The 115,343-nt window shown below is 35.0% G+C and carries 103 protein-coding genes, 17 tRNA genes and 1 pseudogene (1 of these 121 only partly in view); 64 read left to right on the forward strand and 57 right to left on the reverse strand.

The genetic code is table 11. From position 1 onward, the window contains the following. Positions 1–2,184: the 5' portion of a metallophosphoesterase gene (locus P0Y62_16575; protein WEK69437.1), read on the reverse strand. Its footprint begins 1,530 nt before the window's first position; only the first 2,184 of its 3,714 coding nucleotides appear in the window; its start codon is at positions 2,182–2,184; its stop codon lies beyond the left edge, outside the window. 26 nt (positions 2,185–2,210) lie between these two features. Between P0Y62_16575 and P0Y62_16580 the strand changes: the two genes are divergently transcribed. After that, positions 2,211–3,386 (forward strand): DUF5706 domain-containing protein, encoded by a 1,176-nt coding sequence (locus P0Y62_16580; GenBank protein WEK69438.1) that lies wholly within the window; start codon positions 2,211–2,213, stop codon positions 3,384–3,386. A 49-nt stretch (positions 3,387–3,435) separates the two neighbouring features. On the opposite strand, the gene P0Y62_16585 is transcribed toward P0Y62_16580, so the two are convergent. The 21 genes from P0Y62_16585 to P0Y62_16685 form a co-directional block, all read right to left on the reverse strand. Beyond that, positions 3,436–5,748, reverse strand: coding sequence for a GAF domain-containing protein (locus P0Y62_16585; GenBank protein WEK69439.1), 2,313 nt, complete (start codon positions 5,746–5,748; stop codon positions 3,436–3,438). A gap of 213 nt (positions 5,749–5,961) precedes the next feature. After that, the gene (locus P0Y62_16590) at positions 5,962–6,897 is read right to left on the reverse strand and encodes an SH3 domain-containing protein (GenBank protein WEK69440.1); all 936 of its coding nucleotides are present in this window, start codon (positions 6,895–6,897) and stop codon (positions 5,962–5,964) included. Positions 6,898–7,006: 109 nt separating this feature from the next. Continuing rightward, positions 7,007–9,232, reverse strand: coding sequence for a L,D-transpeptidase (locus P0Y62_16595; protein ID WEK69441.1), 2,226 nt, complete (start codon positions 9,230–9,232; stop codon positions 7,007–7,009). A gap of 17 nt (positions 9,233–9,249) precedes the next feature. After that, positions 9,250–9,750, reverse strand: coding sequence for a DUF4280 domain-containing protein (locus P0Y62_16600; GenBank protein ID WEK69442.1), 501 nt, complete (start codon positions 9,748–9,750; stop codon positions 9,250–9,252). A gap of 127 nt (positions 9,751–9,877) precedes the next feature. Further along, complete coding sequence (locus tag P0Y62_16605) at positions 9,878–10,942, reverse strand: hypothetical protein (GenBank protein ID WEK69443.1); 1,065 nt, start codon at positions 10,940–10,942, stop codon at positions 9,878–9,880. Between the two features lie 159 nt (positions 10,943–11,101). Continuing rightward, complete coding sequence (locus P0Y62_16610; protein WEK69444.1) at positions 11,102–12,487, reverse strand: NADH-quinone oxidoreductase subunit N; 1,386 nt, start codon at positions 12,485–12,487, stop codon at positions 11,102–11,104. Between the two features lie 16 nt (positions 12,488–12,503). After that, on the reverse strand, positions 12,504–13,997 hold the full coding sequence (locus P0Y62_16615) for an NADH-quinone oxidoreductase subunit M (GenBank protein WEK69445.1): 1,494 nt from the start codon (positions 13,995–13,997) through the stop codon (positions 12,504–12,506). Next, positions 13,997–15,910, reverse strand: a complete 1,914-nt coding sequence (nuoL, locus tag P0Y62_16620) for an NADH-quinone oxidoreductase subunit L (protein ID WEK69446.1) — start codon at positions 15,908–15,910, stop codon at positions 13,997–13,999. Before nuoL ends, P0Y62_16615 begins: the two co-directional genes overlap by 1 nt. 2 nt (positions 15,911–15,912) lie before the next feature. Continuing rightward, positions 15,913–16,242, reverse strand: coding sequence for an NADH-quinone oxidoreductase subunit NuoK (nuoK, locus tag P0Y62_16625; GenBank protein ID WEK69447.1), 330 nt, complete (start codon positions 16,240–16,242; stop codon positions 15,913–15,915). A 4-nt stretch (positions 16,243–16,246) separates the two neighbouring features. Further along, positions 16,247–16,744 (reverse strand): NADH-quinone oxidoreductase subunit J, encoded by a 498-nt coding sequence (locus P0Y62_16630; GenBank protein WEK69448.1) that lies wholly within the window; start codon positions 16,742–16,744, stop codon positions 16,247–16,249. After that, the gene (locus P0Y62_16635) at positions 16,744–17,301 is read right to left on the reverse strand and encodes an NADH-quinone oxidoreductase subunit I (protein ID WEK69449.1); all 558 of its coding nucleotides are present in this window, start codon (positions 17,299–17,301) and stop codon (positions 16,744–16,746) included. The genes P0Y62_16630 and P0Y62_16635 overlap by 1 nt, the downstream gene beginning before the upstream one ends. A 58-nt stretch (positions 17,302–17,359) precedes the next feature. Then, complete coding sequence (gene nuoH, locus P0Y62_16640; GenBank protein WEK69450.1) at positions 17,360–18,424, reverse strand: NADH-quinone oxidoreductase subunit NuoH; 1,065 nt, start codon at positions 18,422–18,424, stop codon at positions 17,360–17,362. 88 nt (positions 18,425–18,512) lie between these two features. After that, positions 18,513–19,511, reverse strand: a complete 999-nt coding sequence (locus P0Y62_16645; protein WEK69451.1) for a 2Fe-2S iron-sulfur cluster-binding protein — start codon at positions 19,509–19,511, stop codon at positions 18,513–18,515. Positions 19,512–19,556: 45 nt separating this feature from the next. After that, positions 19,557–20,438, reverse strand: coding sequence for a hypothetical protein (locus P0Y62_16650; GenBank protein WEK69452.1), 882 nt, complete (start codon positions 20,436–20,438; stop codon positions 19,557–19,559). A gap of 1 nt (position 20,439) precedes the next feature. Next, on the reverse strand, positions 20,440–21,798 hold the full coding sequence (gene nuoF, locus P0Y62_16655; GenBank protein ID WEK69453.1) for an NADH-quinone oxidoreductase subunit NuoF: 1,359 nt from the start codon (positions 21,796–21,798) through the stop codon (positions 20,440–20,442). 89 nt (positions 21,799–21,887) lie between these two features. Continuing rightward, positions 21,888–22,397 carry an NAD(P)H-dependent oxidoreductase subunit E gene (locus tag P0Y62_16660; protein ID WEK69454.1) on the reverse strand — a complete coding sequence of 170 codons (510 nt, stop codon included), beginning with the start codon at positions 22,395–22,397 and terminating at the stop codon, positions 21,888–21,890. A gap of 84 nt (positions 22,398–22,481) precedes the next feature. Beyond that, entirely contained in the window at positions 22,482–23,705 is a 1,224-nt protein-coding gene (gene nuoD / locus P0Y62_16665) for an NADH dehydrogenase (quinone) subunit D (protein ID WEK69455.1), read from the reverse strand. 46 nt (positions 23,706–23,751) lie between these two features. Next, a complete protein-coding gene (locus tag P0Y62_16670) occupies positions 23,752–24,246 on the reverse strand; it encodes an NADH-quinone oxidoreductase subunit C (protein WEK69456.1) in 495 nt (164 codons plus the stop codon). A 5-nt stretch (positions 24,247–24,251) separates the two neighbouring features. Further along, positions 24,252–24,812 carry an NADH-quinone oxidoreductase subunit B gene (locus P0Y62_16675; protein ID WEK69457.1) on the reverse strand — a complete coding sequence of 187 codons (561 nt, stop codon included), beginning with the start codon at positions 24,810–24,812 and terminating at the stop codon, positions 24,252–24,254. A gap of 104 nt (positions 24,813–24,916) precedes the next feature. Continuing rightward, the gene (locus P0Y62_16680) at positions 24,917–25,288 is read right to left on the reverse strand and encodes an NADH-quinone oxidoreductase subunit A (protein ID WEK69458.1); all 372 of its coding nucleotides are present in this window, start codon (positions 25,286–25,288) and stop codon (positions 24,917–24,919) included. Positions 25,289–25,624: 336 nt separating this feature from the next. Then, positions 25,625–26,758 (reverse strand): GNAT family N-acetyltransferase, encoded by a 1,134-nt coding sequence (locus P0Y62_16685; protein WEK69459.1) that lies wholly within the window; start codon positions 26,756–26,758, stop codon positions 25,625–25,627. 106 nt (positions 26,759–26,864) lie between these two features. On the opposite strand from P0Y62_16685, the gene P0Y62_16690 reads away from it, so the two are divergent. Then, the gene (locus tag P0Y62_16690; GenBank protein ID WEK69460.1) at positions 26,865–27,575 is read left to right on the forward strand and encodes a zinc metallopeptidase; all 711 of its coding nucleotides are present in this window, start codon (positions 26,865–26,867) and stop codon (positions 27,573–27,575) included. Here the strand turns inward: P0Y62_16690 and P0Y62_16695 are convergent. The 8 genes from P0Y62_16695 to rbfA form a co-directional block, all read right to left on the reverse strand. Beyond that, a complete protein-coding gene (locus P0Y62_16695; GenBank protein ID WEK69461.1) occupies positions 27,572–28,174 on the reverse strand; it encodes a YigZ family protein in 603 nt (200 codons plus the stop codon). The two genes, P0Y62_16690 and P0Y62_16695, sit on opposite strands and share 4 nt — an antisense overlap. Before the next feature lie 124 nt (positions 28,175–28,298). Beyond that, a complete protein-coding gene (locus P0Y62_16700; protein WEK69462.1) occupies positions 28,299–28,457 on the reverse strand; it encodes a bacteriocin in 159 nt (52 codons plus the stop codon). Between the two features lie 102 nt (positions 28,458–28,559). After that, positions 28,560–29,588 (reverse strand): bifunctional diaminohydroxyphosphoribosylaminopyrimidine deaminase/5-amino-6-(5-phosphoribosylamino)uracil reductase RibD, encoded by a 1,029-nt coding sequence (gene ribD, locus P0Y62_16705; protein ID WEK69463.1) that lies wholly within the window; start codon positions 29,586–29,588, stop codon positions 28,560–28,562. 60 nt (positions 29,589–29,648) lie between these two features. After that, positions 29,649–31,457 (reverse strand): DUF349 domain-containing protein, encoded by a 1,809-nt coding sequence (locus tag P0Y62_16710; protein WEK69464.1) that lies wholly within the window; start codon positions 31,455–31,457, stop codon positions 29,649–29,651. Positions 31,458–31,530: 73 nt separating this feature from the next. Next, positions 31,531–32,268, reverse strand: a complete 738-nt coding sequence (locus tag P0Y62_16715; GenBank protein ID WEK69465.1) for a shikimate dehydrogenase — start codon at positions 32,266–32,268, stop codon at positions 31,531–31,533. A gap of 57 nt (positions 32,269–32,325) precedes the next feature. After that, positions 32,326–34,104 (reverse strand): endonuclease, encoded by a 1,779-nt coding sequence (locus P0Y62_16720; GenBank protein ID WEK69466.1) that lies wholly within the window; start codon positions 34,102–34,104, stop codon positions 32,326–32,328. 48 nt (positions 34,105–34,152) lie between these two features. Further along, a complete protein-coding gene (locus P0Y62_16725; GenBank protein ID WEK69467.1) occupies positions 34,153–35,358 on the reverse strand; it encodes an ABC transporter permease in 1,206 nt (401 codons plus the stop codon). A 6-nt stretch (positions 35,359–35,364) separates the two neighbouring features. Next, positions 35,365–35,724: a 30S ribosome-binding factor RbfA gene (gene rbfA / locus P0Y62_16730; protein WEK69468.1), complete on the reverse strand. Its 360-nt coding sequence runs from the start codon at positions 35,722–35,724 to the stop codon at positions 35,365–35,367. Between the two features lie 92 nt (positions 35,725–35,816). On the opposite strand from rbfA, the gene mce reads away from it, so the two are divergent. From mce to P0Y62_16760, 6 genes are all read left to right on the forward strand, one after another. After that, positions 35,817–36,215 carry a methylmalonyl-CoA epimerase gene (mce, locus tag P0Y62_16735; protein WEK69469.1) on the forward strand — a complete coding sequence of 133 codons (399 nt, stop codon included), beginning with the start codon at positions 35,817–35,819 and terminating at the stop codon, positions 36,213–36,215. A gap of 62 nt (positions 36,216–36,277) precedes the next feature. Continuing rightward, positions 36,278–36,351, forward strand: a tRNA-Ile gene (locus P0Y62_16740). A 199-nt stretch (positions 36,352–36,550) separates the two neighbouring features. Beyond that, complete coding sequence (locus P0Y62_16745; protein ID WEK69470.1) at positions 36,551–37,759, forward strand: site-specific integrase; 1,209 nt, start codon at positions 36,551–36,553, stop codon at positions 37,757–37,759. Positions 37,760–37,808: 49 nt separating this feature from the next. After that, a complete protein-coding gene (locus tag P0Y62_16750; GenBank protein WEK69471.1) occupies positions 37,809–40,238 on the forward strand; it encodes a DEAD/DEAH box helicase family protein in 2,430 nt (809 codons plus the stop codon). 216 nt (positions 40,239–40,454) lie between these two features. Continuing rightward, entirely contained in the window at positions 40,455–41,372 is a 918-nt protein-coding gene (locus P0Y62_16755) for an AAA family ATPase (protein ID WEK69472.1), read from the forward strand. Beyond that, positions 41,356–42,483, forward strand: a complete 1,128-nt coding sequence (locus P0Y62_16760) for a DUF3871 family protein (GenBank protein WEK69473.1) — start codon at positions 41,356–41,358, stop codon at positions 42,481–42,483. Before P0Y62_16755 ends, P0Y62_16760 begins: the two co-directional genes overlap by 17 nt. A gap of 26 nt (positions 42,484–42,509) precedes the next feature. On the opposite strand, the gene P0Y62_16765 is transcribed toward P0Y62_16760, so the two are convergent. The 4 genes from P0Y62_16765 to P0Y62_16780 are packed head-to-tail and all read right to left on the reverse strand — an operon-like array spanning position 42,510 to position 47,679. After that, positions 42,510–43,484 carry a hypothetical protein gene (locus P0Y62_16765; GenBank protein WEK69474.1) on the reverse strand — a complete coding sequence of 325 codons (975 nt, stop codon included), beginning with the start codon at positions 43,482–43,484 and terminating at the stop codon, positions 42,510–42,512. Between the two features lie 5 nt (positions 43,485–43,489). After that, positions 43,490–45,415, reverse strand: coding sequence for a hypothetical protein (locus P0Y62_16770; GenBank protein WEK69475.1), 1,926 nt, complete (start codon positions 45,413–45,415; stop codon positions 43,490–43,492). 1 nt (position 45,416) lies between these two features. Continuing rightward, on the reverse strand, positions 45,417–46,361 hold the full coding sequence (locus P0Y62_16775; protein WEK69476.1) for a hypothetical protein: 945 nt from the start codon (positions 46,359–46,361) through the stop codon (positions 45,417–45,419). Further along, the gene (locus P0Y62_16780) at positions 46,354–47,679 is read right to left on the reverse strand and encodes a hypothetical protein (protein ID WEK69477.1); all 1,326 of its coding nucleotides are present in this window, start codon (positions 47,677–47,679) and stop codon (positions 46,354–46,356) included. The genes P0Y62_16775 and P0Y62_16780 overlap by 8 nt, the downstream gene beginning before the upstream one ends. Before the next feature lie 476 nt (positions 47,680–48,155). On the opposite strand from P0Y62_16780, the gene P0Y62_16785 reads away from it, so the two are divergent. Continuing rightward, positions 48,156–48,527: a hypothetical protein gene (locus tag P0Y62_16785; GenBank protein WEK69478.1), complete on the forward strand. Its 372-nt coding sequence runs from the start codon at positions 48,156–48,158 to the stop codon at positions 48,525–48,527. Between the two features lie 354 nt (positions 48,528–48,881). Here P0Y62_16785 and P0Y62_16790 read toward each other — a convergent pair whose 3' ends face one another. Next, positions 48,882–49,103: a helix-turn-helix transcriptional regulator gene (locus tag P0Y62_16790; protein WEK69479.1), complete on the reverse strand. Its 222-nt coding sequence runs from the start codon at positions 49,101–49,103 to the stop codon at positions 48,882–48,884. Positions 49,104–49,207: 104 nt separating this feature from the next. Between P0Y62_16790 and P0Y62_16795 the strand changes: the two genes are divergently transcribed. The 7 genes from P0Y62_16795 to pelA all read left to right on the forward strand — a co-directional run bounded on the left by P0Y62_16795 (position 49,208) and on the right by pelA (position 54,267). Further along, positions 49,208–49,810: a hypothetical protein gene (locus tag P0Y62_16795; protein WEK69480.1), complete on the forward strand. Its 603-nt coding sequence runs from the start codon at positions 49,208–49,210 to the stop codon at positions 49,808–49,810. Between the two features lie 11 nt (positions 49,811–49,821). After that, positions 49,822–50,106 (forward strand): hypothetical protein, encoded by a 285-nt coding sequence (locus P0Y62_16800; GenBank protein WEK69481.1) that lies wholly within the window; start codon positions 49,822–49,824, stop codon positions 50,104–50,106. A gap of 442 nt (positions 50,107–50,548) precedes the next feature. Then, positions 50,549–50,908 carry a hypothetical protein gene (locus P0Y62_16805; protein ID WEK69482.1) on the forward strand — a complete coding sequence of 120 codons (360 nt, stop codon included), beginning with the start codon at positions 50,549–50,551 and terminating at the stop codon, positions 50,906–50,908. A gap of 6 nt (positions 50,909–50,914) precedes the next feature. Next, entirely contained in the window at positions 50,915–51,316 is a 402-nt protein-coding gene (locus P0Y62_16810) for a hypothetical protein (GenBank protein ID WEK69483.1), read from the forward strand. Between the two features lie 25 nt (positions 51,317–51,341). Continuing rightward, complete coding sequence (locus tag P0Y62_16815; protein WEK69484.1) at positions 51,342–51,788, forward strand: JAB domain-containing protein; 447 nt, start codon at positions 51,342–51,344, stop codon at positions 51,786–51,788. A gap of 267 nt (positions 51,789–52,055) precedes the next feature. Then, the gene (locus tag P0Y62_16820) at positions 52,056–53,234 is read left to right on the forward strand and encodes a DUF4861 family protein (protein ID WEK69485.1); all 1,179 of its coding nucleotides are present in this window, start codon (positions 52,056–52,058) and stop codon (positions 53,232–53,234) included. A 10-nt stretch (positions 53,235–53,244) separates the two neighbouring features. Continuing rightward, on the forward strand, positions 53,245–54,267 hold the full coding sequence (gene pelA / locus P0Y62_16825; protein WEK69486.1) for a pectate lyase: 1,023 nt from the start codon (positions 53,245–53,247) through the stop codon (positions 54,265–54,267). 82 nt (positions 54,268–54,349) lie between these two features. On the opposite strand, the gene P0Y62_16830 is transcribed toward pelA, so the two are convergent. From P0Y62_16830 to P0Y62_16895, 14 genes are all read right to left on the reverse strand, one after another. Then, a complete protein-coding gene (locus tag P0Y62_16830) occupies positions 54,350–55,468 on the reverse strand; it encodes a pectate lyase (protein WEK69487.1) in 1,119 nt (372 codons plus the stop codon). A 562-nt stretch (positions 55,469–56,030) separates the two neighbouring features. Beyond that, positions 56,031–58,505: a glycoside hydrolase family 95 protein gene (locus P0Y62_16835; GenBank protein ID WEK69488.1), complete on the reverse strand. Its 2,475-nt coding sequence runs from the start codon at positions 58,503–58,505 to the stop codon at positions 56,031–56,033. A 215-nt stretch (positions 58,506–58,720) separates the two neighbouring features. After that, a complete protein-coding gene (locus P0Y62_16840; protein WEK69489.1) occupies positions 58,721–59,623 on the reverse strand; it encodes an alpha/beta hydrolase in 903 nt (300 codons plus the stop codon). 45 nt (positions 59,624–59,668) lie between these two features. Beyond that, a complete protein-coding gene (locus P0Y62_16845; protein ID WEK69490.1) occupies positions 59,669–60,010 on the reverse strand; it encodes a cupin domain-containing protein in 342 nt (113 codons plus the stop codon). A 260-nt stretch (positions 60,011–60,270) separates the two neighbouring features. Beyond that, positions 60,271–61,008 carry a rhamnogalacturonan acetylesterase gene (locus P0Y62_16850; GenBank protein WEK69491.1) on the reverse strand — a complete coding sequence of 246 codons (738 nt, stop codon included), beginning with the start codon at positions 61,006–61,008 and terminating at the stop codon, positions 60,271–60,273. A gap of 142 nt (positions 61,009–61,150) precedes the next feature. Then, positions 61,151–62,119, reverse strand: coding sequence for a pectinesterase family protein (locus P0Y62_16855; GenBank protein ID WEK69492.1), 969 nt, complete (start codon positions 62,117–62,119; stop codon positions 61,151–61,153). Between the two features lie 195 nt (positions 62,120–62,314). After that, positions 62,315–63,223 carry an alpha/beta hydrolase gene (locus P0Y62_16860; GenBank protein WEK69493.1) on the reverse strand — a complete coding sequence of 303 codons (909 nt, stop codon included), beginning with the start codon at positions 63,221–63,223 and terminating at the stop codon, positions 62,315–62,317. 214 nt (positions 63,224–63,437) lie between these two features. Then, the gene (locus tag P0Y62_16865; GenBank protein WEK69494.1) at positions 63,438–65,105 is read right to left on the reverse strand and encodes a glycoside hydrolase family 28 protein; all 1,668 of its coding nucleotides are present in this window, start codon (positions 65,103–65,105) and stop codon (positions 63,438–63,440) included. A 206-nt stretch (positions 65,106–65,311) separates the two neighbouring features. Then, a complete protein-coding gene (locus P0Y62_16870) occupies positions 65,312–66,955 on the reverse strand; it encodes a glycoside hydrolase 43 family protein (protein WEK69495.1) in 1,644 nt (547 codons plus the stop codon). Between the two features lie 212 nt (positions 66,956–67,167). Further along, positions 67,168–68,421: a glycoside hydrolase family 88 protein gene (locus P0Y62_16875; protein ID WEK69496.1), complete on the reverse strand. Its 1,254-nt coding sequence runs from the start codon at positions 68,419–68,421 to the stop codon at positions 67,168–67,170. A 49-nt stretch (positions 68,422–68,470) separates the two neighbouring features. Next, on the reverse strand, positions 68,471–69,883 hold the full coding sequence (locus P0Y62_16880) for a pectate lyase (GenBank protein ID WEK69497.1): 1,413 nt from the start codon (positions 69,881–69,883) through the stop codon (positions 68,471–68,473). Between the two features lie 32 nt (positions 69,884–69,915). Next, on the reverse strand, positions 69,916–70,938 hold the full coding sequence (locus P0Y62_16885; protein ID WEK69498.1) for a pectinesterase family protein: 1,023 nt from the start codon (positions 70,936–70,938) through the stop codon (positions 69,916–69,918). An 81-nt stretch (positions 70,939–71,019) separates the two neighbouring features. Next, positions 71,020–72,843, reverse strand: coding sequence for a RagB/SusD family nutrient uptake outer membrane protein (locus P0Y62_16890; GenBank protein ID WEK69499.1), 1,824 nt, complete (start codon positions 72,841–72,843; stop codon positions 71,020–71,022). An 11-nt stretch (positions 72,844–72,854) separates the two neighbouring features. Next, complete coding sequence (locus P0Y62_16895) at positions 72,855–75,869, reverse strand: TonB-dependent receptor (protein WEK69500.1); 3,015 nt, start codon at positions 75,867–75,869, stop codon at positions 72,855–72,857. An 879-nt stretch (positions 75,870–76,748) separates the two neighbouring features. Between P0Y62_16895 and kduI the strand changes: the two genes are divergently transcribed. From kduI to P0Y62_16935, 8 genes are all read left to right on the forward strand, one after another. After that, positions 76,749–77,585, forward strand: a complete 837-nt coding sequence (gene kduI / locus P0Y62_16900) for a 5-dehydro-4-deoxy-D-glucuronate isomerase (protein WEK69501.1) — start codon at positions 76,749–76,751, stop codon at positions 77,583–77,585. Between the two features lie 8 nt (positions 77,586–77,593). Further along, a complete protein-coding gene (locus tag P0Y62_16905; protein ID WEK69502.1) occupies positions 77,594–78,376 on the forward strand; it encodes a gluconate 5-dehydrogenase in 783 nt (260 codons plus the stop codon). Positions 78,377–78,394: 18 nt separating this feature from the next. Further along, positions 78,395–79,792, forward strand: a complete 1,398-nt coding sequence (gene uxaC, locus P0Y62_16910) for a glucuronate isomerase (protein ID WEK69503.1) — start codon at positions 78,395–78,397, stop codon at positions 79,790–79,792. Positions 79,793–80,153: 361 nt separating this feature from the next. After that, a complete protein-coding gene (locus tag P0Y62_16915) occupies positions 80,154–81,161 on the forward strand; it encodes a sugar kinase (GenBank protein ID WEK69504.1) in 1,008 nt (335 codons plus the stop codon). Between the two features lie 49 nt (positions 81,162–81,210). Further along, on the forward strand, positions 81,211–81,870 hold the full coding sequence (locus P0Y62_16920; protein WEK69505.1) for a bifunctional 4-hydroxy-2-oxoglutarate aldolase/2-dehydro-3-deoxy-phosphogluconate aldolase: 660 nt from the start codon (positions 81,211–81,213) through the stop codon (positions 81,868–81,870). A 22-nt stretch (positions 81,871–81,892) separates the two neighbouring features. After that, the gene (locus P0Y62_16925; protein ID WEK69506.1) at positions 81,893–83,425 is read left to right on the forward strand and encodes an MFS transporter; all 1,533 of its coding nucleotides are present in this window, start codon (positions 81,893–81,895) and stop codon (positions 83,423–83,425) included. A gap of 299 nt (positions 83,426–83,724) precedes the next feature. Further along, the gene (locus P0Y62_16930; GenBank protein WEK69507.1) at positions 83,725–85,188 is read left to right on the forward strand and encodes a tagaturonate reductase; all 1,464 of its coding nucleotides are present in this window, start codon (positions 83,725–83,727) and stop codon (positions 85,186–85,188) included. Positions 85,189–85,194: 6 nt separating this feature from the next. Next, positions 85,195–86,811 carry an altronate dehydratase family protein gene (locus P0Y62_16935; GenBank protein WEK69508.1) on the forward strand — a complete coding sequence of 539 codons (1,617 nt, stop codon included), beginning with the start codon at positions 85,195–85,197 and terminating at the stop codon, positions 86,809–86,811. Between the two features lie 166 nt (positions 86,812–86,977). Here P0Y62_16935 and P0Y62_16940 read toward each other — a convergent pair whose 3' ends face one another. The 4 genes from P0Y62_16940 to P0Y62_16955 all read right to left on the reverse strand — a co-directional run bounded on the left by P0Y62_16940 (position 86,978) and on the right by P0Y62_16955 (position 90,201). Beyond that, positions 86,978–87,400, reverse strand: a complete 423-nt coding sequence (locus P0Y62_16940) for a hypothetical protein (protein ID WEK69509.1) — start codon at positions 87,398–87,400, stop codon at positions 86,978–86,980. Between the two features lie 268 nt (positions 87,401–87,668). Further along, a complete protein-coding gene (locus tag P0Y62_16945; protein WEK69510.1) occupies positions 87,669–88,553 on the reverse strand; it encodes a T9SS type A sorting domain-containing protein in 885 nt (294 codons plus the stop codon). A gap of 72 nt (positions 88,554–88,625) precedes the next feature. After that, a complete protein-coding gene (locus tag P0Y62_16950) occupies positions 88,626–89,654 on the reverse strand; it encodes a LacI family DNA-binding transcriptional regulator (GenBank protein ID WEK69511.1) in 1,029 nt (342 codons plus the stop codon). 199 nt (positions 89,655–89,853) lie between these two features. Beyond that, complete coding sequence (locus P0Y62_16955) at positions 89,854–90,201, reverse strand: hypothetical protein (protein ID WEK69512.1); 348 nt, start codon at positions 90,199–90,201, stop codon at positions 89,854–89,856. A 190-nt stretch (positions 90,202–90,391) separates the two neighbouring features. On the opposite strand from P0Y62_16955, the gene P0Y62_16960 reads away from it, so the two are divergent. The 5 genes from P0Y62_16960 (at position 90,392) to P0Y62_16980 (ending at position 94,011) form a co-directional block, all read left to right on the forward strand. After that, positions 90,392–91,390, forward strand: coding sequence for a hypothetical protein (locus tag P0Y62_16960; GenBank protein ID WEK69513.1), 999 nt, complete (start codon positions 90,392–90,394; stop codon positions 91,388–91,390). A gap of 13 nt (positions 91,391–91,403) precedes the next feature. Then, positions 91,404–92,117 (forward strand): DUF434 domain-containing protein, encoded by a 714-nt coding sequence (locus tag P0Y62_16965; GenBank protein WEK69514.1) that lies wholly within the window; start codon positions 91,404–91,406, stop codon positions 92,115–92,117. Position 92,118: 1 nt separating this feature from the next. Beyond that, the gene (locus P0Y62_16970) at positions 92,119–92,769 is read left to right on the forward strand and encodes a hypothetical protein (GenBank protein WEK69515.1); all 651 of its coding nucleotides are present in this window, start codon (positions 92,119–92,121) and stop codon (positions 92,767–92,769) included. A gap of 139 nt (positions 92,770–92,908) precedes the next feature. Next, the gene (locus P0Y62_16975; protein ID WEK69516.1) at positions 92,909–93,229 is read left to right on the forward strand and encodes a hypothetical protein; all 321 of its coding nucleotides are present in this window, start codon (positions 92,909–92,911) and stop codon (positions 93,227–93,229) included. Beyond that, positions 93,226–94,011 (forward strand): TatD family hydrolase, encoded by a 786-nt coding sequence (locus P0Y62_16980; protein WEK69517.1) that lies wholly within the window; start codon positions 93,226–93,228, stop codon positions 94,009–94,011. The genes P0Y62_16975 and P0Y62_16980 overlap by 4 nt, the downstream gene beginning before the upstream one ends. A 71-nt stretch (positions 94,012–94,082) precedes the next feature. Here P0Y62_16980 and deoD read toward each other — a convergent pair whose 3' ends face one another. Beyond that, a complete protein-coding gene (gene deoD, locus P0Y62_16985; GenBank protein WEK69518.1) occupies positions 94,083–94,793 on the reverse strand; it encodes a purine-nucleoside phosphorylase in 711 nt (236 codons plus the stop codon). 237 nt (positions 94,794–95,030) lie between these two features. Between deoD and P0Y62_16990 the strand changes: the two genes are divergently transcribed. The 32 genes from P0Y62_16990 to P0Y62_17145 all read left to right on the forward strand — a co-directional run bounded on the left by P0Y62_16990 (position 95,031) and on the right by P0Y62_17145 (position 111,990). Then, the gene (locus P0Y62_16990) at positions 95,031–95,420 is read left to right on the forward strand and encodes a VOC family protein (protein ID WEK69519.1); all 390 of its coding nucleotides are present in this window, start codon (positions 95,031–95,033) and stop codon (positions 95,418–95,420) included. Positions 95,421–95,606: 186 nt separating this feature from the next. Then, on the forward strand, positions 95,607–96,266 hold the full coding sequence (locus P0Y62_16995; protein WEK69520.1) for a hypothetical protein: 660 nt from the start codon (positions 95,607–95,609) through the stop codon (positions 96,264–96,266). Continuing rightward, entirely contained in the window at positions 96,250–97,383 is a 1,134-nt protein-coding gene (locus P0Y62_17000; GenBank protein WEK69521.1) for an AAA family ATPase, read from the forward strand. The genes P0Y62_16995 and P0Y62_17000 overlap by 17 nt, the downstream gene beginning before the upstream one ends. Further along, complete coding sequence (locus P0Y62_17005) at positions 97,356–98,099, forward strand: hypothetical protein (GenBank protein ID WEK69522.1); 744 nt, start codon at positions 97,356–97,358, stop codon at positions 98,097–98,099. The genes P0Y62_17000 and P0Y62_17005 overlap by 28 nt, the downstream gene beginning before the upstream one ends. After that, positions 98,090–100,486, forward strand: coding sequence for a hypothetical protein (locus P0Y62_17010; GenBank protein ID WEK69523.1), 2,397 nt, complete (start codon positions 98,090–98,092; stop codon positions 100,484–100,486). The genes P0Y62_17005 and P0Y62_17010 overlap by 10 nt, the downstream gene beginning before the upstream one ends. Then, the gene (locus tag P0Y62_17015; GenBank protein WEK69524.1) at positions 100,470–102,155 is read left to right on the forward strand and encodes an APC family permease; all 1,686 of its coding nucleotides are present in this window, start codon (positions 100,470–100,472) and stop codon (positions 102,153–102,155) included. Before P0Y62_17010 ends, P0Y62_17015 begins: the two co-directional genes overlap by 17 nt. Next, complete coding sequence (locus P0Y62_17020) at positions 102,152–103,174, forward strand: hypothetical protein (protein WEK69525.1); 1,023 nt, start codon at positions 102,152–102,154, stop codon at positions 103,172–103,174. Before P0Y62_17015 ends, P0Y62_17020 begins: the two co-directional genes overlap by 4 nt. A gap of 939 nt (positions 103,175–104,113) precedes the next feature. Beyond that, positions 104,114–104,186, forward strand: a tRNA-His gene (locus P0Y62_17025). 89 nt (positions 104,187–104,275) lie between these two features. Further along, positions 104,276–104,349: transfer RNA gene (locus P0Y62_17030), tRNA-Ile, on the forward strand. Positions 104,350–104,357: 8 nt separating this feature from the next. Then, a tRNA-Arg gene (locus P0Y62_17035) sits at positions 104,358–104,431 on the forward strand. Positions 104,432–104,439: 8 nt separating this feature from the next. Then, positions 104,440–104,516, forward strand: a tRNA-Lys gene (locus P0Y62_17040). 2 nt (positions 104,517–104,518) lie between these two features. Next, positions 104,519–104,591 (forward strand) — tRNA-Arg (locus tag P0Y62_17045). Between the two features lie 3 nt (positions 104,592–104,594). Beyond that, a tRNA-Ser gene (locus P0Y62_17050) sits at positions 104,595–104,679 on the forward strand. A gap of 5 nt (positions 104,680–104,684) precedes the next feature. Beyond that, positions 104,685–104,755 (forward strand) — tRNA-Asp (locus P0Y62_17055). 66 nt (positions 104,756–104,821) lie between these two features. Next, a tRNA-Pro gene (locus P0Y62_17060) sits at positions 104,822–104,893 on the forward strand. Positions 104,894–104,899: 6 nt separating this feature from the next. After that, a tRNA-Glu gene (locus P0Y62_17065) sits at positions 104,900–104,972 on the forward strand. Between the two features lie 92 nt (positions 104,973–105,064). Beyond that, positions 105,065–105,136: transfer RNA gene (locus P0Y62_17070), tRNA-Asn, on the forward strand. A gap of 294 nt (positions 105,137–105,430) precedes the next feature. After that, positions 105,431–105,512, forward strand: a tRNA-Cys gene (locus tag P0Y62_17075). Between the two features lie 176 nt (positions 105,513–105,688). Beyond that, positions 105,689–105,775: transfer RNA gene (locus P0Y62_17080), tRNA-Tyr, on the forward strand. Positions 105,776–106,071: 296 nt separating this feature from the next. Continuing rightward, positions 106,072–106,145, forward strand: a tRNA-Leu gene (locus P0Y62_17085). 104 nt (positions 106,146–106,249) lie between these two features. Then, positions 106,250–106,322: transfer RNA gene (locus P0Y62_17090), tRNA-Phe, on the forward strand. 60 nt (positions 106,323–106,382) lie between these two features. Continuing rightward, positions 106,383–106,455 (forward strand) — tRNA-Gln (locus tag P0Y62_17095). Positions 106,456–106,493: 38 nt separating this feature from the next. After that, a complete protein-coding gene (locus P0Y62_17100; GenBank protein WEK69526.1) occupies positions 106,494–106,787 on the forward strand; it encodes a hypothetical protein in 294 nt (97 codons plus the stop codon). Between the two features lie 29 nt (positions 106,788–106,816). Next, the gene (locus tag P0Y62_17105; GenBank protein ID WEK69527.1) at positions 106,817–107,302 is read left to right on the forward strand and encodes a ribonuclease H-like YkuK family protein; all 486 of its coding nucleotides are present in this window, start codon (positions 106,817–106,819) and stop codon (positions 107,300–107,302) included. A 94-nt stretch (positions 107,303–107,396) separates the two neighbouring features. Continuing rightward, entirely contained in the window at positions 107,397–107,942 is a 546-nt protein-coding gene (locus P0Y62_17110; protein WEK69528.1) for an exonuclease domain-containing protein, read from the forward strand. Positions 107,943–107,948: 6 nt separating this feature from the next. Then, the gene (locus P0Y62_17115) at positions 107,949–108,326 is read left to right on the forward strand and encodes a hypothetical protein (protein WEK69529.1); all 378 of its coding nucleotides are present in this window, start codon (positions 107,949–107,951) and stop codon (positions 108,324–108,326) included. After that, positions 108,323–108,913 (forward strand): DUF5565 family protein, encoded by a 591-nt coding sequence (locus tag P0Y62_17120; protein WEK69530.1) that lies wholly within the window; start codon positions 108,323–108,325, stop codon positions 108,911–108,913. Before P0Y62_17115 ends, P0Y62_17120 begins: the two co-directional genes overlap by 4 nt. Before the next feature lie 119 nt (positions 108,914–109,032). After that, positions 109,033–109,902: a nucleoside hydrolase gene (locus P0Y62_17125; protein WEK69531.1), complete on the forward strand. Its 870-nt coding sequence runs from the start codon at positions 109,033–109,035 to the stop codon at positions 109,900–109,902. A 180-nt stretch (positions 109,903–110,082) separates the two neighbouring features. Further along, positions 110,083–110,646, forward strand: coding sequence for a metallophosphoesterase family protein (locus P0Y62_17130; protein ID WEK69532.1), 564 nt, complete (start codon positions 110,083–110,085; stop codon positions 110,644–110,646). 186 nt (positions 110,647–110,832) lie between these two features. Beyond that, positions 110,833–111,249: an exonuclease domain-containing protein gene (locus P0Y62_17135; protein ID WEK69533.1), complete on the forward strand. Its 417-nt coding sequence runs from the start codon at positions 110,833–110,835 to the stop codon at positions 111,247–111,249. Further along, a complete protein-coding gene (locus P0Y62_17140; GenBank protein ID WEK69534.1) occupies positions 111,227–111,379 on the forward strand; it encodes a hypothetical protein in 153 nt (50 codons plus the stop codon). Before P0Y62_17135 ends, P0Y62_17140 begins: the two co-directional genes overlap by 23 nt. A gap of 26 nt (positions 111,380–111,405) precedes the next feature. After that, on the forward strand, positions 111,406–111,990 hold the full coding sequence (locus P0Y62_17145) for an exonuclease domain-containing protein (GenBank protein ID WEK69535.1): 585 nt from the start codon (positions 111,406–111,408) through the stop codon (positions 111,988–111,990). 152 nt (positions 111,991–112,142) lie between these two features. Here P0Y62_17145 and P0Y62_17150 read toward each other — a convergent pair whose 3' ends face one another. After that, positions 112,143–112,481, reverse strand: coding sequence for a GIY-YIG nuclease family protein (locus tag P0Y62_17150; protein ID WEK69536.1), 339 nt, complete (start codon positions 112,479–112,481; stop codon positions 112,143–112,145). Positions 112,482–112,489: 8 nt separating this feature from the next. Further along, entirely contained in the window at positions 112,490–112,915 is a 426-nt protein-coding gene (locus P0Y62_17155) for a MarR family transcriptional regulator (protein ID WEK69537.1), read from the reverse strand. A 199-nt stretch (positions 112,916–113,114) separates the two neighbouring features. On the opposite strand from P0Y62_17155, the gene P0Y62_17160 reads away from it, so the two are divergent. From P0Y62_17160 to P0Y62_17170, 3 genes and pseudogenes are all read left to right on the forward strand, one after another. Further along, positions 113,115–113,468, forward strand: coding sequence for a hypothetical protein (locus tag P0Y62_17160; protein ID WEK69538.1), 354 nt, complete (start codon positions 113,115–113,117; stop codon positions 113,466–113,468). A gap of 181 nt (positions 113,469–113,649) precedes the next feature. Then, positions 113,650–113,716, forward strand: a tRNA-OTHER gene (locus P0Y62_17165). 208 nt (positions 113,717–113,924) lie between these two features. Next, positions 113,925–114,227, forward strand: a pseudogene (locus tag P0Y62_17170) (slipin family protein). Between the two features lie 181 nt (positions 114,228–114,408). Here P0Y62_17170 and P0Y62_17175 read toward each other — a convergent pair. Next, a complete protein-coding gene (locus tag P0Y62_17175) occupies positions 114,409–114,855 on the reverse strand; it encodes a VOC family protein (protein ID WEK69539.1) in 447 nt (148 codons plus the stop codon). Positions 114,856–115,343 lie beyond the last annotated feature (488 nt).

Consider the following 115,343-nt stretch of genomic DNA (forward strand, 5'->3'; position numbering starts at 1 on the left):
TACTTCTTTAGGAATATTGGTAAATGCTTCATCGATATTTTTATCCGTAAGATGTTCCTGAATATATTTTGCCTGTGCAATCCAGTCTTCCTGAGTCGCTCCTTTTAAGAATATTAAATCTAACGGATAAGGTTCCATATTCATCCATTTTACATTTTTAATATCCTCTTTAAACGTTTTCATATGTCGGATAGCCGGAATATTCATAATAATCTTGAAAGCAGCTCCGTCATATTTACTGAAAGCCTGATCCCGGTCTCGTGGAATCGGCTTGTAAATAACCTTCTTGCCATCCTCATATTCTGCCCATTTCCATTGATCAGAATGTCTGTCCCAGTCACCAATCAGCATATCGAAGATTCTTGCTCTGATATAAGATTCCTTATCAATCGAATATTTATAACTTTTATTTAAGTTCTTTAAAACATCATCGGTAGAAAGAAGGTCTTTTGCATTATCCAGAGAAGCCAATGTTTTCGGATCTGAAGAAAAACGCTCTTCAATCATATACATTTCGTTGCCATAGTTCTGATTATATTCACCTAAAGCCTGTTGCTTAGGAATGTAATATAATCTTGGATTGGAATGAGGTATATTAAGTTTTTCGGCCATATTCCCCACAGAAAAAGGGGTGAATGGATGATTGGTCGTATAAAAATCCAGTAAGAATTTATCCGGGAAAGTATTATTAAGCTCGTTTCCGAAAGTACTTTTCTTAAAGGCCATATTGTTCAGAAAACGGACTGCGCTTTTTTTGACTCCCCTCATGACAAATTCCTGTCCGTCCTGAGTTTTAAGGCGTAAACTATTCGACTGGTTTCCGCCGCCTTCTCTGAAAGGGGTATAGCCTCCGTCAAGTGTCGAAAGATTGGCGGTAGGAGCTTCAATCGGCATTCCGTAATATTTTCTGTAATGTTCCCCCCAAAGCCATCTGTAAATCGGTCCTTTCTGTGTTAATTTTTTAGGATAAATAGTGGAAGTAACAGTGGCTGGAAAAGAATCGGGATAATTATTGATAAATTTTTGAGGTTTTTCAATAACCTGAACATGGGTAAGCTTTTTTAGAGTATTGTTTTTTGTTGAAAAATATTCAATATCCGAACTCTCATCTTTTCTGATGTTCAATATGGCAAAGCCGCTTCCTCCGTAGGAAAAATCTGTCCTTGAGCCAATGGTTGCAGGATCTACTTTTGAACCAGCTCCACTTACAATTTGTCTGATGTTTCTTTCTTCATGATATTGAAGATTATGATCATGCCCGGAAACAAAAATAATATTTTCTTTATCCTGAACAATACTTTTTAACCGGTTGGCTAAATCAGCGTAGTGTTGATTGTTTATATCTTCCGGGTTTGCTCCTGAAGAACTTCTTAAAATATTGATAATGCTTGCAATTCCGGGAAGAGGAATCTTCGTGTTTAAAGGAAAAAGATGAGAAGCCACAGAATTGTATCCTGCATGAGTTCCGCTACTGATAATGGGATGATGGAGTGCAACAATAATTCTCTTATCCTGATTTTTAGTAATCAGGTCTTTAAAGTCGGTGAAGAGGTCTTCACGGGTTTTAATGTCACAATTTTTATTGATACCCGGATAATTATCCCAGTTTGCCAATGCCCATTCTGTATCGATTACAATTAATTTAATATCTTTCGTTAAGCTGATATCATCAAGCGGGCACGAGTTTTTTGGCAAGAAAGCTTTTTTATCATTAAAATAATTTTTCACCAATTCTTCCTGAGCTTTTAAGCCATCCAGTCCGCTGTACCAGTCATGATTTCCCGGAATTACCAGTGTTTTTCCCTGAAAGTTTTTGGTGATATCCAGTTGGGTTTCCAGTTTTTTCTTTGCCAAAGCATAATTTTCATCAGATTTTTTCGGCATTCCGCTAGGATAGATATTGTCTCCTAAAAAAATCAGCATAGAATTTTTACTGGCGGAGTCAAGCTTGGATTTAAGCAGGTTTAAGGTTTGCTGAGATTGTGGTTCATCCGCATTACCGGCATCACCTATGAGAAAAATCTGGAAATCATTTTCAGCTTTGTTGTCAGAATGTTGTATTTCAGATAAGTTTTTACCCTTTTTTACGTTATATGTTGCGCAGGAATAGAGTACTCCTGCGGATAATACCGTTCTTATGACGACGGACGTATTTTTTAAATGAGTTTTAAAGGATAAATTCATAAATTTACAATAACAAAATTTCAGTGATGAGCATTTTACAAAAAGCCAAAGATTATGTTGAAATCTTATTCAAAGATAAGTTATCTTCGGTATACTTTTATCATAATTTTATTCATACTACTTACACAGTAAACAAGGCTGAAGAAATCTTGAAGCATACACCGGTTTCTGAAGAAGATCAGGAGAAAGTGCTGCTTGCTCTTTGGTTTCATGATACAGGGTACATAGAATGTGCGCAGAACCATGAAGAAAAAGGCGTTGAAATCATGAAAGATTTTTTGAAAAAAGAAAATTATCCTGAAAACGGGATCGAAGATATTGCCAAGCTTATTTTAGCTACTAAAATTACTTATGAGCCCCAGAATCTGCTGGAACAGATTGTAAAAGATTCGGATTGCAGCCATTTTGCGAGCCATGATTATAATGATATTTCTGATGCGCTCAGAAAAGAATGGGAGCTTACCAATGTGAGATGCTTTTCCAATGATGAATGGAATGCCGGAAATCTGGAAATGCTTAAAAATAAACATAAATTTTACACAGAGTATGCCAAAATGGCGTGGCAGCCTTTAAAGGAGAAGAATATCAAGAAAATTGAGAAAAAGTTGGAAAAAGAAGATGAAAAGGAAAGCAAAAAAGAAAATTCAGGGAATAAAAAAGAAAAGGAGCCAAAATCTGACCGAAGTGTGGATACTTTGTTCAGAGTAACGCTGAGTAATCATACGAGATTAAGTGATATTGCGGATAGTAAAGCCAATATTTTGTTATCTGTAAATGCTATTATCATTTCGGTTTGTCTTTCTGTTTTGGTTCCCAAACTGGATGCTCCAAAGAATTCACATTTGATTATTCCGAGCTTTATTCTTTTGTTATCCGCGGTTTTAACGATCATATTTGCGATTTTATCTACAAAACCTAATGTTACACAGGCTAAATTTACCTTACAGGACGTTGCCGACCGAAAAGTAAATCTTTTGTTCTTTGGTAATTTTAACAGGATGATTTTTGACGATTATCAGAACGCGATGAATGTATTGATCAAAGATCGTGATTATATCTACGATTCGATGGTAAAAGATTTATATTATCTTGGGAAAGTGCTTGACAGAAAGTACAGGCTTTTGTCTATAACCTATAAAATTTTTATGGCAGGAATCATCATTTCTGTATTGTCTTTCGGATATGCCTTTCTTACGCTGTAGAGTTTGAACAGTCGCAAAGAGATTTAAAAAAGCTTGGTGGCTATGTCGTTTATTGATCCTGCGGAACAAGGGAAACTCTTAAAGCCAAAAGTCCTGTAATTCCCTGCAGATCTTCTACTTTTAAGAATTCTACATCATGGTGAAGAATATTTTTTTTCTGTAGCTTACTGATATACTCCAAATATTCTCTTTGATTTTCCATTCCGAAATATACAATGGTAATTTTTCCCGGACAGGTAATTCTGTCGGAAGAATCTTTGATGTGAGCTTTATCTAAACGTTTTTTGATGATCTCATAATAAGAATTATAAGCACCATCTATATCAAAACGTTTTTCATCCATTCTGAAGCGGATGTCCACCTTCTCATTATAGACAAATATTAAAGAAGCAATATCCAGAGGAACGGGTAAGCTTGTTTTGAAATTTTGAAACTCCTGTTCCAATGTACAAACAGTTTTCAGCTGCCAGTATCTGAGCCTGTGAACTACTTTTGAGGTGTAATGCAATTCAGGAGCAATTGCGTTGCCAATATATAAATTATGCTCAACGCCATCTGACTTAAATCTTTCATAATAATGCGGAAAGATCTGCTGTGCTTTAATCTGGCCTTCATCCAGAATATCTGCAAGCTTTCTGTTGACTAGCGTAATAGATTCGTCCAAGCTTTTTCTGTGGCCATAAAAAAGGTGATTCTGAGCGAAAACTTTGGAGAAGTAGTTTTTAATTTTTGATTTTACTTCTTTCGTACTTTTTATTTCCAGTTTTCCCTGCAAAAAAGGGTGAATTTCATCTCTTAAAAGCCTTTGAAAACGTTGCTCTGTATCTGCTTTAATATCATTATTCAGTTCATTTTCAAAAATATCTAAAGCCAGTAAATATTTTTCCGAATCCGAATTGATAAGGGAAAAAAGATCATGAAGGTTTTCTATCTGCTCATTTAAGTCTGCAAGCATTAGATTATAGCGCTTTTCAGAGGACGAACGAATATCAGAAAAGCTAAAAAGCGGAGTAAGATTTTTGAATGAAATCTGCTTCAATGTATACATTTTTCTCCCTAAAAATGCATTGTAATATTTTTCTGCTTCATTTCTGAATTTCCAGACTACACTGTCGTGAATCGTGGTGTATTCTCTTTGAATAATGGCTTCTATCTGGTTATTTCTTTCAAAACTGAATCTGCTCAGAGAGAAAAGAATCATATCAGCGAAAAATTCAAGTTTTTTAAGCTTTAAACCATTAAAACTATATGCCAAAGGAGACGTGAATTCCATGATGGCAAGAAGTTCATTGTCTTTCATGATCGGGATGACCATGAAGCTGTTGATATTATTATCTTTTAAAATACTGAATGAAGGAAGTTTTTGGATCTCATGATCCAAATGATCAACATTTGAAATGACAACCGGCTTGGAATTATGGCTTAAATTATTGAAAGTACTTTCCCTGACTTCCTGATCAAAAGTATTGATCCAGAAATCGAGAATATGATTGGTGAAAACATTTTCATAGATCGGGACCTTTTCCAGTCTTTTTTCCTTTTTGTTGAAAAGCATTAATCCAAAATTAAGCTCAGGAACATCGAAATAGGATTTGAAAATTTCCTTTAGATTATCATCGGGAACCAGATTCTCCGGATCAATTTTAATCATGGTGGATTTTAAGTCTGATAAAGCCACTTCCGAGGTACAGTCTACCAGAGAAATAATAGTAAAACCACTTAATATCCAAGATTTTGAAGGGAAATACTTTTTCCATAGCGCAGTATCATCCAGATTTTCCAGAAGCATATCTATAACTGTGTCTGGAGGAATTGGCGCATCCGGAGTGGGATAAACCTCCGAGAAATCAGAATTTACCGTAATTTTGTAATGTTTCATGATTCCCTGTTTATTGGGAATATCATAATAAAAGGGAAGTGTGGTCTTGATATCTCTTTTGAAATAAGTCTGCAGGATAAGACAACAGCAGAAAACATAAAACTCATCATCATCAATGTTTCTGAGTTCAATTTCAAAGTCTTTTCCGGCCTCTTTCAGTATATTCTTGAACCGTTCAGTATAATTGAATGTAATATTGGACAGTGGAATACTTGCTGCTTTGATTTCATTATTCGTTAAACCTGTTGGAAAAAGATCGGCAAGTAAAAGCTGGATGATATCTTCATATTTGTTTAATAAAGATACATCCTGAAAACCATTTTTCAGTTCCTGAAAATTATTGGTTTTTTCGATAAGTGATTCTGCATAGTTCGCCCGGTATTCTAATCTGTCGTTATAACGGATATGCTCCAACACATCCAAATATTTTTTGAACGATATGTAAACCTGAAATGGAGCGTCTTTTTTATAAAGGTTTGCCAACAACTGAAATTTAGAGTAAAGTTATGAAAAAAATAGATTTTTTCAGGAACGAAAAGTCAGAGATATGTGAGATTTACGAATGTATTTAAACTTAAATGAAATTATGCTTTATGTGTTCGATAAAAAAGTAATACTGTTGTTATTGTGATAGCTTAAAGGGAAATCTTACGATTTATGGAGATGTGCTATTGATTAAAGGAAGTCAAAAAACAATTATTTTATCCTGCTTTTATGGACATAGCCCTGTTTTCCATTTTTCGTTTTAACAAGCCACCAGTCTCCGGATTGATCTAAAACTTCTACCTGTTCGCCCGAGTTTATTTTTTCTACAATTTCGGAAGATGTATTTTTATCTTTTCTGAGGTTAGTATATCCATCACTATCGTGGATATAGTATTCTGTATTTTCGCCTTTAATGATATAAGATTTAAAAAACGGCTTATATTTTACATTGTAAAGGGACAATTCATTTTTATCAAGCTTATTAACGATTTTATCATCGATATAGTGGTATAAATTATAGTAAATAACCGTTTTGTTTTTCCAGCCTGTATCATATGACGGAGAAAAAATGGCTTCCACTTTATCTGATTTCTCAATCTGTTTTTTCAGCTCTGGAATTGAAAATTTATTAACAGCATCTTCACTGATTAACAACGCATCCTTTTGAAAATTAATATCCACAATATTCTTATCAAAATAGTCTTTATTGGTTAAAAATGCCTGCGGAAGATTCTGGTTGATATAATCAAGGAGTTTATTTTGCTTGTATTTATATTCTCCTTTAATAAAATAAGAAGGTTTATAGAGAAATAACTGGAATAAATCCAGCTCATAATCTTCCAGATAATATCCTAAATTCTGATCATTGAAAATGAGTGATAAAAAATAATAAGATCTTATATCATCCAATTGCTGTATCCGAACGAGCAGCAGTTTGATAAAAAATACCTGTTCGTATTGACCCTGATCAAAATTTCTACTGGTTAAAAATTTAAAAAAGCTATTTCTGAAAGACTGATCCTCCAAAGAACTCACTTCTATTTGTTCTATGTATTCTCCGTTATACTTGTATTTATTAAAATCTAAATCTTCAATAAAGGAATTGGAAACATTAATTCCATCTTTTAATTTGTCATTTATATTCATTGGAGCTGTTGTATTTTTTGAGGTTTCAGAGATTTTGTCATTTTTGTCCTTACAACTTATCATTAAAGGCAAAAAAAGTATAAGAAAAAATTTTATAAAACTTTTCATATTATTTTTTTATAGTTACTTTACCGGGTTTCACATTAGGATTATTTTTCTTAAAATCTACCCACCAATCATAGAAAGCTTTTGCATCATCATCCCAGACTCTTATACAACCTTGGGTTCTTTTTAATGTTTTAACTTCATATCCCTCCTGGCGCCCTCCATGAATTCTTATGGCAGATCTTCCACTTTTTGCAGCTTCATCTTTGTTTCCGGCGATAGGCTCAAAAACAAGTCTAGGATTGGGGCCATATGATTTTCTATTCTCTTTATTGGATTGATAAAAAGGAGTGCTCTGGTTGATCTGAAATTCTCCAAAAGGAACATCCGAATTGGTTTTCATATGATCTTCACCTGCAATTCCTTCCAATAAACAGTCATTGAAAGTTAAGACAATTTTTTGGTTATGATCATATACCTCAATTTTTCCTCTTCTACAATTGTTTCTCACTGCAGTTCTTTCTATGTGAGTACATTTACTTCCTGTATATTTCTCTGTGATTACGACATTCCATGTACTTTTATCCAAGGTAGGCTGTGCAGCCGCAGGTTCACTTTTATTGCATTCAAAAAATTTCACTTTATTTTGCTTTCCTTCTTCATAAAATTTTGAAATGCTTTTTTCGATTTCCCAGATATAAGTTTTACCTTCTCCGTCATATTGTTTTTCTCCATTTTCGAACCATATTTTCTTTTCATCATACAATTCAGAGAAAGTCTGGGTTTTTCCGTTACTTCTTTTTACTTTAATATTTTTGTGGAGCTCCCCTTCATAATAGAATGCGGGATTTTGACGGTAACCATAATGTCTTGATTTGCTTAGATCGGTCAGGTTTCCGCTTTTGGTATAGGCAAGAGGATATTTGTTATCAAAAACGACATGGTTTGGCTCATTCCCTTTACCTACATCAACAGGCATCAGGATAGATAGATAAAAATCTGTAAGGGTATTTATTTTATCTTTTTTCTTTTCAAGATATTTTTCTACATACTCTAATTGCTTAACAGCAGTCATTTTCAGTAATGCTTCGCGTGTGGTTTTAACAGATTTTGCTGCCGAATCTCCAAACTGTATCAGACCCACATAGCTTGTTCCTTTACCGGCAGTAGGTGAGAAGGTTTTTCCTGTTTCCAAAGCCATTCCTGCCATAAGGAGATTGGGATCTTTTCCTAGCCTTTTGGCTATTTCAACGACTTTTTTTCTAAACTCACAGCTTACTTTTCCTCCCCATATCAGATCTTTATATTGTTCTTTACAAATACAGGTACTAGGTGCTTTGCTATCCGCATTTACTACTGTCGGGCTTTTTCCCGATGGATTAGAAGGGGCTGGTTTTTGATCCTTTTTTACTGTCCCTTTTACTTCCGCCCAATCGTGAATTTTTTTACTAATTTGTGTAACAACTCCTGAAATGACCTCTGTAGTTGTTTCTATGATTCCGTTTTGTTCTTTTTTGCTCTCTCCCTTTTTGGCAGCCGGAGAACCTGGAACTTTGGGTTGGGAAGTAGGAAGAGCGGGTTTAGATTGAGGTTTTCCTGGAGGGGTATTGATTCCGGGAGGAGTATTGACGTTTACATTTTCTGAAGCATGTTTTTTATTTTCATAATATTCTACAGTGACGTAGAATTCCAGTTGTTTTACATCAGTTTCACTTTGTATAGCTTTTTTCATCAAAGCTGAGGTAAGTATAAATTCTGCTTTAGCCGCTCCGTTTATTACTTTTCCCTGTTTACTGTCTACCTGCAAATTGTTAGCATTATGACCACTGTCTTTGGCATCATCTTCCCAAAGTGTAAATTTGAGATATTTTCCCTCTAAACCTACACATTGTGCTTCGGCGATAAGCTTTTCCGTAAAATTGAAGACTGTTCCCGGAGTATTGTCTACATATTTTAGCTGGATTCTATTTATCTTTGGAGTATCTCCAGGCTGAGGATTTATTTCAAGAGCCATTGGAGCCTTGCCTTCCGGTTCGTGTAGATATGCTTCAATTCTATAAGTATTCTGATAGGCATTATTTTGAAATGTAAAACTGCTGATTCCTTTCTTTTTGATATTGGTAGGAACAAATTTTCCATTTACTTTCTTAAAAAGTTGCCATGTAACCAATGTCGGATTTCTTTTTTCTTTAGGGGTTGCCGGATACCATTCATCAATGGTATAGGTTACAGTTTCTCCTATTTTGGGCTGGGTATTACCGGAAATTTTATAAACGCCTTGTTTTGACATAACATTGCAATTTGGGGTTAGATGGCATCGGCTTCATTGTCACTATTTTCCTTTTGGAATTCTTTAAAGTCCATAAAAGGATTAATGTTATGTTGTTCCTGAGGATCTGCATTCTGAACATTTTGATTATTCATAGCAGCAGTTTGCCCGTGTTCTTTTATTGTAATTTTTCCGCCTGTTGTACACATAAGTTCGGAAAGTTCTGTGACACAGGATTTGCCCATGATTTTTACCTGTTCATAAGTTTTCTGCCATTTTCCGGCGGGTGCAAATGCACAAGGAAGATATCCTCCAGATGTAGGCTTGAGTTTACATTGTCCAAAACTTGGGCCTGGAGGAGTAAATTGCACATCGTCTTCTGTAACGGCTAAATAATCAGCTTCTCCTTCCTCACTGTTCCAATAATGTTTTTGGTGAGAAGTTACTTTATACTGCGGAAATTGATTGCCCTGATTACATTGGGCTTTCCCTTTTTGTACAACGAAATGCTTTCCGTCGTGTGGAGATGAACCGGACATATTTTGTGTGTATTGATTTGGTTTTATAAATCTATAAAAAAATTAAGAGCAAAAAAGTAGTAGAATTACTACATTTTTAAAACTTTAAATATTCACCTCATACACTAATTGTTAAAAATAGTATTGCTTACTTCTCCTGTTTTTCCATCATGAAGATTTCTTTTTCCGTTACATCATCAATATATATATTGAAAGCAGCTTCTATTTTCTTAAAAGATAAATCTGTTCGGTTAAAGCTGTACTCTGAAAAATAATCGCAATTAACAGCATTTTCTGTTAAAGGAGCTTTAGTATCAAAAATGGAAGACTTGGAGTAGAGCTGATCCATACTTCGGTTATCTGACGAACGTCCACTTTGGATAATTTTTAAGACAGCATCATTTTCTTTGGGCTGGATTGTATTCCGGAGTTCGAATCGGATAGGAGAGGCATTGGTAATCCAGGGTACAAAATCATAATAGATTTGTGAATCTGTCCAGTCACCATAGATTGCTCTATAGAAAGTACCTGTCAGAAAATGGACAGGTAATGTATTTTTGAGATTTTCTAAGAGAATTTTTTTATTTTCTATGACCGATTTCATTTGATTAATATATGAACTGGAATATTCATCCGTGAAATAACTTTTCAGGGTCTCGAGGTGATCTTTAATTAAATTTTCAGGACTGGTTAAGCGGATATCTTTAATTTCAGTTTCCTCATTAATGATAATTTGTAAAGGATATAAGACTTCAACACATGCTTTTGCCAAACTGGACATTTTGGTATCCGATTCTATTCCTTCTTTTTTAAAATCATACATTTGAAGGCTGAAAATATGTTCACTGTTATCAAGCTGGATATAGTTAAGATCAATTTGATACTCGTAATCTGTTAATAGAGCGTCATTTAAAAACTTCTGATGATTAATTGTATACTTGCCTTTTAATAAATCAATTGGAAAGGGAATTTTACCTTGAGGCGGATGGTAATATAAGCTATCTCCGTTTTCAATAATTTTTTTGTTAAGTTCCTTTATTTCATTTCCAAATGGGAGCAGGAGAGATTGTCCCGTTCTCAAATCATCAAAAAAGCGTTCATGCTTAGCACAATGGGTATTATGAAATTCTCTGAGATAGATTGGGTTTTCGATTTTAAGATCGGATGCAATTTTTTCTAATGAATCGTTGGGAAGGGCTATATAGGTAATCATATGTTTTGTGCTGCGTTTTATAATAATTGCTGTTTAATTATTATAGGTTTGAATTAAAAGAATGAAGCTTTTAATTTTCAATAGGAAATTTATAAAAAAATAACAAAAAAACCTTTCAAGTAATTTGAAAGGTTTTTAAATTTTATAATGGTAAGGCTTTTAGAACCCGGTTAATCTTGCAAATAAATCAGGGAAAACTCCTAAGATAATGATTGAAGCGATAACAAATACTCCCACGATATTGTAAGTAAGAGTTACTTTCTCTGAAGATTTGAATGAGCTTTCTTTGAAGAAGAACATGGAAATGATCAGCCTCAAATAGTACGCAATAGAAACTGCAGATCCTAAAACCGCTACCAATACCAGGAAAACTCCATGATTAGAATTCATTGCCTGAGAGAATAAAGCAAATTTTCCCATGAAACCGGCCGTTAACGGAATACCTGCCATGGAAAGCATAGAAATTGCCGCTGTTGTAGCTAGTAAAGGTTCTGTTTTTGCTAATCCTCTGAAAGCTCCGAAAGAGGTTTCTCTTTTCAGTTTTTCAACATAGATCAAACACATGAATACTCCCACTGTAGATAAAGCGTAAGCAAACAAATAGAACGCTAAATTGTAAGTAGAAAGACTTGTCATTCCGAAGAATACCAATCCGATATATCCTGCGTGAGAAACTGAAGAGTAGGCCAACATTCTTTTCGCGTTTGTCTGAGCAAGACCCATAACGTTTGCTAAAAGCAATGTAATAATTAAGAATACTCCGAAAACATTGATCCATTCTGCTGTAACACCGCCAAATCCGATCGTCATTAATCTGAACAGGGCAAAGAATCCTGAGATTTTCACAACACTTGCCATGAAAGCAGTGATCAATGAAGGCGCTCCATAATAAACATCGGGACTCCACATATGGAAAGGAGCCAATGCTACTTTGAATGCCAATGCACAAAGAATCAATAATACTCCCAAGATGAACATAGCATCATGAGGATTTGAAACTCCGAAACTCTGGATTTTATATAAATCAAAACTTCCTGTACTTCCGTAGATAAATGCAATACCAAACAACAGGAAACCTGTTGCAAATGCACCCATCAGGAAATACTTGATTGAAGCTTCGTTTGATCTTAGATCTGTCTTGTTAGCTCCCGCCATTACATATAAAGGAATAGAAAGAATTTCAACTCCTAAGAATAGCGTTACTAAATTCTGGTATCCAAAAAGGATAATTCCTCCGCAAAGAGCAAAAAGCATCAATGCATATAATTCTGACTGGTGGCTTCTGTGGTTGCTGAATGCAAAACCTCCCAAAAAGAATAATAATAATGTCGTTACGATTGATATTTTTGTGAATAACGCAGTATTAGCGGTGTAGTCATACATGTGTTTGTACTGTCCGAAGAAAGCACATTCAGGCATGAAACTTACCCATAATGCGATGATTAATCCCAAAATCCCAATGTATCTTGCGAATTTCCCTTGTTCAAAAACTCCTGAAAATAACGCAACAACTGCCGTTAGGAAAACAATAATTAAAACACTCATTTCTTAAAATATCAAATTAGCTTACCATTGATTGGTAGATAAACTTCAACGAACTATTCACCATTTCGATTATCGGTTGTGGGAAAATACCAAATACAATCACAAAAACCGCTAAACTTGCCAATACAGAGAATTCTACTGCAGAAAGATCTTTCACTGTACTTAGCACAGCATCATCACCTTGCCCGAACATTGCTTTTCCGTAGAATCTCAATAAATATACGGCAGCAAGGATTACTGTAAGACCAGCGATTACCGCTGCTAATCCATTAAAATCATAAACAGATTTCAATAAGATAAATTCTCCAATGAATCCATTAGTCAATGGAACTCCCATTGATCCTAATATAATGATCAAGAACAATACGGCAAACTTAGGAGCAACTTTCGCCAAACCTCCCATTTGTCTGATGTCTCTTGATTTAAATCTCTTATATAAAATATCACAACAGTAGAATAGACCCACTACGTTGATACCGTGAGCGAAAGTCTGTACTAAAGCACCTTCAGCACCCTCGATGTTGAAAGTTCCTCTTAAAGAAATTACAGCTGAAGCGAAAATACCTGCCACCATTAGTCCAACGTGAGAGAAAGAAGAATACGCAATGATTCTCTTCATATCGGTCTGGATGATTGCAATCAAAGCTCCGTGTACAATTCCTACAATTGCCAGAATAATTACAATCTGTCCTGAAATTCCTGCGATCGGAAGGGGAGTGATCGGTAATAAATAACGGATAACTCCATACACTGCCATTTTAAGCATAATACCAGATAAAAGCATCGAACCCTGAGTTGGTGAATACGTATATGTATCCGGTTGCCAAGTATGGAAAGGGAATACCGGTAATTTCACTGCAAAAGCAAAGAAGATAAACCAGAATACCACAGTCTGTTGTGTTTCGTTCAGTTGAGCATTATAAAGATCTGTCAGTGCAAAAGATGCAGAGTTGTTATACACATAAATCAACCCGGCTAACATGAATAATGACCCAACGAATGTATAGACGAAGAATTTCGTAGTGAATTCAAATCTTTTATTTTCCTGACCCCAAAGTCCGGCAATAAACCAGATCGGAATCAAAGTAACTTCCCAGAAGATGTAGAACAATAGTCCGTCAAGCGATGTGAAAACTCCTACAAGCCCGAACTGCATCAGCAGGATCAAACCGTAGAATGTATTTCTGTAGCTTACATTTTCATTAAAAGAAGATAAAATAATGATCGGCGTTAAAATATTTGTCAACAACAAAAGAAGTAAGCTCATTCCATCGATTCCGAAGTGAAGAGTACTTTTAATGAATTGTGACCAAGGGTAATTGATCTCATGCTGCAATACGCTGTCTACCGTTGGATTAAAATCAAAATCCGCTGCAATATAGAACGTTATAAGCATTTGAACCAATGCAATTCCCAGTGCCAAATATTTGCTGGATTTATTTTTCCATGCAAAAACTAATCCCGAACCTACTAGAGGTAATAGTAATAATGTTAATAATAAACCAGACATTATTGTAATATAAAGTTAACAATCAGTATAATTCCCACAGCCAAAGACATGATCAGAATGTAGTTCTCTACATTTCCATTCTGGATACGCTTCATCGCTTTTCCGCTGTCTTCAGCACCTTCGCCTACGAAGTCTACAAAACGATCAAGAATACCTTTATCAAACATCTTTCCTCCGCGTCCTAATCCTTCAACAGTTTTTACAATTAATGCATTGTAAAGTTCGTCAACATATAATTTTTTAGCAGACAATTTTTCCCATCCTGTATACTGCTCTTCCGGTAATGCTTGTTTTTTCTTATTTACATAAGTGTTTTTAACAATGAACCAAACGCAGAAGAACATCAGAACAGTTGCTCCTAAAAGTATCATTTCAGTACCAAACGGAACTCCTGATAAGGTAGCTTCCATTTGTTTAAAGCTTTCCTCAGTAAGCACGGGCTTCAGCCATTCCATTAATTTTGCATAATGACCGTGACCGATGAAGTGAGGAAGGTTAATTAATCCTCCTACAACAGAAAGAATAGCCAATACGATCAATGGTAACGTCATATTAGACGGGCTTTCGTGTAAGTGGTGTTTTTGATCTTCAGTACCTCTGAACTCTCCGTGGAAAGTCAAATAGTACAATCTGAACATATAAGTTGCAGTAATAGCCGCTAAAATGAATAATAATACCCAATACATTGGATTTTTAGCAAAAGCTGCTACTAAAATTTCGTCTTTTGAAATCATCCCTGATAATAAAGGGAATCCAGAGATAGCTAATGTTCCGATCAGGAAAGTTGCGTGAGTAATCGGGATGTATTTTTTCAATCCTCCCATGAAACGCATATCCTGCTCGTTGCTCATAGCGTGGATTACAGAACCTGCTCCCAAGAACAACAATGCTTTGAAGAAAGCGTGTGTCATTACATGGAACATAGCTGTTGTATACGCTCCAAGACCTAAGGCAATGAACATAAATCCAAGCTGTGAAACCGTAGAATAAGCCAATACTTTTTTGATGTCGTTCTGACGAAGTGCGTAGAATCCAGCTAAAGCAGCTGTTAAGAATCCGATGAATAAAATTCCTCCCTGAACAGTAGGCGCTAAAGTAAATAAGAAGTTAGATCTTACTACTAAATAAATACCCGCCGTTACCATCGTTGCCGCGTGAATTAACGCAGAAACTGGAGTTGGACCCGCCATTGCATCCGGTAACCAAGTATATAATGGAACCTGAGCAGATTTACCAGTAGCTCCGATAAATAAACTCGCCGTAATAAAGATAATTACGTTTCCGTCCAATTCAAATTTTCCGGCATTCTGTGATACGGTAAGATAATCAACAGCGTTAGTCTGAGAAGCGATCATGAAGATACCGATCAGTAACGCTAGGTCACCAATTCTGTTCATGATGAAAGCTTTTCTTGCTGCTTTACCATATTCCTCGTTGGTATACCAGAATCCGATAAGTAAGTAAGAACACAATCCTACACCTTCCCATCCGATGAATAAGATCAGGTAGTTGCTTCCCATTACCAATAATAACATTGAGAAGATAAATAAATTCAGATAAGTGAAAAACTTATAGAAACCTTTATCGTGACTCATATATCCGATAGAGTACAGGTGAATTAAAGAACCAATTCCTGTGATGATCATGATCATCATTAATGATAACTGATCGATCTGGAATCCGAAATTGATCTGAACTCCGTTTACTCTAAACCATTCAAAAGCTTTTACAATTACAGGCTGGCTTTCGGAATCAAAATTCATAAAAATACTCACTGCGATGCAGAAAGATGCAAAAACCATTGCTGTAGCCAAGCTACCCACAACAATTTTTGGAAGATTTTTTCCGAATAAACCGTTAATAAGAAACCCTAAAAGTGGTAAAAGTACTATTGCATATACTAAATTCTCCATTCTTATCCTCTTAATTTATTAAATATACTTACATCAACAGAACGGGTATTTCTATATAGCATAGCAATAATTGCCAAACCTACCGCCACTTCCGCAGCAGCAACCACCATAATGAAGAAAACTAATAGTTGTCCGTCGCCGTTACCTTTGTATGCAGAAAACGCAGCCAATAAAAGGTTTACAGAATTCAGCATAAGCTCTACACAACCCAAAATAACAATTGCATTTTTTCTCAGCAATACTCCCAAAACTCCCAAACAGAATAAAACTGATGAAAGTATGATAAAGTAATTCAGAGGGATGCTTTGTATAAATGTATTTACTTCTCCCATAATTTTATAAATCTTTTTTACCGATTAATACCGCACCTACGATACCTGCCAAAATAAGAATGGATGCAAGCTCAAACGGTAAAACATATTCATTAAACAAAAGTCTACCCAGATTTTTCGTTAGACCAACTCCTCTGTCTACATTTTCAACTACAACATGGTTGTCCTGAACTCCTCTGAATACCCCTAAAACTCCAATTAATAAAAGACCTGCTGTAAAAACTCCAACAAATTTTAAAGTATTGTTCTTCTTACTTTCGTCTTGTTTATTAAGGTTAAGCATCATCAGGATATAAAGAAATAATACCATGATGGCTCCGGCGTAAACAATAATCTGGATAATCGCAAGGAATTGTGCATTCAGAAGGATGTACATACCCGCAATAGAAAACATTGTAACAATTAATGACAAAATAGCATATAAAGGATTTCTCGCAAATACGAAATACACCGCACTTGCCACTGCTAAAAACGCCACCAAGAAAAATAAAAACTGATCCATTATTTTACCGCATTTTTTTGTTTCTCGGATTGTCTTTCAGTGATATCAATCCTTTCATTTATTTTTTCAACCAATTTATCTTTTCCGTAAATGAAAGAACCTCTGTTGGTTTCCACATCTACCAATCTGTCTGTAAGATAGATGGCTGATTTCGGACAAGCTTCTTCACACATACCGCAGAAAATACATCTTAGCATATTAATTTCATATACTGATGCATATTTCTCTTCTCTGTAAAGGTGTTTTTCTTCTTTAGTTCTTTCAGCAGCAGTCATTGTAATTGCTTCTGCAGGACATGCCACCGCACAAAGTCCGCAAGCGGTACATCTTTCTCTGCCTTCCTCGTCTCTTTTCAGAACGTGCTGACCTCTCCAGATTTCTGCTCTCGGTTTCTGTACTTCCGGATACGAATATACTGCGGGAGCACCTTTCAATACGGTTCTTACAGCATGCTTAAATGTAATCCCCATTCCTGTAAAAATCGCAGGTAAGTAGATTTTTTCAGCAAGGGTCATTTCTTTATTAGAAACAACTTTTGATCTGTTCGTAAGTTTCATTTATTTTAATTTTTTAGGCTGAACTTCCATCCAGCATTTAAAAATATATTCTTATCTCTTAGTTTCCAAATGCTAAAATTACAGCTCCTGTAACCAGCAAGTTTACCAATGCCATTGGAATTAAAGTTTTCCAACCTAAATGCATTAATTGGTCATATCTAAATCTTGGAAGCGTCCATCTGATCCACATGAAGATCAAAATTCCGATTATTGTTTTCGTTAAGAATGCTACGATACTCAAGATACCTGCTGTGTTTTCACCCCAGTGCTGAGTTACCCATTCTATTCCAGGATAGTTGTACCCTCCGAAGAAAAGAACTACCATGAATGCATTGGAAATAAACATATTCACATATTCACCGAACATGTATAATCCTAACTTCATTGATGAGTATTCTGTAGAATATCCTGTTACCAATTCAGATTCACACTCAGGTAAATCGAAAGGGTGTCTGTTGGTTTCTGCTAAAGCGGCTACAATGAAAACAAGGAAAGCAATCGGCTGGTAAAAAATGTTCCAGTTCAGCCCTGAAACCCAAGGAATGAATCCCCAAAGTTTTCCATTGGTCTGGCTAGCTGTAATTTCTTTTAAATCCAAACTTCCTGTCATCATAATGATAGAAAGTAAAGCCAATCCCATTGCCAGTTCGTAAGAAATCATCTGAGAAGAAGCACGGATTGCTCCTAATAATGAATATTTGTTGTTCGAAGCCCAACCTCCGATCATGATTCCGTAAACACCAATTGAAGCCATTCCGATGATGAAAAGTACACCAACATCGATGTTAGCAACCTGAAGATCATAAGAAGTACCTGCAATATTTAAACTTTTACCCCAAGGAATAACCGCTCCCGTGATTAATGAAATAAACATTACCAAAGCCGGTCCCAATACGAAAAGGAATTTTTCTGCATTGGCAGGTGTAAAATCTTCTTTGAAGAAAAACTTTCCACCATCAGCAAGAGGTTGCAGCAATCCGAAAGGTCCAGCTCTGTTGGGACCAATTCTATCCTGCATGATAGAGGCAACTTTTCTTTCTGCCCAGGTAGAGTAGGCCGCAATCGTTAATGAAAGCAGGAAAAGCGCTAATACAAGTATAAGTTTAAATGTAAGTAAATCCATTTTTATTTTTATAGATGTTAGATATTAGAGGTTTGAAGATGGGAGCTAAGCTTTCATTTTCAAATTCACTCATTATCAAATTTTCAAATTATTTTTCGTCTTTTTCACTGATTTCTTTAGCCATCGGATTGTCTAAAACTCTTAGTTCATCTTTAGGCTTTTCATAGTGATTCAATGAAATAACGGAATGTCTGTCGATATGTCTAGGACCTTCAAGGTTCCAGTCGCTTAAGCTCTTTCTTTCGAAACGGCAAGTATCGCAGATGAATTCTTCCACTTCACCCCATTGGTCTTTTCTTGCTGTAACTCTTACGATCTCGTCACCCTTCATCCAAACCGTAGCTTTTCCTGAACATTTATCACATTTGCAAGAGGCGTTCATTGGTTTTGTAAACCAAACTCTGCTTGCAAAACGGGCTGTTCTGTCTGTTAAAGCTCCAACCGGGCAAACGTCGATTACGTTTCCGATGAAATCATTATCCAAAGCTTTATTTAAATAGGTTGAAATTTCAGCGTGATCTCCTCTGAAAAGAATTCCATGTTCTCTTTGACCTGTTAACTGGTTGGCAGCCAATACACATCTTGCACACAGAATACAACGGTTCATGTTCAATTTGATGTGAGGACCAAGATCATCTGCTTCGTAAGTATTTCTTTCGAACTCAGTTCTTGTATTTTCCACACCATGCTCATATCCTAAATCCTGAAGATGACATTCTCCGGCCTGGTCACAAATAGGGCAGTCTAACGGGTGGTTTACCAACAAAAACTCAGTTACAGCTTTTCTGCCTTCCTGAGCTTTTTCAGAAGTAAGATTTTTTACTTCCATACCATCCATTACGTTAGTTCTGCAGCTTGCAACCAATTTTGGCATAGGACGAGGATCCGCTTCAGATCCTTTAGAAACTTCTACAAGACAAGTCCTACATCTCCCTCCACTAGTTTCCAACTTGCTGTAGTAGCACATTGCAGGAGGTACAGATTTTCCACCGATTTGTCTTGCTGCTTCCAAAATAGAAGTACCAGGCAAAACTTCAGTAGTCTGTCCGTCTATAGTTATTTTGAATTTTTTAACCTCTTCGCTCATATTCTATGCTTTTCGCTTATGCTGTTAAAAGCTTTAAGCTCTATTTTAATTATACTTTTTTGTATTAAATGTATATCCGATCCCCGCAAGTACCTGTCCGAAAACAAAATCCTGACGAGCTTTGTCCGGTTTATTGTTTAATGTGGTTTTAATGTCCCACATATTAATGTATCCAGCTTTTGCTTCTGCTCTGATCATCCAGTTTTTCCAGAAAACCAAGTTTAAACTTGATCTTAAATCGGTTCCCATCCCTGCAACGTGAAAACGGTCGCTTCTCTCATTTCCAAAAAGTTTAATATTACTTTTCGGGAACATTACTCCGATTCCGGCTCCGTAAGACCATACTAAATCTATATTTTTCTTATGAATAAGATTTTTGTATTTCTCAATACCCAAATTTTCATAATTCAATCCGTCTGTATGCTCAAAAGTAAGAAACTGTTCATCAGCTAAATTTACCTGACCGTTCTGTACCATCCCTGCATATTTCGGATCTGAAATATATCCTGAAAAATCAACCGTCTGGTTTTGTTTCATTACATATTTCATATGGTCAATTCCAAGAACAAGAGCTAAATTATCTTTAATAAAATATCCTATTCTGAAATTATATTGCGTTACTGTAAACCAACTTGGATCAAAATAAACAATTCCAAATTTTGTAGGTTTATCTCTTGCAGATACATTACTCAACTGAAAATCATAACCATTTCCTGTAAAGTGAATATCAGAATTACTGAATGCTCCCCTGTTCCATCCAAAGAAAGCGAACACCTGACCTTTTTTGCTTAACGGTAAAGGTTTTTCTTTCTTTTCTGCTTTATAAGGAGCTACCTCTAATTTATATTCCTTTTCTAATGTATCTTTTTTGACTTGTCCAAAGGCAATCCCCGACATTAAAATACCGGCTACCAATAAATTTTTCATTCTAAGCATTGTTTTCAACAGCAGGAATTGGATCTGCATAATGTGCTAATCCGTAGTTTTGAGTCTGAGACAACTCAGGGTTTTTAATGTGCCATTCGAACTCATCTCTGAAGTGACGAATAGCCGCTGCAACAGGCCAAGCCGCTGCATCGCCCAAAGGACAAATCGTATTTCCTTCGATTTTTCTCTGGATATCCCAAAGTAGATCGATGTCTTCCATTTTTCCTTCTCCTTTCTCGATTTTCTTTAAAATCTTATACATCCATCCCGTTCCTTCACGGCAAGGAGTACATTGTCCGCAACTTTCGTGATTATAGAATCTCGCTAAAGTCATAGTATGTTCTACGATACACTGGTCTTCATCCAACACGATGAAACCTCCTGAACCCATCATTGTTCCGGTAGCGAAACCACCATCGGCTAATGATTCATAGTTCATATATCTTGGTTCTCCGTTTACGGTTCTTAATAATAAATTGGCAGGAACAATCGGAACTGAGCTTCCTCCAGGGATACAAGCCTTTAATCTTTTTCCGTCTTTAATACCGCCGCAATATTCATCAGAGTAAATGAATTCTTCAACCGTGATGGTCATGTCGATTTCATAAACTCCTGGCTTATTGATGTTTCCACAAGCAGAAATTAATTTCGTACCTGTAGATCTTCCAACCCCGATTTTAGCGTATTCAGCTCCTGTAATATCAATGATTGGAACGATTGCCGCAATAGATTCAACGTTATTAACTACTGTTGGTCTTTCCCAAAGTCCTTTTACAGCTGGGAATGGCGGTTTAAGTCTTGGATTTCCTCTTTTACCTTCAAGAGATTCCAGCAATGCAGTTTCTTCACCACAGATATAGGCTCCACCACCTCTTTGAACGTAAATTTCGCAATCGAAACCAGTTCCTAAAATATTTTTACCTAAAAATCCTGCCGCTTTAGCTTCTTCAATTGCTTCTTCCAAAATATCCGGTATCCAAGAATATTCTCCACGGATGTAGATATAGGAAACATTTGAACCTAAACAGTAAGATGATATCAACATTCCTTCAATCAATAAATGAGGAAGAAACTCCATCAGATACCTGTCTTTGAAAGTTCCCGGTTCAGATTCATCGGCGTTGACTACCAAGTGTCTTGGAACACCTTCTGGTTTTGCCAAAAAGCTCCATTTCATCCCAGTTGGGAATCCGGCTCCACCACGTCCACGAAGACCAGAAGCTTTTACTTCTTCAAGAATTTCGTCAGGTGTCATTTTCAAGGCTTTCTCTGCTGCGGTATAACCTCCCTGTTTACGGTAGGTTTCAAAATAGCGGATACCTTCTATATGTGCGTCTTTAAGTAAAAGTTTTTTACTCATTGTAATATGCTTTTGGCGAATAGCTTCTACACTTCGACAGGCTTAGTGTGACAGCTTTTGCGCCTTTTTTAATTAGTTTAAAATTTATTTTAGTCTAAAGCGATTTGTCCTTCTCTGCAAAGATCAAGGATTTCGTCTACTTTTTCTATTGTTAAATTTTCATGAAAGAATTTTCCTAACTGCATCATTGGAGCATATCCACAAGCACCCAAACATTCAGCAGGTTTCAATGTGAACATTCCGTCTTCTGTAGTTTGTCCGTCTTTAATGTTCAGCTTGGTTCTGATATGGTCAAGAATCTTTTCGCTTCCGCAAACCATGCAAGGTCCCGTTCTGCAAACTTCCAAAACATATTTACCAACCGGCTTCATGTTGAACATCGTATAAAAAGTTGCTACTTCATATACTTCAATTGGCTTAATACTTAATAATTCAGCAACATAATCCATCACAGGAACGTCTAACCATCCTCCGAATTCCTTCTGTGCCAAGTGAAGTACAGGAAGAAGGGCAGACTTCTGTCTTCCTTCAGGATATCTTGCGATAATTTTGTGTACCTGTGCTAAACTTTCCGGTTTAAAAGCTATTGTTTCGCTCATTTTTGAAATTTTAGATTTTAGATTTTAAATGAATAACGGCCTAAAATCAATTTATAATTTATAATTCAAAATTTATAATTCCAGTTATGCGTCTAATTCTCCCGCAATAATATTCATACTACACATCGTTACGATCGCATCAGAAATTACAGAACCTGTAATCATTTCAGGATACGCCTGGTAGTAGATAAAACATGGTCTTCTGAAGTGCAGTCTGTAAGGACTTCTTCCACCATCACTCACCAAATAGAATCCTAATTCTCCGTTTCCACCTTCTACAGCGTGGTAAACTTCACCTTTAGGCACTTCTGTTTCTCCCATTACAATTTTGAAATGGTAGATCAAAGCTTCCATTTTTTGATATACATCTGCCTTTTCAGGAAGATAGAAATCTGGAACATCCGCGTGGAATGGTCCTTCCGGAAGATTTTCGTAAGCTTGTTTGATGATTTTAATTGATTCCCAAATCTCTTGTTGACGAACCATGAAACGGTCGTAGGTATCTCCTGATGTTCCCACAGGAATAATAAAGTCGAAATCCTGGTATGAAGAATAAGGCTGTGCAACTCTTACGTCATAATCTACTCCTGCTGCACGTAAGTTCGGACCAGTAAAACCATAGCTTAACGCTCTTTCTGCAGAAATTGCTCCTGCTCCGATGGTTCTGTCCATGAATATTCTGTTTCTTTCCAACAAAGTACAGAATTCTTTGAATCTTGGAGGGAAAGTTTTAAGGAAATCCTTAATCAACTCATGGAATTTCGGTGTGAAATCTCTTTCAAAACCTCCGATTCTTCCCATATTCGTCGTCATTCTCGCTCCACAGATCTGCTCATACATATCGTAAATACGCTCTCTTTCGATGAACATATAAGTAAGACCAGTAATTGCTCCGGAGTCCATTCCCGTTACCCCGTTACAGATAAGGTGGTCACCGATTCTTGCTAATTCCATCAAAATGACACGCATATAATCTACACGCTTTGGAACTTCAACGCCAATTAGCTTCTCTACTGTCATGTGCCAACCTAAATTGTTGATAGGGGCAGAGCAGTAATTCATACGGTCGGTAAGGGTAGTGATCTGAGAGTAGTTTCTTCTTTCTGAAATTTTTTCAAATGCTCTGTGGATGTATCCCACGGTTTGCTCAGCGTGAAGGATTCTTTCTCCGTCCATCGTTAAGATATTCTGGAAAATCCCGTGCGTTGCAGGGTGGGTTGGTCCCAAATTGAGGGTGTATAATTGACCATCAATCTGCTCCTTACTGTCGTACTGGTTTAGTATATTAGATAATGAGTTATCTTTCATAATGTTTGCTTTTAGCTATTTGCTTTTGGCTAATTGCCTTCCGCTATTATCTTCCGAACATGCTATCGTTCTTATCGGTTCTTGTGCCGTCTTCCAAACGATATTCCTTCAACATTGGATGATATCCAAGATCTTCCATATTTAAAATAGGTCTAAGATCGGGATGTCCTTTAAATTTAATTCCGAAGAAATCATAAGTTTCTCTTTCCATCCAGTTAGCTCCAGCATATAATTCCACTAAAGAATCAACCTCTATATTTTCTCTGGACATGAAGATTTTCAGACGCAATCTGAAGTTGGTCATCATATTGTGTAAATGATAAACCACTCCGATTTCTTTTTCAGGATATTCCGGATAATGGATTCCACAAATGTCGGTAAGGAAATTAATTTCCAAAGATGAATCTTTAAGATAATGAATGATCTTTTTGATGTCTTCTTTTTTTACCTCGATTGTCAGCATTCCATAAGGCTCAGAACTCGCGATTACAGACTCCGGAAATTCTCTTGTGATTGCTTCTAATACAAATTCGTTTGTCATTTCCGTTAGTTGCTTATGTTGTAAGAATCTAATAATTTCTGATATTCAGGCATATCTCTTCTTCTGATGCTTTCGCTTTCTGCCAAAGCCTGAATCTGCATTACCCCTTCAATAATCTGCTCCGGTCTTGGAGGACATCCAGGAACATAAACATCTACAGGGATAATTTTATCGATACCCTGTAATACAGAATACGTATCAAAAATACCACCGCTGGAAGCACAAGCTCCAACTGCTACCACCCATTTCGGCTCTGCCATCTGAGTGTAAACTTCTTTTAGGACAGGTCCTAATTTCTTAGATATAGTTCCGCAAACCATCAGCATATCTGCCTGTCTTGGTGAGAAAGAGTTTCTTTCCATACCAAATCTTGAAGCATCATACGTCGGGTTCAGGGTAGCCATAAACTCGATACCACAACAAGAGGTTGCAAAAGGTAACGGCCAAAGTGAAAACTTTCTAGCCATCCCGATTACACTGCTCAGTTTCGTTGCGAAAAACCCTTCTCCTTCAAATCCTTCCGGAGCAGGTGCATCTGTTCTTATTACTGGTTTGTTATCTGACATTTTAGTAGATTTTAGATTTTAAATTTTAGATTCTAAATTATTGTTAATGTTAACCTTAATCGAAAATCACCATCTAAAATTTGTAATTTAAAATTTATAATTTCTTATTTATCCCAATCTAATGCGCCACGTTTCCAGACATAAAAAAATGCCATGAAGAAAATCGCCACGAATGTAAGTACTGCTAAGAATCCTTCCATTCCGAATTCTCTGAAGTTAACTGCATATGGATAAAAAAATACGATTTCAATATCGAATAATACGAATAATACCGCTGTCAAAAAGTATTTGATGGAAAACGGCGTTCTTGCATTTCCTTCTACCGGGACACCACATTCCCAGCTTTGGTTTTTCACAGAATTTCCTTTTTTCTGTTTGGGTCCTAAAAAATGCGCTCCAAGCAAAGAAATGGCTACGAAACCTATCGCAACACCTGCTTGTAAAAGGATTGGAATATAACTTTCAGGTAAATTCATTTTTGCATTATTATCTCAATTTGCAAATTTAGCGAATAAACAAGAAAGCATGAAATTTATCAGCTTTAAAATAGGATGAAAATAGGAAAAACTGATAATTTAGAATCAATAAAAATAGCGGTTATTTTTTCATTTTTTTAAGCAGAGCAAAGGCCATAAATGCTATATAGCCAAATAAGACGCTTGCATACATTATGTTAACTACAGTATTCATTCTGTCATCTTCTATTCTGAAAAAGAAATTGTAAACAATAAATCCTGCGATTAAAATGGCGAAAACAATAAGATGTGGTTTCATTAAAAAATATTAAAATGTTAAGGCGAAGCAATTGCCTTTTATTTGTTACCAATATTGAGTGAATAAGTTCTTCTCCTTTTGTGATTTACAGGATTATAGTCCTGCCACAGCAGCTGTACGCTTTTGTTTTCTTCCAGTTCAGGATTGGTTTCCAGATATTTTACTCCTTTTTGTCTGAATAATTTCCAGATTTCTTTGAAAATAATAGAAGTTACGCCTCTTCTTTGGTAATCCGGATGAATGCCGATTAAATAAAAATTAGCTCTGTCATTTTTCTTGCCTGCTTGTAAAAAATGCCACCATCCGAATGGTAAAAGTTTTCCTTTAGATTTTTGTAAGGCTTTCGAATAGGAAGGCATTGTGATCGCAAAGGCAACCAGTTGATTAGATGCATCGGCAACACATACGATATAATCTTTGTTGATCAGCTTAAAATATTTTTCTTTATATGTTTTGCGCTGTTCATCGGAAATAGGAGTGTAGGTTGAAAGATGCTTGTAGGTCTCGTCCAAAAGGTCAAACATGGGATCAACGTATTCAATAATCTCTTCTTTAGTTTTAAATTCTAAAACTTTAAGATGATATTTTTGAGAAATCAATTCGTTGAACTTGTGTATTTTATCAGGTAGTGTTTCCGGAAACTGTAGTTCAAATTCCACCCATTCCTTTTCTTTTACCAAGCCGAGTTTTTCAAGATGTTTCGGATAGTACTCATGATTGTAAATTCCGATCATCGTTGCCAATTTGTCAAAACCTAATGTCAGCATTCCTGCTTTGTCCAGATTGGTGAAGCCCATTGGTCCTTCAATAGTGTCAATATTTTTCTCCTTAGCAAAATCTATGGCGGTCTGAATTAACGACTGAGAAACTTCTTCGTCATCAATAAAATCGATCCATCCGAAACGGACTTTTCTGATTCCCAGTTCCTTTTCTTCCTTGTGGTTGATGATTACGGCAATTCTGCCAACGATATTGTTGTTTTTATATGCTAAAAACTGTTTGGCTTCAGAATATTGAAGGGCAGGATTTTGCTTAGGATTCCAGATGTTCATTTCATCATTGATGAATGCCGGAACATAGTTGGGATTGTTTTTATATAAATCCATCGGAAATCGGACAAATTTCTTGGCCTGATCCGGTGTTTTTACTTCAATAATGGAGATTTTCGACATAATGTAGGACGCTAATTAGACAGACAAATATAATTAATTAAATACAATACTTTGGCACAGTTTTTACATCAAAATAGTAAAAAAAACACATTTAAAATCTAATAAAATGATAGGTTATTATATAATTATCGGTATTTCGATGCTGGTAAGCTGGTGGGTTTCATCGAAATTAAAATCAAAATTTGCATATTATTCCAATGTATATCTTCACAACGGGCTTTCAGGGAAGGAGGTTGCAGAGAAGATGTTAAGAGATAACGGGATCACAGATGTTCAGGTAATTTCGGTTCCGGGACAATTAACGGATCATTACAACCCTGAAAATAAAACAGTAAATCTTTCCGAAGGTGTTTATATGCAGAGAAATGCTGCCGCTGCCGCAGTTGCTGCCCATGAATGTGGACACGCCGTTCAACATGCTAAAGGATATTCCATGCTCCAGCTACGTTCTAAGCTTGTTCCTGTAGTAAGTATAAGTTCTAATTTAATGCAGTTCGTTCTGATTGCGGGGATTATGATTATGGCTGCAACCCGTACAATTGATAATCCTACGGGAAATAGACTGGTATTGGGAATAGGGGTTCTGATGTTTGCATTTACGACTTTGTTTGCTTTTGTGACACTTCCTGTGGAGTATGATGCGAGTAACAGAGCGATGAAATGGCTGAAAGACACAGGAACTGTAACTTCTGAAGAATATGTCGGAGTACAGGATAGTTTAAAATGGGCGGCAAGAACTTATGTTGTGGCTGCTATCGGTTCACTCGCGCAACTTCTCTACTGGCTCTCTTTATTTATGGGCGGAAGAAGAGATTAATCTTTAAATTTAAATGAAACATACTGCATCTCGGACAATTTGTCCGAGATGTTTTCTTTTTGCGCAATTTTTAGTGAAGCTGTAAGAATACAATTTTCTTGAGTGTCAAAACTCAACACTTTAGCATCAAATTTTGAAAGAAGGGTAAAGATGGTATTTTGCTGATTAAACTGAAACTGAATCTCGATTTCTGTTTCTAATTCTTTGGTAATGATATTGGCTTCTTCTAATGTAATTTTCGCCGATTCTTTATAGGCTTTTACCAATCCTGAAACACCCAGTTTTGTGCCTCCATAATAACGAACGGATATCACTAAAACATTGGTAATTTCATTAGCTAATAATTGATTGTAAATTGGTAAACCAGCACTTCCGGAAGGTTCTCCATCGTCATTGGCTCGATAATTTTCGCCATTCAAGCCTATTCGGAATGCATAACAATGATGCGTTGCTTTGGGGTGTTCTGTTCTTACTTTTTCTAAAGCGTCTTTTAGTTCATTCTCATTATTAACAGGATAGGCAAACCCAATGAATTTACTTCCCTTTTCTTTTAATAGGGTGTTTTCTACTGCAGATTCTATCGTCTTAAAACTGAACATATTTTATAAAGAAAGCTGATGGCGCCTTGAATTTAGAATTAATTTTCAAATTTAAAGTTTTTTAAATACCGTACAAAAAAAGAGAACTGTTAAGTTCCCCTATGTTTTAATTGTTTTAAGAAATTTAGCAGAATGTATTTGTAGGCCTGCAACCATCTGGGCACCATTTTTCTCCTGCAGGACATGGGCAAACTTTGGTTCCGTTAGCTAAGTAATAGCAAGTTTGAGCTCCTCCGTTTACGGACTTTAATTCTTTTTTTGATAATTTTCTTAGATTTTTCATGATAATAATTTTTAGTTTCATCATGAAATTACATAATTCATTTCAAAGTATGGTGAAAAAATATTAAATATTTATTATGTTAAATTATTGATAATTAGTTGGTTAATTCTTGAGTTGATAGGATTCAATAGTGTTATTTCTGATTGTTTCGGATTTATAAGGCTTCATTTTGTTTAGAATAGGAGCATTTGTTCCATTTTCAAGCTTCAGGTCTTCATTTTTAATAATAATTGCCTCATCCCAAAGATTTTCATCAATAAATTGCTGTAAAGTAAATCTTCCTCCTTCAATAATAACGGACTGGATCTGTTCTTTATATAAAGCATTCATTAGATCATTCAGGAAGTTTTCTTTATTAATTTTAATAAAATGAATGTTATTTTGAATTTCCTGTTTTACAGTATTGATAACAATCGTTTTTGCTTCTTTATTATATATGCTGAAATCCTGAGGAACTTTCAGATCAAAATCAATTAAGATCCTTACAGGATTAATACCCTTTACATTTCTTACTGTTAAACTTGGATTGTCATTCAGTGCGGTTTGCGTTCCGACTAAAATCGCATGTTCATCGGCTCTTAACTGATGAACGAATTGATTGACTAAAGCATTGGAAATAGAAGTGGGCTTAAAATCTTTATCCAAAAATCCATCCCCGGACTCTGCCCATTTCAAAATGATATAAGGTCTTTTCTTTTCGTGATAGGTGAAAAAACGTTTGTTGAGTTCAGTACATTCTTTTTCTAGAATTCCAGAAACCACTTCAATACCTGCATCCTGAATGATTTTTTTACCTTTTCCATTTACTTTGTCATGAGAATCCATAGCTCCGATTACTACTTTTTTAAACCCTAATTCTTTAATTTTTAAAGCACATGGCGGTGTTTTTCCGTAATGTGCACAGGGTTCCAGCGAAACATAGATTGTAGATTCCGGGATTAAACTTTTATCTTTAACGGAATTGATCGCATTGATTTCCGCATGAGGTTCTCCTGCTTTATGATGATAGCCTTCACCAATTATTTTTCCGTTATGAACAATTACACTTCCTACCAAAGGATTGGGATAGGTATTGCCGATGGCTTTTTGAGCCAGCTCAATACATCTTCTGATATAAAATTCGTCTTGCATATTGAATGAAAAAAGCGAAGTCAAATTGCTTTGCTCCGCCTTTTTAGATTTTTTATAAGTTTATTCTCCTGCGATAATGCTGTGAAGATTTTGTCTTAAGGTTTCTAAATGAGCTTTTTTCTCGTCAATTGTATTGAAAGTATCTTTCAATAGAGGGTTTTCTCTCGATGGTTTGTTGAAGAAAGCTAAATTGTTTTCCAGCTTTACGATTTCAGCTTCAAGATCCGAGATCTGGCTCTTGATTTTTCTGGCTTTGTCAGTAAGCTGGTTTTCGGATAATCCTTCTTCTTTAAGTTCCAGCTCGTTGATTTTATTTAATTTTAATTTTTCTCTCAACGCTTTATTAAACTCAGAATTGATGGAGATTTTTTCTCTAGGAACTTTTCCAATATTATTCCATGCTGTTTTAATCGCTTCAATCTTTTCGATGCTGCCGTCTTCATTAGTAACGGTTTTCAGCTCTTCGAGAAGTTCTTTTTTATGTTTGTAATTCTCCTTCCAGTTATCGGTAGAAGTATTACTTTTTTCTCTGTAATTATTGAAAAATGTATTACAAGCATCACGGAATTCATCCCATATCTTATTCGTCATGCTTTTAGGGACGTGACCAATTTTTTTCCAGTCTTCCTGAAGTTTTTTGAAGAGAGGCACAGCGATGTCCCATTCTTCACTATTCATATTGTCTTTAGCGGTCTGGATAAGTTTTAGCTTTTCTTCCAGATGACTTTGCTGAGAACCTTTTAATGACTTGTAATAATTGTTTTTCGTTGTGTTGAAGTTTCTTAATGTCGTTTTGAAATCAGTCCAGTTCTGATTGGAAAGCTTTCTTGGAACGCTTCCGGTTTTCAAAAATTCTGAACGAAGATCCTCGACTCTTCGGATGGCATTTTGCCAATAATTATGATTAGGAGTTTCTGCAGGTTCCGAAAGTTTCTTGATTTCAGCAATGATCTGGTTCTTTTTCTCCAGATTAACGCTTTGCTCAGATTCTATCGCAGCAGAAAGTTCAGATTTTCTCTCGTGTATTTTGTTGGAAATTTCTTTAAATTCTTCCCAGGTTTTTTCACGGAATTCTTCAGCAACCGGTTCAGCTTCTTCTTTCCAAAGTTTGTGAAGATACTGAAGTTCATTAAGTGCTTTCTGAATTACAGGTTCATTCTCAAGTTCTTTTGCACGTTCTATGATATGCTGTCTTTTCTCAAGATTGTGGCTGTATTCCTGCTCAAGAAACTCTTTATTTAAATCCAGCATCTGATAAAACTGATTCAGATGGTGGAAGTAATTGTTGTTAAGAATTTTAAATTCAGATTTGGCAACCTGTCCGGCTTTTGACCATTCTTCTTTTATTTCACGGATTGATTTAAAAAGGTTGGTTCCTGGTTCTGAATTCGTATATAGGTTTTTAAGTCTTTCGATAATATTTTGACGGTGTTCAAGGCTTTTCTTTTGCTCTTCTTCCTGTCCTTTCTGATAAGAATCGTGCTTTTCTCTGAAGATATTGATTAAAGCAGAAAGTTTAGCCTGTGAAGGATGCTCATAACTGAAATTTTCAGGAGCGTTTCCTCCTTCCACATATTCATGTTTTTTATCTTCTGTTTCATCATGAATATAGTGACTTGCTTTTTCTTTTAAAAGGTTGAATTTTTTGAAATTTTCACCAGCATTAGGTAAGTTGATGATTTTTTCCATTTCTTTTAAAGCATCCGCTAAAGAAATTTCAACTTCTTCTTCCTGATCTTCTACAGAATCTGCATCTTCATCATGAGGAGGCTCATGAGAAGGAACGGCTTCTTCTGATGGATTCTGTTGAGATACTTCTTGAACATTTTTCTTTTCTTCGTTTTCAGAAAGATTGTTTTCTGTAGTCATAGCAAGTCTTTTATGTGAGTGGCATTAATATCTTTTAAATATAGCAAAAAGCCAATTAAAACACTAATTTATGTTATTTTTTTTGAAAATTCCAAATTTCCCAGGCTTTTTCTGCCTGCTGTTCCAGCATATAGTATCCATTCACGGTTTTTGCTCCTTTTTCAGAGGCATTGATGATGAATTGGGTGTAATTGGGATTGTAAATTAAGTCAATAACCAGGTGGTTTTTAGAGAGTCCTTCAAAAGGAAATTTCAGGCAGTCTTCTACATTCGGAAAAGTTCCTACGGGGGTACATTGAATAATAATAGGATGGTTTTCCACCGTTGCCTGATCTAAATTGTCAAAGTTGATTTCCGTAGTTCTGGAAACTGTAATAGAGCTGATTCCGTGCTTGTTCAAAACATACTGTACGGCTTTTGCAGCTCCGCCGTTACCTAGAATAAGAGCCGTGTTTTGATGGGGTTTTTTATGAAGAAGCAGTGTTTTTTCAAACCCGAAAGCATCCGTATTATATCCTGTTTTCTTTCCGTCCTGAATTAGAACACAATTAACAGCACCTATTTTCTGAGCTTCATCGCTCAGTTCATCAAGATAATCAATTATTTTTTCTTTGTACGGAATTGTTACATTAAATCCCAAAAGGCCTGAGGTGGAAAATAACTGCTCAACCTCATGTATTTCATTCAAGTCAAAAATACTATAAGAAAAATCTTTCAGCATGAGTTTCTGAAATTTATCTTCAAAGAACTTTTTTGAAAAAGAATACGAGATGTTACGTCCTATTAAGCCTAATTTTGTATTGGAAATCATACTTCAAAAATAAAAAAAAGACCGAGAATTTCGGTCTTTTATAAATTAATTTTGTATTTATTGTACAATGAATTTTGTTGTGTTTATATCTGTTTTCAGAATATAGACTCCTTTCGATAAGTTTTTAAGATCTATCTTATTAGAATTTTTAAACGGATGATGAATCACCTGAATAAGCTTTCCTGAAAGGTCAATAATTTCTGCTTTTGTGATTTTACTGATATTTTCACCCTTCACAAACAGTTCATTATTCTTAACAGGGTTAGGATAGATGCAGAATGTGTTATCTTTTGAAGTTTCTGAAGTCGACAAACTGGTGTAGCAAGTCCAGCTTAGGTCATCAATAGCCACTCTGTTTGCTGAAACCGGATTAACTAGTTTAATGGTAACATTACCACTTACATTGATGTTGTTGATTGTATATGTTCCTGCTGTTGCACTGTAGGGAATGGTTCCAACCTGAACACCATTTACTAACAGATTTAAAGCACTGTCAGAACCGTTGAATTTCAACTGAGTTTTTACAGTTAAGCTTTGGATTCCTCCGGAAAGGGTAGAGCTTAATAAATAACCGTCTCTTATCGTGATTGCTTTTCCAGTAATCGTTTGGTCTGTTCTTGCATCTGTTGCATTCCATGTGATTCCGTTGTTAGTCCACGTTTGGGTCGCATAGCTTGAAGAGGCTGCCGGAATATTGCTGAAGTCTTCAGTACCACAACTTCCTCCGCCCGGCTGTCCTGCAAGAGTCGTTTCTGTTGCAGTGTTACTCTGTGGCGATGAGTTCCCAGCGGCATCTCTGGCAATAACATAGAATGTATAGGTAGTAGAAGGGGTTAATCCCTGAACTGTTGCGGTAGTTCCTGTAACGGTAGCATAGAAAGTTCCGTTTGAAAAATAAATATCATAACCTGTCACTCCAATATTGTCAGTAGCTGCAGTCCAGCTCAAAGAAATTGAATTGCTTGTAGGGTTATTCGCAATTAAATTAGTTGGTGCTGTAGGAGCTTGAGTATCAACAACTGGTGTTCCCCAAATCTGATCAACGTATTCAGGATGGTCAATATAAGGATTTCTGTTTCCCTGATATACATAAGAAGCATTATTTCTTCCGATTTCTGCAGGAGAAACAGGGTCTAATGCATTCCAAGCCAACAGCTGATTAAGTTCCCAAGTCTGAAGACCAGGAAAAGCTGAGCTTCCCAACATATTTCCAGAGCTGAATCCAGAAAGCTGTGTTTCATATCTTGTTACAAAATAAAGGATCATTCTTGCCACATCTCCTTTAAAGGCATCAACAGGTTCAAAAACAGTTCCTGAATATCCCGGAGACACAGAAGTTCCAAGTTTAGATCCGTTTAAGGAAGTAAAAGATGCTGTACCTACTTTTCCATAAGGATAGTTAGACCTCATTCCGTTTACCTTTCCGTCAGTAGCTCTAATGAAGTGAATATCTGCAACCATAGGAGAGCCACTGTTGAATAAACTCTGTGGTACTACGTGTTCTCTATTGTAGCAGTTTCCTTCTGTAGTGTAAGAGCCGCACTGGTTGGTTCCATAATTGAATGTGTAAGGATCGGGACCATTGGCGTTTTCGGAATAAATATCTAAAATTGTTCCGTCGTTTTCATAATAATAATCACGGTCTGTAGTTTGATAGCCACTCCAAAGCCCGTTATAGCCGTGATCAATATGACCACTGGTGATAATCTGATTCAGCTTACTTTTTAAAGCAGCGCCAGTAAGTCCTGTTGTTCCGTTATAGTATCCTGCCGGAATTTGTGCAAACGCATTGATGAATACAAATGCAAACAACAAAGAAAATAATATTCGTTTCATTTTTTAAAATTGGGGGCGTAAAGATACAAAAAAATGAAATGTTATGTATTAACTTTTAGTAATATAGTCTTTGCTTATTTTTGAAAAGAACCATGAAATAAGTATCCCGAATACGGCTGCTGTAAGAGCTACGATGATGTAATTATTGCCTACGATTTTAATAGGGAAGGGTAGTGTTCCTATGGCTTTGAAAAATTCAGTATACTGCTGGAAGTAGCATAAGAGCGTACCTAGAATCAGTCCGGAAATAATTCCTAAGACTACAATAAGAACTCCCGTATAGAAGTATGTTTTTCTTAAATGCGCTAAAGGAAATCCAAGAGAAATCAATGAACGGGCCTGTTCTTTTTTATCAAGCTGGAGAATAATGATTGCGCCTGCAAGATTAAAAGTAGTAATGAAAATAACTAAAGCAAAAATAAGGTATATAAATAGCTTTTCGGTATTAATCATTTTCCAGAAAGCAGCATTTTCCTCTTCTTTAGTTTTGACTTCAATACTTTTACCAAGTTGCGAAACTAAATTTTGTTTTACAAGGTCTGCGTTTTCAGGATTTTTGAGTTTAATCACAATTTGATAGGCAGATTGCTTGGGAAGATCCAGCAGTTCCTCGGTAAGCTCAATCGGAGCTATTATATAGTTGTTAAGCTGATCATTCCCCGGAAAAACTCCCGTTACAAAAATATTTTTCTTGTTATAAATATCCTCTTCTTTATTGATGATTCCTGTACCGGGTTTAGGCATGAAAACTGTAGCAAAATCAGAAGTGGAATCTATAGGAATAGAAAGTCTATTTTTAAGGGAATGCTCCATAAGAACTTCATTGGAATACTTGAAGCTTGGATAGGTTCCGTAGAATATACTTTTATCGATAGGATTTACTTTAGTATAAGAAGAATCTACCCCTCGTAAATAAGCAATATCCCCTTTGCCATTGTAGTTGATATAAACTTTTTCTTCAATCACTTTAGAAAAGCTTACAATTTCTTTGTTCTTTTTTAAAGCGGTTTCGGTCTGTTGTATATTTTTAATGGTTTTTCCTGAGCTGCTTTTTAAGGTAAGATCGGCATGCAGATTGGCAATAAGATCTTTATTAAAATCTTCCAGTCCGGAGAAAACAGAAATAATAACGAACATTGCTGTCACGGCTACAGTCATCGCTCCCACAGCAAGCCACGTAATAAACGTAACGGCAGTACTCCCTTTTTTTGACAAAAGGTAGCGGGATGCGATATAAAATGCAATGTTCTTCAAAATGTACTATAAAACAGGATTGTCACCTTCGCCTCTTAATTCTCTTTCAAGTTTTTCTACATCATCAAGAGTAGTGTCCAGGTAAAAATTAAGATTGGGAATTACACGTACTTGTTTTGCCATTTTCTGGCCGATGAAATTTCTATACTGAGCTTTATTTTCTTCTATTTCCTTCATCACTGCATTGCGGTGTTCCTGTGGGAAAATGCTTAAATAGATTTTGGCAATACTCAAATCTGCCGTTACCTTTACGTCAGAAACGGTTACTAAAATGTTTTGCTTGCTGTTGGCAGCCTGCTTGCGGAAAAGCTCTGCGAAGTCTTCCTGTATAATCTGTGCTACTTTTCTTTGTCTGTTACTTTCCATAAGTTCTGCAAATTTAGTACTTTTGTTTGAATTGATGCTTTGAAATTCGGAAGCAGTATCAAAATTACAATTTAAATTATTGATTAGTATTTATGAAGTTAGAACATATTGGTATAGCCGTAAAGTCTTTAGGAGTTTCTGATGAGCTCTTTGCTAAATTACTGGGGAAAGAATCTTACAAAAAAGAAACCGTAGAAAGGGAGGGGGTAGTTACTTCTTTTTATGAGACGGGAGAAAGTAAAATAGAGCTTTTGGAAGCCAATAATCCTGAAAGTCCGATCTCAAAATTTATAGATAAAAGGGGAGAAGGTATTCATCATTTGGCATTTGGAGTAGAAAATATCTACGCTGAAGTGCAAAGACTGAAAAATGAAGGCTTTCAATTTATTTCTGAAGAACCGAAAGAAGGTGCTGATAACAAATTAGTTGTATTCTTACATCCTAAATCTACCAATGGAGTGCTGGTAGAATTATGCCAAGAAAAGCAATAAAAAATTTTGTAGTGAAAGAATTTTTGCTATTTTTGCAAACACAAAATTTAACCAAGTTTTGAGGTCCTATAGCTCAGTTGGTTAGAGCACCTGACTCATAATCAGGTGGTCCCTGGTTCGAGCCCAGGTGGGACCACTTTTTAAATCAAGCACTTACAGAAATGTAGGTGCTTTTTTTGTGCTTTATTCTTTATTTTAGGGTGTTGTAGTATTGTCTTAATTACTACAATTCAATTTGTTCTATATAATCAGATGTATAGAATGCTTATTAAAAGGTGTCCTATTAGGTGTCCCACTTCTACTTTTTGGTGACCCATTTTCTAAAATTTAAATCAATGAATAACAATAAATTATCAATACTTTTTCTATTGCAGAAAGCAAAAGTGAATCAACAAGGAAAGTGTCCTCTCAGATGTAGGATTACATTTCAACAAGACAGAAAAGAGTTTTCTGTAGGATTATTCATAAACCCCAATTACTGGAATAGCAAACAGCAGAAAGCTAAACCACCCAATGATGAAAGTATTTTTATCAACTCTCAATTAAGCCTGATTAAAAATGAAATTAATCAGGCTTTTTTATTTCTACAGGTCAGTAGCAGTGATTTTAATATTGAAGATATTTATTCACAATACAAGGGACATGCTCCTAAAAAAGATAAAAGTATAATCCAGCTTTTTCAAGAGCATAACGAAAGAGTTGAAAAATTGGTAGGGAAGGAGTATTCTATAGCAACCTTATGGAAATTCAAACAGGCAAAAGAGTTATTAAAAGACTTTCTTAAATCTTATTTCAACAAAGCTGATTATCATTTCAAAGATTTAAACTTGAAATTTATTCAGGATTATGAGTTTTACTTGAAGACAGAAAAGTCTTTAGCTATTGTTACTACGAATAAAATGATACAGAGATTCAGGAAGATTGTAAAGATAGCTATATCTCAAGATATTATATACAAGGAACCATTTATTAACTATAGAGTTAAACATATAAAGAAAGAAATTATTTATTTAACGAAGGAAGAATTAGCTAAAATTGAAGATTACCAATTTAAAGCTGAAAGATTACAAATGATTGCTGATATGTTTGTATTTTGTTGTTATACTGGGTTAGCTTATAATGAAATGGTTAATCTTGAAAAGTCTCACATTGTAAAAGGTCTAGATGATAATGAATGGATAAATATGATGAGAGAGAAAACTCATAATATGTTATCAATACCTTTGCTTACTAAGGCTAAGAAGATAATTGAAAAATATGATTATGTCGATAACAAACGAGTTTTACCTAAGTTCAGTAATCAGAAGTTTAATTCTTACCTTAAAGAAATAGCAGACATTGTTGATATTGAGAAAAGATTAACTCACCATTTAGCAAGAAGAACCTTTGCTACAACTGTATTGCTCTTTAATGATGTTCCAATGGAAATAGTGTCAGAACTTTTAGGGCATTCTAAGATTGGTATTACTCAACAGCATTATGCAAAGGTTGTTAAAAAGAAGGTTGGGGAGCAGATGAGTAAGTTAAATTCTAAGCTGAAATAGCCTGATATTAAATGCTTTGTAGTAAATTTACAAGTCAGTTTATAAGATTATGTATAAAAAACTACTAACAGTTGAAAACACTCCAATTCAGTACAAGGAAATCAGACCTACTGACTTTGAAGGCTATAATATTTCTGATGAAGATTTAATAATAATCAAGGAAGATGAAAAAGGATATATCTCTGATTTTCTTGGATCAAACATTGATTTAAGCATTAAAGATACAACAGTCATCAATGCAAGTGTTGGGCAGGGTAAGACAACAGCATTGGTAGACATGGTTAAAAGATACCATCAGGATAACAATTACATGGTTTTGTTAGTTTCTCCTTTTAAGTCTTTGCTTGACCAATATTATTCATCATTACTTAGTAAGGGCATTCCTTACAAAGACATATTCGACTATAGAGCTTTAGAAGATGAGAATTTCGATGATGAAAACTCTGACCCTATTAATAGAAGAATACAGCTTATAACCTTTAATTTCCTACTTGGAAATTCAGGAGAAACTTATCTGAAGCAGTCTTCTAAAAAGACTGAGTTTATAGATGAAATACTGGGGAAATGCAAAGAAGAGAACAGAAAGGTTGTTCTCATTTTTGATGAGGTACATGATGCTATTCACAATTTCAAAGAAGAGTTAGTATTCAATCTGTTCAGGTGGAGGAAATATGTACACAAAATCTTTGTATCAAGTGCAACTTATAATGAAGCTTCAAAAGTAGTAATCAAGTATTTTGCAGAGCTTACTGACAGGAAGATTAAAATATTCGAGTCTCTAAGAAAGCAAGATGAAGACAATCTTAGTGAGCTTAATGTTATGATATATGACCACAGCACCTATGATGTTGATAATATTAATCTGATTAATCTTTTCAGGAGTGAGATTGGTAAGGCTTCTAAAATTAATATTTTGACTTACACCAAGGCACTTACAGACAGATTAAGTAAGAGTATAATAGGTAAAGAAATCAGGAAATCTTATGGAGATATTAATATCTGTACTTCTGATACTGGAAATATTTTTGATGATTCCAAATGTAATATGGGAACTAACTTTAAGACTGGAATAAGTATCAATAAGAAAGATACAGCCTATTTTATATTTCTACCACAGAAAAGGTCTTATGAAAAGTTACCTGGGGAGTTGGGCGTTTTTACAGAAGGCATTAATACCTTAATCCAAGCCTTGGCAAGACCAAGAGAGAAAGCAAGAATTTATGTGATAACACCCAATGTTACTAGTGTATTAGTAACGTCAAATGACCCAATACCAAAGTCCAATGCTATAATCAACATCAACAAACAAGATAGGCTCCTAAGGTTGTTCTATGACCAGACCAAAGAAAAACTTAAGGAAGAAATTGGATATTTTGAAGATGGGCATACTTTGATTAATGCAAGGTTTCCTGACTATGACCAATTTAAGCTGTCTCAAGGTGAGAAGTATTTTAGGGTCTATTTTGATGCCTTTGGAAAGAATCTTTCTAACTACTTCAACTGGGCTGCAAGAAATAATCAGTTTGTTAACTGTAAACTTAAGTATCTCTTTAAGCTTGATCTGGAAATAGAAGAAGGTAAGATGTTACAAGGTATTAAGGATTATTTTAACTCAGCTTTTTATGAGAGTGAGATGTTTAGATACCTTTCTCCATCAGAGCAGTATCAACAACTTAGAGAATCTATTTTTTCAAATTATGTAACTATTAAATCAAAAGATAACAGTATTAAAGAGCTCAAACCTTATGGTAAAGTAGAATTTGAAAAGAATATAATTAAGTTTATTCAGCAATACAACAGTCCTATCCCATACTTGGAAGACTATCTAGGTATTAATTATGAGAACTATGTTGATACAATGAGCCATAAGGAAACAATAGACACTATAGAAAAATTAGAGCCTCATAAGAAGACTGCCCTATTAAACTATAAGCATTACAAACAAGATGATTATGTAATTTCTACTGAAGAATACATCAGAAGTTCCATGTACTTTGCTAAGAATACTTCTTTAAAAACAGAAACAATTTCAAAGAATGAGGACAGTTTAATCTACCTGTATTCAAAACTATATGACTTTAAGGATACTTTGACAAGTTATCTCAAGAGCAATGCTAATGGACAAGTAATACTACCCCAAGACAAGGATTTTAAATTCAACAGCACTGATTTCAGTTACCTGGAAAGCTTAATTGATAGGTTGAAACAACATGACCCCACTCTTAAAAATGTTTTCAATTTTATGCAGACTGGTATTAGTGAGAAAAAGGTTTATAGTCTTTTGAAAAAACTGTATTTCGAAACAGACAGAACAAGTATAAACTCAGGCTCAGGTAAACAGACTTACATTAAAAGGGATATTACAGATGATGAGCATGGAAAGACCAACTTAATTTACAAACACATTGATTTTGTCAGCTTAGTGAAAAGCTATCAGGAAGAGTATACAAAGGAGTACCTGGAGGCTAAAGAAGACTAACATAATTAAGGACAAAATATAATCCTACTTCTATAAGGTACAGGGTAAATTTTGTCCTTATTCTGAAAAAATTCAGCCAACCTACAATTCAGTAAGGTTGGCTTCTTTATTTGCAACACAGCAAAAACACTTTAAAGTTTACACCTTAGGAACTCTATAAAAAGAAATCTTATAGAAGTTTCAAATTAATCTTAACAATTTTAAATACAAAATATTATGCAATTAAAACAGTCACAAAGACAACAAGTAAAGCTCAGATTAGGATTATCAGGAGCTAGTGGATTTGGAAAGACCAAATCAGCTTTATTATTAGCCTATGGAATGACACAGGACTGGAATAAAATAGCAGTCATAGACACAGAAAACTCCTCAGCTTCCCTGTATTCTGACCTGGGTAGCTATAAGGTGTTGGACTTACAAGCTCCTTATTCACCAGAAAGATATATACAAGCTATAGAATTGTGTGAAAAGTCAGGAATTGAAGTCATTATCATAGATTCAGCCAGCCATGAATGGAATGGTTCTGGTGGATGTCTTGAAATACATGAGAAACTAGGTGGTAGGTTTCAGGATTGGGCTAATGTAACTCCAAGACATCAAGCGTTCATCAACAAGATATTACAGTCAAGCTGTCATATCATTACCACTACAAGAAGGAAGATGGACTATTCTTTAGATATTGGTTCTAATGGTAAAACAAAAGTAGTCAAACATGGAACCAAAGAAATCACTAGGGATGGCTTTGAATACGAATTAACTATCAACTTCGAATTAATTAATGATAATCATTTGGCTAAAGCAAGTAAGGATAGAACAGGGCTGTTCATGAATAAACCTGAGTTTTTGATAACCCCTCAAACTGGTAAGGTGATTCTTGACTGGTGTAATGCAGGAACAATTAACCAAGCCCAGGTAACCCCTTCTATGCCTAAACAAAGTTACCTGGGCACTAATGAGATTAACGCTCTAATTAATAAAATAGGAGACTGTAATGCAATTAGTGACCTTTTAGCTCTTTACAAACAATATCCCCAATATCAGGAAGAGTTAAAGCCTGAATATGAAGCCAGAAAATCATTTTTAATCAAACTGTCTAACCCACAAAACTTTTCAACTAATGGAGTACACAGATAATACAGCAGTAATGGAACTGCACAATGTTCAAAGAAGCAGTCACCTTAACCTGGAGGCTGTAAATATCCAAGAGGCAGAGGTCTTTTATCCAAGCAGAATGAATGAAATTAAGGAGGTTGAACCAAGAAGTGTTCAGCCTCTTTTGATTTCTAATGCAGTCAATACTATCATTAGCACAACAGGCTCTACCTATGTTCATAAACCTTTTATTGAAGCTAATACCTTACAGGTAGATTTAAATCATCTTAAAAGTGAGTGTATTATTCCTGTATTTAGTAAGGACAATGAAAAGACCATTGCTCACCAAGAGTTTATAGAGATTGTTATTAATACAGTGTTGAAACTGTTTCCTCACCATAGTATCAGTAATCCTGAAATAAGGGTGTCACATCAAATAAAAGGCAGAACTCCTGATGCTATCTATAAAAGTGCTAAGGAATTATTAGACCATGAGAAGACCATTTACTATGAAAGAATGGCTTTTATTATTCAAATACCATCTATTGTAGATACTATCAATGGTAATGAATTAGCTCTTACTTTGGGAGGAGTAAGAAGTTATAACCTGGAGAACCTTTACAACAAGAAAACCTTTGAAAAATTCAAGTTCTTCATTGGCTTTCAAAATAAGGTTTGCTGTAATTTATGTGTTAGTTTTGATGGTTTTGTAGAAGAAATGAGAGTTGGAAATTATCGTGAACTACAGGAGAAAATTACTCATGTGATTCAAAACTACAATGCAGAAAGCCACCTGGAGGTTATGAAATCTTTATCTCATAGTCACCTTACAGAACATCAATTTGCCCAGCTCTTAGGTAGGTCAAGGTTATACCAACATCTATCCAAAAAGGAGAAATTGGTAATTCCAAGTCTGAACTTTAATGACAGTCAGCTTAATACAGTTGCAAAAGACTATTACGAAGATGAAAGCTTTTGCAGGAATGAAGATGGAAACATTAGCCTATGGAATGTGTATAATCTCTTTACACAGGCTAATAAGAGTAGTTATATAGATACTTTCCTTGACAGGAACTTGAATGCTTTTGAATTCTCAAGAGGTATACAGAAAGTACATAATGGTGATAATAAGTACCATTGGTTTTTAAGTTAGTTTTTTATAGCCACTGATTTAAGTGGCTATAATTCTACTGTATAGATCCAAAATCTAGAAATTCCTTGGGATGTTTCTTTTTCATATCCTTCACAAAAAGGGAATATTATACTTGCAGGTTTATCCAAGCATTCTTTCACATAATACAAAGCAACACCTAATGTTTGGGCTTTGCTTGAGAGTGGGCTTAAATATAAATTTGTTATTTGTTTGTGTGAATTAATTTTTGCGATTGTCTTACTTAGTAAAGATGCTGTTACAAATGGATCATTAGCAGGTGCTAATATTACATCTTTTGAATCCAATTCCAATTTTAAATTAATTTCTTCCTCTGCTTTAGATGCTTTTAATAGATTTTGTTGAAACATATCTGCTTGTAGTGGAGGAAAACCTAAAATCTGAATTTTTTTTGTTTGTTTTTTTTCTTTTGCGACTCTCAAAATTAAATCATAGTCAAAACCAGAACCCAATATTAAGTAATCGTTTGAGGTATCATGATTATGACTTCCTGAGCAGCCTTTAATTTCTCTAATTGTTTGAAAGTTCATTGAAAATTGAGTATCTTCCTTCTTCTTATAGTTTTTAGGTTCTGAATAAAGGAAATCAATTTCTTTAATATTGTTGGCTTGACATAATCTTAAAAAGTAAATAATGTGTGGTCTTAAAAAACCTGTTATGTCAAATAATATTTTATCGTCTTTTCTAGGTAATATATGCTCAGTAAAATAATCATTTAGGATTTCTGCTTCATCAGATAAAGATGTAAAATCAAAAATTTTTAAGTCTTTATCAATTTTATCAGTTTCAGTATCTAAGAATCCATATTCTTGAAGAATAAAAATATGCTTTTCTTTTGCTTCTACCTCTTTAATTATGAAGTTAACTCTTTCACTTGCATTATAGGCTGATATTAAAATATCATAAGTAGGTAATGAAAATTTATTGGAAATAAAATTATTCCTTATTTCATATTTCTTTTTATATAAATACTGGTACTCCATAATTATTAAAATAAAGATGGTAATTCATTTGAATGTTTAAATGGGATATTATATTTTATCAATTCTGATTTTGAAAATCTTTTTAATTCTTCACCACTATTAGTTAATATTATTTCAAGGTTTGATTCACTTATTTTTACGATTCCTCTTCTTGCAATTGCAAGTTCCCACAAACAAGATATTAAGCCATTTACTTGGAAAATATCATTTCTCTGATTTGAGTTTTTATCTCTCCTACCAGATTCTATTTTGATTAAATACGAATATTGTTCTAAAAAATCAATGATTTCTTTTACGTCCAATTTTAAATTTGAAGATTCTAATTCAATTGTTGAAATACTACACTCAGGAGGAAGGTCAGAGTATCTTAATTCTCTTAAATAATTACATAATCTTTCTATACAGTCTTTAAAATTATAGAGACTATTTCTAGTATTTGCATCTTCTAAAAACCATAAAACAGTGTCCTTAATTGCTAAAAGTTGTATATCTGTTTTAATAGTGTCCTTATAGCTATTATTTTCATAAAAATTATTCCATCTAAAAATATGTTTCATTATCATTAAGAAATGTCTTGGAATTCCATTAGAGATTCTAACCAGATTATCAAATCCACAGTATGATGTTATTTTTAAACTATTTTCTCTGTATAAGGCATCAATTAAATCTTGCTTATATTTATCTAGTACACTATCATAGTCCTCAATAGATTCTCCTTGTAAATATTTCTTTGTATCTCTTTTTAAATTTTTTGATAATTCGAAGAGATTTTCTTTTTTCTTGAACCCTTTATATATTAAATAAATGTTTACTCTTTCAATTAATGGATCTTCTTGACATCTAATATTAGCTGTAATTTTGTCAAAATTTTCAACTTTGTATTTTTTTAATTTGTTTTTAAACTTTTCTATATGCTGACTTTTGACCCTTATTACTTGCATATCTTTATTGTAATCAGCTGTGTCGAAGTGCTTAATTATATCATTTGATAGCTTGTTATTAGAATTTTCAATCCTTTTAATACATATTTCTTTTAGAAATTCTTTATAATCAGTTAAGTTTTTTCTAAAAATATCATCTAAGTCAAAAAGCTCATATTCTGAACCAACTTTAATTTCTTCACCACCACTAAATGTCATCTTAGTCTTAATACCATATCTTCTTGCTCCTATTTTAAAGCATACAGGATCTTGTCTTTCTCTTATTAGGGTATTAAAATACTTTTGTTGACTCTCTGAAAAGTTTTCAAATTCATCAAGTAGAAAAAGAATTTTTATTTTAGAAAATTCGTTGATTACCTTAGTGATTATTAGGGGGACTTCGAAAATTAGTTGACCTGGGTTAGCTAAAATTTCAATTTTGTCTTTTATTGAACCACTGCTCAAAGCTATGTTATTAATTGCATAGTCGATTTTCCTTTGTTGATGGTTAATATATTCTTTTAATAATTTAAAGTTATAGTTCTCTAATTTTTCATTCGAATTGAAAATAGCCATAGTTTCCATAACAATCCTATTTTCATATTTTTTTAATTCATTATTTGAATTAAAAATTTCAACGACTGAATCTAATAGTAATTGAGTTAGCCATAAGTCTAAATAATATGAAAAAATAGCTTCCCAAGTATCTGGTGACTCATTTCTGTCAGAGAATCTATAACCATTTAATCCAGAGCATCTTAAGTATATGCCAATGTATCCATCAGTTATGATGCCTTTGTATATTTCCTTATTTCTTAATTGTTGCATTTTAAAACTAAAATGCTTCATGATATGAGTTTTACCACTTCCTTTACTCCCTAATATAATCATTGGCATATCCAATGTAGGTCTTATTATATTGTTAAAACCATCTTTAGGGAAGTCTACCCAATTATTATATAATTCAGTGTCTGAATAATCAACTGCTTTTGTTATATCAAATGGATTCATATTAATAAATTTTGTGCTTTCTTGGAAATATTGGAGACCAATGAACCATATCTTCATCATACCATATTATAGGAAGCGTATTATCTGGAGTATTATGATCAAAACCTAATAGTAGTTGGTTATTATCATAACCAAGTTGGCAGTGGATTGCATTTTTTTCGTCAATTCCCTGCTTTTCTAAAATAGATGCCATAAGCTTATACCCCTGTTTTTCACAAACTGTTTTTAGGCTATTTACATCTATATCATGATGATTTTTGAAAAATCTTGAATTTGATTCGAAACATTTATAACTATCATCTAATCTGATGACACTGTCTATGGATGAAAACCATTTTAGTCCACTTATATAATCTATACCTTTCTGATTAGCAACCAAGGTGTAATAATGTATTTTAGCACTTGGAAATCTAGATTTGATTCTAGTAACTATACTCCCTGCGTATTTTCTTACTTGGTTTCCACTTCCACAAATATCATCTATGAAGATAAAATTTTCAATGGTATCTGTTGTTGAATCAGCAACACCTTGTTCAATAAATAAGCTTGTTTTTAATTTGTTAATTGTTCTGAAATCATACATTAGACTTGCGCTACTTTCAGAAGGGTTACCTATAGGTACAAACCTAGTTTTATTTAAGGTTTCCTCTAGGTTTTTCTCAATTGAGTCTTTGTCTAATGTATTTGAATTATTTATTCTGAAATTTTCAACTATTGAATATTCTATAAAATCTCTATAAATAGATTTTAGCATATTATTTACTTGAAACTTACTGAAGAAAATAAACTGTGTTAATAAAAATAATAAACTTTCTCTTTCCTCAGCTGCAAAGTTTTCTAGCCATAAATTAATTTTATTCACTGAAACTTTATAATCCCAGGCTGTTTCATTGAAAATTTTTATTTTACTAAGTAATTCCTCAGTTTTATCTTTATCATTATTCATGTTTTTTGAAAATTAGAATATGTTCACAAGTAATTATACTGGCAGTTTTATTTCTTTTTGTCATTAGCCCATAGGATTTAATATCATCAACCATTTCGCATATAAGATCAAACCCTAAATTTAATGTTATCTCTTTTAAATACTCCTGAGTTTTAAAATTAAATCCACAAACCATATTATTAGATGCTACAAGTATTAAATGTTTACCTTTTTTTAAGACTCTTGTGCTTTCCTTTAATGCATCAGTCATTTCAAGTAGATAATTTGATGCAATATAAGCCCTCAAAGGGTTTATATCAAAAATTTTTTCTAATAAATAGTCTGCATTTTTAATTCCTGTTTTTTTTAAGAAATTATATTCATCTTTTGTGTAATTTTCTCTTCCAATATTTTCTTTATCTAAGTCACTTAAACTGTTATATCCTAACCAATATAAGCTTAAGCTTGATGCTCTAATGTATTTTTGAGCACCTGCATAAGGTGGTGAGGTCAATATCAAATCAATTGATTCATTAACTAGATTTTTTAAATTTCTAGAATCATTTGAAATTATTTTACCTATATATTTTGATGAATTAATTTCATTTTTTTTTCTCTCTCTCTTAATATTTTGATCGACAATATCAAAAAATTTTTCAATAACATTTACAGTTTTTAACTCTTCTAATTTTTTTTGAGAATCAATTCTATGCTGAGATGTTTCTGAATATTTAGATGGGTTTATTTTTACAGGAACAGAAATTCGTGAATCTGCATTACTTACTTTTCTGACACAATTTGAAAAGCAGACCAGGAAAAAATCTAAATATTTTTTGTCTGGAATACCTGTGATTGTTTGATATATGGATTTTAATTGTTTTTGAATATGTTTTTCAAACCAAAAATCTAAAGATTTTAAGTTAGCATATGAAATTTCTATTTCATCTTTTTGGTTGTTGAGGTTTGTTTTCAATTCATCTCTATAAACTTTAAGAGTTGATATATTATAGTTGCTACATTTGACAGTAGTTATAATTCGAGCTAATGGGTTTGCATCACTACCATATGGATTTAAGCCAGCAAGTTTAGCTTCCAATAAAACTGTACCAGAACCACAAAATGGGTCTAAAACTTTTTGCCTTGGTTTAACAAAATATGAATTATTTAAAAAGAAGTATGGAATATTAGCCAATAGTTTAGCAGTATAAGAATGAATAGAGTGTGTAGCTCTTTCTGTAAATTTAACAGAGTCTACTAATTCTCTAAAATCAACAAAAATAGGTGCGTTATCTTGTTGATATTTAACCAATATTTTTTCAAAATTTTTTTTATAATCCAAAATCACAATTTCATGTAATCTACAAAGATATTAATCCTCTTTTAATTTTAATTTTTTTTGAGAAAAAAAATAGATATGTTTATATATATCCTAGACAATACTAGCCCTTTTCTCATGAATGGGAAATCCCCCTCCCCACGATAAAGGAACTTGAAAGTTTTCACAGTTCTATTATTATTTGAGTCATCACCTGCTACTTCAATTTCAGTTCTTTACTTGTGATAACACTATGACTTCTTGTGAATTTGCTTTCACTGCACCTCCCTATACTGATTTCTATTCATCTCACACCACTACTGAACCTGGGATGGAAATGAGAATATCAATCTTTCTCTTTTACAATGAAACACTCCTGAATAACCCTCACTTGTGGAGAAGCAACAGACATTAAGCCTTTAGACCCCAGGTAATAGTGGTGGTGTAAAGGCTTGTGTCTTGTTTCAATAATTAACAATTAACTCAAAATCAAAAAGACTATGGTAACGATTACGAATTACACCAAAAGAAAAAGAGAAGATGGGACTATGTTTTGTGTCCTTGAAATCAACAGTGGTATTGAACTTATACAAAGTCAGACCACAGGGCAATATTATGCCACTGCCAAGAAATGCTACATTCCTGCAACCTTTGATGAAGCTGTATGCAGAAGTTTAAAGGGCACTATGATGAAAGGTGACATTATCAAGGTTGAATGTGAACCTTATCAGTATACTATCAAAGAAACAGGAGAACTTATCACCCTGAATCACAGATATGAATACACTCCTGATGAAAGTTCACAATTAGCCACAAATAATTATTTAGAGAATTATACAGCTCCAGGTAACCTTGTGAATACTATTCAGTAAAAATCAATAAGTCCTAGTTTTTGTAAAATGTATATATACAGAAACAAAAAATGGGACTTATTCCAGGACAAAATTTACCTGGAGCCTATAAAGAAAGGGAGTAAATTTTGTCCTTTTCTTTTACTCTATTTTTTTCTGTTTACTGATGTTTACTTTTAAATATGCCCAGGTAACTTTGACTTTGAAAATAATTAATGACTGGGTAAGATTTTATTAAATAGCTGAAGTTTCCATTTATACCAAACTCTAATACAGGTTATTGAACATACTATCAGAAGCATCCAGGTAACCTCTTACTGGAAAATTGCACTAACTTTTGGTTTGTTGTAGAGAGATGATGGTTAAAGATGAGGATTACTCTATCACATTTGTAATTTCAGAAAGTTTCACTTCTAAGCTAATGGAAATCTTGTATAAGGTAAAACTACTGGGGCAGGTTTTACCTGTTTCAATCCTGTTCATATTAGACTTCTCGAAATTACATAACAGGGCTAATTCAGCCTGAGACATTTTTTTCTCTTCTCTTAGCTGTCTTATCCTCTTACCTAAAGCTATTTGAAAATCTATTTTTTCCATCAGCACAAAAACTGATGTCAAAAGTGGTCAAAAATGATAATATTATCGTTATCATTTTTGATAATTATATATATTTGTCTAATCTTAACTAAACATTTTTAACTATGATAACAACCTTAACATTGAGTTTTCAACACCTTGTAATTATATTCATTATACTAGGTATACCAACCTTGATTATTTACCTAATTATCAAGTCAAGAAATAATGACAAAAAATTAATACTGACTTCTGATATTAATACCATTGGTACTCATAATCCAACCTTGAATATTGATGAAGAAACTAGTACCAACCTTGAGAAGTATGGAAAGATGTCTGAAAAGTCTAATCTATTTCTGTATATCTTAACCTTTACATTCTTACTATTCTTCACAATGGTATATACCATTAACAATAGAAGTAATTATAATCTAAGTGATGAGGCTTACCTTGCAGGGACTATATTAGCAGGATTAACAACCTTTGGATTCTACATAACAATATTTACATTACTGTTTAATCCTATCAGAAAACTCTACAAGAGATACCTTCAATTCAGTGAGGGGGCTATTAATGCTCCTGCCTTTAAGAAGTTCAAGAATAGAAGTAGGATAAATACAGTCATTCTTAGTATTATCTGCATTCCTTTATCTTTTGGGGTATTTGGGTTGTTGATGATACCTCATTACAAATTTTCATCAAACCTTAATAAGCTTACATTTTAACAACTTCAAATATGAAAACAAAACCATTACTAATTACAATCACCTTCGTTCTGGGAATACTCTTAGCAGTCTTTGGGATTAAGTTCTATCAAGAATCAAACATAGAAGGGTATAATTTTGTCAATTACCCTGTACAAGTGGTTTTACCTGAAGATTATAAAGAAATAAGCCCAGAAAGCCATCTTGTTGGTTATTACAACAAGAGACAGAACAAGCTCTATATAGCATTTTATGATGAACATGGTAAGAAAATCAACACAAACAGCACAGCCAAAGACTCCAATGAAAAGCATTAATATAATATGTACTTAGTTTATTGTTTTTTGGCTTTTCTAAGCCTAAGCCTATATAATGCGACAAGGAATGTTGCAGAGGAGGATGGAGATATTCCTACTATTTACAGAGGAGCAAATACAGTACTATTAAACTTTTGGTTTTTTCTTACAGGCTTAATAGTACCTATTATTATAATGTTTCTTTACACCAAATGGTATTGGGCAATAATCTACGTAGTTGCAGGGTTATTGATTTCAATGGTAATGGCTAATAACTATGTGTACAAATATCAGATAGTTAGAAGACCACCATTATACATCCCAGGTAGAGTTGATGTCAGGCTATCATTAATTACAAGTATGATTAGTATTATCTTGCTTATTGTTCTGATAGCATGGTATTAGAAGTTATTCATACAGTGTCCCAGGTAATGTTGACTTTGGTGAAAACCTTAAAAAGAGCATGTTTACCATAATAACTGCCTCTACATTCTTCCTTAGTAACAGTATTGTAACCTGGGAACTGAACAGAGGTAAGTTATACATCTGTCAGATATACAGCAGATTTAATGATGAAACTTATCAGAAACCTTATGTTAATCAAATTCTTAAAGATGATAACAAGGTATTTCATGACTGGATTAATTGTGACATCTTAGTCCCAGGTAACCTCATTCCTAGCTTTAATAAAGCTGAGGAAATAAAATCAAAGGTGGATATATGGAAGCTACAGAATGCAGACCAATTCTTGCAGAATACGAATAATAAACCTTTTGATAAACAACAATCAGCAACCTCTAATAAGGTAGCTTTAACTATCTAAAAATAAATGAAGAATGACATATACGAGTACCTAAAATTCAGACTGGATGATGAGCATAATGATTTCGAGTTTGAGATTATATCTGTACCTCCTTACGAGTTCATAGAAAATAACCTGTCTTTAGTTCCTTATGAATACTTTGGAGAGATAAACGAAGTCCTTGGTTTAAAAGTAAAACAGGTGCTATTGTACTTTAATGCTGACAGGCTTATGAGGGTTGAATTAAAATACAAAGAGAATAAGGTAGAGAACCTTAAAAATAGACTAACAGAATTATTAGTCTATTTTCCTAACTCAATAACTTTGAAACTTTTCTATCATGATGAAGAGAATGTGACTACCTTAATGTATCAGAAAAGAGTACTAAACAAGTTTTATGATTTTGGGGTAACAAAAAATGTGAAATAAGCTTCCTCACATACTCCAAAAAAAAATGAATACAGAAACAACAGTATCAGAGATACAGGTAACATACCACCCCTTCAAAATATCTCAAACTAAGCTCACCATGAGCACTGATGTAATAGAAGTTATCAGAACAATCTGGGATAATAGGATAATAGAAATGCAGGAAGAGGTAAAAATACTCTTCGTAAACTCTTCAAATACTGTCATTGGTTTTTATAGTTTATCCAAAGGAGGTATTACAAGTAGCTTAGTAGATATTAGACTGATTTTATCAGTAGCGTTGAAATGTTTAGCAACTGGATTAATATTAGTACATAACCACCCAGGTGGCAATCTTAATCCAAGTAATGCAGATTTAGCTATAGTAAAGAAGCTTAATACAGCTTGTAAGCTACTTGACATAGCTCTTCTTGACAGTATCATCATTACAAAAGAACATTATGTGAGTTTTAATGATGAAGGACTATTGTAGATTATTTATAGCAATAAAGGCTTAAATTTAGGCGTACCTTGATTAAGATAAATATTTAAGTTACTAAAAATCAAGATAAAATATAACCTGGTTCGAGCCCAGGTGGGACCACTTTTTAAATCAAGCACTTACAGAAATGTAGGTGTTTTTTTATTTCAGCGAATTAAATTTAAATAGAATGTTTAGTTCAAAAAAACAAATTTTTAAGCAAATAATAGATCCATTCACCGAATTATTTCTATTTTTGAGAAAATAACTTTTGGAGTTATGAATAAAAAATCAAAACTTGGATTAAGTTATGCAATCGTTTGCATAGGTGCAAATTTTATGAATGCACAAGTTTCTGTTCAAGTTAAAAATAATCTGAATTTTGCACGGAATGAAGTGGTTGCAGTTCCGGTGAGCCAGCTGAAGTCGTTTTTAGGGAAAAATAAAGAATCGGATCTTAGAATTAAAGATGCTCAGAATAATTACCTTATCATTCAGTGGATTGATCATAATGGAGACGAACAGCATGATGAGCTTCTTTTTCAGACAAAAGTAGATGCGAAGAAGACCTCTTTTTATACTATCGTTGCGGACGCAAAAACTCCGGTTCCGGTAAGTAATGTGACAACGTATTCAAGATTGGTTCCTGAACGTGCAGATGATTATACCTGGGAAAATGATAAAATTGCGTTTCGGGTATATGGTCCGAAAGGACAACAGGAAGCTTTGGCAGGAGTAAAAGGAAGTACGCTTTCGAGCGGAGTAGATATTTGGCTGAAAAGAACTGAGAAATCAATCATTAATAACTGGTACAAGGGTTATTTGACGGATTCAATGTATTATCACAGAGATACGAGAGGAGAAGGCTATGATCCTTATCAGGTAGGAGATAGTCGCGGAACCGGAGGAATTGGAATATGGAAAGATGGTAAGCTTCAGGTTTCCCAAAACTTTGTTATGTCAAAAACGATTGCAGAAGGTCCGTTGAGAACGGTTTTTGAATTAACTTATAATCCGTGGAGTGAATTTGGAGTTAAAGAAACGAAGCGAATTTCTTTGGATTTAGGTTCTAATTTTTCAAAATTTGAATCGACTTTTGAAGCTGAAAAACAGGTTCCGAATTATACGATCGGAATTACGCTTCATAAGAATGAAGGAGAAGCAAAATTGAATAATAAGAACGGATATTACCTTCATTGGGAAAAAATTGATGATGCTTTTGTGGGGGAAGGAATAGTTGTTGATCCTCAGATTGTAAAAAAATCAATTGCTTTTACATCTGAAATTTCGGATCAGAGTAATTTGTTGGTCATTACAAAACCTCAGAAAAAACTGATTTATTATGCCGGATTTGCTTGGCAGAAAAGCGGACAGATTCAAACACAAAAAGATTGGGAAGATATTTTGGAAAAACAAGCTCAGATTATAGCAAATCCTTTAGAGATAAAGGTTAAATAATATTTTAAGGATGAATTTGAAAATATACGTATTCGCTTTTGGGTTAACTGCCGTTAACCTTTCCGCTCAGGTAAAAGATACCTTAGCCGAAAAAATGTTGATCTATCAGCTTCCGATCGGAGGTTGGGGAAAGCAGCTGGAAGATAAATCTGTGGTCAATTACAGTTTGCCTCTGGATAAAGATCTTTTAAGAAAGATAAAATCTACAGGTGATGATCATGCTACCATCGACAATAATGCGACTTCTAAAGAAATTAATGCTTTGATTAAGGCTTATTCGACGACAAAAAATCCTGAATATCTGAAAGCAGCGGAAAAAGGGATTAGTTATCTTCTTTTAATGCAATACAAAAATGGAGGTTTTCCTCAATATTATCCGAATACAGGGTTATACAGAAAGCAGGTAACGTATAATGATAACGCGATGATCAATGCTTTGACGGTTTTGTATAATGTTGCGGAAGGGAAAAATGATTTCGATGTAGTTAATTCAAAATTAAAAGAGAAGTCAAAAGATGCGGTCAAAAGAGGGATTGACTGTATTTTAAAAACCCAGGTTATACAGAAAGGACTTCCGGCGATTTGGGGAGATCAATACAACGAGGTTACTTTACAGCCGGACAAGGCACGAGCTTTTGAGCCTGTTTCTTTAGCTACAGGTGAATCTGTTGGGATTGTAAGGTTTTTAATGCTTCAACCGGTAACTCAGGACATCGAAAAATCTATAAAATCTGCTGTAAAATGGTTTAAACAAAATAAAATTGAAGGTTACCGCTATAATGTTTCAAAGGTCAATGGAAAAGCTGTCCGAACGTTGACAGAAGATAAAAACTCTGTGATCTGGGCCAGATTTTATGATATAGATAATAACAGACCTATTTTTGGTGATCGTGACGGAAGTGTAAAGTATAATTACAATGAAGTTTCAGAGGAAAGAAGAAACGGGTACAGTTGGTATGGAGATTTTGCGGAGAAGCTTCTGGATAAAGAATATCCTAAATGGCTGAAAAAAAATAATATTTCTGATCATTAATTTTGCAGATCATTAAACAAATTACAAGTTAAATAAAAAAGACCGAGATATTTCTCAGTCTTTTTTTATTTAAATTATTTAATTATAATGAATTACAGATATTTCCTGTAAGGGTAGCTCCTGCATTGGCTGTTACATCAGACTTTACAGAAGATAGTGATAAAGTTGGGATAGAATACGGTGGTGTAAATGCCGTTCCGCTTCCTGCCGTATTTCCTGTAACATTGGTAAATGTATTGTTTGAGGTAACAGTTACTGCGGTGTATCCACTCATTAAATTGATAGGCTCTTTTACATTTTCAAAAACGTTTCCATCTACACGAATGTTGGCCTGAACTCCTGCTGCAATACATTTATTGCTTACGGTACTGTTGAAGTAGCTGTTCACAATATGTATTTTTCCAAACCTTACTCTCGGCATACGCTCTCTGCAGCCCGGAGCCCACCAGCAACGAACAAAGGTTACATTCAGTTTTCCTGCATCTGTTGTGGAAGTATCGCTTGATCCGATAAGGTTGGAAAATCTGTGATCATCTGTCCCTCCTGAACCACCCGGCTTTGGAGCTTTCAAATAATGGAATTTAGTATAAGAAACTGTTATAAAATCCGACTTGTTTTTGATGTCAAAATTTCCGTCAACGCCGTCTCTGAATTCACAGTGATCGATCCAGACATTTCTGCAATCGTCTAAAATAGCGTTGTCCCAACCGTCTGTGTCGTACGCTCCCGGTCCTTCAAAAATAAGATTTCGGATAACGATATTGTCACATCTTTTAATATTGAGAATTCCTGATCCGTCTTTTGTCTGGTCTGTTGAAACCAGTTTGGCTCCACTGGTTCCGTAAATTGTTTTTCCGGATTGATCCTGAAATGAGATGCGCGCTGTGACAGTAATGGTTCCTGTTACTTTAATGACTTTCACCGCTGTATTTTCGATGGCTGCTTTTAATTGAGCATACGTAGTTACAGTTGTTTCGGCTGCAGTTCCACCACCGGTTGTCCCTCCGTTTTGAGAAGCCCATCCGGGTGCAACGCAGTCGGCTAAAGGAACGACCGCATTCGTCTGAAGAATGTCATTCGTAATAAGGGAGTTTGGATTTTCCGTTACGTCGGTTCTGATGTCTTCCTGCCCGCATCCGGTTAAGGCAAAAACTGAACTCAGGGCTACCGTCAGAAAGGCAGCTTTACATGTTGTTTTCATAGTAGTAATTTGTTATTGTTTGATTACGAATTAAAATTACATAATTAATATTTAAATGTTTTATATTTTAATATATTAATATTTATATAATTATAATATTATTAATTTAATTAATTCAATCGGTTGCATTTTGTTTTTAATTCAAAAAAATTAAATAATTAGGTTTTTGTAAATGAAATCCCTGAATAACCCAATATTTGTAGAAAATAATCTGTATATTTTTGAGTTATATGGAAAATTTACATTTTATTATGTGCTAAATAGTATTTAAATCATTTCTGAAGTTAGCCCAAGCAATGTGGAACTTTAATAGAAAATAGTAGGCTGGAAACTAAAAACTTTTTGAATTTAGATATAAACACTTTAAAAGCTAGAATAATTTTTTTTAACGCAAAGTTTTTATTTTGCTGCTGCTTAATGAAGTGAGCTAAGAATCAATAGGTTGATTTGGCGAAGTGATCGTAATAGCTTCGAGATGCAAATTTATTTGCCTTTGCTTTCTAGAATAATCTGTAGGTTAACTATTAATCTTTGAGTATAAAAAATACAAGAAGGTAAAAAATTATTTTCCTTCAAAAATATAGATTCCTCCTTTTTCTGTACTCAAATCAAAAACCTGAGTTTCGGGAACAGGATAGCCTTTCAACTGAGCTTTTTCGGAAACCAGAGGAGTTTTAATAGAATTAATCTGATAATATTCATTTGGGTTTTCTCCTGTTGCCGGCTTTACGTTCGTTTTAGATTTTAAAGCAATTCCTTTTGCAATTCTGATTCTAGCATTACCACCCAACGCAGATTTTACAACCAGTTTGGTCAGTTGAGCATCTTTCCAGTCGATATCAATTTCAAAACCTCCTCTTGCTTTTAATCCTTTTACCGAGCCGTTTGGTAAGGCATCAGGAAGTGCAGGTAAAATATAAAGATAACCGTCATAACTTTGCAGCAACATTTCTGCAATTCCTGAAGTACAGCCAAAATTTCCATCGATCTGGAACGGAGGATGTGCATCCAGAAGATTCGGGTAGGTTCCTCCTGATTCTCCTTTATTATCTAGAGGAGCGGGTGTCAGTTGGTCTGAAATTAATTTAAAAGCACGGTTTCCGTCCAATAATCTGGCCCACCAATTCACTTTCCAGCCCATCGACCAGCCCGTAGATTTATCGCCTCTGTAGGTCATCGAGTTTTTAGCAGCTTCCGTCAGATCCGGGTTTCTGAAAGGAGAAATTTGTCCGGAAGGAAAAAGGCCGTACAAATGCGAAATATGTCTGTGTTTGTCATCTGTTCTATCCATATCTTTTAGCCATTCCTGCAGTTGGGCATATTGCCCGATCTGCATAGGCGGAAGTTTGTTTAAAGCCAATTTCACCTTATCCGAAAGATTTTGTTCTTCATTTAAAATTTTTGAAGCGTTAATGAAATTATTAAAAACATCAAAGACCAACTGATTGTCCATTGTTGTTCCCGCTGTAATCCCCACATCTTTCATATAGGTGTTTTCGGGAGACATGGAAGGAGAAACAACGAGGTATTGTTTTGTGAGATCCTGCTGAAGAACATCAAGGTAAAATAAAGCACAGCCTTTTAAAGCTGCATAATTTTTCTTCAGGAATTCTTTATCTCCGGTGTATTGATAATGATTCCAGATATGCTGTGTGAGCCATGCGCCGCCCATAGGCCACATTCCGTAGAAACCGCCGTCAACGATTCCCGTGATTCTCCATAAATCAGTATTGTGATGGGTATTCCAGCCTCTTGCATGGTACATTTCTTTGGCAGATTCCTGTCCGGTTACCGACAGATCTTGGATCATATCAAATAAAGGCCCGTGCATTTCGCTGAGGTTGGTGTTTTCTGCAGGCCAGTAATTCATCTCAGTATTAATATTGACGGTATATTTACTGTCCCAAGCAGGATGAAGTTGGTAATTCCAGATTCCCTGAAGGTTTGCGGGCTGAGTTCCCGGCTGTGATGACGAAATCAAAAGATAACGTCCGAACTGAAAGTATAGTGCTACTAAATCAGGATCACTTGAGGTTCCAAATTCTTTAATTCTGATATCTGTTGTCTTTTTTGCCTGTTCGGTAGTTCCCAGATCCAAGCTTACACGCTTAAAATATTTTTGGTATTTTTCAATGTGAGCCTTTAATTCTGCATCATATTTTTTATTTAAAGCAGATTGTAAATATTCCGAAACTCTTACATCAGGATTTGCCGAAAGATCATTATAATTTTTGAAATTTGTAGCAATAGAGATATAAATTACCACTTCATCCGCTCCGGAAATTTCCAGTTTATCTTTTGATGAGGTTAGTTTTCCGCCTTTTAATACCGGAAAAGCGACTGTCTTAAAATTAATTTTCCCAGTTTTATTGGCCATCGATGAACTTGTTCCATTGATCACCAGCTGATTTTTCTCTGTGAAAATAGATTTTTGCAAGTGTGGAGTGGAAGCGTTGATGGAAAAGTTTAAGTTTCCTTTTTTACTAGAAGAGAGCTTGATTATAATCACATTATCGGCAAAAGACGAGAAAATGTCACGCTTAAAAGTCACTCCGTTTACATCGTAAGAAACTGTGCTTACTGCTTTTTCAATATCTAAAGTTCGGCTGTAGTTTTTAAAATTTTCATGATCTTTGAAATCTAAAAAAAGATCCCCCATCGTCTGGTACGGCATTCCGTAATTTAAATCTTTCGGAGCCTGCCTTGGATAGGTTCTATTGGACACATTCTGAGCTTCCTGAAATTTACTTTCATTTAACAGTTTTCTGATTTTCTGTATGCTGTCGAATGTGTTTTTCGGAACATTATTTCCGGGTTCTCCTGCCCAGATTGTTTCTTCATTCAATTGAAGATGTTCTTTTGAAGCTCCTCCGAAAACCATAGCTCCTAATCTTCCGTTTCCAATAGGCAAGGCTTCGTTCCAGTTTTCTGCAGGTTTGTTGTAGATCAGTTTTAAATTCTGCTGTGCGTGTACTGAAACGGAAATAATCGTTCCGAAAGCCAGTAAGAATATTTTATGTTGGATGATTTTCAGCATTTTGTTAATTAAAGTATTTTTGTTGGCTAATCGCAAAGGCGCAAAGATTGTTTATCTTAAATATCGTTTTTAAGGCGCAAGAAAATCAAAGATTTTCAGCAAAATATTGAGTGTTAAATTTTATCGAAGATAAAATATTTGCGTCTTTAAAATATGAACCGTGTAAACTTCTTTGCGCCTTTGCGATTAATCAAGATATAATTATTAATTGTCCATTACTTATTATTGATCGTCTTCAGCCAGTCTGAACATAGTTTTTTCCAGTTGTCCGTCAATTCAGATTTATTGGTAATTCCAATTTTATGTTCACCTTCAGGAAAAATAAACAATGCTCCTTTTACTTTGTTTTTTATCATTTCTTGATAATACAGGATGCTGTTCATCACAGGAACGGTTTTATCGTTTTGGGCATGAAATAAAATCGTAGGTGGCGTTTTTTCCGTCACGCGATTCTGCATAGAATATTCTTTGATTTTTTCGGGGGAAACATTTTCACCCAGTAAACTGTTCCTGCTTCCTGTATGTGCATATTCTCCAAAATCAATCACCGGAGAAACCAGAATCGCAAAATTGGGAATAGTGGGAATAGATGTCCAGTCGCCTTTTAATTCAGTATAGTCTGTAGAAATATTGCTTACTGAAGCTGCTAAATGACCACCTGCAGAAGTTCCGATCACACCGATCTGCTCAGATGAAATTCCATATTGTTCTGCATTTTTTCTAAGGAATTTGATGGCTGCCTGAACATCCTGTAAGGGAGCAATTTCTCTTTGCTTTAAATCGGGAGAAGTGGGTAATCTGTAGTTTAAAACAAATGCTGAAATTCCCTGGGTATTAAACCATTTTGCAATTTGATAACCTCCTAAATCATAAGTCAGTTTGTAGTATCCACCTCCAGGAATAACAACGACTGCCATCTGTTTCCTTTCTTCTTTTGGTGGCAGAAAAGCAAACATCTCGGTTTCTTTGATCTGTATAATTCTTCCGTCTTTTTCTTCCGTTTTTAAAGGCAATCCTTTAGAATTAGACATCTGACCTTTTGGCCAAACCATTATTTTTTCCTGTGCGGATATCTGAACGAAAAAAGAAAGTAAGAGCAGGAAAGTAAATTTTTTCATAACCGTTAACTTTTTAGAAGGTATTTTTTCCAGATTTTATTAAAATTATTCTTTAAGAAAATCTTCTCTGAACGGGGTAAAGGCATCAATCAATTGCCCGGCTTCCAGACATTTTACTCCATGAAAAATATTGGGCTGAGCAAAAAATCCGTCACCCTGTTGTAAGACTTTTGTTTCACCATCCACCGTCACTTCAAATTTTCCTGAAGCCACATACGTAATCTGAGAATGAAAATGTTGATGCAAAGCACCAATGGCATCTTTTTCAAATTTTACAATCACCATCATCACCTGAGAATTGTACCCTACAAATTGTCTCGAAACTCCTTCTCCTAAATCTTCCCACCCGCAGTTGCCCTCGAAAAACGGTTCTTTTTTGAAATGCATTTTGTCTGTTTTTTGAATTTTAAAACTAAGTTATTCATTTGTATTGTCATTCTAAACGAAACGAAAGTGCAGTGAAGAATCTTTTTCAACTCCATCTGAATCATCTTTATTTGTATAGATTCTTTGAACTTCGTTCGCATCCCTTCAGGCTGTGTCAGAATGACAAACTTGCTGTTTATTTGTCCCGCAGATTTTGCAAATTATGCAGATTCAAATTCTTAAAGATGTCATCTGTGAAAATTTGTGCAATCAGTGGGAAGCTATTTAATATACTTTTCCAAACCAATCTTTAAAGTCTTCAAATTTTTTACAGCGAGTTTAGCAACAGATTCTGCGCCCAGTGTTGATAAATGGGTATCATCATCTTTTCCTTTCGGATAATACGGATCTTCTCCTTCTTTGTAATGCAGATGTAATTTTTTAGAATTTTCAGGACCGTAAGAAATCTCCAGCTGTTCGGTTAATAACTGCATATCTACAAACGGAACTTTCAGATCGTTGGCTACCATTCTTACTATCAAAGGATATTCTTTATGAGTATCAATTAAAACCCCATTTTCATTGAAGTCTCTTCTCACGATGGAAGTCATTAAGATTGGCGTTGCTCCTTTTGCTCTAGCTTCATTTACATATCTTTCCAGATTAGCTCTGTATTGAGTATAAGGATTGGTAAATTTTGTAGAATCTTTTACTTTCTGGTCATTATGTCCAAACTGAATAATTACAAAATCTCCTTTTTTCAATTGTTTTTCAACCTTGTCCCATCTTCCCTCGGTTCTGAAGCTTTTTGAACTTCTTCCGTTCATCGCATGGTTCTGAATTTCGATTCCAGAGGTCATGAATTGCGGCAAAATCTGTCCCCATCCATGTTCCGGATTTTTGTCAGGATTTTCTTTATTGGCCATGGTGGAATCACCGATGAGGAATAGAGTCGGCTTTTTTTGAGCCAGAATTAAAGTTGAAACGGCTATGCTGAATAGTAAAAGTATTTTTTTCATTTTACAATTTATTTTTATTTAAATCTGAAAGATGCTTCGGAAGGCTCAGCATGACATTGCGACAAATTCCCTGCTAAATTAAAGCAGTTAGTATTAGAGTTGTCATGCTGAGCCTGTCGAAGCATCTCAATAATTCATTTCATTATTTATTTGGATTCCAGCCATTGAATATTTTTTCAATAGTATAATTTTTTAAATCTTTTTTCGTCAGTTGATGTGACCAGCTCACCCGTTTTGAAATATTTCCGCCTTCTCCTTTACTTCCAAATTCTGCGTAATAGGCTGTTTTTTCTTTATCAGGAAACATTTTGTCGCCTTTCCACGGATTCCAGCCTTCGGGAAGAATGTGTTTTCCCATTTCGGTGTTGATGAAAACTGTTTGGGCATAAGGCCGCCATGGTCTTCCCAAGTAAACTTTAGTAATGCTATCTTTAGCAATTAATTTACAGTCAAAAAAGACAAAACCATATTTTCTGTCGGCTTCCGTTGCCGCTGCGGTGATGTAAGAGTCGGCTAAGCTTTTAATGGTACAATTTTTAAAAACAACCGTCGCCTGTCCGAAAATAAAATCTGTTGTTCCTTCGATATAACAGTTTTCAAAATATTGTCTGCTGTGATTGGTTGCGGAATAAATGGTGTCCTGGCAACCTAAAATATTCGAGTTTTTAATTATAAAACGGTCACCTTCCACATGAAGAGAAACCGCTTGTCCTTCATTACAAGAAGAGTTTTGAATGGTGAGATTGCTGATTTTAATGTCATCGCCCATCACCAAAAGCGTATAGGAATTGAACGTGGTCATTTTTTCATTAAACGAATCCAATTTTCCTGAAAAATCATTGTTGGTAATGACCGTGTTATCTTTATTTTCGCCTTCTAATGTGATTTTGTGCTTTGAAGAAGGAATAATCACTTTTTCATTATATGTTCCGGACTTTATTAAAACTAAAGCTTCGGCCGGGCCTAAATCTCTTATAGAATTAATGGCTTTTTGAATAGAAGTAAAGTCTCCGCTTCCGTCTTTGGCAACGGTAATTTTAATGTATGGCTCATTTCCTGCAAAGAGAAAATTTGCCATCGAAATGAGAAATATTAAAAATAATTTTTTCATAGGTTGAATTATTTTTTAACGCAAAGATTTATTCTTGTTTTGGTGTTATTTTAAGGAGCAAAGATTTGCGACAATGTCGCTTATGAAGCTGTCGTTAAAATGTTTGCTTCATAAAATCAACTTGTTGATTCCTCTTTGCTCCTTAAAGTTTAACATATTTACTAATAAACTTTGCGTTTAAAATCATTAATAATATTATTTCAAGATTCGATTTAAAAAATCAACCGTTACATTCAAAGTTTCTGTAAACCAGGGTTCTGCCGACCAGAATGAATGCGGAGTATTTTTGATCTCATGAAACTCAGTCGGGATATGATAAGCCTTCAATTTTTTCATCATATCGTCTCTTCCCGCATGAAACCGGGGTTGCGAACTGTTGATAAAAAGAGTAGGAGGGGTATTTTTATCCACGAATTCTAATGGAGAGGCCTCGGTCCAGTTTTTTAAGTTAACATCTTTGTCGCCTCCCAACCAATAAGCAGCGTAGGTACTTTCTTCAGCTTCCGGATGGATAAATGAGACGATTCCATCAACATTCACAATTGCCTGAATTTTATTTTTGGATTTCACACCGACCAAAGTCGCAATTTGCGCTCCCGCAGATTCTCCCAAAACGACCATTTTCTTTTTGTTTAAAGAATATTTTTTATGATTTTTCTTGAGCCATTGAATGCCTGTTTCAATATCTTCAACTCCGGCGGGAAATTTGGCAACATCCGCCAACCGATATCCGATTGCGATCACCACATAGCCTTTTGATGCCAGTTCCATTGCCATAAATTTTTCATTTTCCTTACTTCCTGAAATCCATCCACCACCATGAACCATTGCAATTCCCGGATATTTTTTTGAGGAATCAAGAGGATAATATACGTCTGCTTTTAAAGAAAGTCCGTTGATATTGGCATATTCCACATCTTTATCAATTTCGATATTCTGTGGAATAGGGCGGTCAATAGGTGTGGTAAAAGAAATTTTTTTTCTGAATTTTTCAAAGGTACCTTCATTCGTGTAAGGAGTAGCATTCGGGCGGTTTACCTGCCCGAATGCCATTGTCCCCACAAAAAAAATAGAAATATAAGTATGTTTTCTGTTAAAAATCATTCGCTTATGGAATTTTTTTAATACTGATTTTTATTTTTTTGTTGTTGGTTTTTCGCAAAGACGCAAAGCAATTTACTGTCTTTATATTTTAAGGCGCAAGGATTTTATCTTTGATAAAATTTAATACTCAATACTTTGCTGAAAATCTTTGATTTTCTTGCGTCTTAAAACAGTATTTAAATCAAAAAAACTTTGCGTCTTTGCGATTAACCAACTATTTAATTGCATTTTTCGCTACATCCGTCCCAATAGAAAGTAAATTTTTATCGGATGCTATTTCTTTCGGCAACAATACTGCTCCCGTTTTGTTTCCTAATACTTTCACAACAGGTTTATTGGCAGATTCAAATTTTACTGTTGAAAGATTGATGTTTTTACTGTTGTAAATGGTAGCTCCCGCTCCTTCAGCATATTTCAGTTTTACATTTTTTAGCTGAATTCCGTCAGCATCTACGATTGTCAAAGCTTTTCTGGTATCAAACTGAGAATCTTCGATTACGATATTTTTAAGATTCATTTCGGCTAAACCAAATAATGTAATTGCCTCATCAGAATTTACTGCAGTGATGTTTTTAAAGTAAATGTTTCTGAAAACCGGCGTTTCTTCCGTTACAGGATATACTTTTTCAGGCGCTTTGTTTCCTTCCTGTTTCTGCCCGTCCTCCAGCACCGGAGATGCGCCTTCGTAGAACATATTAAACCCGATTACCTGAGTCGGAATATTAATCATATCAATATTTTTGATATAAATATTTTCAACAATTCCTCCTCTTCCGCGGGTTGTTTTGAAACGAAGACCAATATCTGTCCCAATAAAAGTACAGTCTGAAACATGGATATTTCTCGCTCCTCCCGACATTTCACTTCCGATCACGAAACCTCCATGACCGTGATATACTACATTGTTTTTGATGATGACATTTTCAGTAGGCATTCCTCTTTTTCTCCCGTCCTGATCTTTCCCTGATTTAATACAAATGGCATCGTCACCAACGTCAAACGTATTATCGTAGATCAAAACATTTTTACAGGATTCTAAATCTACACCGTCACCGTTTTGAGAAAACCATGGGTTTCTTACGGTAAGATTTCTTAAAATTACATTTGAACACATTAAAGGGTGAAGATTCCAGGCAGGAGAATTCTGGAAAGTGGGTCCGTCTAACAATACCTTGTCGCAACCTACTAAACTTACCATTACCGGACGAAGGAAATCTTTAACCGTAACTAATTCTTCTTTGGAAATCTTATCAGGAACATTGAAGTTGGAACTGCTTTCAAATCCTTTTTTATAGCTTTCTGAAGGATACCAGTTTTTTCCGTCCGCAGATAAAATTCCACCCGATTTTACGATATTTTTCCATTCGGATTCTGAAACCTTACTTTTTTTGATAGCTCTCCATGCATCACCACTTCCGTCGATCACACCTTTTCCTGTGATGGCAATATTGATTGCATTTTTGGCAGAAATCGGGGATTGGCAACGGATGGTATTCAACCCTTCAAAACTTACATCGACTAATGGATAATCTGCTTTATCCTTACTGAAAATAATGAAAGCGCCTTCTTCTACATGAAAGTTGATATTGCTTTTCAATTCGATAGGACCTGTTAACCACATTCCGCGGGGAACAACTAATTTTCCGCCGCCTTTTTTGTTAAGATCTTCGATTGCTTTTTTGAAAGCTTCCGTATTTTTTACATTTCCGCCTGCAACACCACCATATTGTGTGATGGAAACCGTGTTCGCCGCAAATGAAGTTTCTGCAACCTGAGGCATTTTAAACTCAATGTTTTTATAAATATCAAGGTTCTGGGCATAGATTTGCCCTGAAAACATCATTGCCGCTACTAAACCGATCACTTTAAGAGACTTCTTCATTTTATTTTTTTGTTCATTATTTATTTAATTGTTGGTTAATCGCAAAGACGCAAAGTTTATTTTATAACTTTATGCTTTAAGACGCAAGGATTTCATCTTCGATAAAATTTTACAGTTCAAAATTTGCTAAAAATCTTTGATTTTCTTGCGTCTTGAAACAGTATAAAAAGTAAAAGCTTTGTGTCTTTGCGATTAACCAACCAATCCTAATTTTTAGTAATTCTAAACCAGTCAAAATCTGCATATCCGCCTCGAGGTGCTTTTTCTATGCTGATGCTGTATAAACCGACTTTAGCTCCAATCCATTTTCCCGGCTTAGCTTGGAAAACTTCGCCTGCTTTTGTAAAGTTTTTTCCGTTTTCACTATAGCTGAACTGGCATAGGCCATTCGGTTCGTTTACATTTACTTTTAAATAAACTTCGTTTGTTTTTAATTTGGTTTCAAATAATATTTTTTCTTCCCCTCCTTTATCGGCTTTTTCAGCTCTTCTTAATTGAAGATAAAAGCCGTCCGGCTTATTGGTGATCACGATCGATTGATGATCCAGTCCCATCACCAAAAGTCCGGCAGTTTTTCCTTCTTTGGCATCTTCGGGTGTTAATTTCACTTTTGTTGAAGCTGCAAAATTCGGAGCCGGGAATTTTTGTGTTAATAAATTCGGTACGTTCCAAAGGTTTTTTTCACCTTCAGGAACTTTCATTGAGAATAATCTTAAAAATTTCTGTCCGGGAAGTTTCGAAGACCACACGATGTTTTCGTTGGCACTCCATTGCCATTGTAATCCTAATTTATCTCCATCAAATTCATCCGTTTCAGGCGGAGTAACGATCGAATAAGTTTGTCCTACGTTTGGTTTTTTATATGTTAAAACCGGTTCCCCAATTCCGTTTTTATTGTTATCAATTCCTATGACTGGCCAGTCTTTTTCCCACTTCATTGGCTGTAAGTGAACAATTCTTCCTCCTGCATCCACATCCTGAAAGTGATAAAACCAATCTTCACCCGAAGGCGTATCTACCCATGCTCCCTGATGAGGTCCGTTGATCTTTGTAGAACCCTGTTCCAATACTACTTTTTCTTCGTAAGGACCGTAAATATTTTTTGACCTTAATACCAATTGCCAACCTGTTGCCACACCACCTGCCGGAGCAAAAATGTAGTAGTAACCATTTCTTTTATATATTTTCGGACCTTCAACCGTTGGATGGGAATCGTGACCATCGAAAACATGAACTCCTTTATCTAAGACTTTTGTTCCTTCAGGATTCATTTTATTCAGGGTCAGAATACTTTTCACTCCGGCGCGGCTTCCCGCCCAACCATGAATTAAATAAGCATTTCCGTCTTCATCCCAGAAAGGACAGGAATCAATTAAGCCTTTTCCTTCCATCACCAGAACAGGTTCTTCCCATTTTCCAAGTGGATCTTTGGTTTTTACCATATAAATTCCATAATCGGGATCGCCCCAATAAATGTAAAATTCTCCTTTATGGAAACGAATTGACGGTGCCCAAACTGCATCTCCTCTCCTTGGAACCGAAAAATGTGCTCTAGGCAAAATATCCTGAATCGCATAATTCACCAATTTCCAGTTGACCATATCTTTTGAGTGAAGAATCGGTAATCCCGGAGTTTCATTGAAGCTGGAAGCGGTCATATAATAATCTTCACCTACACGAATGGCATCGGGATCAGAATAATCTGCATACAAGATCGGGTTTCTGTAATTTTTTCCCTGATCGGCAGTCCATACTTCGGAAACATAGTTTTTTTCCTGTGCATTCAAATAGCTTGATGCAATGGAGAAAACAGTTATTGAAAGTATATTTAAAATATTTTTTGTTTTCATAAATCAGATTTTTAGTCTGGTTTAAATTTTAACGTAATGAGCGCAAAGTTTTTTTTAATTGCTTACTGCATATTTTTCGGTCGCAAAGGCGTTCTACTCAGCAAAGGTTGGATGTTTTTGCTGTTTGTCATTTCGACGATAGGAGAAATCCGTTTAAGAAGGATTCTTCATATCGCTGCGCTATATTCAGAATGACAATCAATACTCATCAATTATTTTTCAAATTCCAGACTTGCCAGAATGAAAGGTCCTGTTCCTTTAGCATCATTGGAACGAATTTCTTCATTTACATAATATTTGTAAGAACCGTCTCTGTATGGTTTTCCGCCTAAACCTGCAACTGCGCAGCATTTATTTAGATTGACAACACCATTTTCATCAACTGTAATTAAATTTTTGATAATTCCGTCATAGCCTTTTTTAGCGTAAGCTTTATAGTATTTTGGAAGATAACCGTTGTTCACAGATTTAATGATGGTATAAACAAACATCGCCGATGCTGTTGCTTCTTCATAATTTCCATTTTCCAATGGTTTATCCAAAACCTGATACCAAAGTCCGCTTTTCTTGTCCTGAACTTTAATGACTGCATCTGCATAAGATTTTATGTAAGAAATTAATCTTGCTCTTCCCGGATGGTCTTTCGGTAAGAAATCCAGCACATCTACCATGGCCATTCCGTACCAACCCATTGATCTTCCCCAGAAATTTGGAGAAAGTCCTGTTTCTTTGTTTGCCCAGGCTTCTTTTTTACTTTCATCCCATGCATGATACAGCAATCCTGTGTTTTTATCCAAAAGATGCTTTTGTACCGAATCAAACTGTAAAAGAATATCGTCGTAGGCTTTCATTGCCTCTGTTCCTTTTACAAAATCGTAAGTGTAATGCGTGTAGAACGGCATTCCCATATAAAGACCATCAAGCCATACCTGGTTTGGGTATATTTTTTTGTGCCAGAAAGAACCTTCCGATGTTCTTGGCTGTCCTTCAATCTGGGTACGAAGCGTTTTCAGTGCCTTCAGATATTTGTCTTTTTTTTCTTTTTCATACAGATAAAGAAGAACATTTCCACTGTTCAGGAGATCAATATTGTATTTGTCTAGTTCATAGGTTAAAATACTGCCGTCTTCTTTGACTAATTTTTCACCAAAATCACTGATATAATTGTAGTATTCTTTTTTACCGGTTTTCGCATATAATTTTTCGGCGCCATCCAGAACAATTGCTGACGGATAGGTCCATTTCGGGCTTTTGCTGAAATCCAGCATCCACGCCTCCGGAAAACGGTGCATTTCGGAAAGCATCATTCTTTCTGACCATTTCAGGTTGACAGGAACGATTTTTCCTGGCTTTGAAGTTTCTGTGGAAGTTTTTGCAGCCACAGTTTTGGTTTGTGCGCAGGCTAACATTCCTGAACCTAATGCTGCAAATGCTAATAATTTTATGTTGTGATTAATGAAATTCATGATTTTAAACTTTAAAAATGATTTTTATCTAAATTTTCAGTTCTGGTATTTATTGCGTCTCAGTAATTTTTTTAACAATATCATTAAAATACACTTCAATATTGTCATAGTCTTTATGTAGATTTTTTCCGTTGGTATTGGGCACTTTCGGATCTAATTTATTTCTAATTTCCCATTCATCAGGCATTCCGTCATGGTCGGAGTCGAGTAGAGGTGTTCCCTGTTTCAGGTCCGGAAATCCACCAACATCTTTCTGAGAATCAATGATTCCGTTGGAACTTCCTTTTGAACCATTGTAAGTAAAACTTCCGTCTTTTACATCTTTTAAGACATGAAGATCAACAGCATCTCTTACCAAGCTTGCTCCTCCGATATTTAAAATTTTGTCATAAGCATCTTTTGGTGAATCTGTTTTTACATTATTCTGAATATCGTGAGGTTGGTTGATCTTTAGAGTATTTTTATCCTTTTCAGTTATATTATATGTTGCTTTTATCTGTGCAAAAACACCTTCTGTCCAGTTATCTTTTGAAACTTCGGGATTTCCTTCAATTACATTTCCGTTGATGTAATATTTTCCCCAGATGTTGTACGCTTCGGCTTCTGGTTTTTCATTTTTATCTATAGCAACAATTCTTTCTTTGGTTCTTGTTGCAGGGCCGGGTTTGTAATAATTGTTAACGATATTTACATTCATTCCTTCTCCGCCGTAGATATTGTTGTGTCCCCAATTGTAGATCACATTATTTCTGAAGTCGGTAAGGTCGGTCAATGCAAATTTACTTCCGGCATATTCTCCCAATCTTGGATTCCTGCTGTCGTGATGAGCGTAGATATTATGATGAAAAGAGGCGAATTTTCCTCCTGCAATTCCTCCGTATCCGTGAGCTCCTTTTTGGTGGGCAGAATTTCTTAAACTTTCTGCAATCACACACCACTGAAGCGTTGTATTTTCGTTATTATAAATAGAAACGGTCTCGTCTGTTGACCAGCTCATTGAACAATGATCCACTATCAGATTTTTGATGAATCTTGCTCCTAAAGCATCACCTTCAAAGTTTTTCTGGTCACCCATTCTGAACCGCATATAACGAATGGTTACATTATCTGCGCCTACAAAAGTTTCGTAGTTGGCAACGCTAATTCCATCTCCGGGAGCTGTTTGTCCGGCAATCGTAACGTTCCCTTCTTTTATTTTTAAAGGCGATTCGAGGTAAATGGTTCCTCCTGTTTTAAAGATTATATATCTAGGACCTTTTTGATTCAAAGCATATCTTAAAGTTCCTTCTGAACCATCATCCGTAAGTTTTGTAACAGCATATACTTTTCCGCCACGCCCGCCTGTTGTATATCTTCCAAAGCCTTCTGCACCAGGAAAACTTACCACGTTTTGAGCATTAATGTCTATGGAAATACCACATAAAATTCCTATCGTGAATAGTTTTGTGAAGTGTTTTTTCATGACTGAAAATCTTTGGTGTTTTTAGGTTTATTTTATTTTAAACTTTTTGATGGGTTCCAGTTATCTTTTCCTTTCAGGATATTCTGTGTTGTATATTTTTTACTTTCTTCTTCGGTTATTTGATGTGACCAAGAAACTCTTTTTGTAGCATTTGCTCCAGAACCTTTTGAATTAAACTCTCCATAAAAATTGGTTTTTTCAGCATCAGGTTTGTTCCAGTTATGCCATCCTTCAGGTTTTATGGTTGAATTGATCTCGCAATTAATGTAAACGGTTTTAGCAAAGGGTCTCCATGGTCTTCCTAAATAGACCGAATTTTCTTTAGCATTTCCGGTAATTTTTGAATTGATAAAAACAAATCCGAATTCATTTTCCTGTGGAGTAGAAGCTGCGGTAACATAGCTTGCAGTTTCTTTTGAGTAAATAGTGCAGTTTTCGAAAACAGCGGTTCCGGCGCCGAAAATATAGTCGGTTGTGCCTTCGATATAGCAGCTTTTAAAATAATTTCTTGAAGGTTTTGTTTTGTCCGGTGAATCCTGAACTCCTTTTAAATATAAAGTGTCCTGATTTCCTAAAAATCTGCAGTTTTCAAATACAATTCTGTCTCCTGAAGTTAAAACAGCAACAGCCTGTCCAACTCTTCCTGAACTGTTTTCAAACGAAATATTCTTTGCTATAAAATTATTGGAATGGATGAAAATTGTGGAAGAGTTTGTCGTTCCAATGTCTTTTCCTTCGGAATTCTTTTTTGAGGCAAAGTCATCATAAGTAATGATTGTATTTTGAGGATTTTCTCCTTCCAGCAATATCGCTCCTTTTGTTTCAGGAATGATGATTTTTTCTTTATAAGTTCCTGCTTTAATTACAATTTTTGTTCTTGTGGAAGAACCGTTTTCAACGGCATCGATGGCTTGCTGTACTGTAGTAAAGTTGCCTTTTCCGTCTTTTGAAACCACGATTGTTTTATCGGCAGTTTTAAAAGAAAGAAGACCTGACAAGATGATCGAAAGGATTACAGTTGATGTTAAATTTCTAAGAAAAGCGGAAATTTTCATTGAAAAATTTTTAGTTAAAATACAGACTTCTCTTGGTGAGATGAAGCCTGTATTTCTTTGATATGAATGTGAATTTTTTATCTAGTATCCGTAATCTTGTGTAAGATTATAGTTAGAATTGACCACGTCCAAAGCTAATGGAAGCAATTCTTTCCTGTTTGCCTGGAAATAGTATGCATAACTTTTGATTGGATCTCCACTGATGTATGGCTGTGTCATGGCAAGTCTCCAGTTTACTTTTGTATAGCCGGAAGGCGTGGCAACACTTTGGTTCGGGCTGTAGAAAACATCTGCTTTCGCAACTCCTGTAGCCGTGTAGAAATCAATATCCGAAACATTTTGCTGAGCCGTTTTGGTTGGAGTATATGTCACTTTTTTATAGAAAATATATTCCGGAACATTGGCATAAGCTCCTGTACCATTCATGAATTGGGTAAGCTTGGTTCTTGTTTCGTTAATTTTTGTTTCCAATAAATTCCAACGGATCAGATCATATTTTCTAAGCCCTTCTCCACCGAATTCCAATTGTCTTTCTTTTACGATATAATTAAAGAATCCTGTCTTGTCTGTAGGGATGGTTCCAACCTGACCTAAGTTTCCTGCATAAGCTCTTTGTCTCACTGATAAAACTGCATTTATTGCCTCTGTAGAAGGTCCGTTATGAAGTTCGTTATCTGCTTCGGCGAACATTAACAAAATGTCAGCGTATCTCAATAAAGGCCAGTCAATACCTAAGTTCTGAGAAGTTCCCGTAATGGAAGTCCAAGATTTTCTGAATTTACCGTCATTCCAGTTGATGGAGGTCTGAAGTTCTTCCTGTTTTGAAGTATTTACTCTGAAAATGGCAATGTTTACGTCTCTTCTCAGATCATATTTAGTAAATTCATAGAAATATACAGGAATTGCACTGATACCTCCTGAGGATTTCCAGTCCGTATCGTCATGTCTCAACCCATTGTAATAACCAATTTTACTATCCGTCTTAGAGTTCCCTCCAAATGCTCCGATGGCATAGATCACTTCATTGGTTGCATCTTGAGAATTAGTGTGTAATGCTCTGAACATTCCCTCATAGCTAGGATTAAGTTGGTGCTGTCCGGAATTGATGATATCTTTACATTCGTCGTAAGCGATCTGATAATATTTCTGAGGATTAGATCCCTGTAACATTTGTTGTGGAGCTCTTCTTAATGAATATCCTGCTCTTGCTAAAGCGATTCTTGCTCTTAACCCTTTTACGGCACCTTTTGAGATCCTCTGGGCAGTTGTACCACCTTCTGATCTCCACGGAACAAGATCTTCTGCTTTTAATAAATCGGCCAGAATTTTTTCATAAATAATATCTCTGTCTGTTTTTGGAAGATATAAATCAGGAAGATCTGCTGACGGAACATCCTGAAACGGAACATCTCCCCAGTTTTTAATGAGATCATAGTAGAACTGGGCTCTCAGTGTTAAAGCTTCACCCAAATATCTGTCCATTAGTTTTTTATCTGCGTCGGAACCAGTTTTATATACAGGGGAAAGAGGAATATTCTTGATAACAAGATTGGCTCTCTCAATTCCTGCATAGGTATCTAAAAAAGGTCTCAAAAGTTCTGTATTCGTTGGAATGGCTCCGAAACAACTGATTCCTCTTCTGTCATTGGCATTATAATCTCCCGAAGTTCTTAAATCGTCTCCGGATTGTGTAAGAATAAGATTCATTCTTTGTCCATAGGTATTATCACCCATAGTGGCGTTGTAAACTCCGACCAAAGCTGAAAAAGTATCAGGGGCAGAATCAAACTGCTGCGCTTCAGCCGTATTGGATAAGCTTTCTACATCCAAATATTGTTCGCAGGAATTTAAAGATATTAAACCTGCAATAGAAAATACAATGGCTAAAAATTTATTTTTCTTCATAATATTAGGGTTTAAAAAGTAATGTCAACTCCTGATAAAATAAATCTGCTACGCGGATAAGCAGCATAGTCTACACCAGGTGTTAAAGGATTTCTTCTTGTATTGGCTTCCGGATCATATCCGGAATATCCTGTAACTGTAAATACGTTGTTCATCGTAAAATACAATCTGAAGTTGGTAAGACCCAACTGTTTCGTAAACTCTTTAGAAAGGGAATACCCTATAGTTACATTGTTTAATCTTAAGAAAGATCCGTCTTCGATAGCATATGAATGAAGAAAATAAGCGCCTGCCGGTGGCGTCCATCCTGTGGTATTTGCATTCAGGGCGGCTAATGCAGTCGGATCAGTTACCTTATTTCCTGCGTCATCGAACCATCTCCATCTGTTAGCAACTTCTGCCAACATATTATTGTCTTTATATAAATATTGCGTAGAATATTCAACTTTGTTGGCGTTGTATACTTTATTTCCAACAGAGAAGTTGAACATTAAACTCATATCCCAGTTTTTGTAACGAAAAGTTTGGTTAAAACCACCATAAAATTTAGGTTGAGCATTTCCTAAATCGGTCATATCTTTATTGTCAATAACACCATCACCGTTTAGATCTTGAAGTTTAAGATCTCCCGGCTGTACGGCTTTTGCTCCGTTTGCAGCAGCTGCGGAACTTGCTATACCAGCTTTCAAAGTATATGCTTGTGTAGCCGGATCATAATTAAAATCACTGATCTCATATCTTCCTGCTGTCACATATCCCCAATAAGTCCCTACCGGCTTACCCACCTGCACAAGGAAATCATTTAAATTATTTTGCCATCCGGAAGGATATAAGTAGGAATAAGCACTTGGAGATGCACTATTTCCTAAGCTTTTGATCGTATTTCTGTTTGAAGATATATTGGCATCAATTTTCCAAGTGAAATTTTTGTTATTGATGATGGCACTTCCTATTGAGAATTCAATCCCTTTATTAGTCGTGCTTCCTGAGTTTTGGTATTGATATTCATATCCTCTGTCCTTTGGAATCTGTGCCAGAAGCAATAAATCTTTAGTATCCGTCTGATAAACATCCAATGCACCATATACTTTTCCTTTAAATAAACCAAAGTCCAATCCAAGGTTTTTTGAAGTGGCTTTTTCCCAGGTTACATTTTTATTAGCCAAAATATTTCCTGTTGTAGCACCCGGCGTTACATTGGTCCCAAAAGCATATCCGTAGTCGGAAGAGGTAATGAAGAAGGTATCATACAAGAAAGCTCCGATTCTGTTATTTCCGGATAAACCATACCCTGCACGAAGTTTTAAATCGCTGATTGTTTTGCTGTCTTTTAAGAATTTTTCTTCAGTAATTTTCCAGGCTGCAGAAGCGGCAGGGAAATATCCCCATCTGTTTCCAGGCCCGAAAACACTGGAGCCATCTACTCTCATAGATGCTGTTAGAATATATTTATTTTTAAAAATATAGTTGGCTCTTCCGAAAAATGATGCTATACGGTCAGGCAAAACATTTGTTTTGGCAGGGTCTTGTACTAATCCTGACGGAGTATTGACAGACTGAATGTTCGCAAATGCTTCCTGGGCACTTATAGATTTGGGAAGCCATTTAACATTCATGGTTAATGATTCAGCATCTGTTTTTACAATTTCCTGTCCAACGAGTAGGTCCAGTTTATGATTTCCAAATGTTTTTCTGAAGTTTAATGTATTGGTATTGGTAATTCTTCTGGATTGAGTTTTACTTAGAAAAACTACCGGCTGATCATTATTCTGTCTCGCAAGAGTGGTTACCGTTCCGGAAAATTGATTGACAAATTCGTCTCTCTGTAAATATCCAATCACACTTCTGAACGTAAAATCTTTATTGATTCTATACTCTAAAGTTCCGTTAAGAAGTAAATCATTTCTACCGTTTTCTTTGATTTCATTATTGGCTAAAAGAATAGGATTCACAAGATTGGTTTCGTTGGCAAACAACGGATCAAAATCATCCACATTTACCGTAGAACCCCCTTCAAAAGGCTGATATCTCACTGCGTTTCTCAGCCTGTTTGTACTTTGTGAACCTGTAGAAGAAGTTCCTGCACCGAAAATGGTTTGCCTGCTATATCTGGCATTTAGCGTAAGGCTTACCTTTTTTGACAGGTCATAGTCATATTTGAAATTGGCCATATTCCTTTTAAACCCGGAACCGATCATAATCCCGTCTTCCTGTACATTATTTAATGACAATGAGAAAGAGGAGTTATCAGATCCTCCCGTAATAGAAAGATTATGAGTAAAGTTGAATGCTTCTCTTCCGAAAACTTCATCCTGCCAATCTCTCTTTTTTACATCTTTGTATTTTTCCAATTGATCGTAGGTTCCGTATCTCGACTTAAAAGCGTCAATATCGGTTTGCACTCCGGCCTTGTTATAGAGTTCGTATTGGTAGAGTACATACTGATACGGATCTAATACATCAATCGTATTCTGAATTTTTCTTACACCTAAGAATCCGTTGTAATTAATTGATGTTTTAGCTTTTTTACGGCCTCCTTTTGTTGTTATCAAGACCACTCCGTTTGCTCCTCTTGCTCCGTAAATGTTGGTAGAAGAGGCATCTTTTAAAACTTCAATAGATTCGATCTCTTTCGGAGATAAAATTGACAGGGCATTATCCATTTGAACTCCGTCTACAATATAGAGAGGGGCGTTGCTTCCTGTGATGGAGTTTCCTCCTCGGATCACAATATCCACATCTGCGCCGGGCGATCCTTCACTTAGGGAAACCTGTACTCCGGCCATTCTCCCTTGAATTGCTTCTGCAGCATTGGTGGAAGGCATATCTTTGATTGCATCTCCCTTTACAGAAGAAACCGCATTCGTTACATCTTTTTTGGAAACTTTTGTATAGCCTACCAAAACCACTTCATCAATAGTGGTTTCTTTTTCCTTTTTTGGTTCTTTTTGCTGAGCCATTGCAAGGACAGGAAGTAGAAAAACAGTTAAATATAACCATTTTATAGATTGTACTTTTTTATCCATTTTGTATCCTTATAGTTTTAATTTTGGTTGAAAAGTTTTTTTCAATCCTTGTGTTTTTTTGTGGATTTTGTAAGTATTTTCCTGTCTTTTTTAGGAGTAAAATATTTTAAAAAATTTAACGCATTTAAATGTGCAATCGATTGCGTAATTTTTCATGATAAAATATCTTGGCTTCTAAACTAATATTATTTTCCAATATGCAAAGAAAAAAATATTATTTTTTCATTAATTTGGTTGTTTAAAATCTTAAAATTAACAAAACATTTGTTCGTTAGTTTTATTTAAAATATTGATAATTAATTATTTGTGTTTTGTTTTTTCTTTCAAATTATTTTTAAAAAAAACATAAAAATTAAGCTGTTTAGTATTAAAAAAAATAAAATTTGCTTAAAAAAATGTCTTTTTAGAGCCTTGAAAATTCCCCAAATTAAAGACTGAGAAGAAAAATTTCTTTATTTTCCTGATTTTTGTCATCTTTTTAGAGCGTATAATAAACCGAATTTTATACTTAATAAAGATTAAACTTATTATATATAATATAAAGAGTGAATAAGACTTATTTTTATTAAATTAATAGGTAAATTAATTTAAATTTTTTTGGCATGATTTTATTTCTATCCATAGGCTGTGTATTAATTTTGGTTAATCTGAAACATGAAATTTTCTTAAAACATTTCTTAAATTCTTTCTTTTTGTAATTTTATTTAATTGAAAATCATATTATTATAAATTAAAATTAATTTTTTGTTAACCAATTGAAGAATAATTATATATTTAACCACAAGTATTCCTATTATTTTTTAGTGTAATTTTATGCAATCGATTACGCAATGTTTAACAGGTTTTGAAAAACCACAAAAGAAAAAAGTATAAAGCAGTATGTCACAATCAGAATTTCGCTACGCCCATCATCCTGAAGATGTAAAAAAGTATACCACTGAAGATCTTAGGCGGGAGTTTCTAATCGATGATTTATTTAATGAAGATAAGGTAAAATTAGTTTACTCTATGTACGATAGGCTGATTGTAGGAGGTATTATGCCTTCAACACAGGCTTTGAAACTGGAACCCACAGACGACTTGAAAGCTCAACACTTCCTTGACAGAAGAGAATTGGGGATTATCAACGTTGGTGGTGCAGGAAAAGTTACGGTAGATGGAGAAGTATATGAGCTTGGAAACAAAGAAGCTTTATATATCGGGAAAGGAGCAAAAGAGGTGATTTTTGAAAAAACAGGTGATGCACAACCTTATTTTTACATCAACTCAGCTCCTGCACATCATGCTTATCCGACTAAAAAGATTACGAAAAAAGAAGCGGAAATCGTAGAATTGGGTGAAGAGAAATACGCAAATAAACGTACGATCAACAAACTGATTGTAAACTCCGTTTTAGAAACCTGCCAGCTTCAAATGGGAATGACAGAACTTCATCCGGGAAGTGTTTGGAATACAATGCCTGCACATACGCATACCCGAAGAATGGAAGCTTATTTCTATTTTGATCTGGAAGAAGGGCATACTGTGAGCCACTTTATGGGACAGCCAAGCGAAACACGTCATATTTTTATGACCAACAGACAGGCAGTGTTATCTCCGGAATGGTCGATCCACTCAGGAGTCGGAACTTCTAATTATACTTTTATCTGGGGTATGGCTGGGGAAAATATGGACTACGGCGATATGGACGGAATCAAAACTAACGAACTAAAGTAATTTTTCTAATGAATTTATTTGATTTATCCGGCAAAGTAGCAGTCGTTACTGGTGGTACTCACGGATTAGGTATGGCAATGGCAGAAGGTCTTGCTGCTGCAGGTGCCGAATTGGCGATCACAAGTACGACGCCGTCAAAATTAGAGGAAGCTTTAAACTATTATCACTCCAAAGGATATAAAGCAACCGGTTATCTTTTTGATGTAACGGATGAATTGGAAGCTGCTCAGAAAGTAGCTTTAATGGAAGCTACCCATGGAAAAATAGACATCCTTGTTAACAACGCGGGAATCATTAAACGTGTTCCGGCAATTGAGATGGAAGTTGAAGACTTTAGAAAAGTAATCGATGTGGATCTTACAGGACCTTTTATCATGTCCAAATTGGTTGGAAAATATATGATTAAAAGAAAATCGGGAAAGATCATCAACATCTGCTCGATGATGAGTGAGCTTGGCCGTGACAATGTAGTAGCGTATGCTTCTGCAAAAGGCGGTCTGAAAATGCTTACCAAAAATCTGGCTACAGAGTGGGCAAAGCACAATATTCAGGTGAACGGAATCGGTCCCGGATATTTTGCGACTTCTCAGACAGAACCTATTAGAGTGGATGGCAATCCTTTTAACGATTTTATCATCAGCAGAACTCCGGAAGGAAGATGGGGAAATCCGGAAGATCTTGCAGGAACAGCTATTTTCTTAGCTTCAGATGCAAGCAAATTCATCAACGGACAGATTATTTACGTAGATGGAGGAATTCTGGCAACCATCGGGAAACCTGCTAATGAATAACAACAGAATTAGACTAAAATGAAACCTTTTATTACCGATAATTTTTTATTACAGAATAAATACGCTGAAGAATTATACTTCAAGTACGCAGAAAAACAACCGATCATTGATTATCACAATCATTTGACTCCTAAAGATATTGCAGAAGACACGGTTTTCGAAAATATTTCAAAGGTCTGGATTGCAGGTGATCATTACAAATGGAGAGCGATGCGTACCATGGGCGTGAACGAAAAATTCATCACGGGAGATGCTTCAGACAAAGAAAAGTTTGAAGCCTGGGCACAGACTGTTCCGTATACATTAAGAAATCCTTTGTATCACTGGACGCATTTGGAACTGAAAAGATATTTCGGAATCGATGAATTGCTGAATGGGGACAATGCATCAGAAATTTACGAAAACATCTCGTCTCAACTTCAGACTCCTGAAAAATCAACAAGAGGTTTATTGAAAATGATGAATGTAGAATCACTGTGCACCACGGAAGATCCTACAGATATTTTGAATTACCATCAGGATTTGGCGAAAAGCGATTTTTCTATCAAAGTAAGTACGGCTTTCCGTCCTGATAAAGCTATTTTAATTGAGAATCACAACTTCGCGGATTATATTTCCAAACTAGGCGAATCTGCCGGAATTGAAATTAATTCCTACCAGACTTTGTGTGATGCATTAATCAAAAGAATTGAATATTTCCATGAAAATGGATGCAGACTGTGCGATCACGGGTTGAACAATATTTCTTTCGAAGAAGCTTCAGAAGCAGAAGTAAGCACAATTTTCACCGATAAACTAAACGGAAAAGTTATCCCTGAAAAACAGGTGAACCAATTCAAAACGGCTATTTTATTATTCTTAGGTGAAGCGTACCACAAATTCGGTTGGGTTCAGCAGTTCCATTTAGGGGCCTTGAGAAATAATAATGAAAGAATGCATAGAATTTTGGGACCAGATACAGGTTGGGATTCTATCGGTGACTTCGTTCAGGCTGAAACGTTGTCTAAATTGTTAAACACATTAGACGGAAAAGATAAATTAACAAAAACTATTTTATATAATTTAAATCCTGCCGACAACGAAATTTTCGCTACTATGATCGGGAATTTCAACGACGGGAGTATTAAAGGAAAGGTACAGTTCGGTTCAGGATGGTGGTTCCTTGATCAGAAAGACGGGATGATCAAGCAGATGAATGCCCTTTCCAATATGGGATTGATCAGCTGTTTCGTCGGAATGTTGACGGATTCCAGGAGTTTCCTTTCTTTCCCGAGACATGAATATTTCAGAAGAGTATTGTGTAACCTTTTTGGTGAGGAAATGAAAAATGGTGAATTACCCGATGATATTGAGCACGTTGGAAAAATAATTTCTGATATTTGTTATCACAATGCCAAAAATTATTTTGATTTTTAATTAGATAAAAACTCTCGCAGATATGGCAGATTACACAGATCTCTTTTTAACACAATCATCTGCAAAATTTGTTAAATCTGCGAGAGATTCAAAAATATTTTAAACCATTAAGATTTATTTAGAAGTTAAGTTTTGGTTAAGGTAAAATCAAAGATTTTAATTCAGCAAAAATGCTTAAAGCGATGCTCAACTTAATTTTTCTAAACTCCTTAATGAAATCCTAATGGTTTAATAAAAAATAATTGAATATCTGTAACTTGTTATAATCTTATTTAAGTGAAATCGAAGATTCGACGTAGTCAAACGCCTTTGCGTTTAAACAAAAAACAGATATTCAATAAATTAAGAACGTTTACAAAAAATGAGCAACAAAATAGTCACATTTGGTGAAGTGATCATGCGACTTTCACCACCCGGAAACAGAACTATGAAGCAAAGCCATGAAATGGAATTCTTTTTCGGAGGAACGGAGCTTAATGTAGCTTCATCATTGGCAACAATGGGTTGTGATGTGAGACATATCAGCAGTGTTTCTGATGATTTTGTGGGGGAATCAGCATTGTCTTTTGTCAAAAGTTTTGGGATTGATACTCGTTTTATCAGTAAAAATGAACATCCTTTAGGGGTATACTTTTTGGAAGTGGGTTCTTCGGTACGGGCAAGCAGGATTGCTTATAACAGATTGAACGGTTCATTTGCCAATATCCATCCTCAAAATATAGACTGGAAAAAAGCTCTTGAAGGCAGTACTTATTTTCACTGGACGGGTATTAGTCCAGGAATTTCCAAAACGGCTTACGAAACTTTAAAAGAGGGTTTACAGACCGCCCGTGAATTGGGAATTGAAATTACAACCGATCCGGCTTATCGTTCTAATCTGTGGAAATATGGTAAAAATGGAAATGAAGTGTTGAAAGAACTAGTTGGTTATTCCACCATTTTCATCGGAGGAGTGAATGAGATCAATGAAATCCTGGGAACTCAATTTTCATCAGATAAAGAAGGTTTCCTGGAAGCCTGTAAAGAATTAAAACAACAAATTCCTTCTATTTATAAGATTTTCGATAAAATAAGAATCGGTGTTACAGCAAGTTCTCAGCAAACACAGGGAAGAGCTTTAATCGGAGATACTTATTTTGAAACTGAACTTTTAGAAGTAAATCCTGTAGTCGACAGAATCGGAACAGGAGATGCTTTTGCGGCGGGTTTGATCTATGGCTTAATTAATTTCGATGACGAAAAAGCATTGAATTTTGCCAATGCTGCCTGTGCCATAAAACATACCATTTTAGGAGATATCAATTATTGCAGTGCTGAAGACATTTTGGAAGTAATGCAGGGAAATTCGGGGGGAAGAATAAAAAGATAAGAAAAGCATTATAAGGTTTCATTCCTGTAATGCTCAAAAAAACTATACAATGACAAAAATTCAATTAGTAACGGATACTATTCTCAATCAGGGAGTTTTGCCTCTTTATTATAATGCAGATGAGACGGTAACTTTAGAAATATTGAGATCACTTTACAAAGCAGGAATCCGTGCCGTAGAATATACAAGCCGTGGTGAAGCTGCGTTGAATAATTTCATCAAAATGATTGAAGTCCGTAATATGGAAATGCCGGATATGTTGCTTGGAATCGGAACGATAAAAAATAAAGCACAAGCTGAAGAATATTATAAAGCAGGGGCAGATTTTTTCATTAGCCCTGGTTTTGTGGCGGAAGTGGCGGCATTCCTGATTCCAAAAGATGTATTGTACAGTCCGGGTTGTATGACGCCGACAGAAATTATCGAAGCAGAAAATTCAGGAGTAACTTTCGTTAAATTATTTCCTGGAAATGCTTTAGGAACCGGATTCATGAGTGCGATCAAAGATGTTTTCCCGAATCTGAAATTTATGCCTACAGGTGGTGTTGATACGACAAAAGAAAGCATTGAAAGCTGGTTTAAAGCAGGTGTTTCTGCTGTAGGAATGGGAAGTAAATTGGTAAGTAAAGAATTAATGCTTGCCAAAGACTATGCAACAATTGAAAATGAAACTAAAAAAGTGCTGGAAATTATTCAGACTTTAAAATAATAACTCAATTCAAAAGATTACTATGAGTTCAGTTAAATCTATTAAACCAACGAATTTCAGATGGACCATCTGCGTATTGCTTTTCATTGCAACTACCATTAATTATCTGGATCGTCAGGTTTTATCATTAACATGGAAAGATTTTATTGCCCCGGAATTTCACTGGAACAATAACGATTACGGAAATATTACGGCTCTATTCTCTATTTTTTATGCGATAGGAATGCTTTTCGCAGGAAAATTTGTAGATTGGATGGATACTAAAAAAGGTTTCCTGTGGGCCATCGGAATTTGGTCTATCGGAGCTGTTTTACATGCTTTTTGCGGAGTGGCAACATCCGGAGTCCTTACCGGAAATTGGGGAGCAGGTTTTCATGGATCTAAGGAATTAATCGGAACAGTTTCTAATACTTCGGCCATCATCAGTACAAGTGTTTCATTGTTTGTTTTTGCCCGTTTCGTTTTGGCCATCGGTGAAGCAGGAAATTTCCCGGCAGCAATTAAAACTACAGCGGAATATTTTCCTAAAAAAGACAGGGCTTTATCTACCAGTATCTGGAATGCAGGAGCAACAGTGGGAGCTTTAGCAGCGCCTATTACAATCCCTTTCATTGCAAAATCCATGGGATGGGAGTGGGCGTTTATCATTATTGGTGCCTTAGGATTTATATGGATGGGACTTTGGGTATTTTATTATAAGAAACCTCATGAACATCATAAAGTTAACGAGCATGAGTTAACCTATATTCAGCAGGACCATGAAGAAGTTCCGGCTGAGGAAAATGCTGTACCGGCTGAAGAAAGAAAATTTTCCTTCAAAGAATGTTTCAGTCACAGACAGACTTGGGCATTTGCCTTTGGAAAGTTTATGACAGACGGAGTTTGGTGGTTTTTTCTGTTCTGGACTCCGGCCTATTTAAGTTCGGTTTATAAAATGGATTCCACACAAAGTGCATTCCCATTGTTTGTTCTTTATATGATTACATTATTGTCAATCATTGGAGGGTGGCTTCCAAAATATTTTGTGGAAAAAAAAGGAATGAATGCCTATTCAGGAAGAATGAAAGCAATGTTGATTTTTGCATTTTTCCCATTATTAGCTTTGTTGGCTCAACCGTTAGGATCAATTACGTATTGGCTTCCGGTTTTAATTATAGGCGTTGCAGGAGCGGCACATCAGGCTTGGTCGGCAAATATTTTCTCGACTGTTGGCGATATGTTCCCGAAAAAAGCGATTGCAACGATCACCGGAATTGGTGGAATGGCAGGTGGAATTGGTTCGTTTATTATCAACAAATCATCTGGAGTGTTGTTTGATCATGCTCATAAAGCCTGGTCAACCGTAGACGGAATACCTTTACTGGAAAAATATCCGCAATACATCAACGAGAGATTGCCTGATGGATTTTTCGAGCAATTGGAAAAATCAGGAGCAGTAGTTGTAGATGGAATTGATAAAGGTTACATGATTATATTTTCAGTATGTGCCGTAGCGTATCTTATTGCTTGGACAGTAATGAAAACATTGGTTCCTAAATATAAAGTCATTAAATAATTTTAAACCATTAAGGAAAATTAAGAAATGAAGAATGATTAAGAATTTGCAAACAAATTATAGGCACAAGCTTAAGAAATTTATTTCTCTTAATCATCTTAATTCCCTAATAAAAATCTTAATGGTTTAAATTAATATAAAAAGTAAAATTGAATTAAAACTTTGTGGTTTTATTTAAGTGAAATCGAAGATTCGACGTAGTCAAAAACCTTTGCGAACTTAAAAATATATATCAAGTTTTAAAAAGAAAATCTTAGCGTCCTTTGTGTTTAAAAAACGACACAACAATATTAGAAAAGATGGAAAATCAGATAAAACAAAAATTAAATCGTGAATTAAACGGTTCTCAGAAAAAGCTTCCCATTAAAATTATACAGTTTGGAGGGGGAAATTTCATGAGAGGATTCACAGATTATGTAATTGATCAATTAAATAAAGAAGCAGGATTCAATGCAGGAATAGTGAACGTACAACCCACTCAGGGTGGATCGGTTCATAAACTGGAAGAGCAGGATAATCTGTATACGCTTTTCACAAGAGGAATTAAAAAAGGAGAGATTGTTGATGAAAAACAGGTGATTTCTGCCATTCAGAAATCGATCAATCCTTATACAAACTATAATGAATTCTTAGCATTAGCCAAAGAAGAAGAACTTGAATTTATCTTTTCCAACACAACAGAAACAGGAATTGCTTACGAAGAAATTGAAAATAGTTACCAAGGACCGCACAAGAATTTTCCTGCGAAACTGACCGTTTTATTGTATGAAAGATTCAAACATTTCAACGGTGCTGCTGACAGAGGTTTAAGAATCATTCCTTGTGAGCTTATTGAAGACAATGCATTTGCATTAAGAGATATTATTATTAAATATGCTCAACTTTGGGATTTGGAAGATGATTTTGTGCAATGGATTACACAAAGCAATTATTTTCATAATACATTGGTTGATAGAATTGTTCCCGGATATCCAAAAAATGATGCAGAATCTTACGAAGACCAGCTGGATTATGAGGACCAGATGATGGTGGTTTCTGAAACATTTTTACTTTGGGTGATTCAGGATGCCGGTAATTTAAAGGCAAGAATTCCTTTTGAGAAAATCAGCGAACAGATTTTAGTGGTGGATAATATTCAGCCTTATCGTTTGAGGAAAGTAAGAATCCTGAATGGAGGCCACACCTTGATGTTGGCTCCCGCAGTTTTATCAGGAAAAGAAACGGTAAAAGAATCTGTTGATGATGCATTTATTGGGAAGTTTTTAAAGGAAAGTATTTTCAATGAGGTAAATCCTACTTTAGGTTTGGATGAAAATGAACTGAAAGATTTTGCAGAAGAGGTTTTCGACAGATTCAGAAATCCTTTTATCAAACATTATCAGGCAAGTATTGCTTTGTATTTTGTGTCTAAATTTAAAGTAAGAGTTCTCCCGAGCTTATTGGGATATGTTGAAATTAATAAAAAATTACCATTGAATTTGACGTTCTCTTTAGCAAGTTTAATCAGATTCTATCAGGGAAATCTTGGTGAAAAATCTTTACCAATTAACGATGAAGAAATAATTGTTGCTAGATTTAAAGAGATCTGGACAAGCGGAGATTATGAGAAAGTTGCGGACTTGTCATTAAGTGAAACGGCTTTCTGGGAGACAGACCTGACTCAGGTTGAAGGCCTTAAAGATGCGGTTGCAAAAGCTCTGTGGGAAATAGACCATAATGACTTGGAAACTGCATATAATAACTTTATACAATCTTATTCTTAAGAAATTATGCAAAAGAAAGTACTGAAAGTAAATCCTAAAGACAACGTTATCGTAGCGCTGCAGGATTTACCTGCAGGAGAATCGGTACATCTTGAAGGTGCAGACTACACGATTCTCAAAGATATAAAAGCAAAACATAAATTTGCTGCCGTAGATTTTGCAGATGGTGATCACATTATTATGTATGGGGTAATCGTTGGAAAAGCGAATCAGTCCATCAAAAAAGGTGAAGTAATTACCACCGAAAATGTAAAACACCAAAGTGCAAAAGTAGAAGGTAAAACGGCTACATTGGGATGGACTCCTCCTAATGTCGACAAATGGAAAGACCGTACTTTCATGGGATATCACCGCGAAGACGGACAAGTGGGAACGGAAAACGTATGGTTGTTCTTCCCTCTGGTTTTTTGTGAAAACAAAAATATTGAAACTCTGAAAGACATTTTTGAAAAAGAATTGTTGCACGAAAAAGCCAGTAAACATCAATTGTTATTAAGATCATTATTAAATGGTGGCGAAACTTCTGATGTTGCTGTGGAAGAGCGAGAAGATACAAGAGTTTTTAAAAATATAGATGTAAGATTCATCACTCATCAAGGTGGTTGTGGCGGAATTCGTCAGGATGCTGAAGCATTGGGAAGACTGTTTGCTGGATATGTTAATAATCCGAATGTTGCAGGCGCTACAGTTCTGAGTTTAGGCTGTCAGAATCTTCAGGTGCAGATTTTCATGGATGCACTTCATGCTTTAGCTCCGAATAACAAAAAGCCGATTGTTGTTTATGAACAGCAAAAGTCCGGGACTATTGATGAAATGCTTACTGGTGTTATCAAAGATTCTTACGAAGGAATTAAGAAAGCAAACGAAATAGAAAGAAAACCAGCACCAATCACAAAGTTGAATATTGGATTGGAATGTGGTGGATCTGATGGTTTTTCGGGAATTTCTGCAAATCCTGTTTTGGGTGAAGTCTCCGATATTATGGCGGTAGTAGGAGGAACAACGATGTTGGCTGAGTTTCCAGAGCTTTGCGGAGTGGAGCAGGAGTTGGTCAACCGTTGTGTTAATGATGAAGATGGAATAAAATTCCTTAAGCTGATGAAGGATTTTGAAAAATCTGTAGTGGCGGCCGGGTCAGGTTTTGATATGAATCCATCACCCGGAAATATCAAAGACGGTTTAATTACTGATGCTATGAAATCTGCAGGAGCTGCTAAAAAAGGCGGTGCTGCACCTATTGTTGAGGTTCTTGATTTTACAGAATATGCTACGAAACCAGGTCTTAATTTACTTTGTACTCCGGGAAATGATGCCGAATGTACTACTGCTTTAGCAGGATCAGGAGCTACTGTTGTGCTTTTTACAACCGGTCTTGGAACGCCGATGGGAAATCCGATTTCTCCGGTAGTTAAAATTTCTTCTAATTCTGTTTTGGCAGAAAGAATGCCGGATATTATAGATTTTAATGCCGGGACTGTAATCACCGGAGAAAAGACAATTCCGGAAGCGACAGATGAACTTTTGGAGTTCATTATCAAAGTAGCCAGCGGAGAAGTAAAAACCAAAGCAGACCAACTTAATCAGAATGACTTCATTCCATGGAGACGAGGGGTCTCACTGTAGTGGATTATTATATTAAATATTAGGGTTGAAAATGCTTCTTACGATTTTGTAAGGAGCATTTTCTTTTGGTTATTTAGGCCGGACTTTCTTCACAAATAAATAAGCACTTAAGCACCATTTTTGGCAATATCTTTATTTGTGTACCGTTTTTAACTATTATTTCAATTTAGTCATCCATCAAGCCAAATCCTTCTGGAACTTTTTTGGAATTTATTCTGTTGTAAGGCCAGATATAAATTGTTTTAACAATATTAGAATCAGTGTCTAATAAATTGTATTCATCAATTGGTGCACTGACAATATTGCTTTTCATTGAACCCGTTCTTTCCCAAGTATATTGAGAAGAGCCTGGTTTTATATAAATTAATCTATTTAAGTATTTTCTTGATTCAGAAATACTTGTTAAAAGAATAGGGTTGTCTTTTGAGTAACCAAATTCGCCTTTGTGATTAGGTAATTCGTCATTATCAGTACCTTCTTCTACTTTAATCTTTTGTACCATGGCTTCCATTTTTGCCATAAAATCTGTCGAATCTGTCTCTACTGACGAGTTTTTTTTATTTCTCTTAAAAAAATTAAATATTCCCATTATATTTTGTTTTATTTATTTTCAAAATGAAATGTAACAGTTAGCTTTACACAATACATTGACTCAATATAATTTCACTTAAATAAAATAAAGAATGTAGCAAATTTTGCGTCTCAATTCCTGTTTGTTATTTGAAAAAATTGCATTATGAATTTCATTCATGGAGATTAATTATATTAAATATTAAGGCTGGAAATGCTTCTTACGCTTTTATAAGAAACATTTTCTTTCTGTTCCTTTAACTTATGATATCAAGATTGAAGCGAATTTATTTCTTTATAATCTTTTTCACCACAGTTCCCCTTTCTGTTTCTAAAGAAAGAAAATAAGAGCCTGTTGGTAATCCCCTTAAGTCTATATTGTTATTATTTAGAGTAGCTGAAATTTTCTTACCACTCACATCATATAATGCTATTTGTTTAATTTTATCCTTTGTGTCGATATGGATGTAATCGGAAGTTGGATTAGGATATACCTTGATATTAGTTGAATCAAAAACAATTTCATCTGTCCCTAACGTTGAACCTTCAATGGTGAAAGCACAACCGTTATAAGGATAGATCGTCCAGGTAGGATAACCCGGAGCACCGGTTAAATTAGAAATTCGCATAAAGCCAGGAGTACCATCTGATCCACCCCACCAATTAAACTTGAGTGGAGAACTAATATCAATAGAATTGATATTTAATTTTGCTACAAAGAAAAGCCAGTATTTTGTATTGGCCTGTAAAATTACTGAGCCTGCAAGCGCAGGAATATCTATGGAGTAAACATAACTGGTATTGCTTGTATTTACTAAGGTATACCCTTGAATACTATTGGTGACATTGATTGCTGCAACAGGAGTTCCGGTTTGAAGAATAGGCTGACCTGCAGGAACACCATTATTATCATTATAAATATATAAGATAAAGCCATTAGACAGAGAATTTAAATTTAATTGACTCTGATGACCAAAAATATTTATTTTGGTAATGGTACTGGTTTGATTCAGAATGAAACTGCTTGCAGGACCTATTAAATCACCATTGGTTGTGGTATAAGAAGCGAAAGCAGAACCATAGTCACCTATGTGAGGTTGTGAAAAAATGACACTTTGCGCCTTGATTTGTAAAAAAAGTAAAAAAATTAAGAATAAGTAGATTTTGTTCATGGAAATTATTTTGAGTTAAATATACTAATAATTCCCTTTTATTTGAATTTATCTAAAAATTGTATACTATTTCTACTTTCTTTTCGAGGATTTCCTAATGTAAATCTGCGGTTTTAAAACTACTTTTTTCTCGATAGAAACCCCAGAAGAATTATCTTTAATATGATCTAAAAAAACCTGTCCTGCCATTTGTCCCATTGTAACCGGAGTTTGGTCAACAGAACTCATCGGAAGTTCCATAAACTGGGTAAAAGGCTCATTAGAAAAACCAATAACGGCTACTTCTTCAGGAATTTTTATTTTACGTTTTTTTAATTCCTGACAGGCGCCCAATGCAGCAAAATCACTCGAAGAAAAAATAGCATCCGGAACCGATTTTTTACTCCACAGTTTTTTTATCGCTTCAATACCGGCATCAATAGAACTTCCGGTAGATATGATATTATCTTCTTTCACGGGTAAATCATGATCAAGTAAAGCCTGTTTGTAGCCATTTAAACGGTTCTGATAAATTTCAAGATTTAAATCTCCTGAAAAATGACAGATGTTTTTGTAGCCTTCCTTTATGAGGTGTTCAGTGGCCATATAACCTCCTCTGTAGTCATCTATGGTTACCGTACTGATTCCTGGAATATCTTTTTTTCGGTCAAAAAATATAATCGGGGTATTGGAAGTATTTAAGATATGCTGAATATGTTCCGTATCCACAGTGGTTCTGGAAACAGACATGAAAATTCCATCAACTTGGGCATTAAGCAATGTATTCAGATGTCTTTTTTCAATATTGACATCTTCATGGCTCTGACAGATAATAACATGATAGCCGTAGGTAGAAAGTTCTTCTTCGATACCGCGAATAACCGATGAGAAAAAATTTGTGTTTACAAACGGAACAATAATTCCTACATTTTTAGTTTCACCGCTTTTCAGAGCCTTGGCAAGATTATTCTGCTTGTAGTTCATTTCTTTGGCAGTTTTCACTACAAGTTCTTTCGTTGCCTGGCTGATTCTCGGATGATTGTTCAATGCCCTGGAAACAGTTGCTACACTTATGTTTAGCTTTTTTGAGATATCATAAATAGTGGCATTTTTTTTTGTCATAGGTATTCTGGACTAACGTTAAATTTCCCTTCAATACTCCTTTCAGAATAGACGTAAATTTAATCAAATTAACAATACTGATGACCTAAAAGCTTGTTTTTTTATTCTTTTTTATAAAGACTATATAAAAATTGAACAATCTGAGATGACGGCAATAACAGAATTTAGAATTTCCTCTTTTTTAGGCCTATTTCCCTACTTATTTTTTGTAAAGAGCAATCTTTCTTTCAGGATATTCGGTTGTTAAAACCAGCTTGTCGTCTTTAATGGTTGCAATTTTAAATAACCGGTCGGGAGTGTTTTCCTTTTCAGTACCTTCATATAAGAGGGTTAAAACATCATTGCTTATTTGATAGCTTCCTGTAGTGAATGTTGAAATATCAAATGAAAAGGTCTCTTTAAACTTATTCCCCTCCAGAATATGTAAACAGTATTTTTCGGTTTTCGTACAATATTTACCGGGTTTAAATTCTTTTTTTTGCGAGAATAGGAGATTGGAACTGAAAATTGAAAACACAATAAGGCAAAAAAGTAGTGTTTTTTTCATATGCTAATGGTCTGTTTTAAATAATCTTCAAGTTTAAGAATTTTCTTTTAAAATTTTGAGAAATAATTTGAAAAATTAATAAAAAATGAAAAGACATTAAAAATAAAAAATGAACATTAAATTTTTAATATCCCTCATTCAATTTTATATGGAATATTTAAATAGTTTTGTTATCTATAAAAATGTTTTTATGACCATGAAACTGCCAGGAAAAGTATTGCATGCTTTTTTTATTTTAATATTCTTTTCAGGAAGTCTTTTTTCGCAACAACAGCTTTCTGCATTTAAAGATAAAATCGATTTTTATGTGTTGGATAATTTTACTAAAATGGGAGGTAATGATACTGTTTTTGTAAGCAATGCCTATAATGATTCAGGTGATGATTCTAATGATTTTTATTTTTATAACAGTAAAAACAAACAAAAAATATTTCCTTACGGATTTGAAATGGCTTATCCGTTTGTGGGAAAAACAGCTGTTGTAAAATATAAAAACCGGTGGGGATTGATTGACCGGAGCGGAAGATTTATTTTCTATTCAATTTCTCCATATCCAATAAAGCTGACTTCTTACGAAAAATTCGCCATATTTGATAATACTGTGAAGTATGATTTAAGAGACGGGACTTTCTATGAGAATTCGATATATTGTGCGATGCCTGCAACTCCTGATTACTTCATATCACACACAGAAAGTGGGAAATATAATGTGATTGACCGGAAAAGGCAGCCAATTTTTAAAACGGAAATGGATTCTATTGTTTCCAAACAGGAATACCTATATAAAGAAAATGAAAATCAAAACTTACTCATTGTAAAAAAGAAAAATAAATATGGTCTTTATCTGGCTAACGGATACAAGATTCTTAAAATACAATATGAAAAAGCCAGATTCGTAGGAAATTATATTATGCTGTTTGAAAATAATACATGGAATTATTATACCTATGAAAATGATAGGCTAAACTTAATTCTTTCAACACCATTCGAATGCGTCACTTCTGCTTATCAACCCAAGGTAATGGGAGTAATTAAAAAAGATGACCAATACAACCTGTTAAAAATGAATGGAGAAACATTACCCGAAAATTTTGATTACATAAGCAAAGATGGCACTTACGGAGTAAAAGGCAATACACTTGTTATTTTCGATGCTGAAGCAAATTATTATACATATGCTGAAAAATAACTTAACATAGCGCATGAACAACAGAAATCGAGGAAAGAACACGGGAGATGATGTATTATTCGGTTCACAAAAACAGATAGAAAAATTAAAATCTGCTGTTGAAGACATGCATTATTTATTGAGCCGTGGTTATGCAGAAAAAGCCTCTGTTGAATTGGTAGGAAACCGATACAGACTGAAAACACGGCAGATTCAGTCGGTTCGCGGGGCCTCTGCTTCTGCTGCTCAAATTCAAAACAGAAAATCAAAACAGCTGAATATTTCAGATCTTCAAAATAGAGTCGTTTATCTGGATGGTTTTAATGTTTTGATCTTACTTGAAAGTTTGCTTTCAGAAGCTTGTATTTTTGAAGGCTCGGACGGTTGTTTTCGTGATCTTTCTGAGGTTCACGGAACATATAAAAGGGTAAATCAGACCTTTTCTGCAATAGAATTAGTTGCTGAATTTTATAGGAATTCAGGAATTCAAAAGGTGATCTGGATATTTGATAAGCCGGTTTCCAACAGTGGAAGAATCAGGCAGATGATTCTGGATTTCGCTCTGGAAAATAATATGAACTGGGAAATAGATCTGGAATTCAATCCGGATAAGTTTTTGGCAGAGAATGCTGAAATCGTCGTGTCTTCCGATGCATGGATTTTAGACCACTGCAAGAATTGGTTCAACCTTATTCAATATCTGATTGATCAAGAAAAACTGTCCGTTAATCTTGTGAAAATGTTTTAGAATGAATCTTTTTGAAAAATATATCCCTTTCTTTTCTGATGCATGGAAGAAAAAATATCACGCCATTTTTGAAGCTGAACATTTGAAGGCTTTGCATGAAAATATTCAGAATTTTCAACATAAAATTTCAGATTGGGAATTTCCTTATTTTAATGAAGAAATAAAAGTGAACAGAGAGGAAAGCTTTAATTTGTTTCTGAATATTTTTAAAAGTGGAGAATCAGACGAAATTAAAGCTCAAAAATTAGAAGCAATTCCGTTTGAACATTGGCTGAACATTTTGGGGCAAAGACTCACTTCGGCAAGTATCCGTGATGAAAGTGCCATTCCCCCTTTAAAAAAAGTTTTGATAGAAGCCTGTCTTCAACCGTTTAATGAGGAAATAACCATAGCACAAAGAGCCTGGGAAAAGCATGTGGGAAGAATGGAAGATCAGTTTTGGGGCGAAGTAAAAGGTAACAATCAGCAGAAACAGGAGAAGGTAATGGAGAAAATTAATTTCATCTTAGAAAACAAAACCTGGTGGAATGTATTCTTTCATTATAAGCATGAACTGGTTTTCGAAGTACGGGAAAAATATGGCCACGGAATCCGGTGGAGCCATGGTGGAAAGTATTTAATTGGTTTTCTTGAAGTTTTTATTAATGAATAATAAAGTGAAATCTTTTTGTGTACGTAAAAACATTGCGTACTGCTCCTGTAATTTTGTCCGGAATATCTCAAGTCTCGGGAAAGTAAAAGTCCAAATCTTGGCTGTTTCTCTTTTTAGTTAAAGTAAAACTATAGTAACCATGAAAAATCTCTATAACAAAGGCCCTTTTAGAAGTTATGAGTGGGGTAAGATTACACCATATTTGAAAAAATATGGCAATAAAAAGTGGAGGAGAACTCAAAAGTCTGTTATAGAAGATCAGCTTAATGAAACCGCTACATTTTTTAAACAAAGAAAGAAAAAAAGAAAATTAATCTGGGCTAAAATAACAAGAGAAATTAACGGAAGAACCACTTCCGATTACAGAGGTTTCTATTCTGAGAAATCTTTTAAAAGCTCCATAAACAGAGCACATATTACAAGATATTTTTTAATGAAAAATAAAACAGGAAAAAAATGAATACATTTATCGATATTGGTATTAACTTAACCAATAAACAATTTCACAACGAACAGGAAGAAATCATCAATCGTGCGCTCGACAATGGCGTAGAGCAAATGATTCTCACCGGAACAAGTGTTCGTGGCAGTAAAGAATCTGCGGCGATTGCAGAAGAATATCCTGAGATTTTATTTTCAACAGCAGGAATTCATCCTCATGATGCAAAATCTTTTACCCATGAAAGTATCAATGAACTCAGGAAATTATTAAAACAAGATCACGTTGTTTCCGTCGGGGAATGCGGGCTGGATTTTGACAGGGATTTTTCTCCAAGACCAATTCAGGAGAAATGCTACCGTGCCCAACTGGAGCTGGCCATAGAAGTGAATAAGCCTCTTTTCCTGCATGAAAGATCAGCTTTCAAAAGGTTTAATGAGATTACGGACGAATATATATCCAAGCTTCCCAATGCTGTCGTTCATTGTTTTACCGGAACTTTAAATGAAGCAAAAATATATTTGGATAAAGGATTTTATTTAGGATTTACCGGAGCAATCAGCGACCAGAACAGATTTAAACAGTTGGAAGAAGTTGTTAAATACGCTCCTCTCGATCGAATGATGATTGAAACCGATGCGCCCTTTATGCTTCCGAAAAATATGCCGAGAATGCAGAACCGCAGAAATGAGCCGGCATTTTTACCTTACATTGCTCAAACCATTGCAAACCTAAAGAAACTCAGCATTTCGGAAGTTGCTAATGAAACAAGAGAGGTCGCCAGAAATTTTTTCAGGATATAAAAAAGAGTTTTACGGATGAAGTAAAACTCTTTTTTATTTTCAGGCAAAGATTAATCAGTAATCTCTCCTTTTTATAAACTTTTAATAGCAGATTCCAAAGCAAGCTCCATCATAGGTTTCAAAGCTTTTTCCCTTTCATCGGCAGAAATTTTCTCATGTGTCGGGATAATATCCGTTACCGTAAGAATTGTAGCTGCATTTTTTCCTAAATATTGAGCATTAGCGAATAATCCGAATGCTTCCATTTCCACAGCAGGACAGTTGTATTTTGTAGCAATGGCAGGAACAGCAGAGTCTTTTCTGTAGAAAATATCACTACTGTGAACATTAATTGCTTTTGTAGTTAAAGATAATTCTCCAGCAGTCGCATTGATGGTATCAAAAATATTCCCCTGGTGAGAAAGAATTTCATCTTCAATTTCCCATGCAAATTTGGCATATGTACTCTCGCTTGCTGCTTTTTCAACATTTAAAATATCAAATGTTTTCAGATCTGTGGTGTAGGCACCGCAGGTTCCGATTCTGATAATCGTATCTACTTCATATTCTGTAAACAGTTCGAAAGAATAAATTCCGATACTTGGAAATCCCATTCCACTAGCACCTACAGTGATTTCCTTTCCTTTGTAAAGACCTGTATAATAGAAAATGCCTCTTGTTTTGCTTACTAATTTTGCATTCTCCAAATAATTTTCAGCAATATACTGTGCACGAAGCGGGTCTCCCGGCTGTAACACAACTTTAGCAATTTCTCCTTTTTCTGCGCTAATGTGAATACTCATAATTTTATTTTGAAGCTGCAAATATAACAAATATGTGAATAGAGAATTGTCAATTTATTGTTTCATGAATTTTTTTTAATGGATAAGACTTTTTAGATAAAATTTATCAATGAAGCCTTTTCTTTGTTTGAGAAGAACAGCATGAATTTAATTCAATAGTTTTGTCTATAATTTATGAAGCTCTGATAAGACGGTGAAATAATGATTAAACAAAAATTAATATAAAATAAAGAGTAAATGAAAATAGAGCATGTTGCATTTTGGGTAAAAGATTTGGAGATAATGAGAAATTTTTATGAAAAATATTTCGGAGCCGTTTCCAATGAAAAATACCATAATCCTGTAAAGAACTTCGAATCTTATTTCTTAAGTTTTGAAAACGGAAGCCGGCTGGAAATCATGACAAGACCGGATATTCAGGAAGGAAATAATTCTTTTGAGGCTCAGAAATTCGGAATCACTCATCTTGCATTTTCTACAGGAAGTAAAGATAAGGTCGATGAATTAACTGAAATACTTAGAAATGAAAGCTACAAAGTAGTCGGAGAGCCAAGAACTTCGGGTGATGGATACTACGAAAGTGTAATTCTCGATCCTGAAAATAACATTATCGAGATTATAGAATAGTTTTTATTTTCAAAGTGAACTTACGTTACTTTGGCTCGGCTCAGATCGAAGATCTGAGCCGATTTTTTATTGATATCATCCTTTTTGTAACTTTCTAATCCTTATTTTATAAAAAAATAGTATTTAATTTCCAATCATTAAGTTAAAAGTTTTATTCTCAGAGAAATAATTATATTTTTGTTGATCATGGAAACCAAATCCCCATTTTTAGACACTTTATTTCTGCTTCGGAAAGAAGAATGCATTACTATTTTTGCAGATGTAAAACCGATTTCATTAAAAGAAGAAAAGGAAGCCGCGGAATATTTTGAAACCGAATTCGAAAAAGAAAGACTGGAATTCTTTTCAGATCAGATTCCGTTTGATAAAGATGCAGCAGTTTGGGCAGCAAAAATCCTTTATCATAGTGTTCAGCTTTATCTCGTTCGGGAAAATACAGAAAAAAATCTGGCTAAACTTATCCCTGAATTTAAAGGTAAATTTGATCTTTCATCAAAATTATCCGCAGATTTATCACTAAGGTTTTTGCCGCAGATTGTAATCGCTCTGAAAAATGTAGATCCGGACGATCCTTTGATCGCATTACTTGAAACCATATTAAAACAATTTCATTATTCCGGAATTGAAGCAGATATAGAATTGGAACATCTGAACTGGGAAGAAGAGCTGAAAGATCCAACCTACAGAAAACTTTATCTTGAAAGAATTGTACGCAATAAAATATACAGACTGGCGGAAATTCCTTATATCCATCAATTATTGACAGCAGAATTCGGATGGTATAAAAATATTTTCTGGAAAGAATTAAAAATAAATAACACAGATCATAATGACTCAAAATATTGAAAAATTAAATAATGTTCTTAATTACGTAAAAAATACATTTGTCGGTAAAAACGATGTGGTAGATTTATTGGGAATCTGTCTGCTGGCAAGAGAAAATGCATTTTTATACGGTCCTCCCGGAACAGCAAAATCGGCTTTGGTAAGAACCTTGGCAAAAACGGTAAAAGACGGCAAAAACTTCGAATATCTTTTAACCAGATTTACTGAACCGAATGAAATCTTCGGACCTTTTGATATCAGAAAGCTCAAAGAGGGTGAACTTTTTACCAATACAGACGGAATGATGCCGGAAGCTTCATTGATTTTTCTTGATGAGATTTTCAATGCCAATTCTGCTATTTTGAATTCCCTTTTAATGGCTTTAAACGAAAAGATTTTTAAAAGAGGTAAAGAAACCAAACATCTTCCTGCACTCATGGTTGTAGGAGCAAGCAATGTACTTCCCGAAGACGAAGCCCTGAATGCTCTTTTCGACCGTTTTCTGGTAAGAATCAATGTAGACTATGTCAGTCCTGATCTTCTTCAGCAGGTTCTTTTAGCCGGAAGAAAACTTGAAACTACACAGGATTCAGATATTCCTGAAATTTTGGCTCATGAAATCAAAGAACTTCAGACTTTATGTAAGAATGTAGATTTGAAGCCGATTTATGAGGTATATCTTAATACAATTATAAGCCTGCGAAATACAGGAATCACCATTTCAGATCGTAGAGCGGTCAAAATGCAAAACCTTATCGCCGCAAGTGCTTTGATTTGCGGAAGAAATGAAGCAATACTATCGGATTTATGGGTATTGAAACATATTTGGGATACCGAAGAGCAGATCGAAATTCTAGAAGGGATCATCAATCGGACCATTGAAAAGGATGAAAATCCTCATTCCCATCCACAAGCCTTACAGAATAAAACTCCAAATTCTGAAGAAGTAATGAAGGATGTGAAAATACTGATAGATCAGTGGGAAACCGGAGGGTTGAGCTTTGAAGAACAAAATGTGATCAAAGACAAATTGAGATACCTTCAGACCCGTTGCGACTGGGTTACCCATGCAGAGCAGAAACAGTTCATCCAAAAAGAAATTGAAAGTTTATGGCAGAAGATTCTTCAGAGCGTTTAAAAGAATTTTGGGCAGAAATTCCCCGTAGAGACGAATATTCCTTAGGTTCAATCCGTGATTGGAAAAATATTCAGATTGCAGGAGATGGTGAGACCATTTGGCTGAAAGGCTTTACGGTTGAACAGGTAGCTTCATCGGAAATTAGGCAGCTTCCTGATTTTATTCTCTATGAACTGAAGAATGGACTTTTATTCAGGAGAAATGCATTGGTTCCAAGTAAAAAAGTAAGAACAGCTCTGCTTTGGTCGTCGATCGATAAAACATTAAAACTAACTTTTCCTCCATCCAATCATAATTTTTTTGGAATTGATGAGAAGATTGAAGTGCATCTTAAAAAAGGAGAACATGAATTTCCTGCTGCAGCACTCCTATGTTCTATTGATGATATTAAAGATAAGATTATAGAGATCCCGAAATTTAAGCTGGAAAGACTGGAGTGGATCGTTATTGATGATCAGGCCTTGTTGCTGGGGACTCCTTTGCTGGGTTTTCCCGGAAGAACCTTTTGGATGAAAGATGATCATCTGTTACCAACCGGATTTGATTTTGAATTTAAAAACCTGAGTTCTCTGTTACGTAAAAAATATAACAAAGATTCCGACAAATGGTTGTTGTGGAATGAAAACGGAAGTTATCTGGCTCTGAATAAAGAAGATTTCCGGAAGCTTTCGGTAAGCTCATTCCGTCTGACTCAAAAAGCAAGAGAATGGATTTAGTAAGTTATTTTCAATCGCACGAAAATTATTTCTGGGAATGGGTTACAGATAAGGATGTTCGTGACCTTTCCGGATATCTTGATAATAATCTTGTTTCTGTTCCCAATGTAGGTGCGATTGCTTACAGACCGTATATCATAGACGTGTTAAAAGAATTACAGCCGCAAGGTTTTCCGCCTTTCGGAACTTTTCTTCTTACGATGTATGCAACACAGGATGGATATCTTAATCTGAATGGTGTTTTTTATTATTTAAGAAAGCTCAGAACTGAAGAGACGAGCAGTTTCAATCTGGACATTACCAATGCCTGTCAGTTATTGGAAAATCTTAGTAAAATAGGGAGTTCCATGAAAAAAAGACAAAACAGGATCAATCTTTTTCAGACTATTTTTAAAGATGCCATTTACTTGGTTTCTACAGAAGAATCGGAATATATTTTGACTGCCTATTACAGAGGTCCGCAAAAAATTGCAGATGCGGCCCACAAACTTGTATTGACCTCCGATGTTTTCTATAAAGACATTGAAACGCTGTCCCATATTCATCATAAATTTCCGACAACAGAATCTATCATTAAAGCCATGCGTGGTCTGGTAGAAGAACCGGAAATTACAGAAGAAGTGGCGGGGAACGAAACAACCACAGAATCTGAAAAAGATTTTATTCAGGAACTTATTGAAGAGCCCAAAACTTTTCAGGTCGGAAGTTTGATTAAAAGAATCTGGAGCGGGCTGAAAATTCCGATGCGGCATCTTTCTCCTGGGGAACAGCCGATCGGAGGAGTTTCAGATATAACCAACAAAGGAGACCTTCACAGAATGCTTTTATCGGAATATGCCAATGAAGATGAGGTGTTTATGAACCGTATAGCCAACAATGAAGCCTTGTATATCCAGAGAGAAATACCACCGGAAGAAAATGTTTTCGAAAGAATTATCCTTATAGATACTTCCCTTAAAAACTGGGGAACTCCGAAAGTTTTGTCTTTTGCTTCAGCACTGGCCGTAATCAAACATCCGAAAGCACATTCCGACTGTAAGGTTTATGCTTTGGGACAGTCCAGTATTGCGATGACTCTGGACCGCGTGGAAGAGGTAATTGAAAACCTGAATCTTGTAAGCGGGACATTAGACGTTTCGGAAACGCTGGATTTATTTTTCAAGAAAGAACGCTCAGAAAAAGATCTGGAAGTGTTCTTTATCACGAATCATGAAAATTTAGCTAATGAAAATCTTCAGAAAGTCATTCATGAAAACAGAAACCGGTTGAAATTTTTGGTAACGACTTCTTCCGATGGAGAACTGAATTTTTATAAACACCATTTAGGAGCAAGAAAACATATCCAAAAAATTCTGCTTCCTCTGAAAGAACTTTGGGCGAATCCTCCGTACAGAAAAGCTAAAAGAACAATCAGCCAGAATACTAAAGGTGGAAAAACAGATGTGCCTCTCAATTATCCTTTACTTTTTCCCATTTCTCAGCAGAAGATTGCGAAGTTTATGTATGAAGGGGAATTTTTTATTTTAAGCAGTAAAAAGCAATTGTTGAGAACTTATCTGTCAGATAATTATTATAACAAAGATTACTATAGTGTGTACCGTATTTTACGGGGCTGTGAAGTTTTGTTTGAAGGAATTTCTGTAAAGGACAAAGGAATGTTTGCCTTGGCTAAAAATAAACAGCAACAATTTATTTTGTGTCAGTATCAGCCGGATAAAAACCTGGTTTCAAAACTTAATATCGAAACAAAAGAATATTCCGAACTGAATATATCCGGTTTTGAGGTTCCGGTGAATATGGAACTGGTATATTTTAACAGACATTTTTATTTGCATCAAAACGATTTACCCACCATTTTTGAGATCAATCTGGAAGGTGAGGTTTCTTTGGAAGTTGTGAAAAATGATCCTGAGATTGCTAAAAATATAGAAAAAGTAAAAATTGAGGTTGAGAAACTTCAGTATAACAGTTATAAATTTATCAGTAGTTTTATTCATATCGGCATTAATGAAAATCGTAACCTGGTCGTTTCTAAAAATGAACTGAGCATCTGGGGCGCTTCTGTTTATTTATTTAAAAATCAATCTCCATTCTTTTTAGTAGCCCATCAGGATAAAAATAAATTTACATTTTCGGATGGAAGCGAAATCATTGCAGATTCCCGTGGAATGCTCACTTTCAGAAGTATTAATGCTAATATACCAGAATTTTATATGCCAACTACTATCAATACTGTCATGGCACTGGCTACAGAAACGGAATTTGGAGGAGCAGAATATTTTTTACCGGATCACACGTTATTGAAAGTAAGAACAATTAAAGAAATGTGTGAAGATTATTTACAACCTTTTATAGATCAAGTACTGGAATATGGAGTTAAAGATTAGACCGTTTCCGAAAAACAACTATCCAAAACGGGGAATTCTTATAAAAAGTGCCTCACCTTTGGATTGGTTCTTCGAAATAGAATCGTTGGGAATAGATCTTAATGCGTTACAGTCATTCGCCATTCCGTCCTTTGAGCCTAACATTCTGTATGGGTGCTTCATTATTTTTGGAGGAAATGCTCCTGGAGATATTGGGAAAAATGCATACTTTCAATGTTTTGATAATACATTATTTATTCCCGAGAATACGGATTTTTATCCTAAAATAACTTCTGATGACTGGAAAAATATAGAGGCTAAATATATCATCATGCATCCTGATTTTGGATTGGTCAAATTAAATGAAACAATAGACTGGTCTTCATTATTACAGGAATCTGTTACAACAGAAGTCAGGGTAAAAAGGCCATCAAACGGAGTATTCGTTCCGCAAAAGATCCGAAGTTATAAAGTGGATATGAATGATGATGAGCTGTTGAATGAGCTTCTGAATCCCACAACAGATGAAGAATGGATGAAAAATCTGCCATTTGATTTGGAAAAATTAAAAGCGGGAGATGAAAATGAGATTTTGAAATACATCGAATATTTGAAAAAATATCCTGAACGTGCTGTTTATTTGGGTATTCCGTTGGATATTCATTCTGCTTTACGAGGTGGTTTCGGAAATTTTAATTGGGGGGGATTTGACAGTTTTGGGGGAGGTAGTGAGGCTTCTTCGAAAGAAAATGGGACGACAGGTAAAATAACGGGTCCTCAAAAGATGTTGATCATCATTTTAGCACTTATCGTAATGATTATTTTCGCAATAGATTTTGGACGAAATCAGGCGAGGCAGGGGCAGGAAATATCTTCGGATTCATACAGTGAAAATACCGTTGAAGCAAACCCTTATACAGAAAATGAAGAAGGATTGGTTTTCGAATCCGGATTTACAGAGATTGACAGAAAAGTAGATTCAATATTTGGAAATGAGAGAAGTTGGTTAATCATTGACTATAAACGTAATATCAACAACAAAGAAGGGAAAGCAGAAATGCTGTGGAAAATTGAAAAATACAGAGCTAAAGAAAAGAAATTAAGAGACTCATTAAAAAAAATATACCAAAAAAAGATAGATCAGGTTGTAGAGCTTAAAACAAAGAATTATCATAAGAAAGTTCTGGATTCTATTATGAAAGATTCTTCAAGTAAGATGTCGAAAGGATCCAAGGAGCTTTATGCAGATGATGTGCTGGAAATTAGAAAAAGGTTGCTCAGCGATTCTCTGGCCAGAATTTACGGAACTTCACAGGAAACGGACCCTCAAATTGTACTGAATGAAAATGCAGGGAAAAGAACAGTTGAAGTAAAAAATCAGATTCCTGAAAAAAGAGAAATTACACTTTCTGAGATCATATGGTTTTTACTTTTCATTATAGGAGCTGTGTTTGCTTATTCTTATTTTATTAAGAAGAAACCTTTATATATGGGAGGAGATTATGTTTCGGACGGAATTAAAATAATTCTCATCGTTATTCTGGGAGCTGCATTACTATATATTTTCTATCCGCTTATCAACTCTTTCGGATACAATTGGCTGGTTTGGCTGCTGATCATTGGAGTGGTTATTCTCCTTTATCGCCTATTTAGTGAGGATGAAAACATTTTAAAATCAGGGAAAAAATGAAAAAGCAAAAGTTTATAGAAAAGTTTTTGACGGCATTCTTTATTCTTGTGATTTTTAAGGTGATTGCTATTATTGCCCAATCATCTCGAATGAATATGGGGCATATTTTGGGAAGTGTATTTAAGTTTATATTTTTTGCCGCTATTGCCATTGTGCTTATTGTCATTCTGCAAAATCAGGAAAAAGATCCGCAGCCACCGGTAAGAAAATCCTATGGAGGAACTAGTGGTTCATATATAGACACTTCATTGTTTGACAAGCTGAGAAGCATGTATGAAGATATTGCCAGAAAACATATCGAGGATAATGAATATAAAAAAGCAGCTATCGTCTATATGAATCTTTTAAAAGATAATTATCGTGCCGCTTCAACCCTGGAACAGGGTGAGTTTTATAATGAGGCAGCTGTTGTTTTTCTTAAAAAAGTACAAAGTAAAGGAGATGCTGCCAATTGCTATGTGAAGGCAAAACAATACGATAAAGCCATTACACTATATAAAGAACTTCAGCAAAAAGAGAAAGTCGGGGATTTATATAAAGAGATCAATGATCTTGAAAATGCATTTGTATTTTATCAGATGGTTGTTGATGATTATATGCAGAGTCATCAGATGGTAAAAGCATCTTTGATATACCGAAACAAAATGGAATCTCCGGAGAAGGCCCAAAAGGTTTTGCTTCAAGGCTGGAGGGAAAATAAAGAGGCTCTTAATAGCCTTAATACCTATTTTTCAAATATTTCTGAAATCAATACACTGGAAAAAGAAATTCAGTATTTGTATAAAGAAACCCCGTCAGATAAAAAACTGATTTATCTGGAAGCCATGAAAATCGAATTCAAAAAAGATCAGCGATTGCAGAAGCCTACAAGGGATATTGCATATAATATTATTGCTGAAAACATCAACAGCCGTTCCGAAATTGTGAATGATCTGAAATATTTCAATCCAAAAGATGAGGTGATTTTGAAGGATATTTCGAGGTATAAGACAGGAAGAAATAAGATGTTTAGAAATTGAGTTGGTAAAGATACGATAAGACTTAATCCATAGATGGATGCTTCAGCTTCGTTCAGCATGACACCACTACAAAATGAATTCATTTAATGAGAAAAAATGTCATGCTGAGCGAAGTCGAAGCATCTTTTTAAATGATACCAAATTAATAGCACTTATTGCATTGATCGAATAATCAATCAGTAGAGCTGTTTTTATTCAATAAAAAAAGATTTATCTTTGCCCCAGTAAAATTATGACAATACAAAGAGCACATATCAGTTTAAATCTATGCGATCGCCCTGTAATAAAGGGATCGTTTGGATATGAATGGATGATATCAGATGAGGCGAAATGTGCTTGCTTTGGAAATTATTTACAATAAACCCGTAAGAATTTTATCAAAATATAGTAAAAACGCCTCGATAATCGAGGCGTTCTTTGTGTTTTTAGAGCAGAAATTATTTAGAATGAAAAAAAATAACCATAAAAGTGAAAATTATTTAAACAAAAATGAACAATTAATAAGAAAATAAAGCGTGATCAATAACCCGATGAGAGACAGTCATTTAGGTATTTAAGACATCTGCAAAGTATTGCGGACAGAAATTCTCTATTTTAAAATTTAAATTTAATTAGCTGATTTTCAAATATTTAAATGAAAAATAAATTTGCGAGTTAAAAAAAATCATATTTACTTTGCAACCGAAAATTGAAAGCAACAAGTTTTCAGACCTTTCAAAAAAACTTTTTTAAAACAATAAATAAAATGAAACAATTACATAACATATCTAATTTACCTTCAAGACAACGCGGTGGAGAACCGATGGGGCAGGGATACGTTTGTATTATTCTTCTTGATAGTGAATTTGTGGGAAAAAGGTGCTTATATACATAGGTCAGCTAATATAGCGACACGTCTAAAAATATAAAGCGCCTCCCAAAAAGAGGCGCTTTTTTTATGGTTTCTCTAGCTTATTTGGTAAAGCGTCGGTCTGTGGAACCGAAGAACAGGGTTCGATCCCCGGAGATACCCAAAATGTGAATGGTCAATAGTGAATTTTGTTTCACAAGTAAATTGACAAGCAAAGCGAATTGACAATTGACCATTCACAACAAAAATACAATCTCATAGCTCAATTGGTTGGAGCATCGACCTGATACGTTGAAGGTTGAAGGTTCGAGTCCTTCTGGGATTACAAAATAAAATCTCATGGCTCAATTGGATAGAGGGTCGGTTTACGACACCGAAGGTTGAGGGTTCGAATCCTTCTGAGATTACAAAAAACAATCTCATAGCTCAAATGGTTAGAGCACCGGTCTTTTAAACCGGGGGTTGAAAGTTCGAATCTTTCTGGGATTACCAAGGTTTCGTAGCTTAATTGGATAGAGCATGGATTTTCTAAATCCAGGGTTACAGGTTCGAGTCCTGTCGGAATAACAAGGAGAGTAGGCAAATATTGGTTTGTTGCGGCTTACTGCTAATGAGTTCTACGACAGTAGTGAAGGTTCGATTCCTTTGCTCTCCGCAAAAGGTCTATTGAGGTAATGGTAACCTTCCCGACTGTCTCTCGGGTGCCGCGAGTTCGATTCTCGCATAGACCGCTAAGATTCATGGAAATTTCAGATCCGACTGTCTCTCGGAAAAGAAATTGAAGTGAATCTGTAAAACTGGAAAGATAATGGTGGTTGTTTACCCGCCTTGGACGCGGGAGGTCATAGGTTCGAATCCTATTTTCCAGACAGTTTGCTCCATTCGTCTAATGGTTTAGGACGGCTGCCTTTCGAGCAGTAGATAAGAGTTCGATTTTCTTATGGAGTGCAAAAAATGAATAGTGAATTTTACTTGGTAAGTGAGTTTAAAAATTGACCAGCAAAGCGAATTGACAATTCACTATTCACAAATTAAAAAATGATTTCGTAGCTCAATGGCAGAGCACTGGTCTGTTAAACCAGAAGTTGAAAGTTCGAGTCTTTCCGGAATCGCAAAAACTAAATGTTAATTGTTTCAAAGAGAAAAAGAAAAGGTTTGTCGAGAGCAGAAGATCTTTACGCCAAAAACACGATATAATATAGACAAACTTTTTCTTAACTCACTTGAAACTCAATGATGAAAGTTTTAAACATAATATAAATTTTTAGGTAAAATAAAGTTTGTCAAAGCGCAGGAGTTCTTATATCAAACAAAAATTAAGACAAGCTTTATTTTTTAATTAGAAATTAGAATTTAGAAATGTGATATTATCTAAAAACTATCAACTAACAACTAGTTGCAAAAACGATGGTTCGCCGAAGTGGAAGAGTCGGGGCGGTCTGCAAAACCGTTGCGCAAGCTGAGTGGGTTTGAATCCCATAACCATCTCAAATAACTAAAATGAGATGAGTTCCGAAGAAAAAAAAGTTTGTCGAGCGTAGAAGTTCTTATATCAAACTAAAAATTAAAGACAGGCTTTGTTTTTCTTCACAAAAAAAGAAGTTAAATGTTAAAAGCTAGAAATTAGAGATATAGCATTATCCAAAAACTAGCAACCAAAAAAGGGAAGTACGCCGGAGCTGGAGAGCCGGGGCAGACTGTAAATCTGTTGCTTCATTGCTGAGTAGGTTCGAATCCTACTGCTTCCACCAACACCGCTGATAATGTAATGGCAGCATGCAGGAAATGTACTCTTGTTGTTCAGGTTCGACTCCTGGTCAGATGGTCAAAAAATGAAATAGGGAACGAGAAAGGTTTTGTCAAGCGCAGAAGATCTTTACAAAAAAATTACAGGCATAGTTTATAATTCGACAAAGCTTTCTCAGACCTAAAATATAAGTAATGCGTAATGTGCAATGAGTAATTATTGTGATGGATAATTAATTATGAATTTATTAGCATAGTTTTTTTATTACTGATTACCAATTACTCATTGCCTATAAAACTTGTGGGAATGGTGGAAATGGCAGACACACTTGATTTAGGCTCAAGGTTTTGGGGGTTCGAATCCCTCTTCCCGTACAAAATATGAGTAATAGGTAATCAGCAATGAGTAATTGCGAACGTAAATGATAAAGTATGATTTTAATATTACTAATTAACCATTGCTCATTACCTATAAAAATGGAAGAGTGGTGTAGCAGGTCTGCACGTTAGTCTGAAAAACTAAAGGTACAGGTTCGATTCCTGTCTGTTCCGCGAAATATGAGTAATAAGTTACGCGCCAAAATATTACTAATTACCTATTACTCATGAAACTGATTCATAGTGTAATTGGTCAGCACACAAGACTTTGACTCTTGTTGTTCAGGTTCGAGTCCTGATGAATCAACTTATGAAATCATACTAATAACCAAAAAAACAATAACCATGAAAGATTCAATAAAAATGATTCTGGTAGGTATGATGTCCTTCATTGCTATAGCCAGGAGTTGTGTGAAAACAAGTACGCGGGTTGCTCATATTTCTGAACCTATGCTGATGGAAACAAAATACCTGAAAAATGCGAATGCATTAGAAAAAGAAAGCGAAAATAGCTTCAGTGCTGTAAAAGCAATAAAATCCACTAAAGAAGTGGCCGATGTTGTGGAGTTTACTGAAAAACTGATAAAAAAAGATAGTTTGAAAACAAATATTAAACCTGTAAACACTATTAAAAAATGAAAAAATAGGTTTACAAAAAACTTAAAAAAATGGAAACGCAACAACAAACATGGCAGAACATGACGGGAAAAATTTTCCAACAGTCTATCACACAGCTGGTAGAAGAAGCCATCATCCGCGAACAGGCAAAAGGACACCGATTGAAAGTATGTGTGGGTTCAGACTCCCACGTTTATGGGGAGGCTATCAATTATGCTACGGCGGTTGTCTTTATTCGTGAGGGAAAAGGAGCGTTTACCTTTATCAGAAAAGAAAGAGAAATACAAAGTATCAGTATCAAAGAGCGTATGTTGAACGAGGTAAACAAATCCGTAGAAATCGCTTATGCCATTTGCTCTATTCTGGAAACTTATGATGTGGAAATGGAGGTACACGCAGACATTAACACAGACCCGGATTTTAAATCTAACGTAGCGTTGAGAGACGCCATGGGATATATTCTGGGAATGGGATATGTATTTAAAGCAAAACCTTACGCATTCGCAAGTTCTAATTGTGCTGATATGATGGTGTGATATAAAGTTGGGAGCGGGATGAGAGGAGTTTTTTAACAGTCTGAATTTAACCTCCTATATCTGGCTTCCAACTTCCATCCAAAAATAAATTAAAATGTTTTTATACGACAAAGTAATCGTCATAGATATTGAAGCCACGTGCTGGGAAAAAGGACAAATCCCCGAAAATCAGAAAAGAGAAATCATTGAGATCGGGATTTGTAAACTCAATATGTCGGACGGAAATATCGAAGAAAAGAGAAGTTATCTGATAAAACCAACACATTCGGAAGTAAGCGAATATTGTACTCAATTGACAGGAATTACTCCCGAAAAATTGGAAAAAGAAGGAATTTCATATAAAGAGGCCTGTTCAAATATAAAAAACAGATACAATTCATTACGAAGAACATACGCAGGTTATGGCGGATTCGATAAATCAATTATGGAAAGTCAATGTAAAGAATTTGATGTTAAATTTCCATTTAGTGAAACCTATCTTGACTTGAAAGTATTGATAAGTTTAATGTCTGGAGAAAAACCAATCGGACTTTTAAAAGAACTTGAAGCAAGAAATATAGATTTTGAAGGAAGTAATCACAATGGTGCAGATGACGCTTTTAACACAGCGAAATTATTGTATCATGTTTTAAAAAAGTAAAAACCAATGGAAATAACAAAAAGATTATTGTTTCTGGATGATATAAGATATCCGATTGAGGCGTATCATTATACCAAACAGGATATTTTCCTCAGAAAAGACTGGCATATCGTTCGAAATTACGAACAGTTTGTCAACAGAATTTTGGAAAAAGGACTTCCGGAAATGATCTCTTTTGATCACGACCTTGCGGACGAACATTATCTGGAACCGAATTCTCAGGAATTTATTGAAAAAACAGGCTACGATTGTGCAAAATGGCTGGTAGAATATTGTATGGATAATAACACAGACTTACCAAAATTTTATTGTCACTCCATGAATCCTGTTGGAAAGGAAAATATTGAAAGCCTTTTAAAAAACTTTAAAAAACTATTAAAATGAAAAAGATAAGTACACTATTCAAAAAAGATATACATAATTTAGGAAGAGTTATTAACGAAATTAATCCTGAAAATAATTGGGTTTTTGATGGAAAAGCTATTGCTACACAAAAGTATGACGGTTCTGCATGTGCAGTAATCAACGGTAAATTATATAAAAGATACGATGCCAAGAAAGGAAAAACAGCTCCTGAAGGCGCAATTCCGTGTCAGGAAGCAGATCTTATTACCGGCCATCATCCGCATTGGGTAGCGTGTGATATTGATAAAAAAGAAGATCAATACTTTTGGGAAGGTTTCAACGCTTTGGCTGAATTAGGTGAGGTAGAAGACGGAACGTACGAACTTATTGGAGAGAAGATACAAGGAAATCCCGAAAATATTAAAGGTCATTTATTGGTAAAACATGGAGAAAATATTCTTAGTTTGGAAAGTTTGGATTTTGAATTTATCAAGAACTTTTTGAGTAATCCTGAGAATAATATGGAAGGTATTGTTTTCCATCATACCGCTGATCATCGGATGTGTAAAATTAGAAAATCTGACTTTGGCGTCCGCAGAAAAGTAGTAAAAGAACTTGTTGTTTAAAATAAGGATTAAGTTTCGGTAATTCATTTTATCGAAACTTTTTACGGGTTAAATTGAACCAGAAATTTATCTATCTAATTAATTAAAAATATTTATTAAACTAAAAACTAAAAATAATCATGAAATATAAATTACCTTTTCATTTTGATATGGAAACGGCTGATCCGGATGATTCTATGACGTTGGCTATTTTGGCAACGCATCCGAAGCTTCATCTGGCAAGCGTTTCTATACATCCGGGAGGAAAAGATCAAATCGGATTTGTAAGACGAGTCTTGCAAATTTTGGACAGGGAAGATGTACGCATTGGATGTGGAATTCCGAAAAATTCAGCCAGCCGGGTTTCGGATTTTTATCGAAATTGGGTTGGGAAATTTGAAAATTCTGAAGCAGATGATACGGCGGCAAAAATTATGGCTGAAACACTTCATCAATTTCCTGATTGTACTTTATTGACTGGAGCAGCCCTTACAAATCCGTATGCTCTCTGGGGAAACGGAGTTTTCTTTGATCGTTGGTTTTGCCAAGGCGGTTTTGCAGGGGATAATATTGTTCCAAAAGAACATCGGCTGGAAAAATTTGACGGGAAAATTACCTGTGCGACTTTCAACCTGAATGGAAATCCGTTGGCTGCAGAAAAGTTACTGTCAATTCCAATGACAGAAAGGCGACTGATCAGTAAAAATGTATGTCACTCCGCTGTTTTTACTAAGAAAGATGCAGAAATGCTCATCCCGTTTCAAAATGAAAATAAAGGACTGAAATTGTTTCTTAAAGCAGTGGAGCTTAAAGAAAAAGCACTTCATGATACTGTTGCGGCCTTATTGGCTATAGATCCTTCAAAAGCAGTTTGGGCAGAAGTTATTCCTTACAGACAACGTGGTGAGTGGGGTTCTCAGAAAGAGGAAGAAAATTCCGGACATAATTCATCATTGATCACAACTCACATTCCGGATTTAAAAGATCTGTGGATGTTGATTAAACCTTAAGAATTAATATTTATTAAACTAAAATTACAAAATTTATAGGTTGATATGCATAGAGTTGTCATTCAGAACGTAACGAAGTGGAGTGAAGAATCTGTAAAAATTAAGTTGAGATTCTTCCTTCGTCAGAATGACATTAAGAACCTAGAATTTTTGTAATTAAAAAACAAACAATTAAAAAAAATGAAACCCAATATATTTTTCACAGCAGACCACCATTTTGGTCACGAAAATATTATAAAATTTTCCGAAAGACCTTTTGAGTCTTTAGAACACATGAATGAAGAACTCATCAAAAGATGGAATGAAAGGATCGGCAAGGACGATACTGTTTACCATTTGGGCGATATCAGTTTAGGAAAACCAGATTTCACGAAAGAAATTTTGGATCGATTAAATGGAAATATTCATTTAATAAAAGGCAATCACGAAGGTGCAGCACTGACTTATCCTAAAAGATTTGCTTCGATCAGAGATTATCACGAACTGAGAATTGACGAGCCTGAAAACAGTAATGGCAAACAGAAAATCATTCTTTTTCATTATGCCATGAGAACATGGAACGGTTCACATCGCGGAGTTTGGCAACTCTACGGACATTCACACGGAACATTGCCGGATGATGAAATGGCATTGAGCTTCGATGTGGGTGTAGATTGTCATAATTTTTACCCGGTTTCTTACGAAGAAGTGAAAGAAATTATGAAAAAGAAAAAATGGACGCCACCGTTTGCTCCGAGAAATTAAATAGGCTCCCTTCGGGGAGCTTTTTCTAAAATATTTTTTACTACGTAAATAGAATGCGTACAAATGGCTTTACCTTTGCATAGTTTTAGCACCAACAGCAATTCTTCTTTAGGGTATTTCTTCCCGCTTCTCCCCCGAAAAACCAAATGCAGATGAATGAAAAATAAGTAGAATAAAATAATAAAAATGAAAACAACCAATGAAATTGTAATCATCGATTTGGAAGCCACATGTTGGGAAAACGACAGAATTCCCGCCGGACAAAAAACCGATATTATAGAAATTGGAATTTGCGAATTAAACAGAACAACACAGGCAATTTCCAAGAAACAAAGTATTTATGTAATTCCAGAAAGGTCTAAGATCAGTAAATTTTGTACGGATCTGACCGGAATTACACCACAATTAATTGAAGAAAAAGGAATCTATTTCGAAGAAGCCTGTGGGAAAATCAGAGATGAATATGGCTCAACTCAGCTTACCTGGGCAGGTTTTGGAAACTTTGATAAAGAGCAGATTATCGAACAATGCGATTACCTAGGCATTGAAAAACCCTTTTTCCGAAAATTACATCAACGTGATGTATCAATTCAAAAATTATAACGGACTTCATAAAATGATGGGCTTGAAAAGAGCCTTAAAGTTTCTGAATATGAATTTTGAAGGCAATCATCACAGTGGAGCAGACGATGCTTACAACGCCGCTAAGATTTTAAGAGAAATTTTGCGGTAAATTTTTAACAACAATAATTAAAAAAAGTGAAAACAACAGACAACATATTAATTATAGACCTTGAAGCCACGTGTTGGAATGACCGACCGCCGAGAGGTCAGGAAAGTGAAATCATAGAGATCGGAGTTTGTATTATGGATGCAAAAACCGGTAAGATTTCCAAAAATGAGGGAATTTTAGTGAAGCCTCAATACTCGAAAGTGAGTCCGTTTTGTACGGAGCTGACGTCCATTACCCAGAAAATGCTTGATGATGAAGGTATTTTACTGGAAGATGCATTAGATATTCTGAGAGCAGAATACGATTCTGAGGACCTGACCTGGGCTAGTTACGGAAACTACGACCTCAATATGCTCCAAAATCAGGCAAGAAGATTTCAGACAGATTATCCTTTGAGTGATGACCATATCAATGTGAAAACCTTATTCGGAGAATTGCATCCGACGGTTCGCAAAAGTGTCGGAATGGCAAGAGCTTTGGGCGAACTGAATCTCAAGCTTGAAGGTACCCATCACAGAGGTGTGGACGACGCTAAAAATATTGCGAAAATATTGCATTGGTGTTTACAACAATACTACCTGAATCTCTGTTGTCAAAGCGGATTACTCTGAAACCTTTTTCAACCAATAATCCACAAAATGATTGATCCCAACGAATCATCTGACTTCCCAGTCCGGAAATTAAAACTATGGTTTCATTATTGTTTTTGCCAAAATCTCGTAGCATAAATCCACATTACCAATCTGAATATTTTTCATCATAATTAATATAATGCTGTTTTTATTTCAGAAATAAGAATTTGTTCTGCCTTTGAAATTTCCTGACGATAATTAATGTAGCTATTTTCATGATTATCAATAATATGAATGAATTCAAAAGTAAAAACATCATTTCCAAATTCTTTCCAGTCTTTTTGCAGTTCGGAATTTGTGAATTGTCCGCTGTTTAACTGAAATTTTATTTTATTCACCAATGCTTCAAGGTTTAAACTTCCCTGAATAAACTGTTTTCCCGTAACCGTGTTTTTTACAGAAATAATCCCCATTGTTATTTTGTGATCTTTTGCTCTTTCTCTAAGTTGTTGTTTTATAGTATTTTTCATTTTAATATCTATTGAATATTTCCTCCCAGTTCAAATAAAAGATCATTCATTGTTTGTAAAGATTTGTTTTTTTTCATTGGGAAAATATCTTTAGTCACATTTTCTGCTGTCACTTTGGCTTCTTCAAAAACTTTTTTTCCCGTTTCTGTAATGACAACATAGCTCACTCTTGCATCCCTTTCATTTGCCTCTCTGGAAACCAAACCTATTTTTTCCAAAGGATTCAGAAGTCGGGTAATTCCGGAAGCGGTCAGTCCGATTTTTTCTGCCAGATCAATTCTTCGCATTTTGCTTTCGGATGAATTGTAAAGCACATAAAGAATTACAAAATCATTGAAGCTCAACCCATGAACACTCAAAGAATCAAACTTTCTGGCAATGATTGACTGAAGTTTGTTAATATTCATTAAAAATAATAAATCTGAATTAATCATTGAAATATATTTGAGTTATCAAGTATTTTTATTTTGCAAATATATATAAATTAATTGTAATTATTTTTTGAAAATATTTGAATCTAATTTATAATGATTGACAATTGTTACACTTGAAATTTTTTTTTCATTAAAAATAATACAACGCAAAAAGGTTGCGTAATTCTCTTTTTACTTTGCATCATCAAAATGAACCAATATGAAAAATATTCAGCTTTTATGTAAATCTTGTACAGTAGAATTGACTGGCATTTTAACTGTTGTTTCCGAATCTCAATTGAAATGGAAGTGGGGATATAATATTCTGGGAGAAAGACAAGCTGTAGTACATTTAGATTACAAAAATTCTATTTTAACCAATCTTGATGACGAAAAATTAATTGATCATTCTGATTTTGGAAGATTTTCAGGCTGTTGCGGAAGTTCAGGTTCGAATGGAGTAAATAGGCTTTGCAAAAATGGACATGAAGTGGCAACTGAAAGTTCAGATTGCTGCACTCCTACCTATTTACATTTTAGCTTGGATCATGTAATAATCAAAGAAATACTTTAAATAGTATTTCTGTAAAAATATCAGGCAGGTCTTGTTGGGTGTTTCTGTATAGCACTATTGCAGAAGAATTTGTTGAGAAACATGATTTTGTTCTGTTCAGCTTGACCTGAAGGTTTTAGAGATTTTTCCAAAAAAATCTTGCGGCTCTATAGGTTGAAGGTTCGAGTCCTTCTATTCTCAAAGTGGAATGTAGTTCAATGGGTAGAACAATGGATTTTTTAGCACGGGTTCGAATCCCGTCTTCACTTCGGGTGAAGTAGCTCAGTCTGGTCAGAGCACTACATTAAAACGGAGGTTGGAAAATAGGCTTAAAATCTATTTTTATTAGCGAGTTTGAACATTCTCATTAAAAATGTTCACCATGGAAAAATTCGGGATTTTTTCAGTTGTTGAATCAGCATTTTGAAAAAGCCTGTAAGAAAAGATGTTTTCTGAAAATGAAATAAAGCCGAAGATCTTGGTTTGAAAGCTTCCGATGCGGGAATCAGAGATGTGATCTTAACGGGAGAAATGAAGGAAATCATGAATCAGGTTTTGATTGCTGAGAAAAAAGCTCAGGCAAACAGCATTATGAGACGTGAAGAAACCGCTTCCACAAGAAGTTTGCTGAATACAGCAAAATTAATGGAAGAAAACGAAGTCCTTTGGAAGCTGAAAGAGATGGAATATATGGAAAAAATCGCCGATAAAATTGGAGATATCACCGTTTCCGGAAACAGTAATATCGTTTCTCAATTGAAGGAAATTTTCACAAAATAAGACTTATAACCATTATCATTAAAGATAGGTTTTGTGAAAGCAAAGCCTGTCTTGTTTTTTAGATGAAGACTAATTTTTTTCTCTCGCTGATTTTCCAGATGACGCTGATTTTAATGAAATCAATCTATATTTTATTCAATCAGATCTGTGTAAATCTGAGAAATCTGTGGGAAATAAAAAATTACTTTTTCTCCAGCCATTCCTCATAAGAAAGCACGCCTAATTCCGGTTTCCCATCGCCTTCTAAAATAGAGATAAATTCCAGTTGATTTCCATCAGGATCATTAAAATAAATCGCTAAAGCAGGCATCCACGCAAAAACCATAGGTTGTGTATTTCCGTCTTTCAGAAAATTGTAGGGCTTCAGATTTTTGTTTTTTAGAAATTCAACAGAATAATTCAGAATATCTTCTTTGTCGGCGGTAAATGCAAAGTGTCTAGTTTGGAAATTCTCTTTTTGCTCCCATAAACCCAACATTGATTCTTTATTTTTCCTGATCCATAAAAAGGCAATCGGACGGGTTTCGTCCTTATGAGCGAATTCCAATCCTAAAACTTCAGTATAGAATTTTATTGCAGTGTTTAAATCACTTACCTGGACATGGGTTTCATACAATCCTTTAATCATAGTTTAAATTTTAATAAAACAAAGCTAGAAAAGGTATTTTCAAAAACTTCAGACTTTTGATTCCTTTATTTGAAATGAATGATAGATAGATTGTATTTGGTTGATGTTGTGTTGATGTTGTTTCAACGTTATGTCTGTCATTCTGAATGAAATGAAGTGAAATGAAGAATCTCTCAGAACAAAAATGAGATTCTTCCTTCGTCAGAATGACAAACTCTGTGAATGTTTATTTTCAAAGTTTCAACACGAATTAACCTTGATCGTAATACACACAACAAAATTTTTATCACAGATAAAAATCCTTGCGACTTAAAAACGGCATAAATAAAAAGAAAACTTAGCGCTTTTGCGATTTTCCAACAAAAAAATAAGAATTTTTCACAAAAATTTTCACTACGCAAAAACATTGCGCAAAACCCTTCTTACTTTGCATAAGAAATCAGAGAGGAAATGATAATCCTCCAAAAATGTTTAACTAAAAACAGTAA

It is taken from the genome of Candidatus Chryseobacterium colombiense (genome assembly GCA_029203185.1).
Classification (GTDB): domain Bacteria; phylum Bacteroidota; class Bacteroidia; order Flavobacteriales; family Weeksellaceae; genus Chryseobacterium; species Chryseobacterium colombiense.

Coding starts and splice junctions, on each gene's coding strand:
- P0Y62_16615 (WEK69445.1), bottom strand. CDS start 13,997: ATGTCTGGTTTATTATTAACATTATTACTATTACCTCTAGTAGGTTCG.
- P0Y62_16580 (WEK69438.1), top strand. CDS start 2,211: ATGAGCATTTTACAAAAAGCCAAAGATTATGTTGAAATCTTATTCAAA.
- P0Y62_16765 (WEK69474.1), bottom strand. CDS start 43,484: ATGGAGTACCAGTATTTATATAAAAAGAAATATGAAATAAGGAATAAT.
- P0Y62_16830 (WEK69487.1), bottom strand. CDS start 55,468: ATGAAAACAACATGTAAAGCTGCCTTTCTGACGGTAGCCCTGAGTTCA.
- P0Y62_17110 (WEK69528.1), top strand. CDS start 107,397: ATGTTTTTATACGACAAAGTAATCGTCATAGATATTGAAGCCACGTGC.
- nuoF (WEK69453.1), bottom strand. CDS start 21,798: ATGAGTAAAAAACTTTTACTTAAAGACGCACATATAGAAGGTATCCGC.
- P0Y62_16720 (WEK69466.1), bottom strand. CDS start 34,104: ATGAAACGAATATTATTTTCTTTGTTGTTTGCATTTGTATTCATCAAT.
- P0Y62_16635 (WEK69449.1), bottom strand. CDS start 17,301: ATGAAACTTACGAACAGATCAAAAGTTGTTTCTAATAAAGAAATGACC.
- P0Y62_16600 (WEK69442.1), bottom strand. CDS start 9,750: ATGTCCGGTTCATCTCCACACGACGGAAAGCATTTCGTTGTACAAAAA.
- P0Y62_17000 (WEK69521.1), top strand. CDS start 96,250: ATGACTCAAAATATTGAAAAATTAAATAATGTTCTTAATTACGTAAAA.
- P0Y62_16715 (WEK69465.1), bottom strand. CDS start 32,268: ATGATTTCCAATACAAAATTAGGCTTAATAGGACGTAACATCTCGTAT.
- P0Y62_16775 (WEK69476.1), bottom strand. CDS start 46,361: ATGAATAATGATAAAGATAAAACTGAGGAATTACTTAGTAAAATAAAA.
- P0Y62_16860 (WEK69493.1), bottom strand. CDS start 63,223: ATGATTTTTAACAGAAAACATACTTATATTTCTATTTTTTTTGTGGGG.
- P0Y62_16865 (WEK69494.1), bottom strand. CDS start 65,105: ATGAAGAAGTCTCTTAAAGTGATCGGTTTAGTAGCGGCAATGATGTTT.
- P0Y62_16690 (WEK69460.1), top strand. CDS start 26,865: ATGATAGGTTATTATATAATTATCGGTATTTCGATGCTGGTAAGCTGG.
- P0Y62_17155 (WEK69537.1), bottom strand. CDS start 112,915: ATGATTAATTCAGATTTATTATTTTTAATGAATATTAACAAACTTCAG.
- P0Y62_17105 (WEK69527.1), top strand. CDS start 106,817: ATGGAAACGCAACAACAAACATGGCAGAACATGACGGGAAAAATTTTC.
- P0Y62_16650 (WEK69452.1), bottom strand. CDS start 20,438: ATGAAAAATTTATTGGTAGCCGGTATTTTAATGTCGGGGATTGCCTTT.
- P0Y62_16965 (WEK69514.1), top strand. CDS start 91,404: ATGAACAACAGAAATCGAGGAAAGAACACGGGAGATGATGTATTATTC.
- P0Y62_16755 (WEK69472.1), top strand. CDS start 40,455: ATGCAATTAAAACAGTCACAAAGACAACAAGTAAAGCTCAGATTAGGA.
- P0Y62_16850 (WEK69491.1), bottom strand. CDS start 61,008: ATGAAAAAAATACTTTTACTATTCAGCATAGCCGTTTCAACTTTAATT.
- P0Y62_16880 (WEK69497.1), bottom strand. CDS start 69,883: ATGAAAAAACACTTCACAAAACTATTCACGATAGGAATTTTATGTGGT.
- P0Y62_16935 (WEK69508.1), top strand. CDS start 85,195: ATGCAAAAGAAAGTACTGAAAGTAAATCCTAAAGACAACGTTATCGTA.
- P0Y62_17140 (WEK69534.1), top strand. CDS start 111,227: ATGTATCAATTCAAAAATTATAACGGACTTCATAAAATGATGGGCTTG.
- P0Y62_17020 (WEK69525.1), top strand. CDS start 102,152: ATGAAAAAGCAAAAGTTTATAGAAAAGTTTTTGACGGCATTCTTTATT.
- P0Y62_16685 (WEK69459.1), bottom strand. CDS start 26,758: ATGTCGAAAATCTCCATTATTGAAGTAAAAACACCGGATCAGGCCAAG.
- P0Y62_17010 (WEK69523.1), top strand. CDS start 98,090: ATGGATTTAGTAAGTTATTTTCAATCGCACGAAAATTATTTCTGGGAA.
- P0Y62_16590 (WEK69440.1), bottom strand. CDS start 6,897: ATGAATATAAATGACAAATTAAAAGATGGAATTAATGTTTCCAATTCC.
- P0Y62_16995 (WEK69520.1), top strand. CDS start 95,607: ATGGAAACCAAATCCCCATTTTTAGACACTTTATTTCTGCTTCGGAAA.
- P0Y62_16820 (WEK69485.1), top strand. CDS start 52,056: ATGAATAAAAAATCAAAACTTGGATTAAGTTATGCAATCGTTTGCATA.
- P0Y62_16835 (WEK69488.1), bottom strand. CDS start 58,505: ATGCTGAAAATCATCCAACATAAAATATTCTTACTGGCTTTCGGAACG.
- P0Y62_16710 (WEK69464.1), bottom strand. CDS start 31,457: ATGACTACAGAAAACAATCTTTCTGAAAACGAAGAAAAGAAAAATGTT.
- P0Y62_16750 (WEK69471.1), top strand. CDS start 37,809: ATGTATAAAAAACTACTAACAGTTGAAAACACTCCAATTCAGTACAAG.
- nuoH (WEK69450.1), bottom strand. CDS start 18,424: ATGGATTTACTTACATTTAAACTTATACTTGTATTAGCGCTTTTCCTG.
- P0Y62_17130 (WEK69532.1), top strand. CDS start 110,083: ATGAAACCCAATATATTTTTCACAGCAGACCACCATTTTGGTCACGAA.
- P0Y62_16695 (WEK69461.1), bottom strand. CDS start 28,174: ATGTTCAGTTTTAAGACGATAGAATCTGCAGTAGAAAACACCCTATTA.
- deoD (WEK69518.1), bottom strand. CDS start 94,793: ATGAGTATTCACATTAGCGCAGAAAAAGGAGAAATTGCTAAAGTTGTG.
- P0Y62_16875 (WEK69496.1), bottom strand. CDS start 68,421: ATGAATTTCATTAATCACAACATAAAATTATTAGCATTTGCAGCATTA.
- P0Y62_17120 (WEK69530.1), top strand. CDS start 108,323: ATGAAAAAGATAAGTACACTATTCAAAAAAGATATACATAATTTAGGA.
- P0Y62_16815 (WEK69484.1), top strand. CDS start 51,342: ATGAATACAGAAACAACAGTATCAGAGATACAGGTAACATACCACCCC.
- P0Y62_17115 (WEK69529.1), top strand. CDS start 107,949: ATGGAAATAACAAAAAGATTATTGTTTCTGGATGATATAAGATATCCG.
- P0Y62_17160 (WEK69538.1), top strand. CDS start 113,115: ATGAAAAATATTCAGCTTTTATGTAAATCTTGTACAGTAGAATTGACT.
- P0Y62_16990 (WEK69519.1), top strand. CDS start 95,031: ATGAAAATAGAGCATGTTGCATTTTGGGTAAAAGATTTGGAGATAATG.
- nuoL (WEK69446.1), bottom strand. CDS start 15,910: ATGGAGAATTTAGTATATGCAATAGTACTTTTACCACTTTTAGGGTTT.
- P0Y62_16915 (WEK69504.1), top strand. CDS start 80,154: ATGAGCAACAAAATAGTCACATTTGGTGAAGTGATCATGCGACTTTCA.
- P0Y62_17175 (WEK69539.1), bottom strand. CDS start 114,855: ATGATTAAAGGATTGTATGAAACCCATGTCCAGGTAAGTGATTTAAAC.
- nuoD (WEK69455.1), bottom strand. CDS start 23,705: ATGAAAGATAACTCATTATCTAATATACTAAACCAGTACGACAGTAAG.
- P0Y62_16960 (WEK69513.1), top strand. CDS start 90,392: ATGACCATGAAACTGCCAGGAAAAGTATTGCATGCTTTTTTTATTTTA.
- P0Y62_16745 (WEK69470.1), top strand. CDS start 36,551: ATGAATAACAATAAATTATCAATACTTTTTCTATTGCAGAAAGCAAAA.
- P0Y62_16980 (WEK69517.1), top strand. CDS start 93,226: ATGAATACATTTATCGATATTGGTATTAACTTAACCAATAAACAATTT.
- P0Y62_16945 (WEK69510.1), bottom strand. CDS start 88,553: ATGAACAAAATCTACTTATTCTTAATTTTTTTACTTTTTTTACAAATC.
- P0Y62_16895 (WEK69500.1), bottom strand. CDS start 75,869: ATGGATAAAAAAGTACAATCTATAAAATGGTTATATTTAACTGTTTTT.
- P0Y62_16800 (WEK69481.1), top strand. CDS start 49,822: ATGAAAACAAAACCATTACTAATTACAATCACCTTCGTTCTGGGAATA.
- P0Y62_16645 (WEK69451.1), bottom strand. CDS start 19,511: ATGAGCGAAGAGGTTAAAAAATTCAAAATAACTATAGACGGACAGACT.
- P0Y62_16840 (WEK69489.1), bottom strand. CDS start 59,623: ATGAAAAAATTTACTTTCCTGCTCTTACTTTCTTTTTTCGTTCAGATA.
- P0Y62_16605 (WEK69443.1), bottom strand. CDS start 10,942: ATGATTACCTATATAGCCCTTCCCAACGATTCATTAGAAAAAATTGCA.
- P0Y62_17125 (WEK69531.1), top strand. CDS start 109,033: ATGAAATATAAATTACCTTTTCATTTTGATATGGAAACGGCTGATCCG.
- P0Y62_16595 (WEK69441.1), bottom strand. CDS start 9,232: ATGTCAAAACAAGGCGTTTATAAAATTTCCGGTAATACCCAGCCCAAA.
- mce (WEK69469.1), top strand. CDS start 35,817: ATGAAGTTAGAACATATTGGTATAGCCGTAAAGTCTTTAGGAGTTTCT.
- P0Y62_16890 (WEK69499.1), bottom strand. CDS start 72,843: ATGAAGAAAAATAAATTTTTAGCCATTGTATTTTCTATTGCAGGTTTA.
- P0Y62_16855 (WEK69492.1), bottom strand. CDS start 62,119: ATGAAAAAATTATTTTTAATATTTCTCATTTCGATGGCAAATTTTCTC.
- P0Y62_16675 (WEK69457.1), bottom strand. CDS start 24,812: ATGTCAGATAACAAACCAGTAATAAGAACAGATGCACCTGCTCCGGAA.
- kduI (WEK69501.1), top strand. CDS start 76,749: ATGTCACAATCAGAATTTCGCTACGCCCATCATCCTGAAGATGTAAAA.
- P0Y62_17100 (WEK69526.1), top strand. CDS start 106,494: ATGAAAGATTCAATAAAAATGATTCTGGTAGGTATGATGTCCTTCATT.
- P0Y62_16955 (WEK69512.1), bottom strand. CDS start 90,201: ATGAAAAAAACACTACTTTTTTGCCTTATTGTGTTTTCAATTTTCAGT.
- P0Y62_16925 (WEK69506.1), top strand. CDS start 81,893: ATGAGTTCAGTTAAATCTATTAAACCAACGAATTTCAGATGGACCATC.
- nuoK (WEK69447.1), bottom strand. CDS start 16,242: ATGGGAGAAGTAAATACATTTATACAAAGCATCCCTCTGAATTACTTT.
- P0Y62_16700 (WEK69462.1), bottom strand. CDS start 28,457: ATGAAAAATCTAAGAAAATTATCAAAAAAAGAATTAAAGTCCGTAAAC.
- P0Y62_16785 (WEK69478.1), top strand. CDS start 48,156: ATGGTAACGATTACGAATTACACCAAAAGAAAAAGAGAAGATGGGACT.
- pelA (WEK69486.1), top strand. CDS start 53,245: ATGAATTTGAAAATATACGTATTCGCTTTTGGGTTAACTGCCGTTAAC.
- P0Y62_16760 (WEK69473.1), top strand. CDS start 41,356: ATGGAGTACACAGATAATACAGCAGTAATGGAACTGCACAATGTTCAA.
- P0Y62_17135 (WEK69533.1), top strand. CDS start 110,833: ATGAAAACAACCAATGAAATTGTAATCATCGATTTGGAAGCCACATGT.
- ribD (WEK69463.1), bottom strand. CDS start 29,588: ATGCAAGACGAATTTTATATCAGAAGATGTATTGAGCTGGCTCAAAAA.
- P0Y62_16930 (WEK69507.1), top strand. CDS start 83,725: ATGGAAAATCAGATAAAACAAAAATTAAATCGTGAATTAAACGGTTCT.
- P0Y62_16805 (WEK69482.1), top strand. CDS start 50,549: ATGTTTACCATAATAACTGCCTCTACATTCTTCCTTAGTAACAGTATT.
- P0Y62_16845 (WEK69490.1), bottom strand. CDS start 60,010: ATGCATTTCAAAAAAGAACCGTTTTTCGAGGGCAACTGCGGGTGGGAA.
- P0Y62_16670 (WEK69456.1), bottom strand. CDS start 24,246: ATGACAAACGAATTTGTATTAGAAGCAATCACAAGAGAATTTCCGGAG.
- uxaC (WEK69503.1), top strand. CDS start 78,395: ATGAAACCTTTTATTACCGATAATTTTTTATTACAGAATAAATACGCT.
- P0Y62_16660 (WEK69454.1), bottom strand. CDS start 22,397: ATGAGCGAAACAATAGCTTTTAAACCGGAAAGTTTAGCACAGGTACAC.
- P0Y62_16790 (WEK69479.1), bottom strand. CDS start 49,103: ATGGAAAAAATAGATTTTCAAATAGCTTTAGGTAAGAGGATAAGACAG.
- P0Y62_17015 (WEK69524.1), top strand. CDS start 100,470: ATGGAGTTAAAGATTAGACCGTTTCCGAAAAACAACTATCCAAAACGG.
- P0Y62_16920 (WEK69505.1), top strand. CDS start 81,211: ATGACAAAAATTCAATTAGTAACGGATACTATTCTCAATCAGGGAGTT.
- P0Y62_16975 (WEK69516.1), top strand. CDS start 92,909: ATGAAAAATCTCTATAACAAAGGCCCTTTTAGAAGTTATGAGTGGGGT.
- P0Y62_16680 (WEK69458.1), bottom strand. CDS start 25,288: ATGAATTTACCTGAAAGTTATATTCCAATCCTTTTACAAGCAGGTGTT.
- P0Y62_17150 (WEK69536.1), bottom strand. CDS start 112,481: ATGAAAAATACTATAAAACAACAACTTAGAGAAAGAGCAAAAGATCAC.
- P0Y62_17005 (WEK69522.1), top strand. CDS start 97,356: ATGGCAGAAGATTCTTCAGAGCGTTTAAAAGAATTTTGGGCAGAAATT.
- P0Y62_16970 (WEK69515.1), top strand. CDS start 92,119: ATGAATCTTTTTGAAAAATATATCCCTTTCTTTTCTGATGCATGGAAG.
- P0Y62_16630 (WEK69448.1), bottom strand. CDS start 16,744: ATGGATCAGTTTTTATTTTTCTTGGTGGCGTTTTTAGCAGTGGCAAGT.
- P0Y62_16950 (WEK69511.1), bottom strand. CDS start 89,654: ATGACAAAAAAAAATGCCACTATTTATGATATCTCAAAAAAGCTAAAC.
- P0Y62_16885 (WEK69498.1), bottom strand. CDS start 70,938: ATGAAAATTTCCGCTTTTCTTAGAAATTTAACATCAACTGTAATCCTT.
- P0Y62_16870 (WEK69495.1), bottom strand. CDS start 66,955: ATGAAAACAAAAAATATTTTAAATATACTTTCAATAACTGTTTTCTCC.
- P0Y62_16770 (WEK69475.1), bottom strand. CDS start 45,415: ATGAATCCATTTGATATAACAAAAGCAGTTGATTATTCAGACACTGAA.
- P0Y62_16940 (WEK69509.1), bottom strand. CDS start 87,400: ATGGGAATATTTAATTTTTTTAAGAGAAATAAAAAAAACTCGTCAGTA.
- P0Y62_16610 (WEK69444.1), bottom strand. CDS start 12,487: ATGAGTGTTTTAATTATTGTTTTCCTAACGGCAGTTGTTGCGTTATTT.
- rbfA (WEK69468.1), bottom strand. CDS start 35,724: ATGGAAAGTAACAGACAAAGAAAAGTAGCACAGATTATACAGGAAGAC.
- P0Y62_16795 (WEK69480.1), top strand. CDS start 49,208: ATGATAACAACCTTAACATTGAGTTTTCAACACCTTGTAATTATATTC.
- P0Y62_16810 (WEK69483.1), top strand. CDS start 50,915: ATGAAGAATGACATATACGAGTACCTAAAATTCAGACTGGATGATGAG.
- P0Y62_16905 (WEK69502.1), top strand. CDS start 77,594: ATGAATTTATTTGATTTATCCGGCAAAGTAGCAGTCGTTACTGGTGGT.